This window comes from Clostridium coskatii (genome assembly GCF_001675205.1).
GTDB classification, from domain to species: Bacteria; Bacillota; Clostridia; order Clostridiales; family Clostridiaceae; genus Clostridium_B; species Clostridium_B ljungdahlii.
Map to the genome: position 1 here is coordinate 57,672 of NZ_LROR01000035.1, position 95,088 is coordinate 152,759.

The 95,088-nt window shown below is 31.1% G+C and carries 90 protein-coding genes, 1 pseudogene, 1 riboswitch and 1 other annotated feature (1 of these 93 cut by a window edge); of the genes and pseudogenes, 20 read left to right on the top strand and 71 right to left on the bottom strand.

The window, feature by feature from the left end; translation table 11 throughout:
• The 4 genes from CLCOS_RS05570 to CLCOS_RS05585 form a co-directional block, all read right to left on the bottom strand.
• A protein-coding gene (locus CLCOS_RS05570; RefSeq protein ID WP_063600671.1) for a tryptophan transporter crosses the window boundary here: on the bottom strand, positions 1–322 show its 5' portion. It extends 194 nt beyond the left edge of the window; only the first 322 of its 516 coding nucleotides appear in the window; its start codon is at positions 320–322; the stop codon falls past the left edge of the window.
• Positions 323–519: 197 nt separating this feature from the next.
• Positions 520–762, bottom strand: a binding site (T-box leader).
• Between the two features lie 59 nt (positions 763–821).
• Positions 822–1,256: a CBS domain-containing protein gene (locus CLCOS_RS05575; RefSeq protein ID WP_063554015.1), complete on the bottom strand. Its 435-nt coding sequence runs from the start codon at positions 1,254–1,256 to the stop codon at positions 822–824.
• A gap of 136 nt (positions 1,257–1,392) precedes the next feature.
• Positions 1,393–1,572 carry a hypothetical protein gene (locus tag CLCOS_RS05580; RefSeq protein ID WP_013239540.1) on the bottom strand — a complete coding sequence of 60 codons (180 nt, stop codon included), beginning with the start codon at positions 1,570–1,572 and terminating at the stop codon, positions 1,393–1,395.
• 221 nt (positions 1,573–1,793) lie between these two features.
• Entirely contained in the window at positions 1,794–2,189 is a 396-nt protein-coding gene (locus tag CLCOS_RS05585; protein ID WP_013239541.1) for an HNH endonuclease, read from the bottom strand.
• A 209-nt stretch (positions 2,190–2,398) separates the two neighbouring features.
• On the opposite strand from CLCOS_RS05585, the gene cls reads away from it, so the two are divergent.
• On the top strand, positions 2,399–3,829 hold the full coding sequence (gene cls / locus CLCOS_RS05590; protein WP_013239542.1) for a cardiolipin synthase: 1,431 nt from the start codon (positions 2,399–2,401) through the stop codon (positions 3,827–3,829).
• Between the two features lie 81 nt (positions 3,830–3,910).
• Here cls and CLCOS_RS05595 read toward each other — a convergent pair whose 3' ends face one another.
• The 15 genes from CLCOS_RS05595 to CLCOS_RS22325 form a co-directional block, all read right to left on the bottom strand.
• Positions 3,911–5,911, bottom strand: a complete 2,001-nt coding sequence (locus tag CLCOS_RS05595; RefSeq protein WP_063600672.1) for a fructose-bisphosphatase class III — start codon at positions 5,909–5,911, stop codon at positions 3,911–3,913.
• A gap of 144 nt (positions 5,912–6,055) precedes the next feature.
• Positions 6,056–7,570, bottom strand: a complete 1,515-nt coding sequence (locus CLCOS_RS05600; RefSeq protein WP_063600673.1) for a phosphoglucomutase — start codon at positions 7,568–7,570, stop codon at positions 6,056–6,058.
• A gap of 606 nt (positions 7,571–8,176) precedes the next feature.
• Positions 8,177–10,348 (bottom strand): heavy metal translocating P-type ATPase, encoded by a 2,172-nt coding sequence (locus CLCOS_RS05605; protein WP_063600674.1) that lies wholly within the window; start codon positions 10,346–10,348, stop codon positions 8,177–8,179.
• A 209-nt stretch (positions 10,349–10,557) separates the two neighbouring features.
• Entirely contained in the window at positions 10,558–11,316 is a 759-nt protein-coding gene (locus CLCOS_RS05610; protein WP_013239546.1) for a YncE family protein, read from the bottom strand.
• A 304-nt stretch (positions 11,317–11,620) separates the two neighbouring features.
• The gene (locus tag CLCOS_RS05615; protein ID WP_063600738.1) at positions 11,621–12,283 is read right to left on the bottom strand and encodes a L,D-transpeptidase family protein; all 663 of its coding nucleotides are present in this window, start codon (positions 12,281–12,283) and stop codon (positions 11,621–11,623) included.
• Positions 12,284–12,333: 50 nt separating this feature from the next.
• Positions 12,334–12,783, bottom strand: coding sequence for a hypothetical protein (locus CLCOS_RS05620; RefSeq protein WP_063600675.1), 450 nt, complete (start codon positions 12,781–12,783; stop codon positions 12,334–12,336).
• A gap of 182 nt (positions 12,784–12,965) precedes the next feature.
• Positions 12,966–13,475, bottom strand: a complete 510-nt coding sequence (locus CLCOS_RS05625; RefSeq protein ID WP_063600676.1) for a shikimate kinase — start codon at positions 13,473–13,475, stop codon at positions 12,966–12,968.
• Positions 13,476–13,489: 14 nt separating this feature from the next.
• Positions 13,490–14,305, bottom strand: coding sequence for a shikimate dehydrogenase (gene aroE / locus CLCOS_RS05630; protein ID WP_063600677.1), 816 nt, complete (start codon positions 14,303–14,305; stop codon positions 13,490–13,492).
• 27 nt (positions 14,306–14,332) lie between these two features.
• Positions 14,333–15,469 carry a prephenate dehydratase gene (gene pheA / locus CLCOS_RS05635; protein WP_063600678.1) on the bottom strand — a complete coding sequence of 379 codons (1,137 nt, stop codon included), beginning with the start codon at positions 15,467–15,469 and terminating at the stop codon, positions 14,333–14,335.
• Between the two features lie 21 nt (positions 15,470–15,490).
• Positions 15,491–16,573, bottom strand: a complete 1,083-nt coding sequence (aroC, locus tag CLCOS_RS05640) for a chorismate synthase (protein WP_063600679.1) — start codon at positions 16,571–16,573, stop codon at positions 15,491–15,493.
• The gene (gene aroA / locus CLCOS_RS05645; RefSeq protein ID WP_063600680.1) at positions 16,551–17,831 is read right to left on the bottom strand and encodes a 3-phosphoshikimate 1-carboxyvinyltransferase; all 1,281 of its coding nucleotides are present in this window, start codon (positions 17,829–17,831) and stop codon (positions 16,551–16,553) included. Before aroA ends, aroC begins: the two co-directional genes overlap by 23 nt.
• An 18-nt stretch (positions 17,832–17,849) precedes the next feature.
• Positions 17,850–18,941, bottom strand: a complete 1,092-nt coding sequence (gene aroB / locus CLCOS_RS05650; protein WP_013239554.1) for a 3-dehydroquinate synthase — start codon at positions 18,939–18,941, stop codon at positions 17,850–17,852.
• Positions 18,942–18,955: 14 nt separating this feature from the next.
• A complete protein-coding gene (locus CLCOS_RS05655; RefSeq protein ID WP_063600681.1) occupies positions 18,956–19,822 on the bottom strand; it encodes a prephenate dehydrogenase in 867 nt (288 codons plus the stop codon).
• A 26-nt stretch (positions 19,823–19,848) separates the two neighbouring features.
• Entirely contained in the window at positions 19,849–20,883 is a 1,035-nt protein-coding gene (aroF, locus tag CLCOS_RS05660) for a 3-deoxy-7-phosphoheptulonate synthase (protein ID WP_023162006.1), read from the bottom strand.
• A gap of 156 nt (positions 20,884–21,039) precedes the next feature.
• Positions 21,040–21,198: a hypothetical protein gene (locus CLCOS_RS22325; RefSeq protein WP_013239557.1), complete on the bottom strand. Its 159-nt coding sequence runs from the start codon at positions 21,196–21,198 to the stop codon at positions 21,040–21,042.
• Positions 21,199–21,492: 294 nt separating this feature from the next.
• On the opposite strand from CLCOS_RS22325, the gene CLCOS_RS05665 reads away from it, so the two are divergent.
• Positions 21,493–22,767 carry an SH3 domain-containing protein gene (locus CLCOS_RS05665; RefSeq protein ID WP_063600682.1) on the top strand — a complete coding sequence of 425 codons (1,275 nt, stop codon included), beginning with the start codon at positions 21,493–21,495 and terminating at the stop codon, positions 22,765–22,767.
• Positions 22,768–22,826: 59 nt separating this feature from the next.
• Here the strand turns inward: CLCOS_RS05665 and CLCOS_RS05670 are convergent, their stop codons facing one another.
• From CLCOS_RS05670 to CLCOS_RS05680, 3 genes are all read right to left on the bottom strand, one after another.
• Entirely contained in the window at positions 22,827–23,666 is an 840-nt protein-coding gene (locus CLCOS_RS05670) for a response regulator (protein WP_063600683.1), read from the bottom strand.
• Between the two features lie 124 nt (positions 23,667–23,790).
• A complete protein-coding gene (gene ymfI / locus CLCOS_RS05675; protein WP_063600684.1) occupies positions 23,791–24,534 on the bottom strand; it encodes an elongation factor P 5-aminopentanone reductase in 744 nt (247 codons plus the stop codon).
• A gap of 50 nt (positions 24,535–24,584) precedes the next feature.
• Positions 24,585–26,651 (bottom strand): methyl-accepting chemotaxis protein, encoded by a 2,067-nt coding sequence (locus CLCOS_RS05680; protein ID WP_063600685.1) that lies wholly within the window; start codon positions 26,649–26,651, stop codon positions 24,585–24,587.
• Positions 26,652–26,887: 236 nt separating this feature from the next.
• A riboswitch (glycine riboswitch) is annotated at positions 26,888–26,977 on the top strand.
• Positions 26,978–27,248: 271 nt separating this feature from the next.
• Between CLCOS_RS05680 and CLCOS_RS05685 the strand changes: the two genes are divergently transcribed.
• The 4 genes from CLCOS_RS05685 (at position 27,249) to CLCOS_RS05700 (ending at position 31,361) form a co-directional block, all read left to right on the top strand.
• Positions 27,249–27,518: an ACT domain-containing protein gene (locus tag CLCOS_RS05685; protein WP_063600686.1), complete on the top strand. Its 270-nt coding sequence runs from the start codon at positions 27,249–27,251 to the stop codon at positions 27,516–27,518.
• A gap of 18 nt (positions 27,519–27,536) precedes the next feature.
• Positions 27,537–28,895, top strand: a complete 1,359-nt coding sequence (locus CLCOS_RS05690; protein WP_063600687.1) for a PFL family protein — start codon at positions 27,537–27,539, stop codon at positions 28,893–28,895.
• 172 nt (positions 28,896–29,067) lie between these two features.
• On the top strand, positions 29,068–30,126 hold the full coding sequence (locus tag CLCOS_RS05695; RefSeq protein ID WP_063600688.1) for an HD-GYP domain-containing protein: 1,059 nt from the start codon (positions 29,068–29,070) through the stop codon (positions 30,124–30,126).
• 191 nt (positions 30,127–30,317) lie between these two features.
• Entirely contained in the window at positions 30,318–31,361 is a 1,044-nt protein-coding gene (locus tag CLCOS_RS05700) for a PocR ligand-binding domain-containing protein (RefSeq protein WP_013239565.1), read from the top strand.
• A 173-nt stretch (positions 31,362–31,534) separates the two neighbouring features.
• Here the strand turns inward: CLCOS_RS05700 and CLCOS_RS05705 are convergent, their stop codons facing one another.
• From CLCOS_RS05705 to CLCOS_RS05720, 4 genes are all read right to left on the bottom strand, one after another.
• Positions 31,535–32,062 (bottom strand): 2'-5' RNA ligase family protein, encoded by a 528-nt coding sequence (locus CLCOS_RS05705; RefSeq protein WP_063600689.1) that lies wholly within the window; start codon positions 32,060–32,062, stop codon positions 31,535–31,537.
• A 210-nt stretch (positions 32,063–32,272) separates the two neighbouring features.
• Positions 32,273–33,073 (bottom strand): hypothetical protein, encoded by an 801-nt coding sequence (locus CLCOS_RS05710; protein WP_063600690.1) that lies wholly within the window; start codon positions 33,071–33,073, stop codon positions 32,273–32,275.
• Positions 33,074–33,098: 25 nt separating this feature from the next.
• A complete protein-coding gene (locus CLCOS_RS05715; protein WP_063600691.1) occupies positions 33,099–33,518 on the bottom strand; it encodes a GNAT family N-acetyltransferase in 420 nt (139 codons plus the stop codon).
• A 43-nt stretch (positions 33,519–33,561) separates the two neighbouring features.
• Positions 33,562–34,890 carry a nucleotide disphospho-sugar-binding domain-containing protein gene (locus CLCOS_RS05720; protein ID WP_063600692.1) on the bottom strand — a complete coding sequence of 443 codons (1,329 nt, stop codon included), beginning with the start codon at positions 34,888–34,890 and terminating at the stop codon, positions 33,562–33,564.
• Between the two features lie 125 nt (positions 34,891–35,015).
• Between CLCOS_RS05720 and CLCOS_RS05725 the strand changes: the two genes are divergently transcribed.
• The gene (locus tag CLCOS_RS05725) at positions 35,016–35,438 is read left to right on the top strand and encodes a DUF2000 domain-containing protein (protein WP_013239570.1); all 423 of its coding nucleotides are present in this window, start codon (positions 35,016–35,018) and stop codon (positions 35,436–35,438) included.
• A 42-nt stretch (positions 35,439–35,480) separates the two neighbouring features.
• On the opposite strand, the gene CLCOS_RS05730 is transcribed toward CLCOS_RS05725, so the two are convergent.
• Entirely contained in the window at positions 35,481–36,272 is a 792-nt protein-coding gene (locus tag CLCOS_RS05730; protein ID WP_063600693.1) for an AraC family transcriptional regulator, read from the bottom strand.
• A gap of 263 nt (positions 36,273–36,535) precedes the next feature.
• On the opposite strand from CLCOS_RS05730, the gene CLCOS_RS22330 reads away from it, so the two are divergent.
• Together CLCOS_RS22330 and nifJ are read left to right on the top strand one after the other, a co-directional pair.
• Entirely contained in the window at positions 36,536–36,736 is a 201-nt protein-coding gene (locus CLCOS_RS22330; RefSeq protein ID WP_063600694.1) for a hypothetical protein, read from the top strand.
• A 101-nt stretch (positions 36,737–36,837) separates the two neighbouring features.
• Positions 36,838–40,362, top strand: coding sequence for a pyruvate:ferredoxin (flavodoxin) oxidoreductase (gene nifJ, locus CLCOS_RS05740; protein ID WP_063600695.1), 3,525 nt, complete (start codon positions 36,838–36,840; stop codon positions 40,360–40,362).
• Positions 40,363–40,534: 172 nt separating this feature from the next.
• Here nifJ and CLCOS_RS05745 read toward each other — a convergent pair whose 3' ends face one another.
• The 3 genes from CLCOS_RS05745 to CLCOS_RS05755 all read right to left on the bottom strand — a co-directional run bounded on the left by CLCOS_RS05745 (position 40,535) and on the right by CLCOS_RS05755 (position 42,377).
• Complete coding sequence (locus CLCOS_RS05745; RefSeq protein WP_013239573.1) at positions 40,535–40,702, bottom strand: CDIF630_02480 family spore surface protein; 168 nt, start codon at positions 40,700–40,702, stop codon at positions 40,535–40,537.
• 121 nt (positions 40,703–40,823) lie between these two features.
• On the bottom strand, positions 40,824–41,573 hold the full coding sequence (locus CLCOS_RS05750; RefSeq protein ID WP_063600696.1) for an AAA family ATPase: 750 nt from the start codon (positions 41,571–41,573) through the stop codon (positions 40,824–40,826).
• An 18-nt stretch (positions 41,574–41,591) separates the two neighbouring features.
• Positions 41,592–42,377: an IclR family transcriptional regulator gene (locus tag CLCOS_RS05755; RefSeq protein ID WP_013239576.1), complete on the bottom strand. Its 786-nt coding sequence runs from the start codon at positions 42,375–42,377 to the stop codon at positions 41,592–41,594.
• A 182-nt stretch (positions 42,378–42,559) separates the two neighbouring features.
• Between CLCOS_RS05755 and CLCOS_RS05760 the strand changes: the two genes are divergently transcribed.
• The gene (locus CLCOS_RS05760) at positions 42,560–43,741 is read left to right on the top strand and encodes a pyridoxal phosphate-dependent aminotransferase (protein WP_013239577.1); all 1,182 of its coding nucleotides are present in this window, start codon (positions 42,560–42,562) and stop codon (positions 43,739–43,741) included.
• 51 nt (positions 43,742–43,792) lie between these two features.
• Here CLCOS_RS05760 and CLCOS_RS05765 read toward each other — a convergent pair whose 3' ends face one another.
• The 3 genes from CLCOS_RS05765 to CLCOS_RS05775 all read right to left on the bottom strand — a co-directional run bounded on the left by CLCOS_RS05765 (position 43,793) and on the right by CLCOS_RS05775 (position 46,224).
• Positions 43,793–44,611, bottom strand: coding sequence for a nitroreductase family protein (locus CLCOS_RS05765; protein WP_013239578.1), 819 nt, complete (start codon positions 44,609–44,611; stop codon positions 43,793–43,795).
• A gap of 182 nt (positions 44,612–44,793) precedes the next feature.
• Positions 44,794–45,327, bottom strand: coding sequence for a MaoC family dehydratase (locus CLCOS_RS05770; RefSeq protein WP_013239579.1), 534 nt, complete (start codon positions 45,325–45,327; stop codon positions 44,794–44,796).
• Between the two features lie 273 nt (positions 45,328–45,600).
• Positions 45,601–46,224 carry a TetR/AcrR family transcriptional regulator gene (locus tag CLCOS_RS05775; protein ID WP_013239580.1) on the bottom strand — a complete coding sequence of 208 codons (624 nt, stop codon included), beginning with the start codon at positions 46,222–46,224 and terminating at the stop codon, positions 45,601–45,603.
• A 239-nt stretch (positions 46,225–46,463) separates the two neighbouring features.
• Here CLCOS_RS05775 and CLCOS_RS05780 point away from each other — a divergent pair, with 239 nt between their 5' ends.
• Positions 46,464–47,156 (top strand): aspartate/glutamate racemase family protein, encoded by a 693-nt coding sequence (locus CLCOS_RS05780; RefSeq protein ID WP_063600697.1) that lies wholly within the window; start codon positions 46,464–46,466, stop codon positions 47,154–47,156.
• Positions 47,157–47,503: 347 nt separating this feature from the next.
• On the opposite strand, the gene CLCOS_RS05785 is transcribed toward CLCOS_RS05780, so the two are convergent.
• Positions 47,504–48,949, bottom strand: a complete 1,446-nt coding sequence (locus CLCOS_RS05785; RefSeq protein WP_063600698.1) for an MFS transporter — start codon at positions 48,947–48,949, stop codon at positions 47,504–47,506.
• A gap of 166 nt (positions 48,950–49,115) precedes the next feature.
• On the opposite strand from CLCOS_RS05785, the gene CLCOS_RS05790 reads away from it, so the two are divergent.
• Positions 49,116–49,754, top strand: a complete 639-nt coding sequence (locus CLCOS_RS05790) for a TetR/AcrR family transcriptional regulator (RefSeq protein ID WP_013239584.1) — start codon at positions 49,116–49,118, stop codon at positions 49,752–49,754.
• Positions 49,755–49,806: 52 nt separating this feature from the next.
• Here the strand turns inward: CLCOS_RS05790 and CLCOS_RS05795 are convergent, their stop codons facing one another.
• From CLCOS_RS05795 to trmB, 13 genes and pseudogenes are all read right to left on the bottom strand, one after another.
• Positions 49,807–51,018 carry an SEC-C metal-binding domain-containing protein gene (locus tag CLCOS_RS05795; protein ID WP_063600699.1) on the bottom strand — a complete coding sequence of 404 codons (1,212 nt, stop codon included), beginning with the start codon at positions 51,016–51,018 and terminating at the stop codon, positions 49,807–49,809.
• A gap of 143 nt (positions 51,019–51,161) precedes the next feature.
• Complete coding sequence (locus tag CLCOS_RS05800) at positions 51,162–51,524, bottom strand: sulfite exporter TauE/SafE family protein (RefSeq protein WP_013239586.1); 363 nt, start codon at positions 51,522–51,524, stop codon at positions 51,162–51,164.
• Between the two features lie 65 nt (positions 51,525–51,589).
• Positions 51,590–54,109: a CoA-disulfide reductase gene (locus CLCOS_RS05805; RefSeq protein ID WP_063600700.1), complete on the bottom strand. Its 2,520-nt coding sequence runs from the start codon at positions 54,107–54,109 to the stop codon at positions 51,590–51,592.
• Between the two features lie 222 nt (positions 54,110–54,331).
• The gene (locus CLCOS_RS05810; protein WP_063600701.1) at positions 54,332–54,892 is read right to left on the bottom strand and encodes a class I SAM-dependent methyltransferase; all 561 of its coding nucleotides are present in this window, start codon (positions 54,890–54,892) and stop codon (positions 54,332–54,334) included.
• 36 nt (positions 54,893–54,928) lie between these two features.
• On the bottom strand, positions 54,929–55,228 hold the full coding sequence (locus CLCOS_RS23085; RefSeq protein WP_341467307.1) for a HesB/IscA family protein: 300 nt from the start codon (positions 55,226–55,228) through the stop codon (positions 54,929–54,931).
• A 169-nt stretch (positions 55,229–55,397) separates the two neighbouring features.
• A complete protein-coding gene (locus CLCOS_RS05820) occupies positions 55,398–55,718 on the bottom strand; it encodes a C-GCAxxG-C-C family (seleno)protein (protein ID WP_343217892.1) in 321 nt (106 codons plus the stop codon).
• Positions 55,719–56,053: 335 nt separating this feature from the next.
• A complete protein-coding gene (locus CLCOS_RS05825; protein WP_063600703.1) occupies positions 56,054–56,353 on the bottom strand; it encodes an ArsR/SmtB family transcription factor in 300 nt (99 codons plus the stop codon).
• A 165-nt stretch (positions 56,354–56,518) separates the two neighbouring features.
• Entirely contained in the window at positions 56,519–56,683 is a 165-nt protein-coding gene (locus CLCOS_RS22335; protein ID WP_156496370.1) for a hypothetical protein, read from the bottom strand.
• Positions 56,684–56,830: 147 nt separating this feature from the next.
• Positions 56,831–57,307, bottom strand: a pseudogene (locus CLCOS_RS05830) (permease); the annotation flags it as partial.
• A gap of 112 nt (positions 57,308–57,419) precedes the next feature.
• Complete coding sequence (locus CLCOS_RS05835; RefSeq protein ID WP_063600704.1) at positions 57,420–57,617, bottom strand: hypothetical protein; 198 nt, start codon at positions 57,615–57,617, stop codon at positions 57,420–57,422.
• 207 nt (positions 57,618–57,824) lie between these two features.
• Entirely contained in the window at positions 57,825–58,901 is a 1,077-nt protein-coding gene (locus CLCOS_RS05840) for a M24 family metallopeptidase (RefSeq protein ID WP_063600705.1), read from the bottom strand.
• Between the two features lie 92 nt (positions 58,902–58,993).
• Positions 58,994–59,572 carry a GDSL-type esterase/lipase family protein gene (locus tag CLCOS_RS05845; RefSeq protein ID WP_029169987.1) on the bottom strand — a complete coding sequence of 193 codons (579 nt, stop codon included), beginning with the start codon at positions 59,570–59,572 and terminating at the stop codon, positions 58,994–58,996.
• 18 nt (positions 59,573–59,590) lie between these two features.
• Positions 59,591–60,226: a tRNA (guanosine(46)-N7)-methyltransferase TrmB gene (gene trmB, locus CLCOS_RS05850; protein ID WP_063600706.1), complete on the bottom strand. Its 636-nt coding sequence runs from the start codon at positions 60,224–60,226 to the stop codon at positions 59,591–59,593.
• A gap of 167 nt (positions 60,227–60,393) precedes the next feature.
• Between trmB and CLCOS_RS05855 the strand changes: the two genes are divergently transcribed.
• Positions 60,394–61,542 carry a hypothetical protein gene (locus CLCOS_RS05855; protein ID WP_063600707.1) on the top strand — a complete coding sequence of 383 codons (1,149 nt, stop codon included), beginning with the start codon at positions 60,394–60,396 and terminating at the stop codon, positions 61,540–61,542.
• Positions 61,543–61,815: 273 nt separating this feature from the next.
• Here CLCOS_RS05855 and CLCOS_RS05860 read toward each other — a convergent pair whose 3' ends face one another.
• The 5 genes from CLCOS_RS05860 to CLCOS_RS05880 all read right to left on the bottom strand — a co-directional run bounded on the left by CLCOS_RS05860 (position 61,816) and on the right by CLCOS_RS05880 (position 66,932).
• The gene (locus tag CLCOS_RS05860) at positions 61,816–62,451 is read right to left on the bottom strand and encodes a site-2 protease family protein (RefSeq protein WP_192847890.1); all 636 of its coding nucleotides are present in this window, start codon (positions 62,449–62,451) and stop codon (positions 61,816–61,818) included.
• A gap of 31 nt (positions 62,452–62,482) precedes the next feature.
• Positions 62,483–63,508 (bottom strand): hypothetical protein, encoded by a 1,026-nt coding sequence (locus CLCOS_RS05865; RefSeq protein WP_063600709.1) that lies wholly within the window; start codon positions 63,506–63,508, stop codon positions 62,483–62,485.
• Positions 63,509–63,543: 35 nt separating this feature from the next.
• Complete coding sequence (locus tag CLCOS_RS05870) at positions 63,544–64,554, bottom strand: phosphodiester glycosidase family protein (protein ID WP_063600710.1); 1,011 nt, start codon at positions 64,552–64,554, stop codon at positions 63,544–63,546.
• Positions 64,555–64,936: 382 nt separating this feature from the next.
• Positions 64,937–66,313: a PhoH family protein gene (locus CLCOS_RS05875; protein WP_063600711.1), complete on the bottom strand. Its 1,377-nt coding sequence runs from the start codon at positions 66,311–66,313 to the stop codon at positions 64,937–64,939.
• 424 nt (positions 66,314–66,737) lie between these two features.
• The gene (locus CLCOS_RS05880) at positions 66,738–66,932 is read right to left on the bottom strand and encodes an alpha/beta-type small acid-soluble spore protein (protein WP_013239610.1); all 195 of its coding nucleotides are present in this window, start codon (positions 66,930–66,932) and stop codon (positions 66,738–66,740) included.
• Between the two features lie 455 nt (positions 66,933–67,387).
• Between CLCOS_RS05880 and CLCOS_RS05885 the strand changes: the two genes are divergently transcribed.
• The gene (locus CLCOS_RS05885) at positions 67,388–70,687 is read left to right on the top strand and encodes a cell wall-binding repeat-containing protein (protein WP_063600712.1); all 3,300 of its coding nucleotides are present in this window, start codon (positions 67,388–67,390) and stop codon (positions 70,685–70,687) included.
• A gap of 74 nt (positions 70,688–70,761) precedes the next feature.
• Positions 70,762–71,058 carry a hypothetical protein gene (locus CLCOS_RS05890; RefSeq protein ID WP_063600713.1) on the top strand — a complete coding sequence of 99 codons (297 nt, stop codon included), beginning with the start codon at positions 70,762–70,764 and terminating at the stop codon, positions 71,056–71,058.
• Positions 71,059–71,157: 99 nt separating this feature from the next.
• On the opposite strand, the gene CLCOS_RS05895 is transcribed toward CLCOS_RS05890, so the two are convergent.
• Entirely contained in the window at positions 71,158–71,721 is a 564-nt protein-coding gene (locus CLCOS_RS05895) for a flavodoxin family protein (RefSeq protein WP_023162035.1), read from the bottom strand.
• A gap of 91 nt (positions 71,722–71,812) precedes the next feature.
• Positions 71,813–73,036 (bottom strand): SGNH/GDSL hydrolase family protein, encoded by a 1,224-nt coding sequence (locus tag CLCOS_RS05900; protein ID WP_063600714.1) that lies wholly within the window; start codon positions 73,034–73,036, stop codon positions 71,813–71,815.
• 148 nt (positions 73,037–73,184) lie between these two features.
• On the opposite strand from CLCOS_RS05900, the gene CLCOS_RS05905 reads away from it, so the two are divergent.
• On the top strand, positions 73,185–73,646 hold the full coding sequence (locus CLCOS_RS05905; protein WP_023162037.1) for a DUF3189 family protein: 462 nt from the start codon (positions 73,185–73,187) through the stop codon (positions 73,644–73,646).
• An 82-nt stretch (positions 73,647–73,728) separates the two neighbouring features.
• Here the strand turns inward: CLCOS_RS05905 and CLCOS_RS05910 are convergent, their stop codons facing one another.
• Together CLCOS_RS05910 and CLCOS_RS05915 are read right to left on the bottom strand one after the other, a co-directional pair.
• Positions 73,729–74,268 carry a superoxide dismutase family protein gene (locus CLCOS_RS05910; RefSeq protein WP_063600715.1) on the bottom strand — a complete coding sequence of 180 codons (540 nt, stop codon included), beginning with the start codon at positions 74,266–74,268 and terminating at the stop codon, positions 73,729–73,731.
• A 99-nt stretch (positions 74,269–74,367) separates the two neighbouring features.
• A complete protein-coding gene (locus CLCOS_RS05915) occupies positions 74,368–74,931 on the bottom strand; it encodes a spore coat protein (protein WP_063600716.1) in 564 nt (187 codons plus the stop codon).
• 278 nt (positions 74,932–75,209) lie between these two features.
• On the opposite strand from CLCOS_RS05915, the gene CLCOS_RS05920 reads away from it, so the two are divergent.
• Positions 75,210–75,620 carry a hypothetical protein gene (locus CLCOS_RS05920; RefSeq protein ID WP_063600717.1) on the top strand — a complete coding sequence of 137 codons (411 nt, stop codon included), beginning with the start codon at positions 75,210–75,212 and terminating at the stop codon, positions 75,618–75,620.
• Between the two features lie 77 nt (positions 75,621–75,697).
• Here CLCOS_RS05920 and CLCOS_RS05925 read toward each other — a convergent pair whose 3' ends face one another.
• Complete coding sequence (locus tag CLCOS_RS05925) at positions 75,698–75,874, bottom strand: H-type small acid-soluble spore protein (protein ID WP_013239619.1); 177 nt, start codon at positions 75,872–75,874, stop codon at positions 75,698–75,700.
• A 340-nt stretch (positions 75,875–76,214) separates the two neighbouring features.
• Positions 76,215–76,439, bottom strand: coding sequence for a PF20097 family protein (locus CLCOS_RS05930; protein WP_013239620.1), 225 nt, complete (start codon positions 76,437–76,439; stop codon positions 76,215–76,217).
• A gap of 150 nt (positions 76,440–76,589) precedes the next feature.
• Between CLCOS_RS05930 and CLCOS_RS05935 the strand changes: the two genes are divergently transcribed.
• Entirely contained in the window at positions 76,590–77,489 is a 900-nt protein-coding gene (locus CLCOS_RS05935) for an SDR family oxidoreductase (RefSeq protein WP_063600718.1), read from the top strand.
• Positions 77,490–77,572: 83 nt separating this feature from the next.
• Here CLCOS_RS05935 and CLCOS_RS05940 read toward each other — a convergent pair whose 3' ends face one another.
• Complete coding sequence (locus CLCOS_RS05940; RefSeq protein ID WP_063600719.1) at positions 77,573–79,567, bottom strand: FAD-dependent oxidoreductase; 1,995 nt, start codon at positions 79,565–79,567, stop codon at positions 77,573–77,575.
• A gap of 212 nt (positions 79,568–79,779) precedes the next feature.
• On the opposite strand from CLCOS_RS05940, the gene CLCOS_RS05945 reads away from it, so the two are divergent.
• Entirely contained in the window at positions 79,780–80,331 is a 552-nt protein-coding gene (locus CLCOS_RS05945; RefSeq protein ID WP_063600720.1) for a PadR family transcriptional regulator, read from the top strand.
• A 163-nt stretch (positions 80,332–80,494) separates the two neighbouring features.
• Here the strand turns inward: CLCOS_RS05945 and CLCOS_RS05950 are convergent, their stop codons facing one another.
• From CLCOS_RS05950 to CLCOS_RS05960, 3 genes are all read right to left on the bottom strand, one after another.
• Positions 80,495–81,616: a protease complex subunit PrcB family protein gene (locus CLCOS_RS05950; RefSeq protein ID WP_013239624.1), complete on the bottom strand. Its 1,122-nt coding sequence runs from the start codon at positions 81,614–81,616 to the stop codon at positions 80,495–80,497.
• A gap of 72 nt (positions 81,617–81,688) precedes the next feature.
• The gene (locus CLCOS_RS05955) at positions 81,689–82,585 is read right to left on the bottom strand and encodes a DUF4367 domain-containing protein (RefSeq protein ID WP_063600721.1); all 897 of its coding nucleotides are present in this window, start codon (positions 82,583–82,585) and stop codon (positions 81,689–81,691) included.
• Positions 82,575–83,090 carry a sigma-70 family RNA polymerase sigma factor gene (locus CLCOS_RS05960; RefSeq protein ID WP_013239626.1) on the bottom strand — a complete coding sequence of 172 codons (516 nt, stop codon included), beginning with the start codon at positions 83,088–83,090 and terminating at the stop codon, positions 82,575–82,577. The genes CLCOS_RS05955 and CLCOS_RS05960 overlap by 11 nt, the downstream gene beginning before the upstream one ends.
• 280 nt (positions 83,091–83,370) lie before the next feature.
• On the opposite strand from CLCOS_RS05960, the gene CLCOS_RS05965 reads away from it, so the two are divergent.
• Positions 83,371–84,405, top strand: a complete 1,035-nt coding sequence (locus CLCOS_RS05965) for a cell wall-binding repeat-containing protein (protein WP_063600722.1) — start codon at positions 83,371–83,373, stop codon at positions 84,403–84,405.
• A 100-nt stretch (positions 84,406–84,505) separates the two neighbouring features.
• Here CLCOS_RS05965 and ade read toward each other — a convergent pair whose 3' ends face one another.
• The 9 genes from ade to CLCOS_RS06010 all read right to left on the bottom strand — a co-directional run bounded on the left by ade (position 84,506) and on the right by CLCOS_RS06010 (position 94,935).
• Positions 84,506–86,293, bottom strand: a complete 1,788-nt coding sequence (gene ade, locus CLCOS_RS05970) for an adenine deaminase (protein WP_063600723.1) — start codon at positions 86,291–86,293, stop codon at positions 84,506–84,508.
• The gene (locus CLCOS_RS05975) at positions 86,290–86,781 is read right to left on the bottom strand and encodes a nucleoside deaminase (protein WP_063600724.1); all 492 of its coding nucleotides are present in this window, start codon (positions 86,779–86,781) and stop codon (positions 86,290–86,292) included. Before CLCOS_RS05975 ends, ade begins: the two co-directional genes overlap by 4 nt.
• Positions 86,774–87,607: an FAD binding domain-containing protein gene (locus CLCOS_RS05980; protein WP_063600725.1), complete on the bottom strand. Its 834-nt coding sequence runs from the start codon at positions 87,605–87,607 to the stop codon at positions 86,774–86,776. The genes CLCOS_RS05975 and CLCOS_RS05980 overlap by 8 nt, the downstream gene beginning before the upstream one ends.
• Positions 87,586–88,071, bottom strand: a complete 486-nt coding sequence (locus CLCOS_RS05985; RefSeq protein ID WP_063600726.1) for a (2Fe-2S)-binding protein — start codon at positions 88,069–88,071, stop codon at positions 87,586–87,588. The genes CLCOS_RS05980 and CLCOS_RS05985 overlap by 22 nt, the downstream gene beginning before the upstream one ends.
• Positions 88,055–90,157, bottom strand: coding sequence for a xanthine dehydrogenase family protein molybdopterin-binding subunit (locus CLCOS_RS05990; RefSeq protein ID WP_063600727.1), 2,103 nt, complete (start codon positions 90,155–90,157; stop codon positions 88,055–88,057). The genes CLCOS_RS05985 and CLCOS_RS05990 overlap by 17 nt, the downstream gene beginning before the upstream one ends.
• Before the next feature lie 86 nt (positions 90,158–90,243).
• The gene (locus CLCOS_RS05995; RefSeq protein WP_063600739.1) at positions 90,244–91,173 is read right to left on the bottom strand and encodes an ABC transporter permease; all 930 of its coding nucleotides are present in this window, start codon (positions 91,171–91,173) and stop codon (positions 90,244–90,246) included.
• A gap of 3 nt (positions 91,174–91,176) precedes the next feature.
• Entirely contained in the window at positions 91,177–92,271 is a 1,095-nt protein-coding gene (locus CLCOS_RS06000) for an ABC transporter permease (RefSeq protein ID WP_063600728.1), read from the bottom strand.
• Entirely contained in the window at positions 92,252–93,790 is a 1,539-nt protein-coding gene (locus CLCOS_RS06005; protein ID WP_013239637.1) for an ABC transporter ATP-binding protein, read from the bottom strand. Before CLCOS_RS06005 ends, CLCOS_RS06000 begins: the two co-directional genes overlap by 20 nt.
• Positions 93,791–93,807: 17 nt before the next feature.
• Positions 93,808–94,935 (bottom strand): BMP family ABC transporter substrate-binding protein, encoded by a 1,128-nt coding sequence (locus CLCOS_RS06010; protein ID WP_063600729.1) that lies wholly within the window; start codon positions 94,933–94,935, stop codon positions 93,808–93,810.
• Positions 94,936–95,088: the final 153 nt, after the last annotated feature.

Genomic DNA, 95,088 nt, shown 5'->3' on the forward strand with positions numbered 1-95,088 from the left:
TAACTAATAAAATAGTTATTTGATTGTTTATCCTATCTCTAAGAGGTTTTATAAGCACAAACATTATGTTTATAGTTACAAATTTGTCTATTACATTTGCAAATTGCCCCCCAGGGAAAGTAGTAGTTGCAGCTGCAAGAATACCTGCTACAATACCTGCACAGAGACAAGTTTTATATTCTTTGTTAAACATAAGTATTATAAAAAGCATTGCAAGAGAAAGATCAGGTTTCATTCCAAGTATAAGTGGTGGTGCAATCTGATGCAGCACTGCACCTATAGCAAGTAGTATAGAATTTATAATCATCTTTTTTAAGTTCATATTTACACTCTCCTTAAATCTAAATTTGAATATTCCCTATAATCTGAATATTCTTTAAATTAAAAATACAACTGATATTATTACAATTATCTATAAATAAATTTTTCCTACTTTTCTTTCACAACATAGCATACACCACCTATACTTCTTTCTAACAAACTTTATTTTTTAATAAAATAAAAAAACTCCATCCTAAAAACTAGGACGGAGATATCCGCGGTACCACCTAAATTATACTTTAAAAAGTATCTCTTTTTCAGACACTAACATGTCCTATCCATTATAACGTATGGAATACGTTAACCACTACTCTTCGCTCTGCGAATTTCAATTTACTCCTCTTAGGTCCATTCACAACACACAATAGTATTGAGATCCCACCATTCTCAACTCTCTGTAACTTTAATAATATTGCTACTATTCCTCGTCAAAGGATTTATTTTTAAATTAAGTATATGTTATCACTTATTCTTCTTCATGTCAATAAGTATTTTCACTTTTATTTAGCACCATAAGCTGAGTTAGCATTTTCATTAAATATTTGTCTGTAACAATAGTTTATTATATCACTTCTTTTTATGATCCCTATAAATATGTCCTTATCATCTATTACAGGTACAAAATTTTGATTTACCGCAAGTGATACCAAGTCTTCCATGTTAGAATTAATTTTCACTGGTTTATTATGCATACGCCTAGAAATTTGTTTCAACAATACTTTACTGGTATTTTTAAAATTCAAATCTGGAGTATTTTTTAGTTTCCACAACAAATCACCTTCTGTCAGAGTTCCCACATACTTACCGCAGCTATCAATTAGTGGAATTGCTGTATATCTATGCCTTTCCATTCTTTCCAGTGCCTGTCTCATAGTTGAATTTGGAGTTTCACAAACAACTTCCTCTTTAGGTGTTAGAAAAAATGCTATATTCATATGTCCTTCTACTCCTTAATACTTTTATTTTAAATATACTATTTAAATTTGAAATTACACAATCCTAGAATTAAAGAACTTAGTTACAAGGTCAATTATTAATCTTAAGAAGAAATAATAATTGACCCTCACAATACTACCTTGAACATTCAGCCTCTACTTGAAGCAACTTTTTAAGTACTTCCTCTATATCATCTTCTAATTTTTCATCAATTTCAACATTATCGTTCTTTACAGCTTCTATAGTAAGTTTTAGCCCCTTAGTTATATTACTTATTTCCTCCAACGTTAACAGCATAAGTATATTCTCTTTCATGTTAATAACCCCCTTATCTAACTTAATCTTTTTTAGAAAGCGACTTACATCCATTATCCCTTTTAATATATTTCGTAAAACTTAAGTTAATATAAAGCGTTTATCGAGAGATAATTTTTATTAAAAAATCTATATTTATAATAAATGACAAGTTTTTATACTTACTCACTTATCTCTAGATATTTAACAGTATGAAACATCTATTTCAAAAGGCTGTGTTATTAAAAGTTTCCTATAAAATCATAATATTCTTGAAGCATGTATTCTGTGTATTTCTTTTTTCCCATTAATCTATATATAACATCAAAACTTCTGTATCCTTCTTTATATAATTTATATTCTTTTAGAAGTTTTTTTAACATTCCTTTATTTATTTGTAGGAGATTGACTAATTCATCCAACGTATAAAACTCTTTGTAAAGCAACTTTTCAAGCTTTTGCTGCATTTCCACTTTATACAACAAGTCCAATTTTCTATTCTTGTGAGGTCCACTCTTTCCTCTATGATGTTCTGAACAAAGATATTTAAAGTTCAAAGGGAAATCCACTCCTCCCTGAGATCTATAAACTATATGATGCTTATCCGCTGGTTTACCACATATTTGGCATTTTAACAATTTATTCCCTCCTAATTATATTATAGTGGATTTTTATTATATTTTATATTATTATTATAGCACAGGTTTTATCGTATTACACTTATAAAAAATTATAAAAATGTTATAAGTTTCATATAAAAAGTGTATATTATCTACCTATAAAAATCAAACTATTACTATAGATAATTTACCAATTAACATAGAATTTAATAGGGAGCCATCTTTTTATGCGAAATATTTTTTACTCGATTTTTGTAATAAATGCCATATTGTCCATAGCTGTTATAATGTTGGAAAGAAAAAATCCCGAAAAAACAATTGCATGGCTGTTAATTTTTATAGTTATGCCTCCTTTTGGTTTAATAGCTTACATATTTTTGGGACGAAATTGGAAAAAGCATAAACTTAACAATGAAACAAATGTAAATATAAAAGAATTAATATCTGAAGCTATTAAAAATATAAAAGATACTACTTATGCCCCTTTAATAGAACTTCTTTCTAAAAACAGTGAATCGCCATTATTTACAAACAATTCTATAAAGATCTTCAAAAGCGGAGTTGAAAAATTCAAATATCTTAAAAGGGAATTGCTAAATGCAAAACATCATATTCATATGGAATATTACATAATAAAAAGTGATGAAATTGGAAATGAAATAAAAGATATATTGATAAAAAAATGTTTAAGTGGTGTAGACGTACGTCTCATACTGGATAGAGTAGGTTGTATAGGCCTTGATAAAAAGTATATAAGTGATTTGAAAAGTGCTGGAGTTAACGTGGTCCAATATTCTTACTTTCTAGCACCAATTTTGAAGTACATAAACACCCAGATAAACTATAGAAATCACAGAAAAATAGTAGTTATTGATGGAAAAGTAGGTTTTGTAGGTGGAATAAATATAGGAAATGAATATATAGGAAAGAGTAAATACGGGTATTGGAGAGATACTCATATAATGGTAAAAGGTGATTTTGTTTTGGGACTTCAGGCAGTCTTCGTAGATGACTTTGTTACAATAAAATCTGCTAACAAAGAATATTTCTTTTATGACGGAAACTTCAAGGAAATTTTTCCTGAAATTTCATCAGGCAGAAACAGCAATAAAATAATGCAGCTTGTAAAGAGTGGTCCAGATTCTGAATTTCCTGCTATTGAACAAGCCATTTTAAAGATGATTAGCATGGCAAAGGATCATATTTACATTACAACTCCTTACTTCATACCTACTGAAAGTATATTAAATGCACTTAAAATAGCCTCTTTAAGCGGTATAGACGTACGTATACTATTTCCTGGAAGATATGATCATATATTAGTGTACTATGCTTCAAGAACCTATCTAGCAGATTTAGCTAAAAGTGATGTTAAGGTTTATTTCTATAACAAAAATTGTTTCATTCACTCTAAAACCACATCTATAGATGGTAAAATATGTACCATAGGTACTGCTAATATGGATATAAGAAGCTATCAATTAAATTATGAAATAAATGCAATGATATATGATGAGGATACCACAATGGAACTTGAAGATTTGTTTTTTCATGATCTTAAAAACAGTAAGATAGCTAGTTCTAAATACTTTGATAATTTATCTCTTTTTACTAAATCTTTTGAAGCTTTTTGCAAAATATTTTCTTCATTGTTATAGCCTAAAATTTAAAAACATATATACTCATCAAAAGGGCTGATACACTAATTAATTAGCGTAACAAAGCCCTTATTGACAATTTCACTCAATTTGATTGTTATCTTCTTTAATTAATCCCTTCCTATATGCTATTAAAAGCTTTTCCAAATCAGCTATCTGTTTTGTCAGATCTTTTCCTATGTCTGTATCTTCTACCCTTTTTCTTTTAGTTACATGTTCCAAAATCACCGTAGAAGATAAAATATCTTTGTCCTCTTCTATAGCATTTTTTATAGCACCAAACGGTTCGTGAGAAGTGAGCAGCAATCCATAAGAATTATATATTAGAGTATACCCTGCTATTCCGGTTTCAGGCTGATATGCTTTGCAAAATCCTCCATCTATTACAAGTAATCTTCCGTTTGCCTTTATAGGACTTTCCCCTTCCTTAGTTTTTACTGGAATATGACCATTTATAATGTGAGAACTTTCAGGTGGCAAATTAAATTCTGCCAGTATATTCTTGCACACATTCTCATCATCCCTATATTGGTAATAATAATTCTTCTTTTCATAGTGTGCTAGCTTATCATCAATAAAATATCTTTCAAAAGTTGTCATTCTAACTTTTCCAAACACAGGTGAATCCTCTCCACACCACATATACCACATCATATCCATACCATATTTTTTACTATTAGTATTATTTTTAAAGAAAAAAGCATCTCTCGCTAAACGGTCATACCTATCTAAAAGTTCTCTGCCGCTGTAGCTTATTTTTCCTATTTTCACTTCTCTAAAACTACCATCTTTATTCAATGGAATACACCCGTGGTATAAAAGATTTGAATTATATACCAAGTATATACTCCCTTTACCATATAAGAATTTAATATGTCTTTGAAGTTTCTCACTGTTTACAAAAGAACTAGTCAACTTTTCAATTAACTCTTGTTCCCTATCTGTAAGTTTATATGGGTCATTCCAATCTATAGTAGGAAACTTGCTATCATTTAACTTATAATTATGACCATATATATCTATTTGCCATTTTTCTATATCTATTTTATCAAGTAGAAGTCTATCATCCATCTTAAATTCAGGATGCCTTTTTATTATTTCTGCCTCTAATTTAAATTGCATTATAGCTATAGCCTTGTGCATTTTTGCCAGTAAATTAAGTTCATTTTTACTTATATCCTTGTTTAAAGTCTTAGGAATAAAATTCTTACAAGGATCATCTTTATAGAATTCAAGGGCAAAAGTAGCAAGCGGAAGTAAGTTTATTCCATATCCATCTTCAATAGTATGCAAATTAGCATATCTAAGTGATATTCTGAGCACATTAGCTATACAAGCTTCGCAGCCAGCTGCTGCTCCCATCCAGAGCATATCATGATTTCCCCATTGAATATCCACAGAATGATGTTTCATAAGAGCATCCATTATAATTTCAGCTCCTGGTCCCCTGTCATATATATCCCCAATTATATGAAGTCTGTCTACAACTAACCTCTGTATTACATTTGAAATAGCTATGATGAATTCAGGTGCACGATTTATATCTATTATAGTTTTTATTATACCGTTATAATACGCTTGTTTATCTACCTTATCATCCTGGTCGTGAAGCAGTTCTTCTATTATATATGAAAAATCTGATGGAAGTGCTTTTCTCACTTTAGAGCGAGTATATTTTGAAGATACATTCTTACACAATTCAATTAATTGATATAAACTTATTCTATACCATTCTTCCAAATTGTGTTCTTTTTCCTTAATTAATTCTATTTTTCTCTCAGGGTAATATACAAGGGTTGCCAGTGATGCCTTCTGTTCTTCTCTCAATGAATTTCCAAACACATCATCAATTTTCCTCTTTATTACACCAGATGCATTTCTAAGCATATGGGTAAAGGATTCATATTCTCCATGAATGTCACTTATAAAGTGTTCTGTAGCTTTTGGTAAATTCAATATAGCCTGAAGATTTATAATTTCCGTACTGGCACTAGATATTGTGGGATATTCTCTAGATAATAATTGAAGATATCTTAAATCTTTTTCTATTATATCTAAATTATTCTCATCATAGAAAATCATGGTCATTTTCTCCTTTTTAATATATACAATTTATTTAATTTGTAAAAGCAATAATGATATACTATATAATATATTATAGTATATCATTATTAACATGTATAGTACAAATTGCATATTTAGTATAGCATATAATAACACATTTTCCTATTTAAAACTACTAATATCAAGTTCATTATAGTTTATTAAAAAATTCTTTAAATTATCCATAATCACTTTTATTCCCTCTTTGGAATCCGACTCTATATTCAAACACAATACTGGTTCATGAAGAGAAATCCTAAGAAGGAACCATCCATCTCCATTAAGTTTATTACAATTTACCCTAACTCCTTCATAATTATTAGGTGCTTCATTCCATCCATTGATTTTTTCTACATATTTCTTTAAATCACCCAGTATTTTATATCCATAGTCTTTAAAACTACTGTTTAAAATATCAAATCTAAACTCTAAACTTTCAGGTGAAATTTTTAAACTTTTTATTAAGTCCTCTATACTTTTACCTTGTTTATGAAGTTTAGCCATTTTTACTAGTATTTTAGATATCAAATAAGCTCCATCATCTAAAAAGTAATTTTCTTTAAGTGCTGCATGTCCTGAAGTTTCAATAGCCAAGTAGCATTTTTCACCCTGCTCATTTAGCCTTATTCCCTCATTTATTACGTTTCTATAACCTCTTTTGAATCTATGATGTTTTCCACCTAAATTTTCAATAAATTCACTTAATCCATTTGAAGTTACAGAATCAGTTACTATAGTACTGCCTGGATGCTCTTCTAAAATTATAGAAGATATTAAAGCTATTAGGGAATTCCTATTTATCTCCATGCCTCCAGCATCTACAATAGCTGCCCTATCTACATCTGCATCAAATACTATGCCAAGATCTGCTTTATTTTCAAGTACTGCCTTTCTAATAGAATCCATGGCTTCTTTTGCTTCAGGATTAGGGATATGATTTGGAAATCTTCCATCTGGATTAATAAACTGACTTCCTTCAACTTCTGCACCTAACTTTTTTAAAACTTTACTTGCAAAAAATCCCCCTGCTCCATTGCCTGCATCCACAATAATCTTAAACTTGGAAAGAGGCATTTCGTAATCTTCATTTGAATTTATACCTTTCCTAATTTTTTCAACTAATAAATTTGAATATGTGTCAATGAAGTCAACTTTAGAAATTTCTCCTTTATACGAAGGGTATTTTAAGTCTTTCTCCACTGCACTATCTAATATGTATTTTATATCATCTTTTTCACATCCACCATTTTCAGTGAAAAACTTTAATCCATTGTGATAATAAGGCAAATGGCTTGCAGTTATCATAATAGATCCATCGCATTTATAATTTCCCAGTACAGTAGTCATAAACATAGCTGGGGTAGTACAAAGTCCGCAGTCATATACGCTGCACCCCAAATTTACAAGTTCATTTAAAATAACTTCTTTAATTTCAGGTCCTGACAGTCTTGAATCCATGCCTACTGCAATTTTTATTTTTCCTTTTCTTATATTTTTTTTGTCTTTAAGCCATTTTATAAAACCACCTGCTATGGCTTTTACTTCTACAGCAGTCAAATTAACTTTCTTTTCCGGATTTTCAATTGCAATTCCTCTTATATCAGTACCATTTTGCAATTTATGTAATTCTTCTATCATGTTCTTCCCCCTGTTTTTCTAAAGTTTATATGTAAATTCCTAAATAAAATATTTTTCAAGTTAGAAATATCACATATGTATCCTAAGTAAAATTTGATCTTATACTCATAAACAGAGTTCTTGGCATCAGGTTGAGTTTTGACTTCACCTGATGCTTAGAAATCGTTATCCAGGCGCGTAGCAGTGCTTATCCCCCACTTTGATAGAAGATGGGGGTATTAGCAATGGTAGCGATCGGATAAATATACTGAAGTATGTTCCAACTTAGGATCTCCCTATTAATTATATAATAAATGTTTTCCTATAGGTACAATTTATATTCATTTTATAATTAAAGCTCAAACATAAATAGTTTCTCTAACTAAAAAATAAACTTATACTTGAGGATATACTACCAAAATTGAAATCACATTTTAAAACTTTTTATTAAGTCTTAGCTCAGTATTCTAGAAAATCTTAGAAGTTTATATGTGTTTGAGGTACGAGTTTATATGAACTTCTTTAGATTTTCAGAATACTGAGCTTTAGACTTATCAAAAGTTTTTATAGTGATGAAATTTGGCATTATATCCGGTAGCATAAGTTTATTTTTCGTTTAGGGAAACTTTAACACTTAGCTTTTTCTACTTTCATTGCCCTCATAGAATTTAATACTGCTATAAGAGCTACCCCTACATCCCCAAAAACTGCTTCCCACATATTAGCTATTCCCACAGCTCCTAGAACTAAAATCACCAGTTTTACTCCAAGGGCAAACACTATATTTTGGGATACTATTTTTTTAGTTCTCTTAGCTATTTTAATAGCAGTTACTATTTTTGAAGGTTCATCTGTCATAATAACTACATCTGCAGCTTCAATAGCAGCATCTGAACCAATACCGCCCATAGCGATTCCAACATCTGCTCTTGCAAGCACAGGAGCATCATTTATTCCATCTCCTACAAAAATCATTTTTCTGTTAGAAGACTTTTCAGTAATTATGTCATTTAATTTTTCTACTTTTTGATCTGGAAGAAGCTGTGCATGAACCTCATCCAATCCTAATTTATACCCTATTGCTTCTCCAATTTTTTTGTTGTCTCCCGTAAGCATTACTGTTTTCTTTATTCCTATATCTTTTAACATTCTAATTGTATCTTTAGAATCTTCTTTTACTTCATCGGATATTACTATATAACCCATGTAAATCTTATCCAGTGCAACATGAATTACAGTCCCAATAACTTCTGATATATCATAATTTATTTTTTCTTTTTCCATAAGTCTGGTATTTCCTGCAATAATTTCTCTTCCATCTATTGCTGCTTTAATACCTTCTCCTGAAATCTCAGCATAATCCTTTATTAGATTTCTATCTATATCTTGATTGTACTGTTTCACTATAGACAAAGCTATAGGATGATTAGAATAGGATTCTACAAAAGCTGCATACTTTAAAACATCCTCATCTGTAAAACCATTAAAAGCTTTTACTTGGGTAACTTTAAATATTCCTTTAGTAAGTGTTCCTGTTTTATCAAAAACTACTGTATCTATGCTATTTAAAGCTTCAAGGTAATTTCCACCTTTTACAAGAATGCCATTTTTAGAAGCTGCTCCTATTCCTCCAAAGAACCCAAGAGGTACTGAAATAACCAGTGCACAAGGACAGGAAACTACTAAAAATACAAGAGCTCTATAAATCCACTTAGAAAAACTTTCTCCTCCCATTAATGGTGGCAATAAAGCTAGTCCTATTGCAAATGCTACAACTGCAGGAGTATAGTATCTAGCAAACTTTGTAATAAAATTTTCTGTAGGAGCTTTTTTACTGCTAGCATTTTCAACTAAATCCAATATTTTAGATACAGTAGATTCTTTAAAGCTTTTAGTTACCTTCAAAGTTAAAACTCCATTTTCATTTATATATCCACCAAGCACTACATCCTCACGTCCTACTTCTTTTGGAAGAGATTCTCCCGTTAATGCAGAAGTATCTACCATAGATTTGCCTTCTATAATTTCTCCATCCAAAGGTATTTTTTCACCTGGTTTTACTAAAATAAGTTCACCTATATTTACATCTTCAGGCTTCATCTTTTTTAATCCTGATTTAGTCTTTACATTTGCAAATTCAGGTTTTATATCCATAAGGTCTGCTATAGATTTTCTTGAATTATTTACTGCCCTATCTTGAAAATATTCACCTATTTTATAAAAAAGCATAACAGCAACTGCCTCAGGAAATTGTCCAATTGTAAAAGCTCCTATACTTGCAATGCACATTAAAAAATTTTCATCAAATAACTGTCCGTGAGAAATATTTTTAACTGCTTTCCAAAGTACATCCTTTCCTATAGCAATATAACTAAAAAGGAAAAGTGTAAGTTCAACTTGAAATGAAAATTTAAATATTATGCCCGTAATATATATCAAAATGCCAACTATTGAGATTATGTCTCCAATTTTTTTACTTTTTTCCTTAGGTTCCTCAACTTTTCTTGATTTCTCATTACCTTCATATATAACTTTTACATCTGGTTCTAACCTTTTAACTATAGATTTTATATTTTCCACAGTATTATTAAATTTTTTTTCATCGTACAACTCGAATTTAAGCTTTTTAGATAAAAAATCCACAGAGGCATTCTTTATTTCAGGTATTTCATTAATTTTGTTTTCTATTTTTGCAGCACAGTGTGCACAATCAAGTCCTTGGAGAATAAATTCTTTTTTAATATACTTATTTTTTAATTTTCTATTATCTTGTAACTTTACTTCCATAGTGTTGTTCATTCTAATCCACCTCCCAGCTATTAGCAACATATGTTCATGTGTTCATATGTTTATGCTTTAAGTATAATTTAATTTGCTTTTCTTGTCAACAAAATTTATTCGATGCCTACCTAGCGTAAACTCCCACTTCATTTAATAATTAATGCAAATAAGGCATATAAAAAATAAACTAGTTATTTTTTATATGCCTTAAACTTTTAAGTGCAAATTTAATTATATATTTTTGTAGGTTTATCATCCAAATCTACTTTTTCAATATTTTCTGTATTGGGATTAACAAGAGCCACAGCCTTTTCCCTGCTCAAAGTTACCATAACATTTCCATTAGCTTTATCTATAGTAACATCTGTAGGATATCTACCTACTCTTATTTTTTTTATACTTTTAAAACTTCTCATATCCACTACACTTAAAGTATCCTCTCCTGTATTTGCCACATAACAGTATCTTCCATCATAAGATATACAAAAGTTCTTAGGTTTCCTCCCTACTGCTATAGATTGAAGTATGGTATAATTCTGAAAATCTATTAAAGATATATCATTGCTCTCTTTGTTTGCTACAAGTGCATATTTCTTATCTGGAGTAAATGAAATTTTTGAAGGATGCTTACCTACCTCTAATTTTTTTAAAAGCTTATCGTCCTTAATCTGATAAAATAACAAGAACCCTGTTCCATCCTCATCTTTGGAATTTGAAGCAACTACTACTAGAATTTTACCATCTGGTGAAATTTGAATGTCCTCTGGTTTACCATCTACATTAATTTTACTTATAATTTGATTTGTAACTGTGTCAATCTTACATATGGTTTTATCGCCTGTGATTACAAAATAATAGGATCTATATTCCTCCAGATCTTTAGCCATAGAACTTGACTTATACTGCATTATTATAAATCCACTGCTTAAAAAAAGTACTACTAAAAACAAAATAAAAAAAACTTTAAACCATTTCTGATGAGTCATAGGCACCACCTCATTATATGTTTTCTCTATTTTATTTTGCACCTTTTTTACCATATATATTCTTATTTATAACAATTTTTCAATTTTTAATATATTCATTTATCTGATGGCTACCTACTGTAACACTCCCACTCCTATCAAAGTGGGAGCTAACAGTAGCTACGCCCCTAGATAATTCATCTAAACTTAGTGGAAAAAACGACTATCACCAAATCAAAGATTTGGGATATCTGCTTGCACACAGCGAAAGCGACTATCACCAAATCAAAGATTTGGGATATCTGCTTTTCCCACTAAGTAAGATTCATTGATATATTTCTACTGTAGTTTTAAGTCCAACATATTCTTTTAATATATCCATATCTTTATTAGATAGGGCAATACATCCATAAGTCCAGTCGTATTTAGAACCACCACCATGTATTCCTATTTCCCCTCCAAGTGAAGTATGCCAAGGCGGCTGTTCTTTATTATTTATAGCCCATTCTATTCTGTCATAATTGATTTTACCTATGACTTTCTTATCTAAAGCTTCTTTAGCATCATCTATATTTGGGTAACTTATTCCAAAAAAATAATCATATTTACTTTTAGGATTTATATAACATATGTAATAGGTTCCTTCTGGAGTTTTTAAATCACCTTCTTTTTCTTTTTTACCTGAGGGAACTCTTCCAAGTCCAACTTTAAACCTTCCAATCAATTCATTATCTCCATAAAGCTCCATTGTCCTTTTTCCCTTATAAATTTTTATTGAAGTTTTTTCTGGTTTTTGCTTTGGAGCTTGAAAAAACAATTTTCCTTTATTCGCCTGTACGTCTTTTTCGGCTGCATTATTCTTGGCTGAAACATTTTTAAATTCATTTTCCCTAATATATCTTTTTATAGATAACCCAGAAATAGTTGCTATTAAAAATGTGCCAAAAATCAGAAATACTAATGGGAAAATTATGTGCTTCTTTTTCATAATCATCACTTACCTTTTGTAGTATTTTTATTATATTTTACATTAATTTATCAATCTATGCCAATTATGCTCTTAATCCATTCTATTATATTTTTATTTTTCTTGTCCACTTTTTTATACTGCTCCACTCTTTGATTATATACTTTAAACTTATCATTATAATTTTTCACGTCTGCATTATATTGTTCAAGTTGAGTATTATATGCTATAACTGCATTATTCCACTTACTGGTTTCTCCTTGAGACTTTGTAGAATCTACCTGACTCTTCAATTTTTCTAAACCATTTTGCTCTTTTTGGAGGTTATTTTTTAAATTTTGAACTTCATTTTGGCTTTGCTGAATACTTAAATACATTTCTTTAGTTGTACTATTACTGGCAGAATACTCCCTGCCAGACCTTATGTCTACAAATGCTGCTACACAAACAATTAAAAGTATTATAATTATGATAGAAATTTCAAGCAAAATAGATTTCAACTTTAATTTTAGTTTTTCCACAGCTATCCTCTCCTACCTTAAAATAGAAAAATACTATTAAGTATATAATACACCGTACATATTATAATATTACTGGTAAGGCAGAGAATATACTAAAAAGCTGACGACAAAATCTCTTTGCCTTCAGCTTTTTACTACAAAATCATATACAGATAAATACTAAATATTTGTTTTAGTATTTATTAAATGTATTCATTACAAGACTTAACTATATCATCAACTATTGTTTCAAGATTTAGTATATTGTGAACTGAAAAATCACAATATGCTTTGTAGATATCATATCTTTCATTATAAATTTTTTCTATTTCATTAATTCCTTTTTTTAAAAGAGGTCTCCCTGATATGTCAACATCAGAAATTATATTCTCTAAAGGTCTATCTATAAAAACTACAATTCCGTTTTTTTTCAAATTTTCTATATTACACTTCTTTTTTATCACACCACCCCCTGTAGCTATTATAATATTTTTTTCTACACTTACTTTCTCTACTGCTTTTGATTCTAATTTTCTAAAATACTCTTCTCCATTTTTAAATATATCTGAAATATTGCATCCATTTTCTAATTCTATATAATCATCTAAATCTATACATTTTCTATTTAATCTAGAGGCTAAAAGATTACCTAAAGTAGTTTTCCCTGATCCAGGCATACCTATAAGAACTATGTTTTTAGTCTCTGTATCCATAATTATATCCCTCCCTATTTGTTGTACTCTATTTTAACTAATTCATCATATATTTCATTTATAGTTTCTATCGATATATTCTTTTTGTGCCAAATTTCTTCTGCTGCCACAGCCTGTGCTACAAGCATATATAATCCATTTGCAATTTTAAGTTCCATTTCTTTCCCCATCTTTAGAAAAAGTGTATACTCAGGATTATATATTAAATCCACAGCTGTATTAAATTTAGACAATACATTTTTATTTATAGGACAATTATTTAAATTAGGGTACATACCACAGGGAGTACAATTCACTATTATATCTCCACTTTTTATTTCTCTGAGTTTTTCATAAGAAATAACTTCAAAATCACTTTGCTTAATTTTCTCAGGATGCCTGCTTACATAAGTAATATTTGAGGCACCTTCATCTAAAATGTACCTGACGACAGCTTTAGATGCTCCTCCTGTACCAAGTATCACTGCATTTTTATTTAATACATCTATGTGATTCTTTTTTAAAGTAAGACCAAAGCCATAGTAATCTGTATTATATCCTTTTAAACTATTTTCCTTAAATTCTATAGTATTTATAGCACCTATATTCTTTGCTTCTTCTGATATATCATCCATATAATTCATAACGGCAATTTTATAAGGTATAGTTACATTTATTCCCTTGCATCCTAAAACTTTAAAAGCCTCCATACTTTTACCTAAATTCTGAGGTTCTATTTCGAATAAATTATATTCTCCACTTATACCTAGTTTTTCTAAAACCAATTTGTGTATTACAGCTGAATAACTGTGTGATAACTTTTCCCCTATAAGTCCCTGCAAGTTGCTCATATGAATCGCCTCCTTTTTATTTACTATCTAAAAACAATCTCCTTTGTAATTCCCCAAAAGTTTAAAATATACGCTCTCTTCTTGTATGCCCTTTAAAGCATACCTAGTATCTTTATCCATAATATTTCCATTAAAATCAATATAAAAGAAGTACTGCCAGGATTTATTTATTATAGGTCTTGACTCTATTTTAGTCATATTCAAATTATTTTCATGAAAATACTTCAAAACATTATAAAGAGTTCCCGGTTCATGCGGCAGAGTAATCAATATACTTATCTTGTCACATTGTTTATCACTTTTTATATCTTTTCCCATTATTATAAATCTGGTGTAATTATTGCTGTTATAATTTATATTTTTTTCTATTATATCAAGTCCATAAAGTTTTGCTGCATTTTTACTAGCTATAGCAGCTTTACTTTTAACATTTTGCTCACTTATATATTTGGCACTTCTAGCCGTATTAAAATAGGGATTCAATTTCCAATTTTTATGTTTTTCTAAAAACTTACTGCTCTGCATAAATGCTTGGCTGTGAGAATAAACTTCTTTTATATCACAAATAGACGCTCCCTTTACTCCTAATAAATTGTGATTTACTTCAATACATTTTTCTCCAACTATGTAAAAATCATATTCTCCTATAAGATCATAAACCTGTGAGATACCACCTGTAGAGGAATTTTCAATAGGAAGAACGCCATACTTTATAGCCCCATTTTTTAGAGCTTCAAATACATCTTTAAAGCTTTCAAAGTTTAATGCTTCTGATTCATTTCCAAAATACTCTAACAATGCTTCATGACTGAAAGATGCTGGTACTCCTTGAAATCCAATTTTAAATAGATCACTATTTTGCCCTTTAGTCTTAATTTCACTACTTTTAGAAGATTGTTTGAATTCTCTTTTTTGTATGTTCCTGCTTATTTCCATAACATTCTTCAAAAAGATTTTAGTTTCATCTTTTATAGACTTATCTTTAAGATTTTTTAAGTTAACCTTTATTACCTCTTCTTCTCTTGATTTATCAAGTATATCCATAGAATTTTCCATTTTATATTCTGCTACTTTGCGAGATACTTTTGCCCTTTTTTCAAAAAGTTCAATCATTTCTCTATCTATTTTATTTATTTCATCTCTTAAATACTCCAAATCTTCCAAAATGTCACCTCCATAAGTAATTTAATCTTCCATTAAATTGAGTAGCGAAAGTGCTGCAGCTGCTTCTATTACTGGTACCGCCCTAGGTACAATGCAGGGATCATGTCTTCCTTTTATCTCTAAAAGTGCATCTTTCCTTTTTTCAATATCTACAGTTTTTTGAGCTTTTGATATAGATGGAGTAGGTTTTATACAAGTTCTAAATATAAGAGGCATTCCATCTGTAATTCCTCCTAAAATTCCTCCATTATTATTAGTGTAAGTTTTTATAACATTATTGTCTGATATAAAATATTCATCATTTGCTTCAGAGCCCTTCATTTTTGATATATCAAAACCTTCTCCAAATTCTACCCCTTTTACTGCGGGTATAGAAAATAAAAGCCCCGAGATAGTACTTTCTACGGACTCAAAGAAAGGATCTCCTATACCTGGCGGCAAATTTATAACTCCAGTTTCTACAATTCCTCCTAAAGAGTCTCCTTCTTCTTTTAGCTTTAAAATATACTGCTGCATTTTTTCGCCACAGTTTTCATCTAAAACTGGAAATTTACTTTCAGAAAGCTTTTCTAAACTACTTTTTTCTATAGAAGTGAATTTAAAGCATTTTGAGTCTTCAATTGTACCTATACTCTTTATATGACTGCCTATAAATATGCCTTTTTCCTCTAATATTTTTCTACATAAAGCCCCTGCAAAAACTATAGGTGCCGTAAGTCTACCTGAAAAGTGTCCACCACCCCTATAATCATTAAATCCTCTATACTTTATTTTTCCCGTAAAATCAGCATGACCGGGTCTTAAAAGAGAAGCTGTTTTTTCATAGTCTTTAGAATGAGTATTGCTGTTTTGTATCACTGCACAAAGAGGAGTTCCCGTCGCTCTTCCATTAAAATATCCGCTTAAGATTTCAAATTCATCCTGCTCTTTTCTAGGAGTGGAAAGTTTACTAAAGCCTGGTGCTCTCCTTTTCATCTGCTTTCTTATGTACTCTAAATCAATTTCAGTTCCAGCCTTTATCCCATCTATTACAATGCCTATGGCTTTTCCATGAGATTCTCCAAAAATGGATAACTTTATCTTATTCCCCCACATTCCACTCATCTATATTACCTCCCAATTGTCTAAAATCTTGCCAAAAACCAGGATATGATTTTTTAACATATTCAGCTTCTTCCATTATTATAGGATTTACACATTTTGAAGATATAACAGCTAGTGCCATTGCTATTCTGTGATCTCTCCAACTTGTAACTTTTCCTCCCTTGAGTCTTTCCTTACCATTTATAATAAGTCCATCTTCTCTTTCTTTTACATCTGCTCCAATTTTATTTAATTCTGTAGATATAGCCTTGAGTCTATCTGATTCTTTAATTCTAAGTCTAGCTGCATTTGTAATTTCGGTGGTACCACTGCTTACAGATGCCAGTGCTGCAAGTACTGGTACTAAATCAGGACACTGGGAGGCATCTATGTACGTTCCATGAGTTTTAGAAGGATTAACTTTTAAAGTATCACCTTTTTCTTCAATTTCAACTCCCATATCTTTTAATATTCTTATTACAGCCTTATCTCCCTGAAGAGAATTCATATTGAGCTCAGAGCATATAATTCCATCTCCAAGCGCTCCTGCAGTCATCCAGAAAGCGGCCTGAGAAAAGTCTCCTTCTATACTACAGTTATTTTTTTTATAGGTCTGATTTCCCTTAATTAAAAATTCTTTATAGTCTTTTTTATCCACATAAACTCCAAATTTTTCTAGCATATCCAGTGTAATATCTACATAAGATTTAGACTCAAGTTCTGTGGTCACTACTATTTTTGAATCTCCATCTAAAAGGGGTAGAGCAAACAAAAGGCCACTTATAAATTGAGAACTTATATTTCCCTTTACTCTGTATTCTCCAGGCTTTAACTTTCCATTTATAGTTAAAGGTAATTTGCCTTCAAAATTTCTGTAAAAAATTTTTTGCTTGTCAAATATATCATAATAAACATCTAGAGGCCTCTCTATTAACTTATCTTCTCCCGTAAAAGTTACCTTTTCTCCTAAAGTAGCAGCTATAGGTATTAAAAATCTAATAGTAGAACCAGATTTAAAGCAGTGTATATTTGAATTTTTCATTTTAATAACAGAATTTCCTGTTACATTTAAAGTATGTTTGTCTCTTTTAATATCTACTCCCAAAGCTTTTAAAGCACTACAAGTAGCTTCTATATCTTCTGAAAAATCTACATTTCTTATATTGCTTTCTCCTTGGGCTAAGGCAGAACATATGAGTGCCCTATGACATACACTTTTAGAAGGAGGAACTTGTATTTGCCCTTTAAGTTTAGTAGGTCTTATAGATACATATTTCATAAACTGCTCCTTTTCCATTTATTTGATTAGATTTTCAGGAAATAAAAAATTAGCTGCTTCAGACAATTTAGTATTTCTTATTTTGCTCTTTCCTGCTTCTTCAACCATTATTAAATTAATTTCATTTTTATCTGAAGATTTTTTATCTAGTGCTATGGTGTCTACTAAAACATTTTTATCCACACCCTGTATATAAACTGGAAGCCCATACTTTTTTAAAATATTTACCATATAAGAATAAGTACCCTCTTTAGTAATAGAAAGCTCTTCCGTTCTTCCTGTTATATATGCCATACCAATGGAAACTGCTTCTCCATGACTATATTTACTGTAATTATAATATCTTTCAACGGCATGCCCCAACGTGTGTCCAAAATTCAGCAGCATCCTATTCCCTAAATCTTTTTCGTCTTCTTCTACCAATTGCTTTTTTATGCTGCAGCATTTATATATTATATTTTCTATATTGTTCAAAGCCTCTTCTTTGCTTTTATAGGAATTTAGATCTTCTAAAATAGTTTTATCTTTTATAAAACCATACTTTATAACTTCAGCCATTCCATCACTAAAAAATCTATCACTTAAAGTTTTAAGCACCTCTGGATCTATAAATACAGCATCCGGGTGATAAAAATTTCCCACTAGATTTTTTCCCCAAGGAAGGTCCACAGCTACCTTCCCACCTATACTGCTGTCTACTTGTGCCAAAAGTGATGTTGGTATTTGAACATAACTTATCCCTCTCAAATAAGTAGCTGCTGCAAAGCCTGATAAATCTCCAACTACCCCTCCTCCAAGAGAAACTATTACATCCTTTCTCTTTATCTTCAATTCACACAAATTTTCATATATTTTCTTTAGCATATCCAAACTTTTGCTTTTTTCTCCCGGTTCTATAGATATGACATTTACTTTAAATCCATTATCCAAAAAAGATTGCTTCAATTCTTTCATATATAATCGTTCAACATTTTTATCCGTAATTACAACTAAAGTTCTCCCCTCATAAACTTGCCGTAATTTTTTTCCTATGGAAGTTAAAATTCCTCTTTCCATATAAATTTTATATTGTTTCTTTTTAAGATTTATATTTATAGAAATTGTATTCATCAAAATCACTATCCTTATCTTTTAACTAATTCTTTTCTACTTGAGGATGCTTTTTCAAAAATATTTTTTATGGAATCTACATCTTTAGATATTATAGCTTTTTTTAATAAATTAATACTTTCTTCAAACTTTTCTATTTCTTCCACTAATATATCCGAATTCATAGTAAATAGTTCAGTCCATAGTGAAGTGTTAATTTGGGCTACTCTAGTTGCATCCCTAAAGCTTCCACCTGTAAACGACTTTATGTTTTCTTCATTCTGATCCTGTGAATTCATAAGAGATACAGCTATAACATGAGGAAGTTGACTTGTAAAAGTAATTACTCTATCGTGCCTTTCGGGACTTATACAAGTTACATTGCTGCATCCTATTTTTCTAGCCATTTTACCTATTAAATTAATACCTCTAGAAGTATTTTTAGCTGTAGGTGTTATTATATAATTTGCATCTTTAAAAATATCTTTAGAAGCTCCTGCAATACCTTTAAATTCATTTCCTGCCATAGGATGTCCTGGTACAAACTCCAAGCGCTCTGGCAAGAATGAATTTATTTCACTCACCACACACTGTTTTATACCTGATGTATCCGTTATAATAGCCCCACTTTTTAAATATTTAAAATTGTCCTTTACAAATTTAACTGTATCCTTAGGATAAAGAGCAATTATTATAAGATCAATTTCCTTTAAGAAACTTCCTCCTCTCTCGTAGCCTCTATCTATAATCCCCATATTTAAAGCACTTTCAAGTGTATTTTTATCATTGTCTATTCCAATAACCTGTTCAGTGTTTAGTGGCCTTAGGGCCATGGCATAAGAACCGCCAATAAGCCCCATTCCCACAATTGCTACCTTAAGTTTAAAATCAGAATCATCCAATCCATATTCCCCCTGTCCTAGAATTTTTACACATTTACAGTATCATATGCTTTATGAATTGTTTTTCCTGGAATTTTGCTTATATCGTTCATAAGCTGTTCGAATACTTTTGGTTTTATGGATTGCTGTCCATCACATTTTGCATTAGCAGGATCATTGTGTACTTCTATCATAAGTCCGTCAGCCCCTACTGCCACTGCTGCCTTAGCTAATGGCTCTACCATCCACCAAAGTCCTGCAGCATGACTTGGATCCACTATTACTGGAAGATGACTTAATCTTTTTATGGCAGGAATAGCACTTAAGTCTAAAGTATTTCTTGTATAAGTTTCAAAAGTCCTTATTCCTCTCTCACAAAGTATTACATTTTCATTTCCTTCAGACATTATATATTCTGCGGACATCAAAAGCTCCTGAATAGTAGCAGAAAGTCCTCTTTTTAAAAGAATTGGCTTATTTGTTTTACCTAGCTGTTTTAAAAGCTCGAAGTTTTGCATATTTCTTGCTCCTACCTGTATTACATCCACATCCTCTACAAATTTGTCTATCATATCCGCAGACATAATTTCAGTTACTATAGGAAGACCTGTTTCCTGCCTTGCTATTTTTAAAAGGTCTAATCCTCTAGTTCTGAGACCTTGAAAGCTGTAAGGCGATGTTCTTGGCTTAAATGCCCCACCTCTTAAAAATTTAGCACCACTTTTTTTTACATCTTGTGCAATTTTTACAATTTGCTCTTCACTTTCAACAGAACAGGGCCCTGCTATAACAGCCAGCTCATCCCCACCTATAGAAGCATTTTTTACTTTTATTACAGTGTCATCCGGATGAAATAACCTATTGGACAATTTGTAAGGCTGCTGTACCTTCTCAACATTTTCCACAAATTCATTAGCTCTTATTTTATCTGCATCCACTTTTGTAGTATCTCCAACAAGTCCTAATATAGAACATTCTTTTCCATTTATTACATTCACTGTTACGTCATTCTCACTTTCAATTTTTTGTTTAAGCATGTTTATCTCTTCCTGTGTGGTTTGTGGTCTCATAATAACTATCAATTTCTAGTACCTCCTAAAATTTTATATCTTAACTTCTATGCTAGCTCTAGAAGTTATTTACCTTGAAATTTTAATTAATAATATAAAAAAGGCAGGGCTCCTAATGAGCTCTGCCTAAATTAATCAAATACATTTTGTGTACGTAAAATTATTCAATCATGTATCTACAATTATATTACTCATTAGAAAAGGATTCAATTTTTTTGAGAAGCAAAAGTAACTAGCGCTAAAATAAAAATAGCCCCAGCTAAAAGTAAAGTTAAAATAATATTTTTCACTTATTGCTTCTATTTCCTTTCTAATGATGTTTTTCATTAAATTTCCCCTCCATTGCAAATAATACCACTAATTTTATAAATTAATTCTTAATCTATTTGTTCTCAATTATAGCATGTTTATTCTTTATGTCAACAGTAAGTTTCCAATTTCATTTATTTTTATCGTATAAAATATGAAAACTTTGCTAAAACTAATGGAAAATTATTTTAAACCATAGTATAATTAAATTAAACATTTTTTTAATATTATTAAAAATAATTATATTATATAAAATTTATGTGAATTTAAAATGTTATTTTTAAATATACTATAATTTCAGGAGGAAAGAGCATGAACACGTCTAAAAAACTGATCTTTGCTTTTTTTATGTCAGCATCTCTTATGAATAGTAAGGGCTTGGTAAGTACTGTATATGCTGCTGATGTACCAAATATGAGCAGTAGTGCTTATACTGCTGTTGGAAATATATTTGCAAAATCAGGATATACCGGGCAATGTACCTGGTTTACTTATGGAAGAGTACTTGAAAAATTAGGAATTGCACTGCCATCACAATTTTACGGTAATGCAGTAGACTGGTGGTATGCAAATGCCAGTTCAAACGTATATGCTTACGGCTCAGAACCTAAAGCAAATTCCATAGTTGTATGGGGCGGCGGTCCACATGGATATGGACACGTTGGCTTTGTGGAAGAAGTAAGTGGAGATACTGTATATTTTAACGAAGGAAACTTCAACATAAGAGGGAATTATGACGGAAGTGAAAAAACGCTTTCAAAAGAGGCTATAAAAAATAGAGGAAATTTGTACCTTAAAGGATACATATATGTAGGCGATGGCAGAAAGTCTATTCCAGCTAGCAATCCTTCGCCTAGCAATAACAGTAGTTCAAATTCAGCTCCTGTTACTAATATTTCCAAAACAGGAATTGTTAACATTTCAAATAGCAGTTCCACATTGAATGTAAGGAATGGGGCAGCTACGTCCTTTGGCGTTATAGGAGGATTAAAGAAAGGACAATCCGTTGCTATAGTAGGATCAGTTGGAAGTTGGTATAAAATTAAATATAATTCTTCTTACGGATATGTGAGCTCTTCTTTTATAAGTGCAAGCTCACAAGCTAGTCCTAGTAGTCAGCCTTCTTCTAATTCGGAAGCACAATATTTATCTCCAGCTTCCGCGAAATCAGGTTATGTTAAGCTTAGTGACAGTTCATCATCTTTAAACTTAAGAACATCTCCAGGAGGTTCTGTAATAGGATCGCTTGCTAATGGTACTGCTGTAAATATATTAGGAACTAGTGGAAGTTGGTATAAAGTAACTGCAAACGGAAAGTCAGGATATGTTTCTTCTAGCTATATAAGTAATTCACAGTCCATAGTAGCAACTGCTGCAAGCGTTCAGTCTACAACTTTCAAAACTGGTACTGTAACATTAAGTAATAAGTCTTCAGTATTAAACTTACGAAGTAACCCTTGGACTGGTCGTATTGTATCCACTCTATCTTCTGGAACCAAAGTAACCATAACAGGCACAGATGGGCGTTGGTATAAAGTAACCGTTGGTTCCTTAACAGGATATGTTCATTCAGATTACATAAAATAAAAAAATAATATTGTGTAGAACTATCTACACAATATTATTTTTTTATTGCCAGAAAAACATTACTTTTCTTTATTTATTTTCATTTTCATTTTAATATTTAATTTATTCATTAAATAATTTTTATCTGTTCCATCATCAGGAAAAATAACATAGCTGCATTTAAGATCATACTCACTATACTTTTCATTCATAATTTTTATTTTATTATAAACACATTCCATCTGATGAACAACTGAAACAACTTTTCTGTAATTACAGTCTGGAACTACACTTATAAACGTAGATAATCCGTATTTCTCAAATAAATCTGGTACCTTAAAAAGACTTCTCAACTTTTCATAAACCAAATCAAGTAAAATAAGATAACTGTCTTTTACTTCTATTTTCTCATCTTGTTCTGTACAGTATTTTTTTACTAAGCTTACCATAATAATTGAAAGCTTTTTATTTTGTGCCCCACATTTCACGATTTGTCTGGCAATATACTCCTGAAAATTCAAGTATACTATTTCTTCTGGTCTATCTGAATTTCTACTAGATTTTATGAGTTTCGTTATTCTTTTAACTAAATTTTTACTATTGAAAGGTTTTAATATATACTCTGAAGTACCTGCTTTTATGCCTTTTATAAATGCTTCTCTAGAATTTAATTTTGTAAGTATCATTACAGGAATGTTTAATTTTTTAGCCTTTATCTTTTTAAGTACTTCAAATCCATCTTCAGTGCTTAATCCCACCTCAAGTATTATCAAATTTATTTCTTCTTTTTTATCATATAATCTATTAAAGAACTCAAAGGAATTTCCACATTCATATACCCCAATCCCCGCATCTTCCAATACGCGTCTCACCCTGTATCTTACATATATCATATCATCTAATATTATAACTTTGTTCATAATTATTCATCCTATAACATCAATATTTTAACCATCCCTTTTATTAAAATTAATTTTTTCATATTCTATTTATCGTCCACTACTACTATTATTTTATATGTATATTACACTAAAGGTTCATTTCTCATATCATTCCACCGTCTACAGTTACTATCTGTCCTGTTATATATGCGGATGAATCACCTGCCAAAAAGCATACAGTTTTTGCTATATCTTCGCATTGTCCAAATTTACCCATAGGTATATCTTCCATTAAACTTTTCTTCTCATCCTCTTTTAACCAGGAGTTCATTTCCGTATCAATTACCCCTGGTGCAACTGCATTTACCCTTATATTCGAAGGTGCCATTTCCTTTGCAATAGATTTTGTAAAAAGATTTATAGCTCCTTTAGATGCAGAATAAATGGATTCACAGGCAGCACCTACATTTCCCCACATAGAAGAAATATTTATTATAGCTCCTGATTTTTTAGAAATCATATGTTTTAATACAGAGTGAGAGCAGTTAAGTACACCCTTTAAATTCACATCTATAATAGAATTCCACTCATCTTCTTTCATATCTACAAAAAGTCCTATTTTAGAAATTCCTGCATTATTAACAAGTATATCTATTTTCCCCATTTTACTTAATGCATATTGCACTATTCTTTCAGCATTACTATATAAACTAACATCCCCCTGTACTACCATTCCTACCGAACCGGCTTGTTTTATCATATCCAAGGTTTTATAGGCTTCTTTCTCATCTTTTTTATAATTTATTACTACATTTGCGCCACATTTTGCTAAATTTATAGCAATACTTCTTCCTATTCCTCTGGAAGCTCCTGTTACTATTGCTACTTTTCCGCCTAAATTTTCCATAATGATTTTATCCTTCCTACATTAACATAAAATTTACTTTTCAATTAATATTATACATTAAATTTACTTAAAATGTGAAGAAGCTCCTCAGACCCACTTGCATTTCTCATAGTATACAAAGATATGGCCCTATTTTCATTTGCTATTTCATCTATATTATCTGATATATCTACGGATGCTTTAGTTCCATCATTTGAAGAACCCACTATAATACACATTATTTTAGTTATTACTAAAAAAGACTCATCTACATTTTCCATAAGCCCACAAACCTTTTTTAATACAGATTCAAATCTCATTCCGTCTTTTTCATAATCTTTGCTTATGTCTACCATTTTTCTGTAATCCGACAAAATATTTTCCTCTAAAATTTTCAATACACTTTCAGCTGATTTTGAGAGTTTTTCTACCGATTTTAAAGCACTTTTTACATTTAATTGTATATTGCTTACCATATCAGAAGATTGCATAGCTAATTTTCTTACCTCTTCTGCCACCACCATAAATCCCCTGCCATATTCGCCAGCCCTTGCGGCTTCTATATTGGCATTTAATGCTAATATATTTGTTCTATCTGATATAGTTTTTATTTCCTCAGCCATTATAGAAATATTTTTTACTACTTTCACATTTTCCAGTGCATGTCTTAATTCATCACTATACTGTGTATAATAATTTTCAAAGTCATGCTTTGAGCTTTCCGTATCTTTTTTAATATTTAAAGCCCTTTCCCTTATGTTTTTTGCAAGAGCCAAGCCTTGATTTGCCTCTTTTGCTAAGTTTTTTATTTCATGCTTTACATTTGATATCTTTTGGTTCACTTCTTCTATAGAAGATAAGTTCTCCTGCATATTAGAACATATTTGTGAAGATTCATCTGAAACCAATTTTATTTCCGAATGCGATTTTTCAAACATTTTATTTACATTATCCGCAGCTTCCAAAGCTTCTCCGCTTTTTAGTTTTACTTGTTCTATAATATACTCTATTTCATTCATTGCATAGTTTAATGCTGAAGCCGTATCTCCAAATTCATCTCTTTTGTCAATTTGTATTCTGTAGTTTAAATTAAACTTTGATAATTCCAGAGCATACTTTCTTATTTTATGCAGTGGTTTTTTTATAGTTCCGGCTATAAATAACCCTATAAAGAATCCTATCAAAATAAATAGAACAGTTATCATAATTATTTTGTATTTTAACATATTTACTTCACTAAATATTTCACTCTTATCTATAGTAAGCCCTAACGACCAATTTAAGTCAGCTATTGGTGTATAGGCCATAAACATATCTTCATTATCTTTTTTATAGTATCCCGAACCACTTTTACCTATTATCATATTTTTTTCTAAAGTTGCCAGTTCATTTAAAGAATGATCTTTTTTTTCATCTTCTATAGTATTATCTTTATTTAACACCAGTTTCAAATCCTTATGTGCTACCTTAACCCCTTCCTTATTTATTATAAAGCAGTATCCACTTTTACCCAGCTTTTCATTTTGAACTAATTTATTTAAACTTTCCATACTTATATTTGAAAATAATACTCCTACAACTTTCTCATAAGAATCTTTTATTGGAACTGCCACCGCCATTATTTGCTGCCCATCCGTATTCATCACTGGATCTGAAATAGATATTTTTCCACTTAACGCATTTTTAAGGTAGTAATTCTTGGTATCCTCTAAATTAGCTTTAGTCTTTTCACCAGTTTGCATATAAATCATACTCTTTGAATCCATCACATTTAAGTTCACATATCCTAATTGTTTTGCTCTCATCTTAAGAAGAGGTATCTGTATTGAAGTATTCATGGATTTTATAATATCATTTGATGCTAACTCTTCAATTGCTTTAACATCCTGTTTTAAAGTTGCATCTATGAGTTTAGAAGATTCTATTGCTCTACTTTCAAGCGAAGATTTTATACTATCTTCCATAGCTCTATAAGCACTGTAATAAGATGTCATTCCTAATATACTGCATATGAATATTATAAGTATTCCAATCTCACAAACTATCTTCACTCCCACACTGTTTAAAAAAGATAGATTAAACTTTTTCTTCTTACCAAAAAATAACTCTGAGACGCTTAAAAATAATTTTTTTAACATAAAATTCCTCCAGTATATAAATTTACATTAATCATATTTTTTATTTTAATGTAGTATTTTTAAGCTGTTGTTAAATAAAACTTTTTTTAACGTAAATTTAACCTATGATAACCAACATGTATATTCCAATAAAATTTACAATAATATATTTGAATTGGCTTTTTTAATATGATATAATTGTGATAATTTAAAAGGGTCGGATGAAAATAGTGGGATTAAATTTTTAAACCGTTATTAGACGAACCTCTGGAGAGACTCTTATGAGCACCGAAGGGGAAAGCCAAAGTTGGGTGAAACTCTCAGGTACAAGGGACAGAGGATTTTATACAAAATGATAATTATTGACTCAATTAATAGTTATTGTTTAAAATCTTATTTTCCAGAGACTAATTTAATTTGGTCTTTTTTTTTATCCGATGACTACCTGCTCTAATACTTCCACTTCTCCAAGTGGAAGTAAAGAGCAGCTACGTCCCTGGATAGTGATTTCTAAGCATCATGTGGAGTTAAAACTCCACCTCATGCCAAGAACTCTGTTTATAATTGCTAATAATAGAATTAATCAATACAAACTATTTAAAGGAGATGGATTATAAAATGAAGTCATTTATAACTGTACTTGGAGAAGATAAAACTGGTATTATTTACAAGGTAACTTCTGTACTATTTGAAAATAACATAAATATTTTAGACATAAACCAAACTCTCATAGAAGGCTATTTTACAATGGTAATGCTAGTGGATTTATCAAAAATGAAAACAGATTTTGTAGAACTAAAGAATGATCTTGAAAATAAAGCTAAAGAAATAGGAGTTGTCATTAAGCTTCAACGAGAAGACATATTCACTTCTATGCACCAAATTTAAACTAAGGAGTTGAGTTAAATGATAAATACTAAAGACATTATGGAAACCATAAACATGATTGACAAAGAAAATCTAGACATAAGAACCATAACTATGGGTATCTCTCTTTTAGATTGTATAGATAGTGATGGAAAAAAAGCAAGAACTAAAATTTACGATAAAATAACTAAACATGCTGAAAACCTAGTAAAAACTGCGAAAGAGATTGAAACAGAATATGGTATACCCATAATACATAAAAGAGTATCCGTTACACCTATTTCCCTTATAGCTCAGGCAAGTTCGGATAAAAGTTATGTAGAATATGCTAAAATTTTAGATAAAGCTACCCAAACTTTAGGCATCGACTTCATTGGAGGTTTTTCAGCACTTGTACATAAAGGTTATACTAAAGGTGACAAAATACTTATAGAGTCCATTCCAGAATCTCTAGCTGTTACTGAAAAAGTCTGCTCTTCTGTAAATGTAGGAACTACAAAAGCAGGAATAAACATGGATGCAGTAAAAGATATGGGAAGAATAGTAAAGGAAACTGCCTATCTCACTAGAGAAAATGAGAGTATAGGTTGTGCAAAGTTAGTAATATTTTCAAACGCGGTAGAAGATAATCCTTTCATGGCAGGAGCATTTCATGGAGTTGGAGAAGCTGATTCCATAATAAACGTAGGTGTTAGTGGTCCTGGCGTTGTAAAATGTGCTCTAGAAGAAGTTAAGGGACAAAATTTCAATGTAGTTGCAGAAACAATAAAAAAGACAGCTTTTAAAATAACAAGAATGGGTCAATTAGTTGCTGGAGAGGCTTCAAAAAGATTAAATGTTCCTTTTGGTATAGTAGATTTATCCCTTGCACCTACACCTGCTGTAGGAGACAGTGTTGCAAGAGTTCTTGAAGAAATGGGCCTTGAAAGCTGTGGATGCCCAGGTACTACTGCTGCTCTAGCATTATTAAATGATGCAGTTAAAAAAGGAGGCATAATGGCAGCATCTCAAGTTGGAGGATTGAGTGGTGCATTTATACCTGTAAGTGAGGATGAAGGTATGATAAGTGCAGTAAACTCAGGGTCCCTTAACCTTGAAAAATTGGAAGCAATGACTTGTGTATGTTCTGTAGGTCTTGACATGATAGGTATACCTGGTGATACTCCTGAATCCACTATATCTGCCATAATAGCAGATGAATCTGCTATTGGAATGATTAATAATAAAACAACTGCCGTAAGGGTAATCCCTGTTTACGGGAAAAGTGTCGGAGATGAAGCAAATTTTGGAGGACTTCTCGGAAAAGCACCTATAATGCCTGTAAGTAAATTTTCAAGTGAAAGTTTCATAGCTAGAGGTGGAAGAATTCCTGCTCCAATTCACAGCTTTAAAAATTAGATTTTCTACTTAAAAACCCCATATATTCTTAATGTTGAATGCAAACTTAAATATAGGTATAAATAAAATTTAATTTTATTGTAAACATGTTTAGAAATACAATAATACTACGATAACATATACATAGTTACTATATATTGCTATTCTAATGATTTATATGAGGTGAGATAGTATGTTGTCAAAAAAGAAATTAGTTCGAATAAGCGAATTAGAACCAGGAATGATATCAGCAAGTGATATAACCTTTGAAAATAAAATGCTGTTAGCTAAAGATATTGCCATTACGGAATCGGCTATAGAAAAGCTAAAGCAAAATATTATTGTGGACGAAGTAGAAATTTACGTAGAAGATACTTCCGAGGATCCTTTAACTGCTAAAATAGAAACGGTACAAGAACTTGAGAATACTTTCAATGAATTTTCTTACAACTTGGAAAATATATTTGATACCATATCTAATTTAAAAGCTCCTGAAATAAAGGAAGTACGAACTTTTTCAGAAAAAATACAAGAAGAGTTTAACTCTACAGGACTAGTTATTAAAAATATAGTATTCCACGGAAGTGGCAATGATACCATTTACAGACACAGCGTAAACGTAGCAGCCGTAAGTTTTATACTTGGAAAATGGTTGGGGTTTAGCAAAAGGGACATAAATTTATTAACTTACTCAGCAGTACTACATGATTTTGGAAAAATCAAGATAAGTAAGAATGTTATAAATAAGGAGGGAAATCTCACCCCAGAAGAATATAAAATTTTCAAAACTCATCCTGCCATAGGTTATAATTTTGTAAAGGAGATCCCCTATTTAGATTCTTCCGTAAGTTATGGTGTATTAATGCATCATGAGAGAATGGATGGGTCTGGGTATCCATTAGGTATTAAAGAAGATAAAATTCATAAATTTGCTAGAGTAATAGCTATTGCAGATTTGTTTGATGATTTAAGCTCCAATAGATATTGTAAAGAACTAAGCGGTCCTTTTGAAGCTTTAGAAATTATTCAACAGCAAAGCCTTGGGAAACTCGATTGCCAATATTGTACTATGTTTTTAAATCACATAGTAAACTACTATATGGGTGAAAATGTACTTTTAAATAATGAACAATGTTGTAAAGTCATCCAAGTTGACATGAATGATTTGAGAAATCCTCTTTTACTTGATGACAATGGATTCCTTGATTTAAAAAAAGAAAAAGATTTATATGTTAAAAAGCTGGTTATTTAATAACCAGCTTTTTGTTCACTTTTTATAACATTTTGTTTTACAGTTGTATACATTTACTAATAATTAGCGTCAGTTCCATATAATAATCACTAAATCCTTGCTTTTTATATACGATATAGTATTATAGACTATGGTTTAATTACTTTTTAACAAACTATTATTACATTATATAACATAGGAGGCTATTATTTATGATAAAATTTACCGATAATGATAAAATTGACTTAGATTCATTAGAAATACAGGATGTTTTGGATATTAATACACTTCAAAAATTTCAGGATAACTTTGCTGATAGTATGAATATTGCAAGTGTTACAGTTGACAAAAATGGACACCCTGTAACAAAACCAAGCTCTTACACTGACTTTTGTTTAAATCTCACCCAATCAACTTCCAAAGGAACTTCCCGCTGTGCAGAGTCACACCGCAGGGGAGGTGAAGAAGCAACAAGGACTGGCAAACCATATATTTATACTTGCCATGCGGGTTTGATTGATTTTGCTGCTCCTATAATAATAGAAGGTAAATCAATAGGAACAATACTTGGTGGACAAGTTGCTTATTCTAAAGTAGATGAATCAGTCGTTCGAAAAAATGCCGCAGAAATGGGTATAAACGCTGATAGATATGTAGATGCATCAAACAAAGTCTATACAGTAAGTGAAAAAAGCGTAAGAGCAGCTGCTGAAGTTTTATTTATCGTGGCAAATGCACTTTCCAAAATAGGTTATGAGGCACTTTTACTTGGTGTATCTACTAAAAATTTATCTGAAAATTTCGGCCAAATTTCAGCAACTATGGAAGAGCTAGCTGCTTCAGCTGTAAATGTAAGCAACAATCAACATCTTTTAAATGAAGAAATAAGCAGAGTTAAAAATATATCTATGGATATAAATTCTATATTAAATTCCATAAAAAGTATTGCAGATCAAACAAAAATGCTTGGTTTAAATGCTTCTATAGAGGCAGCTAGAGCTGGAGAAGCTGGAAAAGGATTCAGTGTAGTAGCTGCAGAAATAAGAAAACTATCTCAGGATTCTAAAGAAACTGCTTCTAAAATAACAGATCTTACTAAAAAAATACAGGAATCTGTAGATAAGGCACTAGAAACTTCCAGTTCCACTTTTGAAACTACAGAACAACAGACATCTGCAATAGAAGAAGTATCTGCTAATGTCCAGGAAGTTTCCGTAGTAGCAGACACATTAAGTAACATGGCAAATAAGAAATAGTTATGAATTGGTAGTTAAGAATTAATAGTTATGGATGATTTTCTTACGCTTTTCACTATTAATTCTTAACTCTCTCATATATAAATTTTTTTACTTAACATAAAAAAATTGTAAATTAATCAATTTACTTAGTGGATAGTGACAAGTGCTATATGGCAAGTGAATGAGGCTTTTTATTTTAAATCATATCTTTTTAATAATATCCACGTATTTTTATTCCACATATAAAGGGATATATTATCAAAATACTCGTCAAAATCACAGGGATATTTGTTCACATAATCCCATATTTCTTTAAATTTGTCCTCTATCCTCTTTGACACTATAGTACAATGAAACACTTTATTTTTGCCCTCATTGGATTTAAAATTTATCCATGGAATTTTACTAAGTTCATCTATAAGTGAATCATGTGCTTTTTTTGCCTCAGGTGACACCTTCACATCCATATAAATTACATCTTCTCTAAACTTACCATATCCCTGAACTTTTATTTGAGTCTTATGATTGTTTTTTTGAAACTTTTGTAATACCTTCAACATATCTTCAATTTTATCCGTTTCAAAAGGTGCCTTTATTGTAAAATGAGCCGGTAATTTAGCTTTCCTCTTTTTAAATTTATAGCATACATCATTTCTCAACTTTTCATAAAATTTTAGTGCATTACCACCTATAGTACATACAAGAACATATCGTTCCAATTTTATGCCTCCTTTCAATGCAAATATTACATTATATTTTCACCATATTTAAAATTGAAATACCTAATTTTATTTTTTTGTCCGATGACTACCTGCTCTAATACTCCCACTTCTCCAAGTGGTAGTAAAGAGCAGCTACGTCCCTGGATAACGATTTCTAAGCATCAGGTGGAGTCAAAAAACTCCATCTGATGCCAAGAACTCTGTTTATCAATGCTTTATTACAGTTAAAACTAAACTTATTAAAAATGTTATTGCAGAAAGCAATACAGCTAAACTCAAAAAAACCGTTATGACAACATTATATTTAACTATGTTTTCAATTGATAAATATTTTGTCCACCCAACAACATTAAACATTAACAATACTAAAAATATAGTAATTAATCCTCCTGAAGCCCCCCTAATATCCGCATAACTCAATGATATATGAGAACATATGCAGATTGCTATAAATAAAAACATGTAAAAGTATATATTGTGAAAGTTAGCAGTAGAAAATATATTTTTTATCAAAACTTTATACATACTGAATATATGTACAGCTACAGCTTTGTTTATAACAGTTACATGGGAATTTACCTTTAAAATACTTATAAATTCATCATAAGCTCTAGGTATCATAAAACGCATTAGCGCAACTACAGACAAGATACCTCCAAATATAGGTGCAGTTCCTATAAAAAAATTTCCTACCTGCTGATAAATACTATTTTGATTATAACTGTGCTCTACATATCCCATTACCCGATTTTCATCAGGCTTTTGCAGAAGCTTTACAGCAGTTATTTTATGTCCAAAAATAGCTGCAAATATTGCATGACTCATTTCATGTACTGGAACCCCTATAAATCCCGTTATCATTATGGATTTCATGCCAAAACTTCTAGCAAAATTTTTTATAGTGTAGTTTCTCATAATCCCAAGTAGCATTCCAACTAGTATTATTATGCCTGTCAAATACACTGTTTCTATACAGGTCCTAATTAACATTTGTATTAAAAATCTCATAATTGTCTCCACTTTCTATATTATTTCATAAACTTAAAGGTCTGTTAAACATATACTTATAACAATCTTCTTCTTTAAAGCCGCATTTCAAATATACTTTTTCAGCATACTTTGTCCAAAGAAATTTACTTGTATCTTTTATAGCCGGATATTTATCTATAAATTCAATTAGCTTTTTTCCCAATCCTCTTCTTCTATACTTTTCATCAATAATTACATCTAATATTAAGCTGTAAACAGCATAATCACTTACAACTCTTGCAAACCCAATTTGTATATCATTATGATAAATTGCAAAACAAAGGGAGTGCTTAATTGTCTTAGCAATAACTTCAGCAGGTCGGTTTTTAGCCCAATGAGATTGTCTTAGTAAATTACAAACTTCTTCTAGTTTAATTTTATCAACATTATCTGTAAATATGTATTCACCATTTACTATTTCCATTACAAATCTCCCTTCTAAAACTTCATTTTAATTTACCGCTTTTTTAAACACTATAAGACATGTTCTTTAATATATATTTCCATATTGCAAGAGCAGAATTCTTCTTACCATCTACCCTATCCAAAACTTTTTTCAGTTCTTTTATACTTTCTTTATAAGAGGGATTTCCTGCTATAGTTTTTACTGCAGATTGTATGTTATTTGCATTCCATTTGTGTATGGGAATTCTTATTGCTCCACCTCTAGTTGCTACATTATCAAGATTTATCTGCTGTTCTGGCTGTATGGCAAATCCAACAATAGGTGTTCCACTTGCAATGGCAGTCTGTATTGTACCCTGTCCACCATGAGATATAACCACATCTGCAAGTGAATTAACTAGTGGCGCTGGTACAAATGCATCTGTTATATAAATATTTGAGCTATCTTTTGCACAGGCAATTGCTTCATCAATTGGACATACTGCCTTAGGAGCTAAAATTACTGCACTCCATTTCTTGCCTATACCTTGAGTTAACGCCTTTATAGCCTCAAACAGATATTCCTTTTTTCCTGAACTTCCAAGAGTACAAAAAATTTTTAAGTTTTTATTATTATGGTTAAAAATTTTAAAAATATTTTCATCTACTACTCTATCATTTAAAGAAGATGCATACAATGGTCCTACAATTTTAAAAGTATCTGGTAGCGTGATACCTTTATAAAATTCCTCAAAGTCATTTACAATTGTAAGGTCAGCTCTCAGCATATCAAATAAATTATTTATGGATTGTCCCTTGTAATTAAATTTTCTAAAAGCTTCTCTAATATTAGTTTGTACAAATGATGGATTTTTTAACATTAAAGATTTTGGTATAGATTTTATTATTTTTTTACGAAGCTTTAATGGTAGATATGTTAGAGGCCTTACCATGTCCGGAATATCTTTCATCAATTTATTAAGAGTGTCTTCATGTAAAGGTATTGGAAGATAGCAAATACCAGGCACTGGTTTATTAAGCATTCTACGTGCAATACCTGCTATTGGGTAAAAACCATGTATAACTACATCAGGCTTTAATTCATTAAGTGCATCAATTTCTCCCTTAATCAATTCAAAAGCAAGTTTTTTATCACCAATTAAATTAAAACTAGTAGGTTTAAAGTCTTGATGAAATCCTATTCCAGGAAGTTTAGGATTACACTTATAAATTTTAAATCCATTAGAAATTACTTTTTCTTCAAACCTACTCCCTGTAGATAAAAAAACTATGTCTACTTCATAGTTCTCAGGACAAAATTTCCTAATTCCATCTGCTATCTCAAGAGCACGCGTTGCTTCTCCAGCATCTGAAAGTATAACTGAAAAAGCAATAGTTAAATATTTTTTCATGCTTATATAGCTCCTTTCAATGTAATCTTCCACTTGATAAAACTTTAAATTTACCTCTGCAATTTTTTACTATATATAAGTAAATGATTATATTATACTATAAAAAAACTTAGGAGGATTTATACATGAACTGTACTGATAAAAAATGCGTTATTATAATTGATAAAGAACTGCCTTTAGGATTAATTGCCAACACCTCAGCTATCTTAGGTTGTACCTTAGGTAAATCTATAGGAAGTATTGTTGGTGAAGATGTTTCTGATATAGGCAACTTTCCACATAAGGGAATTGTAAAAATACCAATACCAATACTATCATCAACCAAAAATAAAATAAGGGATTTATATACTATAGTAAAAGAAAAATACAGCAAAGAAATAACCATAATTGACTTTAATGACATAGCTCAAAAATGCAAAATATACGATGATTACATACAAAGATTATCTTGCACTGATTCATCAGAATTAAACTATCTCGGAATTTGTTTATATGGTAGTAAAAAAACAATTACGAGCTTAACCGGAAGCTTGCCAACATTAAAATAAAAGAATTTCATAAACAATAACTGCACCATTTATAGGCTGCAGTTATTGTTTATACATACCTGGTGTAACTCCTGTATAATCTTTAAAATATTTTATAAAATGACTTTGATCATAAAATCCAGATTCCAGCGCTGAATCCGTAAAACTTCTATTTTTTCTTATAAGCCTTTTGGCATAATTTATCCTTAGATTAGTTATATACTTGTGTGGTGATATTCCATAACAATTCTCAAATTGTCTAACTACACAGTATTTACTCATATGTGACATTTCAGCTAAATCTTTCAACGTTAAATTATTTAGATAATTTTTATCTATGTATTTTTTAATTTTTTCTAATTCAGCTAGATTGGAAACTTTAACGGCTTGCTCATTCCAATTTTTGTCCCTGTCATATTCTAAAAAGGAAATATAATTTATAAGTTTAGTCTCATTTTCAATATTCATTATGTTATTTTCAATGTCTACAAATAATTTGTAAGCATTTTTAAATGCAATTTTATTTAATTTTATATATGAAAATTTTATATCTAAGTTATCTCTATTAAATACAGTTTTAAACCAATCTTCATTTATATAAATCATTCTAAAATTCCAATTTTTATAGCTATAAGGAGTACATTTGTGAACTGTATTTTGTGGTATTATCAAAATTGTATTTTCCGAGATTTCATATTTTCCACTTTGCATTTTTGTACTGCAACTTCCCTTTTCAACTAATCCAATAGAGATTTCATCATGGAAATGTTCTTTACATGAATGTATTGAGTTTTCACATTTTTTTATTTCTACATTTCCATTATAATCACTGAAATAATATCTTATTCCCTGCATCTTTCCTCCACATTATTTTTTGTATATTATTTATAAGAATATTAATAAATAGTTGCCTTTAATTAACTACTAGTATATTTTATAGTATAGGTTACTTTTTTTAAGATTTCAATTGTGTATACATAAAACTTATTTACAAAATTTATGGAGGTGATAAATATATGATAACTATTCAAGAAAAAGCCCTTAAATATGCTAAAAAAATTCAAGGCTGTTTTTTAATTAGAACTCGTTCTAACTGTATAAGCTGCTGAACAGGTGAGATGACGAAAGTCACAAATCTCAATGTTGAGGTTTTAAAATATTTTAATAAAGAAGAAATTTATGATGAATATGAATATTGTGGAATTAAAATTTATATATTGAGTAGTTTAATTTTAGAAGAAAACGTTAATATATTCATGTTTCCTAAAATTCCATTCATGAAACCTGCTTTCAGTGCAAGCGGGATAAAATATAATTAAAAATTAATAGTTAAGGATTTAACCTAAATTCATGAATTCAATAGGCATACTTTGTAAATACTAAATATGTTAAAAATTATTTATAGAGGAGGAAGCATGATATGACAAAGAAATTAAAGACCATGGATGGGAATCAAGCTGCTGCTGAAGCTTCCTATGCTTTCACAGATGTTGCAGCTGTTTATCCCATAACACCATCTACTCCGATGGCTGAACTTGTAGATGATTTATCCTCCCATGGTAAAAAAAATATATTCGGTCAACCAGTTAAACTTGTTGAAATGCAATCCGAAGCTGGTGCTGCTGGAGCTGTCCACGGATCATTGGCTGCTGGTGCACTGACAACTACATACACTGCTTCACAAGGGCTACTTCTTATGATACCTAATATGTATAAGATTGCAGGTGAACTGCTGCCTGGAGTATTTCATGTAACTGCCCGTGCAATTGCAACTCATGCACTATCAATTTTTGGTGATCACCAGGATGTTATGGCAACAAGGCAAACTGGATTTGCGCTTTTAGCATCATCAAGTGTTCAAGAAGTTATGGATTTAGCAAATATTGCCCACCTTTCTGCAATTAGAGCTAGCATTCCTTTTTTACATTTTTTTGATGGTTTCAGAACATCTCATGAATATCAAAAAATTGAAGTAATTGACCATGAGGATGTGGCAAAATTAGTTGATTATAATGCAATCCAAAGATTTAGAGACAAATCTTTAAATCCAGAACATCCTTCAGTTAGAGGAACTGCTCAAAATCCCGATATTTATTTTCAGCAAAGAGAATCTTCAAATAAGTTCTTTGATGCTGTTCCAGATATTGTTGAAGGCTATATGAGAGAAATAGAAAAACTTACTGGAAGAGTATATCATCCATTTGATTACTATGGAGATCCAAATGCGGAATATATAATTGTTGCTATGGGATCAGTTTGTGATACTGTAGAAGAAACTGTAGATTATTTAAGACAAAATAATGAAAAAGTAGGACTTATAAAAGTACACTTATACAGACCATTTTCTTCTTCTTACTTCTTTAAATATTTACCTAAAACAGTTAAAAAAATTGCTGTTTTAGATAGAACAAAAGAACCTGGTTCTACAGGAGAACCTCTTTATTTAGATGTAGTAAATTTATTTTATAATAATGCAGATAAACCTGTAATTGTTGGTGGAAGATATGGATTGGGTTCAAAAGATACAACACCTTCTCAAATTTTAGCTGTATTTAAAAATCTTAAAAATCCTAATTCAAAAAATAGATTTACAATTGGGATAGTTGATGATGTTACAAATACATCTCTGGCTGAGGAAGAAATAATAGATACAACACCAGAAGGAACTATAAGATGCAAATTCTATGGTTTGGGATCAGATGGTACTGTAGGTGCAAATAAAACAGCAGTTAAGATCATAGGCGATAAAACAAATTTATATTGTCAGGCTTATTTCTCCTACGACAGTAAAAAATCAGGTGGAAGTACAGTTTCTCATTTGAGATTTGGCAATAAACCAATAAAATCACCTTATCTAGTTTATGAATCAGATTATACTGCTTGTCACAATAAATCCTTTATTTACAATATAAATGTATTAAAAGGATTGAAGAAAAATGGAGCATTCGTTTTAAACTGCCCTTGGAGTGAAAACGAATTAGATGAACATCTTCCAGCTTCAATGAGACGGTATATTGCTGAAAATAACATACAATTTTATATAGTAGACGCAGTTTCAATAGCACAAAAAGTTGGATTAGGTTCTAGAATAAATATGATAATGCAAGCTGTATTCTTTAAACTAGCTAATATAATTCCTGTAGATCAGGCAATCCAATACTTAAAAGACTCTGTAGAATACGCCTATGGTAAAAAAGGCGAAAATATAGTTAATGCAAACAAAGCAGCAATAGATGCAGGAGCAAATGCTGCCCATAAAGTTACTGTACCAGAATCCTGGAAAAATGCTAAAGATCCAGATATGCCAAAAAAAGAATTTCCTGATTTTGTAAATAAAATTGAAAAACCTATGGCAAGACATGAAGGAGATGAACTTCCAGTCAGCGCTTTTAATGGAATGGAAGATGGTTCTTACCCACTTGGTGTAACAGCCTACGAAAAGCGTGGGATTGCAGTTTTCATACCTGAATGGCAAATTGACAAATGTATTCAATGCAATCAATGTTCCTATGTTTGCCCTCACAGTGTAATAAGAGCCTGCTTACTAGATGATAGAGAAAAAGAAAATGCTCCTGAAAATTTTCTAACAAAAAAACCTGCTGGTAAAGACCTTGAAAACTTACATTATCGTATTCAAATAAGTCCACTCGATTGTACCGGATGTGGAAATTGTGCAGATATATGTCCTGCTCCAGGAAAAGCTTTGATAATGAAACCTGCACAAGAAGAAATAGAAGAACAATCTGATAATTTTGAATATGCCATGAAAATTACTCCTAAAGAAGGATTAATGGATTTGCATACAGTAAAAGGAAGTCAATTTGCAAGGCCACTCCTGGAATTTAACGGTGCCTGTCCTGGCTGTGGAGAAACTCCTTATATTAAACTTTTAACTCAACTTTATGGAGATAGAATGATGATAGCAAATGCAACAGGCTGTTCATCAATCTGGGGAGCAAGTGCACCTGCAATAGCCTACACTACAAATAATTTTGGGAAAGGTCCTTCCTGGGGTAATTCATTATTTGAAGATAACGCAGAATACGGATATGGTATGTTCCTTGGTGTAAAACAAATGAGAGAACGATTAGCTGATTTGATGGAAACAGCCATGGCAATGGACATTAATTCTGAACTGAAAGAAGCCTTTAAAGAATGGCTTGCCGGATTCAATGATGCAGATACTTCAAAAAGAGCTTCTGCAAAAATTTTAAGAATCATGAACAATGAGAACTTTAAAAATAATATTGTTTTGAATGAGATATTTATGAAAAAAGATTATTTAATCAAAAAATCTCATTGGCTAATTGGCGGTGATGGATGGGCCTACGACATTGGATTTGGCGGTGTAGATCAAGTACTTGCCTTAGGCGATGATGTAAATATATTTGTTATGGACACAGAAGTCTACTCAAATACTGGTGGTCAATCATCAAAATCAACTCCTACAGGAGCAGTTGCGAAGCTCGCTGCCAGCGGTAAAAAAATAAGGAAAAAGGATCTTGGTTTGATGGCCATGACTTATGGATATGTATATGTAACTCAAATAGCCATGGGGGCAAACATGAACCATACCATTAAAGCAATTACAGAAGCAGAAGCTTATAAAGGTCCTTCTCTAATCATAGCCTATGCACCTTGTATAAACCATGGTATCAAAACTGGAATGGGTACTAGTATGGCAGAAGAGAAAAAGGCTGTTGAATCCGGTTACTGGCACTTATATAGGTATAATCCTCTATTAAAACAGGAAGGTAAAAATCCTTTTATATTAGACTCCAAAGAGCCTACAAAATCATATATAGACTTTATTAATGGAGAACTCCGTTATTCTTCATTAAAAACTATCTTCCCTGATGCAGTTGAAAAAGCATTTAAAGAATCTGAAAACAATGCTCATGAAAGATATGATATTTACAAGAAATTATCATCAATAAAATATTGATTACAATCAATTAATCTTACTTAGTGGGAGTTTGTTTCTCCCACTAAGTTTAGATGAATTATCTAGGGGCGTATCTACTGTTATCTTCCGCTTTGATAGAAGTGGAAGTGTTACAGTAGGTAGCCATCAGATAAAAGACCTAACCAATCAGTTAGGTCTTTTATAATAGGAATTATTTTTCATTAGAATCTACATATTCTTTAGCATTCTTAACATCAAATTCACTTGGCACTGATACTTTTGAAACTGGTTTTTCCTTATGGATATTTGCCCATGCTGCAGTATCGTGTTTTTCAATTGGCAGTTCCATGGAACCATCTTTAGTTCTATCTCCTTCCACAATAATTCCTCCTCTCATACATATTATCTTCAATTTTAAAAAATGTATGAAAAAATATAATATTTAATGCTACTATAAAAAATTCTTGGATTACAAGTGATTTTATTATAGTCACTTTACCTCACTTGTCATTTATAAGTATGTCCATCATCTTATCCGTATTATTTAAAAAACTCTTCATCACTTGATAGTGTTCTGTTTCTTCATATCTAACTTTTTTAATAGAATCCTTTATCTCATATATAACTGCGTCAGGATATGCCATTATAATTGGAGAATGAGTTGCTATGATAAACTGTGAATCTTTTTCTATAAGTTCATGTATTTTTGAAATCATAGCCATCTGCCTGGATGGAGATAGTGCTGCTTCTGGTTCATCTAATATGTACAATCCCTTTCCACTAAACCTATTTATAAATACTGAAAAGAAAGACTCTCCATGAGACTGCTTATGTAATGAACGTCCACCATAATACGATAAGAGTCCTGGAGTTTGTTTTTCAAGATCATCAATATTTGTTGCAAGATTATAAAAACTTTCTGCCCTTAAAAAGAATCCATCCTTCGGAGCTCTAATACCCTTAATCAATCTAATGTAATTATATAATTTGGAATGAGTATCACAGGTTGCAAAATTAAAATTTTTAGTTCCCCCTTCAGCATTAAATCCAGATAAAACAGCAATTGCCTCAAGAATTGTAGATTTACCAGTTCCATTTTCTCCTACAATAAATGTAACCTTAGGATGGAACTTTAAACTGGATAAATTTTTTATAACTGGTAAACAAAATGGGTATGTTAAAAAAGATTTTATCTTATCTCTCCTAAGCTCTATACTTCTTAAATACTGATTAACATCCGTTCTTTCCATAACTTCTTCACAACCACCCTAATATGTAATATTAATTCCTAGTACTTTCACTTTCTCACTGATCTTATTTGCTACATTTTTTAACTCATTTTCAATATACTTTATACCTTTAAACCTCATGCGGCTAATAGGTCCTGAAACACTTATCCCTGCTGCAATCTTTCCTTTACTATTATATATTGGTGCAGAAATACATCCTAAACCATATTCATACTCTTCTATATCGTAAGAAATTTGCTCTGCTATTATCTTTTTTCTTTCTAACAAAAAATCCTCATAATTTGATATAGTGTTTACTGTTCTTTTTTGATTATGCCTTTTAAAATAAGCTTTAATCATTTCGTCATCCTGATAACTAAGAAATATTTTTCCCATAGATGAACAATGCAGAGGAGATACGGGTATTAATCTTGAAACAAGTACTGAACTTTCTCCATTTACACTGGAAATTGTCACTACATTATCCTCATCTAATATTCCCAAATTTGTAGATTCTCCAGTTTTTGCAGAAAGATCAACCATAAAAGGTTTTGCAATCAAATTTAAGTCAACTTTGGATTTCACTTTTTCACTATACTGAATAAAGATTAACCCTAAACCATATTTCCCATTTTTATCTTTTTCTATAATAGAATTTTGAAAAAGGGTATTTAAAATTCTATATACTGTTGCTTTAGGTAAGTCAAGATTAGAAGATATTTCGGAAACACCAATAGGAACCTCTGATTTATATATTTCATTTATAATTTGAATCGCTCTATCAACCATAGAAATACTATCATAATTTTGTGAATTATTAGTCAAAAGGGACTCCCTCCTCTATTACACTATGTTAATATAATAATATTATCTATAAATTACGTCAATTTATTATTGAATATTTATAAACATTGTTGAATATTTATTGAAAATATTTTGATACATGCTATAATAGTTTTTGAAACACCGTTTCAGAATCAATTTTCATTATAAGGAGATAATTTAGCATGAAAAATAAATTTTTATCTAAAAGATATTGGAATAGTATATCCACTCCAATGGGTGAAAGTAATGATCTTTTAAAAAAATTTGATGATATTATTGATTTCAGTCTCGGAGATCCTGATATTACAACTAGTGAAATTATAATAAAAAAAGCATTTGAAGATGCCATGAATGGCCATACACACTATACAGACTCTTTAGGTGATCCAGAACTTCGTAAAGAAATACGCAAATTTTACTTAAATAAATATGATTATAACGTTAAAAGTGATGAATGCATGATCACTACAAGTGGATGTCATGCAATGTGGTTGACTCTAGAAGCCATTCTCGATGATGGAGATGAAGTCATAATACATGATCCTTATTTTACTCCATATCCACAGCAAATAAAACTAGCTAGAGGTATTCCTGTACATCTTGAAACCTTTGAAGAAGAAGGATTTCAAGTAAATCCTAAAAGATTAGAAAACTTAATTACTAATAGAACAAAAGCGATAATAATAAATACACCAAACAACCCTTCAGGAACATGTTTTAAAAAGGAAACACTTAAAGAAATTGCAGAAATTGCTATTAAATATGATTTAATCGTAATTGCGGATGATATTTATACACTATTTAGCTACGAAGAACCATTTATTCCAATTACTACTCTTGAAAAAATGCGTGAGCGTACAATTACAATTGGCAGTTTCTCCAAAAACTATGCCATGACAGGATGGAGAATAGGCTACCTTATTGCACCTTCATTTATCATTCAAACTGCTAAAGATATAAATGAAAATAATGTGTTTGCCTCACCTTCAATATCCCAGCGTGCTGCGATTCATGCACTTAAAAATAGAGATAAAATACAACCGCAGATTGCTTGCGAATATAAAAAGAGGATTTTTTACGCCTATGATAGAATTTGTTCAATTCCAAATATGTCAGTTTTAAAGCCACGGGGTAGTATTTACCTTTTTGTCAATATAAAAGCTACAGGACTTAGTTCAAAAGAAGTAGCAGATAAAATGCTAAATGAGGCTCATGTTCTTGTACTTCCTGGTAATGCTTTCGGTAAATGTGGTGAAGGATACATACGACTTGCCATGACAGTAAATACCAAAAAAATGAATGAAGCATTTAATCGTATAGAAAAAATGAACATTTTTAATAAATGCATGGTATCTGCCTTGTAACAGAGGGCTTCTTTGAAGCCCTACAATATACTACTTTGTAATTTGTAATATTTACTTCCAGCGTATATCTGCTTTTCTCCTTGGTACAGTTCTTAGATATTTCACATTAGGATATCCAACTATCATGAAAGTTACAACCTTTCTCCCTTTCTTAACTCCAAGAAACTTACTTATTTTTTCATCCATTTGGGCAGCCACAGCAGAAAAACCACTAAACAACGTTCCAAGTCCTAAAGAATTAATCATAAGTTCCATATTTGAAGATGCTAAAGCTCCATTTACTTCCTGTCTTGCCGTAACAACTATTACTACTGGAGCATTAAAAAATAATCTATCGTTTTTAGGGTTTTCTTTATATTCCTTATACATATCAATCCATATTTTAGCATATCTTTGATAAAGTATATTTTTTTCATTTGTATCTTTAAGTATTTTTTCTCCAACTTGATTTAAACTTTCAATTATTAATTTTCTTAAATCCTGTATTCCATCTCTTACAACTATATAAGATACATCCTGCATATTGCTTGCTGTTTGGGTAAATCTTCCGGCTTCTATAATTTTAAGAATTTTTTCATCTTCTATTTTTTTATCCTTAAACTGTCTTATAGTTCTTCTGAACTTGATAAAATTTAATAAAGTATCAGCATCTACGGAAAAATCTTCTTTATTGTATTCTTTTATATCTTCCATGTTATATTCGTCTGTTGATACTGCACTTTTAGGACACACCGCAATACAGTGCCCGCACTTTATGCAAGTAATATTATTTATTTTAGCTTTACCATCTATTATCTCTATGTCTCTTGCAAAACAATCTTTAACACATTGTCCGCATCCTATACACTTTTCACTATTTACATTCATCATAAAGTCTCTACTCCTTTTTCAATGTAATTTTATCCGATGACTATCTACTCTTAATATTCGCCTTTCTCTAAGTGAAAGTATTAAGAGTAGTTACATCCCTGGATAACGATCTCTAAGCATTATGTGGAATCAAAACTCCATCTGATGCCAAGAATTCTGTTTATACTTTCTTTATTCATATTTTAAAGCAGGGTTGCTTTAAAACATAATATACCATTACTAAAACCTTTAATGAGATTTCCCTCATATTTTATATAAACCGGATTACCACTATAAACAGGATGAACATACTTTACTTCTATTTCATTGGTTTGAGATGTATCACAAAGTTCTTTCAGTATAAATAATCCTTGTACAACAGGATTTTCCGTGAGATGAATAGAATTTGTATCTCCTGTAAGATGACTAAAATCTGCAATTTCTTTTTTTGAAAAATTACGCCATAAAGTACCCACATCTTTGATAGATTCTAATTGAGTAGCTTCTTTAACTGTAGCATTCATCATTAAATAAACTGTTAATGTTTCTACAACTTCATTATTAACATATCCACTACAGTTGATTACAGAAAGTCGTCTATTGCTTTTTATAATCTCATTTTTATAAGTTTCTTTATCTGATTTTGATTGAAATCGTTGATATTTTACCTTGGCAATAAATGCACCATCATAAAAAAAATCATCCTTTGTAGCAAATGCTCTAAATAAATCTATCATTTTATTCCCACCTTATAAATACTTTATACAATATATCTAAGCTATTTTTCATCCGATGGCTAGCTACCAGCCGTAATACCCTTCTTATAAAGTGGGGAATAACGGCTGCTACGACCCTGGATAAAGATTTCCCCTAAAGGATAACGTCTTCTAAGTGCTAAAGCACTAAGAATCCTGTTAATAAGTTTCAGATGGAGAAAAAACTCTACCTGAAACCAAGAACTCTGTTTATATTTTCTATTTGTGACTTATATTTAAGATATAGCACTAGTTTTACTTAGTGTATTCTGTAAGTAATCTTTTAAATCCATCATAATTGTATTTAAACGCAAATCTCACTACATTTCTTCGTTCATCCCCATTCATATCACCTTCCAGGGAATCCAGCAGCATATTAAGCATATTGTAAAACACCATTCTTATTACTTTATAATTTTGAGTTGTCCTACAGTTATCTGCAAAATTATATTTTTGCAGATAACTACATTCCCGCTGTATTATATTTTCTAATATCTCTTCTTTCAAATTTTCATATTTTGTACCTTTGCTGCACCTCAACAATATTAACAATCTTTTACGATTTGCTATTAAATCCTCTACCTGTTTATGATTTGGAACATACCTTTCTAAATCTTGTTCATTATTAAAAAAGGCTTTTGTTAATATTGGAAATATATTAGAATTATAATTTCTAAAAGCATCTACAAAAGATTGTGGTAAAACAGTATAAAATAAATTTTCTTTGTTTTTAAAATAAATATAAATATTTCCTACTGATATATTTGCTTTTTCAGAAATATCCTTCATTTTTGTGTTAAGATACCCTTTTTCTAAAAATATATCTATCGCCGAACTTTCAATTGCCTGCCTAATTTTGTCTTTTTTTATTTGAGCCATTTTATCCCCGCCAATATAAAACTGAATATGTAATTCATTTTATAATATGATAGTTTATTTGTCAATAAAGTCTGGATGGTATTATAAATATTTAAACTGGATGTTTTTGAAATACACTCAAGTTGATATAATAAGCTTAAGAACAACTTTAGCTAAGTGAGTGATTATATGGAAATTATAAAAGGTATAAAGTTATTGCAACTTAGTATATCTGAAATAATTTAAAGGAGATGTTTAAATTGAAAAAAATTGGTTTAATAGGCGGTATGAGTTTTGAATCCACTTTGGAATATTACAAAATTATAAATGAAACTGTTAAAAAAACTTTAGGAGGACTTCATTCAGCTGAATGTATATTATATTCGGTAGACTTTAATGAAATAGAAATTCTTCAACATGAAAATATGTGGGAGGAATTATCAAATATAATGGTTAATGCTGCTCAAAGTCTTAAAAAAGGTGGCGCTGATTTTATCATAATATGTACTAATACAATGCATAAACTAGCTCCTGATATAGAAAGTAAAGTTGGAATCAAGGTTTTACATATAGCAGAAGCTGCAGGTAAAAAAATAATTGAAAAAGATATAAAAACTGTAGGACTCCTTGGAACAAAATTTACTATGGAAGAGGATTTTTATAAAAAAGTGCTGAAAGATAAATTCAATATAAACGTAAGTATTCCAGATGAAAATGATAGAGAAGTTATTCACCAAATCATATACAATGAATTATGCAAAGGTATAATAAAGGATCCATCAAGAGAAAAATATAAAAAAATAATAAACAAGTTATCTTTAAATGGTGCTGAGGGAATAGTTCTTGGCTGCACTGAAATACCTCTTTTGATAAAACAAAAGGATGTAAACATTCCAATATTTGATACAACAGCAATTCATGCTGTTTCTGCTGTTGAATTTGCCTTAGATTAAATGACATAGACAAAATCTATTATTTACAGACTCAACTTTCTCAGTTTAAGAACTTTGTGAAGCAAAGTTTTTGAAAATAACAAAGTTCAAATAACAAAGAACAGATAAAGATGATTTCCATCGTACCTCAGGAAATCTATAATTTTAATATTTCCTGACGTTAGGAAGAAAATTATCCTTATTTGATATTTGAACTTTGAACCTTGTTCTTTAAAATATTGCTCAGCAATATTTTTACATTAAGTCAAAATTTTATATATGCAAAAATTAAGTAATAGATTTTAAGATATCCATGACAACAATATCAAAATTTTCTCAGACAATGGTAATATAACTATATCAGGCAACTAATTTGTTTTAACTACAGCATTTCCACATGGTGCTGCAGACTTTCCACGCATAAATGATAATACTATTGCTGATATAACACATATTGCTGCTACAATACATGTAACCTTAGTTGAAAACCTAAATTCTGCTTGCCACAGCAATGTACTTTTCAACCCCTTTGATATAAATGTAGGTGCTGACTTGTTCATGCTAAAAGCAATAAGCGCTGCAGAAATTGCCTCCCCTGACATCATTCCAAAAGTTCTCATTGTACCAAGAGCTGCTGAGGCAACTCCCCTTCTATCTGCAGTTACACTTCCCATTACTGCACTGGTATTTGGAGTTTGAAAAAATCCTCCTCCTAACCCATATATAAAGAAAACTACAGCTAACATCCAAATTGGTGTTGAAGCATTAAATCCTCCAACGAATAAAGTAGCTAATGCCATTACTGCAAGTCCAATACATCCTATATAGCGGCTATCAAAATTATCTGAGATTGTACCACTTAACGGAGCTGCTATAATCATAGCTATTGACATAGGCAACATCATTACTCCAGACATAAAAGGAGTAAGCATTCTCATCTTTTGCAAATAATAAGGCGCTAGAAAAACTAAAATAAATTCTCCCATGTAAAAAAACATAGCTGCAAAAGTACTTCCTGTAAAAACTCTATTTTTAAAAAGCTCCATATTAAGTATTGGATGCTTAGATTTCTTTTCAAATGCAATAAACAATAAAAGTACAAAAATACCTCCTAAAAAAGAAACAATGCTTCCAATATTAAAATAAGATTTACTTAAAAGGTTTAATGGAAGTAATATTAAGAAGATCGCGGCAATAATTAATGTACTTCCTGCAAAATCAAACTGAACTTCATTTCTTCTTTTATCATCTTTTTTAATAACTTTAATAGCTAATATAGAGACAACTATACCAATTGGAACATTTATAAAAAATATACTGCTCCAACCTGCCCTAGAAGCCAAAAGTCCTCCTAATGCTGGACCTGTACAAACAGCCACGGCTACAGAAATGGCTATCATTCCTAAGGATTTCCCCCTATTTTTAGGTTCTACTGCATCAATTATAATTGGACTGCCGCTGGAAGAAATCATAGAAGCTCCAGTTGCTTGAGTGATTCTAAAAATAATCAACATGACAATAGACGTTGATAGTGCACAAAAAAGGGAACTTATTGTAAATAACATTAAACCAGCTACATAAATTTTCTTATGTCCAAACATATCGGAAAGCCTTCCAAATGTAAGCTGTGTTGCACCAAGCACCATTAAATAACCTACTATTATCCATTCTATAGACGACATACCGGCATGAAAATACGACTGCATTATTGGCAGAGCGGTATTTACAACATTTATATCAAAACTAGATATAAATGTACCAAGCATAATTATAATTACTGTACTTACTCCTGTTTTACTTTTCACTGAATTCATATTTACAGCCTCCAAATCAGAATGTGAATGTTTATTCTTGTTTATGTTGATTATATTACGCCAAGTTTATCCATAAGTCAATATATAAATAAGAACTTTTATTCATATTTTTTATTGACAACATATTATTATTTTTTTAAAATGTTGATATAAGGGATGTGATAACATGATAAATGAACGTAAAATAAGAGAACCCCAGCAAAAAAGAAGTATAGAAAAAAAGGATAAAATACTTAAAGCCGGCTATAAACTGATTTGTAAAAATGGGTATTACAAGACAACAACCTCAGAAATAGCAACTGAGGCTGGTGTTTCAATAGGATGTCTTTATTCTTACTTTAAAGATAAACATACAATTTTTTTAGACATTCTTAAAAAATATCAGGCACAATTTGATAAACTTCGAGATGAATTTATGAATAAAATGCTGCTTTTTAAATCACCAGAAGAATGTTTTCGTGAATTCATGTTAATACTTATAGATATTCATGATAAATCTGTGGATTTTCAAAGAGAAGTAAGAACACTTTACTACTATGATCCAGAGGTTGCAGCACTTTCAGATGATCAAAGACAAAAAATACAAGATGCTGCACTTTATTCTATAAAACTATATAAAGAATACATTGATATAGACGATTATGAAGCTGCCGCCATAGTTACATCACTTATTATAAATTCTGTAGTAGACGATGTTTCTCTTTATAAAAGCTCAATTGACAGGAATCGTATTTTAGATGAAACTGTTAAAGCTTTATGTAGATATTTAAAAATGAAGCCAATAAATCACTTAAATAAGTACTAATACCTGCCATTATAGCTAAAATGGCAGGTATATATACTCTTATTTGAAGATTTTATCCTCTACCACAACACTTTTTATACTTCTTTCCACTTCCACAAGGACAAGGATCATTTCTTCCTATCTTTTTTTTGTTAACTGCAGTAGGCTGACTAAGTTCCATAGGGGTATATCCTTTTATAGTCCACTGTCTTATATTATTAGCAAATTTAATAACTTCACTTCCAATAAAATTTGATTCATCAACATTCGAAAGCTGAAAGTTACTTAAGAAATCTGAAATAGCATCAGAAATTTTTTCATCATTTTTAATATCTGCCTCTAAGGAAAATATTAAATCTTCTGCTACATTAACATCTATATCAAAATTATCTATTAAAAAGCTATGAAATTTCTTATATGCTTTTGTTTTATCCTGAAAATCTGCTCTTGCTGCTGCCAACAATTCTTCTTTTTTGAAAGGATAAAAATCCAAATCAATTCTTTTATGCTGCTTTAAAAATATATCATCCACATTATCAACTAAAACATCATTACCTATATTCCCATCATACTCAAATTCATTATAATAAGCTGCTCCATTTTCTAATACAATTTTAAGATCCATACTTGATAAATCAAAATCAATATATTTTTTTATTAATTGCTTAAAATCATCAATATGAATAACACCATAATAATTACACATTCCCCAAAATAGTTTTATAACTTGTCCGTTATTTTTCATTCTATCTCTCAAACTTTTGTTATCTTTATTTAAAACTATTTTTTGCAATTCTTCTGGCATAATAATGACATCTTCTTCATTTAGTATTCCTGTAAAAAGAAATGCCATATCCCTAAAATAACCAATATCATTTATTTGTATATCTGTATATCGAACTTTACAAAATTTTTTTCTTGCAAGGTCAATTAAGAATTCAAATCTTTCAACATCTATATTTTCTATAAGAAAATATGACTTTTCCTCGTATAATTCTAATATTCTATTTTTTAGTTCCTCTTTCTTTAGACTTGAAATTTTATTTATATAGAGATTTCTGGCTATATTCAGCAATTCAACTTTTGTTAGTCTATTTAAATGATATTCCAGTGAAAAGTCTTCTTCAATAGGCTTCCAACTTTTAAGTTCTTTCTTTAATTCAGTTTTCATTATCTTGTCTTCATCTTCATAAGAAAAATCCTCAAATTCATCCTCCTTTCTTACGCATGCAATTTTGTTTGCGGCATTTACTTTTAAATATGTATTATCTTTAGTTTCCTCCAATATATAAAACACCTCTTAAAAATTATAAATTAAATTTACTACACCATAATATGTCTTTACCTGAAAATTTTATATCATTTATAGAAATAATGCAACATTCTCTTTTATTCCTCTCATTCCCAAAACATTTATTGAATTAATTTTTATTTACTAAAAATTAATTTAACAGCTATTAACATCATTAAAATACCAAATAATTTTCTCATAATACCTACTGGTATTACATGAGACATTTTAGCTCCTAAAACTGAGCCTATAACTAAAAATATGCATATTAATATTCCTGCTAAAATATTGACATTTCCATTTTTATAGTAATCCATAAATGCAAGTATGCCTACCGGAGGTAATAAAATTGCAAGAGATGTGCCTTGGGCTTTTAACTGGGTAAATCCACATAGATAAATTAATGCAGGTACTATTATAATTCCTCCACCTATACCAAATAATCCGCTCAAAATACCTGCGATACATCCAATAACAATAAATAAAACAATATTACTCACTTATTTAACCTCCTTGTCTCGTTATATAAATTACAGAGCACATCTATTGCAATTGATAAATAATTTTATATAAACAAATTAACGTTAGAATCTTCTGCTTCTCCTAAATAGTATCCTACACCACCTACTTTAACTCCATCTATTAGCTCTTCTTGTTTAAGTCCCATTACATCCATACTCATCTGACATGCAACTATTTCTATTCCACTATCAATAGCTGCTTTAATTAGCTCATCTAGTGAAGAAACATTTTTATTTCTCATTACCATTTTCATCATTTTTGTACCCATTCCAAGCATATTCATTTTGGAAAGCTTTAATCTTTTAGCTCCTCTTGGCATCATAAATCCAAACATCTTATCCATAAATCCCTTTGAGACACTAACTTTTTCATGCTTTCTTAAAATATTAAGTCCCCAAAATGTAAAAAACATTGTAACTTTTTTACCCATAGCCGCTGCTCCGTTAGCTATTATAAAGGATGCTAAAGCTTTATCCAAATCTCCACTAAACACAACTAATGTTTTATTGTCTTTCTGTGCAATGGTACCATTATTAACTGAATTACTGTTTGAAACTGCTTGTTTTTTATTGCCTTTTTTTATAAAAGCTATTATATTACCTTTATCCTTTTTCCTGTCAAGGAGTTCATTATTAGTTTTTTCACACCAAGATTTTATATCCTCATAAAATCCCTGATCTGATGCCGTTACCTTTAATACTTCTCCTTCTTTCATATCCTGTATATTACTATTAACACGCATTAAAGGTCCTGGGCAGCATATTCCACAAGCATCAAGGTTTTTGTCAAAGTCTCCTTTTTTATATGCTTCATCAGCTTCTTTATATTCATTTAAATTGCTCTCTAAACTTACATTAGATTTTTTCCCTCTTAAATCCATAGAACCTCCTTCACCACTATTATTCATTACAACATCTCTTGGTTTAAACTTACCCATAGTATAGGTTTTATATCCACCTGTTAGATTTTTGACTTTAAATCCATTTGACCTTAAAATTCTTGCAGCTATATACCCTCTAAGTCCTACCTGACAATAAATTAATATTTCTTTGCTTTTATCCAGTTCATTCATTCTAGCTCTTATATCTTCTGAAGGTATATTTATAGCTCCTTCTATGATTCCATTGCTGCATTCTAATTCAGTTCTTACATCAACAAGTTGTGTTTTATCCTTATCTCTATTATCTATGTCCTCTGTAAGTATTATTTCATCTTTGCCAGTTAAGACATTTTCCGCAATAAACCCAGCCATATTTACAGGATCTTTAGCTGAAGAATAAGGCGGTGCATATGCAAGTTCCAATTCTGTTAAATCATAAACCGTTCCACCAAGCCTCATAGTAATAGCTATATCATCAATTCTCTTATCTACCCCAGCATATCCAAAGGCTTGAGCTCCTAGTATCTTTCCTTCATCATTGAAAATAAGCTTTATTGTCATTGGTGCTGCACCTGGGTAGTAGCCAGCACTTGAATTAGGATGAAGATATATAGCCTTATATTGTATGTTCTTTGATTTTAATGTTCTCTCGTTGTTCCCTGTGCTTGAACCTGTCAATCCAAATACTTTAATAATTGCTGTTCCCATTGTTCCTTTATAAATTGAATTTAAACCACATATATTATCTGCTGCAATCCTTCCCTGCTTATTTGCTGGTCCAGCAAGTGCAATAGCAGTTTTACTTTCATTTACAAAATCAACTACTTCAATAGCATCTCCTACTGCATATACCCCTTCCACTTTAGTTTCCATTTTATTATTTACTATTATATGACCTTTAGGTCCAAACTCTATTCCTGAATCCTTTAAAAAGGCAGTATCCGGTTTTACTCCTATAGCAAGTATAATCATATCTGCATACAAAATTTTCCCACTGTTTAGAATTACATTTACTCCTGTTCCCTCTTCTTTAAATTCCTTAACCCCGTCATTTAATACAATTCCTACGCCGTTATCCTCTAATTCTTTCTCTGCAAAAGTTACCATTTCTGAATCAAAAGGTGCTAATATATGTGGTGCTGCTTCAACTAAAGCTGTATTTAAGCCTCTCTCTTTAAGATTCTCAGCCATTTCAACTCCTATATATCCTCCACCAATAACAATTGCATTTTTTATATTTTCTTTATCAACATAAGCTTTTATTCTGTCTGTATCAGGGATATTTCTTAGTGTAAATATCTTGTCACTTTGTATTCCAGGAATAGGAGGTTTAATAGGCGTTGCCCCAGGTGATAAAATTAAATAATCATAGTTTTCTTCATACTCACCCTTGTCTTTACTACTAACCTTTACTTTTTTACTTTTAGTATCTACTGTTATTACTTCACTATTTACTCTAACGTCAATATTAAAACTTGCCTTCATGGCCTCAGGAGTTTGCACTAATAACTTTTCTCTTTCTTTTATAGTTTCCCCAATATAATAAGGTAATCCACAATTTGCAAAAGATATATATTCACCTTTTTCAAATAATATTATTTCTGCATTTTCATCAAGTCTTCTAAGTCTAGCAGCAGCTGATGCTCCTCCAGCTACCCCTCCAACTATCACTATTTTTTTCATATATATTTCCTCCAATCATTATATTCTCCGTTATCTAAAAGGCTTTTAACTATACAAGCAAATGTGCTAATAATTTAAGTATCTCAGCAGTGCATTATATTTATTAAAATTCTTATCTATAATTTTTCCCTTCTCTTCAAATATCATGTATGATATTGTATTTATATATTGAGATATAACGATATAATTATCAATAATTTTTACTAAAACAGATCTTTCTCATTATACTTTAAATTTTAATCCATAATGCTCAGTATTAATATTTACTTCCTCTAAAAATGTAAAATCTAAAGTTTCAACTAGATTTCTTACTTCTTCTTTCGATATCCTTTCATTTACAGATGGACCATCTTTCATATTCCTTTTATCCCAATCAATTATATAAATATATCCTTCATTTTTCAGTACTCTTTTGGCTTCAGTGAAAAATCTTACCTTATCCTCTATTTCATGAACAACATTACATACAAAAACATAATCAATAGAACTATCTTCTACCGGAAAAGAATATTCTTCACTCTTTCTAAATTCTATATTTGATATATCTCCTGCTTTTTCTCTTGCAATGTCAAGAATTTCTGTCATTATATCTACACCAATTACATTTCCATTAGTAATAATTTTTGATGCTGGTATAGTAAAATAACCTATACCGCAACCTATATCAATTAATGTACCTTTATCCCCTATTTTAAACTTTTTTAAAGTTTCTTCAGGAGGCATACTCTCTCTTCTTTTTGGATTATCCAATTTCTCTAATTTTTTAATATCAAATTTATGCATTTAATCAATCCTCACCTTTCACGGCTGTTTCTACTTTTAACATGAAGAAGAATTTGGACTACTTATAGTGAATCCTGGACTAAACCAATTATTTGAATAATCAATAACTGATCCATTTACATATGTTTCAAGATCCAAATTATATACAATACTCATCCCTTCTATTTTAACAAGTATATCGTCATTATTTTTCAACTCATCCAGAGCTAATTGCAATTTGGGGCCACCTCAGCCATATCCTCCAAAGCTAATCCTTAACATTGCATTTACCATACTTTCATCTTTTTGCTTAATTTTATTAAACTTTTCAACTGCCCGCTTAGTAACCTTAACCATAGTAAATTCACCTTCCTTTAATATTTTTATCTTAACTTATATTTACATATAACAAATTATTTTTTAAGTTAAATTTATATTGCTATATTTAAATATAGCAATATAATAGTTAAAAAAAATTTTCCCTATTATTTATTTAAAATATGATTTAAGCCTTCAAAAGTATGTTCTATAATTTCTGCACACCTATACCATTCCTCTTTAAATCTTTACATGTTTCTGTGCCATATTTTTGTTTTACATCTTGTATTAATTCGTTTGTAAGCCCTCTCGCTTCATTTTTCTCTGTACTGTTCTCTCTTCCCTTTATAAAACCTATGATTACAGCTGCAGCTCCAACAGCTCCACATGTACTTCCAACAGTAAACCCTGCACCCATACCACTGCCAAGGCTTATTGGAATGCTAGTACCATTTTTTTCATTATACGCCTTGATTATAGCTTCTCCACAGGTATATCCTTGCTTATGATATTCTGATGCCTTTGTCATAATGTTACCTCCTAATAAATATATAATAGCTTTCTTATATACTTATATTAAGATGCTATTTTATTTTTGTCAATATCCAAATTACATTTAGCATAAATTTTATCCGATCGCTACCATTGCTAACACCTCCATCGCACACAGCGAAAGCGACTATCACCAAATTAAAGATTTGGGATATCTGCTTTTCTATCAAAGTGAGGGGGTAAGCACTGCTACGCGCCTGGATAAGTTCTTCCCCTAAAGGATAACGTATTCTAAGTGCTAAAGACACTAAGAATACTGTTAATAAGGTTCAGCTAGAGAAAGTAATCCTTATAAGCAAACTCCATCTGAACCTAAGAATCACTTGATTTACAATAGTTTTCCTTCAATACTTGAATTATATTAACTATCCTTTCGTCTTTAATAAAATAAGTTATTGTCAATCCACTTTTATTTGAATCTAATATTCTGTTAGCTTTAAGTATTGATAAATGTTGTGACAAAGCTGGTTGAGTTAAATAACTCATCCTTTCATGAAGCTCACTTACTGTCATAGGTTTTTCTATTAAATAGCACACTATTACCAATCTATTTTCATTAGATAATACTCTTAGTAGTTTTGATATTATTTTAGCTTTTTCTATTTCTCTCATTTATACCCTCCCATATTTTTGTGTATAACTATTTCAACTTTCACACATATAAAATTTTGACTTAATATAAAAACTCTGCGAAGCAACTTTTCAGAGGACAATTGACAGAGGACATAGGACAATAAAGGTGAGTTTTCCTACTTACGTCAGAAAGCTAATTTATTTTTAAGCTTGTTTTGCTAAAGCAAAACATCGCTTAAGTAAGTATCCAAAATCTACGATTTTTAGATAATTACTTACTAAAAGAGTACCTATGAAAAACAAAAGAACATAAGTTTCTTTTAATATTGAAGATTTTTCGCAGCACAGCGGAGAAAAATACTCCTTCACTGTCCACTGTCAATTGTCCTCTGTCCTCTCAAAAAAAGTTGAGTAACTATATAAGCACATTACTATATAGTTATATTATTGTTTTACTTAAATTTTGTCAATATGTTCATAACATAATACAGATCTATTTCTTTGTTTTTACAAAGCTTATCTTATTACAAAATTAAATAAGTAACCAGTAAATACTATTCCAAGTGCTACTACCCCAAAGAATACTGCTAATAATTTAGGCTTTAAAACCCTTCTTAAAAGAATTGCCTCTGGCAAACTAAGTGCTGTAACTGCCATCATAAATGCTAGTGATGTTCCCATTGCAACTCCAGCTCTTGTAAGTTCACTAACTAATGGAATTACTCCAGCAGCATTTGAATACAACGGAACTCCAATTACAACAGCTACAAATACTGCAAATGGATTACTCTTTCCTGCATATTTTGCCAGTGTTCCTGCTGGAATCCATCCATGTATAAAGCCGCCTATAGCAATACCGATTATTACGTATAACCATATTTTCTTTATCAAATCTCTTGTAAAATTCCAGGAATCAATTAATCTTTCCTTTGTAGTTGGATCTGGCAATTCCAAATCAGAATTCATTTGCATTTCATAAACATATCCTTCCACTCTAACCGAATCAACCTCAAAGGCTAATTGACTATGCGTTGCATAAATTGTCTTACTATCTTTATTAATAAGTAACCTAAGAAAATATAAACCGAGAGTCCAAACTCCCGGTTTATTGATTTTTCACTTTCAATTCTTTAATTATCAAGTCATCAACATATTCATCACAATTTTTACAATAATATCTCATCTCTATTTCTTTTCCACACTTCTCATGACATACTGTTCTTTTACAACTTTTTAAATATTTATTTGCCCATATAATAATCGAATTAAACACATGCTTAAAATCTCTTCCCTTTTCTGTCACCCTACTGTAACGCTCCCTCTAAGTAAAATTCATTGATAATAAAAAAAGATGTAAATTTAGAAATCTACATCTTTTTTTATCCGATGACTACCTGTTCTAATACTCACACTTTTCCAAGTGGGAGTAAAGAGCAGCTAAGTCCCTAGATAACGATTTCTAAGCATCAGGTGGAGTCAAAACTCCATCTGATGCCAAGAACTCTGTTTATTACTCAACCACTATAATATCTTTGCTGTATTTATTTAAAACTTCACAGCCATCTTCCGTAACAAGTACTAAATCCTCTATTCTAACTCCTATCTCACCTGGTATGTAGATACCCGGTTCAATTGAAAATATCATACCAGGTTGTACCTTATCGCTATTTGCAGAAGAAACATCACCTAAATCATGACATTCTATTCCTATAGAGTGCCCCGTTCTATGTGTAAAGTACTTACCATAACCTTTCCCATCTATATAATTTCTTGCAGCTTTATCTATATCGCAAAATCTTACCCCAGGTTTAACTGCTTCAATTCCCCTTTTATTAGCTTCTAAAACTATATTATATACATTCTTACTATTTTCAGGAACATATTTATAAAATACAGTTCTCGTCATGTCAGAACAATAGGAATCTTTAACACATCCAATGTCTATAGTTACAGCTTCTCCTTCTTTAAGTATAGAATTATCCGTCTCATGATGAGGGTCAGCTGCATTTATTCCATAAGCCACAATAGGATCAAAAGAAAAACCCTCTGCTCCTAAACTTTCATATACATTTTCTAAAGCTTTTCCCATCTTCTTTTCCGTATAACCTTCAGGAATCAGTTTTATTAACTTGTCTATAGCCTCATCATTAAGCCTGGATGCTTCTCTCATTAAACTTCTTTCATCATTATCTTTACACATTCTTATTCTATCAATTATTTCAGAACCATTTACAAAATTGCTGCTAGCTTTCAATTCCATTAATCTCAAAAGAAATCTGGCCGGCCAATTCTTGTCTATACCTATAGGTGAATTTTTGTCCGTATATTTTGAGATTATTTCCACAGCATCATCTGTATCCTTATACCAAATTTTCTCTACCCCTATATCTTCTTCTAAAGTAAATAACTCATTTATAAACAGCTTCTTATCCCCATTTATATTTAAATAAAGTACAAGTAATCTTTCCCCTGGATGTATCCACTTTCCAGTTAAATAAAATATGGATGCTGGATCTGATACAATAAGCTGCGGTACATTTTGAGATTTCATTTTTCCCAATACTTTGTTTAGTCTATTTACTTTCATGTCAATTTCATCCCCTATATTTTTAATTATAATTATATGTCCTATATAATTATAGATTTCTTTTATTCTAAAAACAACAAAAATACATCTATTTAACTATACTGTACTATATTTGAATTAACTATTATTTTAGCTATTTCATTATGAATCTCTTTTGACACATGTATTCCATCATCTAAGAAATGTTCTTTCATTTTCCCATTTTCAGCTAAAATAGTTCCTACATCTATAACTTCAATATTTTTCTTTTTGCCATATTCAACTAACAGTTCCCGCAATTTGCCTAAATAGTCATTAACCTCTTTATAATCCCTATCTTTAAACCATGTCTTTTCTACAATATCATCTTTAACCGGCAGTGGTGTTAAAATTATAGGAACAAATTTATTTTTTTCACATATCTCAACCATCATATCTATGTTTTTTAAAATATCATTAATACTTGTCTTTAAAAATACATCATTTGTTCCCCCCATAATTAGAACTTTCGATGGTTTAAACTCAACAACATCTTTTTCAAATCTTTCTTTCATTTCGCCTGTTGTATTACCTGGTATACCTTTATTAATAATGTTTTCCTTTATTTTCTTAGATAATACACTAACCCAACTCTCTGTTTTACGAACTCTAAAACCAAAAGTTATGCTGTCTCCAATACATACAATACTCATTTTATTTTCCCCTTCCTCTTACAACATTTTTGCTATTAAAAACATAGTTTTCATTCCAAGGGAAGTGAATTTTTCCTCATATTCTGTAACTACATTTTCAGCAAAATCACTACTGTGAAGATCATAAGTAAGATACTTTATCTCAAAATCATTTTCCTTGAAATATTCCTGAGATTCTTCAAAAAGTTCCCTGTCATCTGTTTTAAACCATATTTCACTACCTAGTTTTAAAAACTTTCTATACCTGTTTAAAAATACAGTATGGGTAAGTCTTCTTTTCTTTTGTCTTCTCTTAGGCCAGGGATTACAAAAATTTATATATATCCTGCTTATCTCGTCTTTATCGAAAACTTCCTCAATTTGAGCTATGTTCATAGGCATTATCCTGGCATTTGTAACCTCAGCTTCTTGAAGCTTTTTAAGTGCATATATTAAAACTTCATCTTTTAAATCAATACCTATATAATTTATATTAGTATTGTTTAACGCCTGAGTATACAAGAATTTTCCCCTTCCGCAGCCTAGCTCCAAATATATATCATTCTGATTTTTAAACTCTTCTTTCCATTTTCCCTTATACTTTTGTGGTTCTATTATAGTTAAAGAACTAGCCTCCATTTCAGGTCTAGCCCACCATTTTTTTCTGAGTCTCATATTCTAAATTCCTTTCCAAATTTTTAATCACAAAATAAATTATCTATTTAAATTACAAAACTGTCAATGCTATTATATAAATATTGTTTTCTATACATTATTAAAGTTTTTTCTACAATATACGATAATAATAAGTAAAATATTATACTATTCAGGTTGTGAAAATTATGGATTACTTTATAGAAGAACTAAAAAACAAAAAGATAATTAGCACTGATGATATAAAAACAATGCAAGAATACATTAATAAAAAATATTTTAAGATTCCATCCAGCGAAAAGGCAAAAATGCTTTCCAACACCATACACCATATTTTAGATACAAATCTAAAGGAACTACCAGAAAGTTATAGACAAACTGTAAAAATAAACACTTTAAAAAATACCTTTTCTAAAAATAGGGCCTCAATTTTCATGTATGATATATTTCTCTGCTGTATTAAAATCGAACCTTTAAAGAAAAATTTTACAAAAGAAATTACCCGCTGGATAAATGCAAATATAGAAAATTCAGTTGAAGAAAAAGATTTAAACAACTATTTAGGGATAACAAATCCAAAAATGAATCCTGTTACAGATGAAAACCTAAACAACAAAATAACTGAGCCTGTTAGCCCCAATAGAACTATTGAAACTACAGCTGCTCCAGCTATACCTTTCAAGTTAAAATTTAATAAAAAACTTTTAATATTTTCCTCAATTATATTTTTTGTTTTAATTTCTCAGGTATTAGGACAAGTTTTTTTTCAAAAAAGCCTATTTAAAATTCCTTTTTATATAGCCAGTACTTCTGAAAGTGGGAATAGCTATTTAAAAGATCTGGTTGACCAAGTAACTCTAAAAAATGCTAAAAAGAATTTTCCGAATGTATATCTTCCTGAATATTTAAAATATCAAACAATAGATGAAGATAAATTGAAATCCTACTTAAGCAGCCGCAATTCACTCCTAGGCAAAGATCCATATTTTTCTACTATAATGAGTACTGCAAGAGAGTTTAATTTAAATCCAATTTTATTATTTGCTATAACAGGACAAGAACAGGACTTCGTACCTGTAAATACTCCAAGTGCCTCTAAAATAGCTAACAACCCTTTTAACGTATATCACAGTTGGCAGGAATATAATACTGATATAAAAGATTCTTCAAGAATAGCTGCACGAACTATTATAAATCTATCGGAAAACATGCCAAAGGAAAACAACCCTTTTATGTGGATAGGCAAAGAATATGCAGAAGATTCAAATTGGGGAAATGGAGTCCAAGCCATATTTGAAGAAATAAACAATTACTTTGCACTTCACAGCAAAAAATAATAGGAAGATTGTAAATAAAAAACAATTTTACAATCTTCCTCTGTTTATCTGATGACTACTCGCTCTAATACTCCCACGCACACAGCGAAAGCGACTATCACCAAATCAAAGATTTGGGATATCTGCTTTTCTTCAAGTTGGAGTAAAGAACGACTATGTCCCTGGATAACGATTTCTCCTAAAGGATAACGCCTTCTAAGTGCTGAAGCACTAAGAATCCTGTTAATAAGCATCAGGTGGAGTTAAAACTCCATCTGATGCCAAGAACTCTGTTTATCTGATTATACTATTGGCAATGGCCATAAGTTTAGAGTATATGGCCATTGACGGAATACCTACTACATAGTTTGCAATTGGTGTAGCTACAAATATAAGAAGTATAATAAGCTGATACCTATATAAAGTATCTGATATATTATAGTAAAAGGAAGGAAACAAATCCCTTAGTATATGAAATCCATCTAATCCAGGTATAGGTATTAAATTGAACACAAATAACATACAATTTATATTTACTACATACAATACAATTTTAACTACTATATTTGAAACTAAATTATAATTACTAGATGAAAAGATAAATTTATATAAAAACACTGTCAAGAGTGCAGCTAAAAATGCTGTTATTAAATTAGCCAAAGGACCTGCCGCAGAAACTCTTAAATCATCTTTATTTCTATTTTTAAAGGCATTTGGATTGATCTCAACAGGCTTTGCCCATCCAAACCCTACAAGTAATATCATTATAAAACCTATAATATCTATATGTGCAAATGGATTTAAAGTAAGTCTTCCTTGAAATTTAGCTGTTTTATCTCCTAATCTATCTGCCACAAAGGCGTGAGCAAATTCATGGAATGTAAGCCCTATAAGTATTCCTGGTATAATAAGTATCTTATCCAATATCATTTCATTCAAATAATTTCATCCCCTCATTTTACTAATTTAACGTTACTTTTTGTAACTTTCCATCATTTATCGATGCAATTCCGCCTTCATATATTTGTACAAAATTTCCTTTATATACATACTGCTTTCCACTTGTAATTTCCGTAACAATTCCTTTTAAATTGTCATTTATATATATTTTGCCCGATGGCATGACAAACACGTCATCCTTATTCACAGATTGGCCCAAATTTATGTTTTGATAATTACTTCCGCTGTCATTTATAGTTCCACAGTAGATATTTGATATTTTATTGTCCTTTTCATCACCTATGTATATTTTATCATTTTCATCTACGCCTACCCAAACAGGATTTTCTACCCCATTTATCATAAGTGACCTATCATCACCTGTAACATATATCTTACCATATACTTTATCTTCATATATAAGTTTATCATCTAAAGATAATATTCCCATATTACCTACCATATAAGATCTTGTAGTTACTTTTTGCATTTCATTCATTATATCAATTCTATATATATTTGTCCTTTCCCCACTGCTTTCCATCTTAACGTATATAACATTGGTATAAGGAGATTCTTCTATATCATCAATTTTAGCTTTTTCATATGTCGAATCCAATGATTTTATGTTTTCTTTTATATCTTTACCAGCTTCATAATATGATAATTCAAATTTTGAACCGTCATCAGAACTTTCTTTTTCTGCTATAAGTATTCTATCCCTATCGTTTTGCCATTTATAAAAAGATACCTTGACTCCATCCTTAAATTCTATATTTTTTTCATTTCCATTCTTTGTATCCACCACTTTCAAAACATTTGATTCACAATATGCCAGATACCTACCATCAAAGGAAACACTAATATTATTAGCATCTTCTGGTACCTTTATAACAACATCTGCTTTTTTTGGCTCGCTCTTTACAATTTTTTTTGTTTTTATCTCTGTTTGAGAGGATAAAAAATAATTATTTATATAAAACAATCCTGCAAACTGTACTACAAGAGATATAATTATCCAAATAGTAATTTTCTTAAAAATTTTCATTCGTTACTCCCCTTTAATAATTATCTTATAACCTTCTATGGTTTTACGTAAATAGCTGATGGCACTGATCTCTCACCTAAGGGATCACAAGTGTTGTTTATTACATCTCCCTCATAGTACATAGTTGAAGAAGACCCTCCATCTAAATTTGTAGCATTTACTGCGCCATATTGAAGCATTATATTTTGAACATCCTTCAAGGAAGCACCAATACTTTTAGCTTGTCGTCCGTCTATAACTAGCAATAAAATAGCACCATCTGACCTTTGTCCTATCGCAGTTCTAGGAGCTATTCCCCAGCCACCATCACCGGATATCATTCCTTCTCCACCCACTACTAAGGCAGGCTCAAAAGATATGGCTTCTGTAACATTTCTCTCTTTCAGTTCATTTAAGCTGTGATGTCCTACTATAAGCTCTCCTTTATTTGTAAGTGCCATTACACTTTTTGATTTATCATCAGAATCAGTTATATCATTAGCAACAATCTGGCCATCACTCATAAGTATACCTGTAGGTTTCCCTCCTGTACCCGTCCACTTATTGTCACTATCACTAGAAGAACTGTCTGTAAAAGCTCCTCCATTTATAGCAGCTACAGCATTATGATCTTTTGCTATTTGACTTGTAAGTTCTCCAGCTACCCCTAATTTTTTACTATATCCTACTTTAACTCTAGTAGGATCGTGTATTATAAGCATATAACCTTTAAATTTTCTTCCATCACTTATTTCTTCTCTTTCTATACTACTATCATGCTTATTTTCAAATTTTAAAGGTGAATTATCTTTTTCTATATTTTTAGGTTTGTCTTCACTTAGTATTTTTTGTATTTCACTATCTGATAAAAATATTTTTGCTATGTACTGATGACTTAAAGTAGTCATGGCTGCGCCTACTACTGTTTTCTTTACATTTTCAAAAGGACCGTAAAATACTAAAAATGGAGCAGTCATTCCAGTAAATATAAACTCAAATAATATGAAATACAGTATGAGTTTCCAAACTGGCCGTTTCTTTTTGCCTTGAATTTTCCCCTTCTTCATACGTTGAAACCTTTCCTTTCTAAAAAAAATACATCCTTCAACATTGTACAATAAATGATAAAATTTTTAAATAGAAATAATTATGAACATACTAAAAACTTTATATAATATAAACAGATTTCTAAGCATCAGATGGAGTTTTAAACTCCATCTGATGCTTAGAAATCGTTATCCAGGGACATAGCATAGCCACTCTTTACCCCCACTTGGAGAAGTGGAAGTATTAGAGCGGGTAGTCATCGGATAAAGGACTAAATAAAAAAATCACTCTGGTGTTCAGTATACAATTCATTATCTAACACCAAAGTGCTCTTGTATAAAGTTTCAAATTATAAATAAGTTTTTCCAATTTTCGATCTATTTCAAAAATTATATTTCCTATTTACAGTCTCTTTGAGGCTTCATATGCAAGAGGAGACCTCTCACATTCATCATGTTTCAAAGTTATTTGATAACATAACTTGCTTCCTTTCATCTTTTCTGAAGCATAACACAACCCATTCGATCTTGAATCTAAAAAAGCTTGATCTATTTGCTCTGGATCCCCTACTAAAAGTAGTTTTGTACCCGATCCAACTCTCGTTATAATTGCTTTTACCTGTTTTGGAGTTAGATTCTGGGCTTCGTCAATTACAAGCCAGTTTTTTACAATAGATCTTCCTCTTAAATAACCTACCGCCTCTGTAGTTATAATTCCCCTGTCAAATAATTCTCTTATTTTATCAGCTAATTCCTTTTCGTTTTTATATCTTTCTTTTTCATCGGAATCCACTAATATTTCTAGATTATCTAATATCGGTCTCATAAAAGGCGATATCTTTTCCTGTTCTGTACCTGGAAGAAATCCTATATCTTCATCCATGGTAACATTAGGTCTGCATACCAGCATCTTTCTATACTTTCCTTTATCTTCTTCCATTATACTATGGAGACCTACTGCCAGTGAAAATAAAGTTTTTGCCGTTCCTGCAGGACCTTTTATTATCACAAGTGGAGCCTTTTCTGCATTTGTTAAAAGTGCCTCCAACATAAATTTCTGTCCCACATTTCTTGGAACTATTCCAAGAGGTGTACTATCCTTAAAACAAAGTGAAACTATTTCTTTACCGTCAAATCTTCCAAGGGCAGTTTGTTTAGGATTATTTAAACAATGTATTATAATAAACTCGTTTACATAAAGAGGTGGATCAAAGTATTCTGCATTGTCCTCATTATAACAAGTTATTTTATCAACTTTCATATATTTGTTACTATAAAATTCTGTTATATCCTTTTCAGAAGCATATACATCTATCCTTCCTGTATACTGACTTTCATCTTCGGGAACAACTTTTTCATAGAAATCTTCTACCTCTATATTTATTATATCAGCCTTAATTCTTTCAAATATGTCCTTTGTTATCAAACATACATTTTCACCACTTTCTTTAAGGCCTTTACACACCTGTATTATTCTGTTATCCGGTTTGCTTTTGTCCCAAGCTGGGGGCATCTGTACATCATAGTGGTTCATTTCAACCCTTAACTTTCCACCACCTGGCAAGTCCACTCCTTGGTTAAGCTTACCGCTTTTCCTAAAGTCATCTATAAGCCTAGCTGCATACCTAGCATTGGCACCAAGATCATTTTTATTCTTTTTAAATCCATCTAGCTCTTCCAGTACTACTTCAGGTATAACCACATCTCCATCATCAAAAGTCAATATAGCCCCTGGTGAATACAAAATAACATTGGTGTCTAAAACATAAGTTTTTTTCAAAGCCATTCCTCCCCTCTACCATTATTATAATATATTCATTTAAATATATAAATGAATTAAATTTCATAAACTTTGAAAATATATTTTGAATTATTTGCATAAAAGATAGGCACTAGTAATAACTAGTGCCTATCTTTCATAATATAATAATTGGGGATCAAAATATTATGCTATCTTTGTTTCATCGGTATATTGTTAATATTAACTATATTATGTGACAACATGGTGTCAAATATATTAAATATTTATTTACTTTTTTAATACTTTATGAATTAAAATGTTGTTAACTTAAGTATATGGAACAAAGTAACAAGTCAAAGACGCAAAATAAGCTATCATACTGACTAGTTATTTTTTTCAATATGTCTTGATTCTAATAAAAAATCTGTACCCTAATTTAGAGTACAGATTTTTTATCATATATTTACTTTAAATTCTGTTCATAAGCCTCAATCATTTTCTTAACCATATTTCCACCTACAGAGCCTGCTTCTCTTGAAGTTAAGTCTCCATTATAACCATTCTTTAAATTTACTCCAACTTCTTTAGCTGACTCCATTTTGAATTGATCTAATGCTGCTTTAGCTTGTGGAACTACTGGATTATTACTGTTTGTCATAGTACTCACTCCTTTTTATAGTAAACTTTACTGCTTACATTTAAAGTTTCTACATTTTTAAAAAAATTACTCCAGGTAATTGAATGAATATTTAGTACTTGTTGCAATATAAGTTAATAAGCATAAATGCTTTTAAATTTTTTACTGCTTTGTAATAAGAAAGTAAGCACTGTTAGCTACCAGCACTTACCTCTTTCAATAGATACATATAATTATACTATCCTCATTTTCGCTAAGGTCATTTCCCTAGGACACTATTATATTACCCAATATCTCTAACAATATGACACCATATACATTATGTAAATATTCATAAAAAAATAATCTGGATAAAAAATAATCATTTTCATAATAACAGACTTTATACCAGATTTTATAAGTTGTGAAGATACTAGATTACAATTACAATTAAATTAGGTACACTATTTAGAATCAATTATAAGGAGCATTGTAAAATGTGGAAAACTTATGGAAGGTTTATAATAAATAGCATATTTGTATTCCTAATTTGTTTCTTAATCTTAATACCAAAATCAGTTCAAGCTGCTTCTGGACAGGTTTCTAGGATCGGAGAATTTAATAGATATGCGACTGCTGCTAAAAGTGCAACTACAAATTGGACTAGCAGTAAAAATGTAGTATTGGTGTGTGGTGAAATATATGCAGATGCAGTAAGTGGTGTAACCCTTGCAAAAAAGTTAGATGCTCCTATACTTTTAACTACTTCTAACTTACTTAATTCATATACTAAATCTGCATTAGACACCTTAAAACCCCAAAATATATATATTATAGGAGGAGTCTCCTGTGTATCACAAAATATAAGAGATGAACTTAAAAGTTATGGTTACAATTTAATAGAATTAAGTGGAAAAAGTAGATACGAAACCAATGTATCTGTTGCTAATGAATTGGTCAAGTTAGGTGTTAATGCCCTGGATGTAATGCTTGTCTCAGGAAAAGGATTTTCAGATGCCCTATCAGCTGCGCCTATAGCAGCAGCTAAAGGACAAATTCTTTTACTCGGAAATAATGATGACGACTCAATGGAACCAGTTTTAACCTTTATTAGAAATAACAATTCAAATGTTACAGTTATTGGTACACAAAACGTATTAAATGACACTATGTATAATAAAATAGGTGCTGTGAAAAGAGTAAATGGTGGAGCTAACAGATTTGAAACCAATTTAAATATGTTAAATGAATACCAGGATATATTAAAAAATGATAAGCTGTTTATAGCAAATGCAGGTGGAGAAGATTTTCCAGATCCTCTTATAGCCTCTTCTTTAGCCGGTAAGTGGTCATCACCATTGGTACTTGTAGATGGTGATAGTTCCCCATCTACAGAGAAAGCATTAAACTACATAAAAAATAAAGCAACTAATTTAACAGACTTAAATGCCATAGGCGGAAAAAATGTCATTTCAGATAATATTATTTCAAAGATAAATAATGCAATTTCCAATGACGTAGTTTCAATAACTACAAATGGATTAAATCAAATTAAAATTGCATTCAACACTGATATCAACAAAGAAACAGCTGAATTTGTAGGAAATTATCAGATTGATGGAATTGATCTTACACCCAATATATCTTCAGCTTCGCTACAGGATGATAATAAAACTGTACTAGTTACCCTTGCAAATCCATATTCACAATATAAAAGCATAATTTTTACTGTAAAAAGCACCGTACTAGATAAGGATTTAAATGTCATAACACCTAAAATTGAAAAAGAAATTACCTTTTTAGACATAACTGCACCTAAAATACAAGCACTAACACTGTATGGAAGTAATAAATTAGTGCTTAAATTTTCAGAACCAATAAGGATAAATACAAATAATCTATCTTCCATGAAAATCAATGATCAAAGTATAGTGGGTCTTGGATTAAACACATCCTTAAGTACTTTTTACGAAAAATCAGGCGTATGGTCAATGGAAGTAGTACTTTATTTTGATGCACCCCTTAAAGAAGGTGTCAATGCTTTTAAAATTTCCCGGGGAATCTCAGGTGAACAGTTCGATGACGCTGCAGGATTTCCTATAGAAGAAACTTCTATAAATTTTAATGTTAATTCATTAAAGGACAATCCTCAAATTACAGAAGCTAATTATACTACAGCTGGAATTATTTATATAACTTACAATAGATCTATGGATACTAAAACCGCACTTAATATAAATAATTATAGAATAAATGGAAATGCAATAACCGCCTCCTCCATAGACTTTTGTCCGGGATCAAATGATAAAATTGTTCAAATAAAAATCATAAATTCTTTACTTAATATTGGAAGTAATATTGTAAGTGTCTCAGATAATGTTAAAGACGCCTATGGTAATAACGTATATGATAATTCCAGTACGAGTTTTGAAGTTGAAGATAATACTGTAAAACCACAAATTACACAATTTAAAATACTCGACAGTCAAACAATAAACATAAAATTCAACCAATATGTAATGAATATATATGCAACTAATAAATCAAATTATAAATTGCTTGATTCTGATGGAACAGACATAACCTATAGAATTGATGAAATATCACCAGCTACTAGGTTAAGTAATGACAACACAAGCTCCTATAATATAAAATTTACAAGAGATAATGCTTTAACAGATTTAACATACACCTTAGTTATTAAAAATATCATTGATACTAACTTAAAGCCTAATGTAATGGATGATTATACTGTAACTTTCAATGGAATAGATAACATAGATCCCAAAGTTACAGCTATAGTCCAAAAATCAGATAATCCGCAAAAAATAGTTATTTTTTTTAATGAACCCATGAATGTAGATTCACTAAAGAATCCTTCAAATTATTATTTTGTAGATGGTACAGGTGGTACTAATGCATTGCCTTATAATACAGTGATTACTCCTGGTGAAGATAATACTTATGTGCTCATTAAATTTCCATCTAATTATATATTAAGCTATGGAACTTCAGAAAATAATGTACTCAAAATAGGTGTGGAATATGTTAAGGATAAATCTCTAAATACTTTATCAGGAATAGCCTATGTTGATAACATAAGTAGAGATTATAGTACAGGGCCATCCCTTGTTTCAAATACTGTAAAATTTTTTTACGATGGTGATGACCTAAAAGTACAGTTTATTCTAACTTCTGACCTAGACAATTTAAACCTAAATGACTTTAAAATTGCAGGAATGACTCCCGATGGTGGTACTATATCCGGAAGGAAAGTAATTCTTACTTTTGCTAGTGGAATTCAAGATAACGTAAAAATCAGCACGGTGAAGTCAGCTGGAGTTAATGCATTATTTACAATTGAAAATCCAATTTCTAAAGATATAGCAGGGCGTACACTAAAAGAAGGATTGGATAAGGTATACAGTATGCTGCTTCCTCCAAGAACTAATTCCAGTTTGTGGTTTGCAAGCAGCACCACGGGAAATAACTCTGTAACAATAGCATTTGATGAAAATATAGATGATAGTATTTATGGACTGTACTGTGATGATTTTATATTTACAAATGAGACCACTGGCGGAAAACTGAATCCTACATCTGTATCTGTAAGTGGTAAAAATGTAACCTATAAATTTGAAGACGGCTCTATAAAGCCTGGAGATAAAATTGACTTTCATGCTGCGTTGTCTTCTGCAGACATTAACATAAGAAGTAAAAAAGATGCCAGTGGACAAAATTCTGTTTACATTCCGTCAAAATATGATTTGAGGATAAACACAGTAATTTCCAATTAAAATAATTATATTTTATTAACAAATTTCAATTTTAAACATAGTATATAATATAAATATTTTCACGGAGGTATTACATGAATATCAATTCTACTAGCGACAGCAGTAACAAAGAAAATGCTGAAAACTTCGATGTTTCCCAAAATATATGTCCATATTACTCAATGTCTTATTATGATGAACCAATAGATGATGAGTACGAGGACGAAGATCCTGATGAATATGACTTCGATCCTGAAGATGGATATAGACAAGGAGGACGTAGAAAAAGACGTAGACGTAGAAGACGTAGAAGACGTAGAATGATGCGTAGACCTTTCATGCCATTCGTTTTCCCTGTAATCATGTATGGTGATTATGACGACTGGTATTAATATTAAAAGGTAATATTAGATAGGTACTAGCAATTTGCTAGTACCTATTATAATGCATTTTTTAGTAAATCTATATTTCATATAATTAAGAGCTTGTCTCTAACAAGTAAAAGAAATACTCATGCCAAGATTTTCGGCTTTTTCTAAAGCATCAGTATTAGCAATATCACCCTTATCTGCCACTCCCGGAACAGCAATTATTCCTAGATTGTTCCACTTCAGATAATCAATAATACCTTTGTAAGTTTCAATTGCTCCATTAAACATACCATCTTCGTTATCTTCTCCACAAATCATAAGTACACTTTCCTTTATTTTAAGTGGACGTTTGCAATTAGGTGATACATAAGCATATAGTCTATCTATTGCTGCTTTTATTTGTGATGACATACCAGACCAATATAAAGGTGTTACAAATACAATCACATCTGAGCTTTCAAGTAGTGGCTCTAATTCACTAAAATCGTCCTGAAACGAACAAGCCGTACCCTTACTCCAGCAGGTATTACAAGCCTTACAACCATTAATATTTTTCATTGCCGTTTCAAATTTTGTTACAATGTGACCTTTTGCCCTAGCACCTTTAATAAATGCATCTGCCATCATTTCACTGTTACCATTTTTTCTTGGGCTTCCTGTAAGTACTAAAATATTTTTAACCATTTTTATCACTCCCTGTAAACATTAACAACTGCTTTTATTTTCTTCTTTATCCAATTATATAGTCAGATTAAATGGTTGTAAAGCATTAAAATCATTGTAAGTTACCATAAATAACATCTCCAATATATCCATAACCCTTGTCACTAGGATGTGCTGTATTTGTTCCACTTCCGCCTGAATAATCGTTTTTAGCCATTCCAAACAAACCTTCTTTTTGTGCAGCAGTATAATCCTGATAATAAGCTTTATAAATATCTATAATTCCTGCATTATAAGCATCTGCTATTTCGTATAAAGACATAACATAAGCAGGCCAATTTGTCGTCCATGTCTTAGCAGGCATTTGATTTGACACCAAGCATACATCACTGCCTCTTCCTTTCCAGTAACTCACTAAATTCATCATACTTTCCTTATAGTCTTGAACAGAAATACCTCGTCCTGCTTCATTAAGTCCGAAAGACAGCAGCACTAAATCAGGCTTTGGTGATACATTCCAAATCTTCTTTGTGGTGTCTGTAGTAAAATAACTTGCCATTTTACTAGAAATTGCTATCTTGTCTACCTCAATTCCTACGTCATTCGATGAAGCAATTGCACCTTCTATAAAAATATTGGATGTATTAGTTGGAGTTATTACTAATGTATGAGATGTATTAGTTAATCCTGCATAAGAAACCTTATGTGAAAAACTTTCTGTTTCTCCTAGACAATCTATAGAACCTACTTTTTTTCCATCTATGGTTACAACAGCTGTACCTCCATCTTTTGCCTTAGAATACAATAAATCTAAACTTTTTCCAGTGAAAGTTAAAGCTGCTGGTGAACTACTTTTATTAGAAATTCCAAAGCATCCACCAAAACCGCCAACATTAGAAGTAAACTCTTTAGAGGCACCAGAAACACTCCAACCTGTTCCTAGTTTCCATCTAGGTTTAGTACCAGAAGGAAGAGCACCTTCGTATATACTAATAAAGCCTTCCCCTGCATTTCCAAATTGATTTTGCAGTGATGACTTCATTACACCAACCCAAGATTTATTTATTTCATCACTGGAATATTCTCCTCTTGTATTAGATTCACCTATACAATATATTCTCACCTTTTGGGTACTTGTATTTTTTAATTTATTTTTATATTTTAATAAACCTGAATTTATGTTATATCCATATTTTTCATAAGGTGATTCTTTATGAATTACTTTTCGGGGTGTTGGTTTAGTTTTCTTTATTATATTAATTTTTGCTGAACTTACAAAAAACATGACACAATATGCAAATACAGCCGAAATAATAATTAATATCTTTTGACGCATATTAGTACTCCTTTACTTATTTTAATATTTCTCTTTAATATATGTAGAAATCATACACCAAATACATTGTGATATACGTAATTGTGAATATATTTATACTTTTGTAAAATAATAAATTTATAATATCACAAAAGTAGGTGAAATAATTATGATAGTCATATATCATGACGTTGGAGGTGCCCACTCTACTGCTGTAGCAGCCAATATACATATTGGGAACCTACCAATAGATAGAATCCCAAGTAAAAAAGAATTACTTGATTTACCGACCTTTGATAAAATGGAAAAAAAGGATCTTGGAAGGATAATTTATATTGGTAAAGATGAGTTTAATGCAGACGTATACACTTTAGCTAGGAAGTATGCTCCAGACATAGTAATACCTGCTGTTATGGATATGTACTCTATTTTTAACAAAAATACTGATGAACTTATTATTGTAGACACCAAACCAACTGTCAATTTACTTATGAATATAGGGGGATATACTTCAAGAAAGCTACACTGGGTAAGTGTTGGAAGACCAATAGTAACAAAAGGTACACAACAAGCTTATATGAATATAGTCAACCTGGTTACAGGCGTTAAAAATAATTTAAAAAATAGATAATATGTTAAAAGAGGAATATTTCATATGTAAACTTTTTACACAAAGAAAAGATCCCTCTACCCTTCTAGCAGCATTCTTTTAATTACATCATTGCCTTAATAACACCACAAGCTAGCATTTTACCAGATGCTCCGGAAGGCTGAGTTCTATAATCATCTGGGCTTTCATGTATGATTACCGATTTCCCTATAATCTGAGCAACATTAAACTTGTTTGTAAAGAAGGTCATTCTCGAGTAACCATTATTTGAAAAGAGAACTGGAAAATCTCCTGCATGATTGCCATGTGGCTGATTAGTTGGATTCCAGTGACCTCCAGCAGCTTTAAATGGTTCTTCAGGATTACCTACAGCACATGTACCATTTTGGTGTATATGAAATCCATGAGGTCCAATTTGTGGACTTCCATTCATAGCTGGTCTATAAGGAGGTAATCCATTTACTTCTACAGAAACCTCAGTTCCTCCACGTACCTGAGTAAAAGTTACAGTACCTCTTATATTAGGAGCTAACGGTCCTCCAGTTATATGGGCTACAGCTTTTCTAGCATGCATATTCATATCACCTCTATATCCACAATAATTGTGATTTATAAAGGGACATTCATATTCGTCAAAATGCATAATATCCTCCAAATTAAATACTTCAATTTATGTTATGTAAAACTTTTAAAATAGTTACAAAAAGATCAGCATATTAAATAACACGCTGATCTTTTAAAACTAAACTAATGAAGGTTGACGAACTTCCTTATATATAGATGACATTGTATTTATTGTACTTTCAGGTGCCGGCTCTAGTGGATAATATCCTTTTTTCACCATGTACTGCCAAACTTCATAAGCATGATTGCAGCTCATAGTAAACGCATCCTTTAAAAATTCTCTCACGCCAGGATTACTAGCTTCCATGGCAGACCACGCATATTCCCTTCCTGCCCTTTTTAGAGTTAAAAGATATGCAGTTGCTATTTCTCTATCGTTCATCTGCTGAATATCCGTTCTTGGTGTAATTGATGGAAAATTATTAGTTGGTGACTTAGTATAATCCTGCAAAGTTTTAACCAAAGATGGTACATTTAGTTTTTGTGTAGGACCCATAGTTTTACTTAAATATTCAACCTTTATATTATAATCTTGAATATGTGCTGGAAAGTGTGCTTGAATCATAGATTTTAATTCCTGGTCCTGAACTGCATTTATAAACATAGCCATATTTGTTATAGAATTTACGCAACTTATAGTTAATTCGTGTAGATCATGTATTTCATGAGCAGCCAATTGCATAATATTACCTCCTATTGAAATTTTACTTATTTTAAAATCATTACTACAGTAAATAATTTTCCACTAGAATATCTATTTTATACTATAGCATTTTTAGTTTTCTATACTAAGCTTTCAATCTATATATAAATTTGTATTTTCCTCTTCTGGGAAATAGTCATTAATATTCTATAGTATATATTACTGCCGCAAGGACAAAATATTAAAGTAGCATAATTCAATATGAATTAAACCTAAAATGTTTATATAATCCCATTAGACTAAAGGAGGATACTATTATGAATAAAAATGATAAAAATCTTCAAGAAGCAAAAAAATTGAATAAACAATCCAAACAGGGAAATATGTCAAGTGCTGCTAGCACTACCGGTTATAATAGCCCAGATCTTCAAGAAGCTAGACAATTAAACTCACAGGTTTCAGGCAAAAGTTCATCTTCTTTTTCAAATGTTTCAAATAACAGTGATTTAGATGAAGCAAAAAAATTGAATCAACAATCTAAACAGGGAAATATGTCAAGTGCTGCTAGCACTACCGGTTATAATAGCTCAGATCTTCAAGAAGCTAGACAATTAAACTCACAGGTTTCAGGCAAAAGTTCATCTTCTTTTTCAAATGTTTCAAATAACAGTGATTTAGATGAAGCTAAGAAATTAAATCAACAATCTAGGCAGAAAAAGAGTAAGTAACTAAAAAGTGAAGGAGAAATCTTAAGATTTCTCCTTCATTTTTTATTATGCTTTACCTAGTACATTTTAGAATAAACTCATTCATTCAAATCTACAATATCTACATTAAAATGTTTATTTGTATTTAAGTTTTTTACTTGTATTTTACCATCTTCATCTGTATTTATACTTTCAAGCCATACGGGATTATCTTTATATTTTACCTGTATAACTCCTTTAGATTCAATTATTTCTTTTACTCTTTTCTTATCCAAGCTTACCACCTCCTATACACATAGGTTCTTATATAGTAAACTTTTTATACCTTCTAGAACAAAAATATGTTTCTCCTCAAATTACCAGCATAATATTTTAGGTTCTGCACATTCTATTAGCATAAGGATATTAATGTGTTAAAGTTATTAAATATCTAAGTTTCGTGTAAACTATAATATTCTTTCTCTAACATATTGGTATTACTTTATGCTGGAGATGACGAATCTCCAGCATTTAATTCTTTATTTTTAACCCCTATATTACACAATACAGCTTACTTTGTATAACTCAAATTTCCTAAACATCTTATGCCAGGGATAATGAAATCCCTTGTTTTCATTATCCCTTATTTTGTTCTACATCAATAATAATTTTGTTGCATGTCTTACACATATATGCCTTAATTTTCGGTCTTCCTATCCAACCGGATTCTCCTAATTCAACACCACCTTTGGCCCATATTCCAAGAAACAATTTTTTATCTTCAGGTAGCCATTTCATTTTATAGTTATCCCCATATATATGACCTTTAACCATTTCTCCATTACAATAAGGACATTCCATATAAAACTCCTCCAAACAAGCTATAATATCTTTAAATTAATTATGTAAAATCTATATCATTAGTAAAACACATTATTATAACTTCATTTTAACATTCTTAAAACATATTGCATATACTAACTTGTGTAATATATGCTAGGAGGAATAGATTTGATTTTTTACTATCCTTACTTTAGTTACAAAGTAAAGTGTAAAAGGGTTCCAGTAACTTTTCCACCTCAACACCAAGCTGTACAGCCCGGATTAGAGACACTTATGAACCCCAAGCCTATATTTGATAATCCAGACTATGCTGGGAGTGATAAATTAAAAAATAAGGTCGCCCTAATTACTGGAGGAGATAGTGGTATTGGCAGAGCTGTATCTCTAGCTTTTGCCAAAGAAGGTGCAGACATTAGTATTGTGTACTTCAATGAACATGTGGATGCAGCTAAAACAAAGGCTTTAGTAGAATCTCAAGGAAGAAAGTGCCTCTTAATTTCTGGAGATTTAAGAGAAGAGTCCTTTTGTAAAAAAATAGTCAAAGATACACTTGATGCCTTTGGTCACCTAGATATACTAGTTAATAATGCAGGTGTTCAATTTCCTCAAAACAGTCTTGAAAATATCTCTACAGAACAATTGGAAGATACTTTTAGGACAAATATTTTTCCCTTATTCCACGTTACTAAAGCTGCCCTACCTCACTTAAAAAAAGAAAGCAGCATTATTAATACCGCTTCAATTACAGCTTACATGGGTAATAAGCTACTTATTGATTATTCTTCTACAAAAGGAGCCATTGTGAGCTTTACCCGTTCATTAGCTCTTTCTCTTGTATCAAAAGGGATAAGAGTCAATGGAATTGCTCCTGGACCTGTTTGGACACCTCTTATACCATCAAGTTATTCAGCAAAGTATGTGGAAACTTTTGGCTTAGATACTCCTATGAAAAGAGCTGGTCAACCTGTGGAATTGGCACCTGCTTATGTTTACTTAGCATCTGACGATTCTACTTTTGTTACTGGTCAAATTCTACATGTAAATGGTGGAGGCTTTATAGGATCATAACTTTTTATCTCCTTTATATATAATATGAGATCAGTACCATCTATAAAAGAGTGGTACTGATCTAAATAATTTACTTACAAACCCTATATGTGATTGGCAACTTCATATGCATTCCAAATAGCATACATAATATTAGAAACCTTACGTGCATCTCCTAAAAGATAAATTTCTGGGATTTCAAATTCTAATTCTTTATATAGTGAATTTTTTTCTTTATATCCAACAGAAAGTATTACCGAATCGCATTTTATTTTTTCTGTTCCCTTTTCCGTCTCTACTTCAAGATTTCCATCCTTATATGCTTTAACTTTTGAACTTGTTTTTACATCAATACCATTAAAAGGAATAAGTCTTTCAAGCATTTCACTATTTGCAGAACACAGCGGCCCATTTAATGCAAGTATTTTATTTAATGCTTCTACTATAGTTACTTTTTTACCTTTTTTAGCAAGATGAAGTGCAGTTTCACATCCAACTAGTCCACCACCAACTACAACTGTAGTGCCTCCACAATCTTTCTTTTCTGTAAGTACATCTGCTGCTGTAAATACTTTATCATCGTCTCCAAGTGAGAATACTTTTGGTGTAGACCCTGTAGCAATTATTACACTATCAAAATTGACTTTTAAAACTTGTTCTTTAGTAATTTCACTATTTAAATTTACTTGTACATTTAATTCGTTTAATGTATGTGCATACCAATCAGCTAAGGCAATATCATCTTCTTTAAAATCTGGTGCTCCACCTGGAATAAGGTTACCACCTAGTCTAGAATTCTTTTCATAAATTACTGGTTCATGGCCTCTAAGTGCTAAAACTCTTGCAGCTTCACATCCTGCTACTCCACCACCAACTATTAAAACTTTTTTCTTCTTTAATATAGGAAGAAGTGCATTGTCCTTTTCCTTACATGCTTGTGGATTTACTGCACAATTTATCATTGAATAATGTTGAATTCGTCCCATACAACCTTCTTGACATGATATACAAGGCCTAATTGATTGACATCTATTTGCCCTCAACTTATTTACATAATCAGGATCTGCAAGTAATGGTCTTCCAAGACTTATCATATCACAAGTTCCATTTTCAATGGCTTCAAGTGCCATATCTGGATCATCCATTCTTCCTGCACATATAATAGGAACATCTACAGTTTCTTTCATTAATTTAGCATATGGTCTATATAGTCCCTTCTTTTGGTACATTGGCGGATGACTCCACCACCATGAATCATATGATCCAACATCAGTATCCAATGAATCATATCCATAAGATACAAGTAATTTAGCGGCTTCAATTCCCTCGTCTAAATCTCTTCCCTTTTCAACAAATTCTTCTCCTGGAAGTGCTCCATCTCTTAAATCTTTGATAAAGCTCTTTGGTGAATACCTAAGCACTACTGGAAAATCTTCTCCACATCTATTTTTAATTTCTTCAACTATTTCACGTGCAAAACGAAGTCTGTTTTCCAAACTTCCCCCATATTCATCTGTTCTGTGATTAAATAATGAAATAGCAAATTGATCTATAAGATATCCTTCATGAACAGCGTGAATTTCAATTCCATCAAAACCAGCTCTCTTTGCATTGTAAGCTCCATCCCCAAATTTCTTCACTATGGATTTAATTTCATCTATTGTAAGCTCACGGCAAATTTTATCAAGCCATCTATGTTGAATTGGTGATGGTGCAACAGGTGGGAATTCACCAAGATTAGTAGGTATAGTTACTCTACCAAATCCAGCTGACATTTGTAAAAATACTTTTGCATTGTATGCATGTATTCTCTCTGTCATTTCCCTTGCAGTTCTTACAAATTGAACAGGATTATGTGTAGGGCAAGGACAATTTGGCATACCATGTTCTTCAACTTCATTATCTACAAAAGTAACTCCTGTAATAATTAAGCCAGTGCCACCTTTTGCTCTTTCAGTGTAGTAATCAATTCCCCTTTGGTTGAATCCTCCTTCACTGTCAGCTAGTCCTAGTGGCCCCATAGGTGCTAGTGCAAAACGATTTTTTATTTCACACTTTCCAATTTTAACTGGTTCAAATAATTTTTTATACTTATTCATAAAACCACTCCTAAATTTAAATAATATAAGTATTAAAATGTTGGTCCTGTTGTACTTATTAATAAATACGATTACATATTTATCTTTACCTATATTATATATATTACTATAAATCATGTCAATGTTTACATGTTTAATTTTTCATGTTTTACTTTACTTTATATTCATGCATGATAAAATGATTATATGGAAAGAACGAGGTGCTAATATATATGAGGACTTTAAAATACGCAATCTTAGGGCTTATTAATAGAAAACCGTCAACTGGATATGATATAACTAAAGAATTTAATGATGCATTAGTAGAATTCTGGTATGCTAAACATAGTCAAATATACCCTGAATTAAAGAAATTGACAGATGAAGGTCTTATTTCATATGAAACGGTAATACAAGGAGAAAAATTAGAAAAAAAGTTATACACAATAACTGAAAGTGGAAAAAAGGATTTGCAAAAGTGGCTTTCTGAAGATGAACCTTTAGAACCAACGCCTAAAGATATTTTCAGACTTAAAGCTTATTTTTGTGATGAAATGGACACTGACACCTTATTAAAACAATTTAAAAGTCAATTAGATAAACATACTGAAAGATTAAATTATCTTAAAAATTCTATGGAAGAACTTTTAAAGGAAAAGGATATATCTAAAGTGCCTTCTTCTGGTTTTGGTGACTATATTGTCTTACGAGGAGCCATCATGAGAGAAAATGCTTATGTAGATTGGCTTTTTGACTGTATAAAAAAAATTACAGAAGGATTGTAGGGGTTCTAAACAAAAATTAACCTTCATTTTTTTAAAGAACAAAGTTCAAATATCAAATAGGGACAATTTTCTTCCCAACGTCAGAAAATATTAAAATTATAGATTTCCTGAGGTACGATGGAAAGCATCTTTATCTGTTCTTTGTTATTTGAACTTTGTCATTTTAATTCATGTGTATACTATCTGATATTTGAAAACCCATCCTATATCCTTTTAAAGAAGATGTATTATTATTTAATTTGCTTACTATAAATAGGTAATATTTTTGTCCCAGTTTATAAGGTTTATAGGGAGTAACTTTTACAGATTTCTTATCATCTTGTAGAGATAATGCTGTTGGAATTACATTTCCAGAACTATCTACTACATATATATTTGAGCTATTTACGTTCTCATCATTAAGCTGATCTTTAAACTTTATCGTCCATTGTTTATCCCGTAAAATATTCAAACAGTCCTTTGAATTTAAATCCTCCCATCCTTTGTCTGTAAACATGCTCTTATCTACAGGCATTTTTACATCTATTAGAGGAAATGCAGCTTCCCCATTGTACTTTTCTGGAGTTCCAAGTGCATATCTTACACTTACAGTACTATTTACTTTTAAATTTTTTATTTGATTTTTTCCTTCATCATTATTTTTTACATAAAAAAGCTCGGTATCACCATTTTCATATTTAACCTTTATAAATATATAGTCTTTATCAGTATATATATTTTCTAAATTACCAATTACCCAGGAAGCACCTATTATATTGCTTTCCCCTGCACCTAAATAATCATATACCTTACCTGAAGAATTTTTTACGCTTATACTAAAATCAGGTAATTTAACTTTTATTATAGTATAAGGATAAGTTACAACTTGAGGTACTATGGCACCTTTGTCCGGGTCTGTTTCCTTTACAATTATATTTCCCCTTCCTTCTACATCTTCTACAGCATCTACTTTAATATCGTAACCTCCTGTGGGCTTTTGTCCTCTCATTACAGCTACATATAGATAATTCGTGCTGCTATCCAAATAGTACAAAAATCCTTCACTGGATTTACAAGAATCTATGCCATTAGTTAAAGTTTTTGGCGCATTATCATAAGATATAGTCTGAAAATCAATTTTATTGCACATTATATTAGGTCCATTCTTAATAATAAGTTTATTCTTACTGATGTTAGATACTGAAGATTGCATCTTGACTGTCCCTTGAGCTTTTACTGAAGCCGGCATATATACAGCTCCTACAGTTAATGCAAAACACATAGGTATAAATAACTTTTTAAACATATATAATTTCCTCCTCCTTTAAATATCTTTTTCAATTATTAGACGTATGGACTCTGGCCTTGGCTCCATAATTTATTTAATTGAATTTGCTATGTCAATTAGGGAATTTTCTTGTATGTTTCCATATAAAGAATATTCCACATTATTCATTATCCATGATACACTTGTTGCTTGTTCATCTTTAAAGTAATTTATATAAGCCTTACCAGCACCAATATATAAAGTTTTATCACCTTTTAATCCCGATAAACTCTTGCTTTCCTGTATTATAAAATATTTAGAATTTAAACTATACTTTATGCTTATGCTTTTAACGCCTTCACAGGGAATAGATATATTTGAAAGTTCAAATCCTTCAGGAACATATGATGGCAGCAACACCTTACTTTCAAAATATTTTTCAGCATCTTTCATGCTTAAGGATTCTCCTAGAGAAGCTACTCCACTAGGTCTTACTGCACCTAAATCTCCCCCATGATTTTTATCATCTTCTTTTTCATTTTCCTGATTAGTACTAGGAGTTTCAACATTGTAATTATTTGTATTTTGTGGCAAAATATTTTTATTTTGAATTCTTGTATCCTTATTTGAGCTTACATTCTTAGTTGAATTTTTTGCATTTGATTTATCCTGTACTATTGAACTTCCTATTTTATTAGCTTTTGATATTTCCTTTGACGTTTCATTATCTATAGTTCCTTTATGATCATTATTTATTGATTTGTCTACATATTTTTGATCTGGTTTTACATAACTGCGTGCAATATCAGTTTTATGAGAAAAGTTGTATAACTTAAATGTAAAAATTAAAATGGCAAAAACAGCTGATGCAATTAAAACCGGTTTTAATTGCAATGACCTTCTATTACTGCATCTTTCTAGGGTCTTTCTTTTCAATTCATCTGTAACACAAATATCTTTTAGAATTTCATTTGATTCATTCCTAAAATTTTTCATATTATCTCTCATATTCAATCTTCCCATCTATATTGGATTTCAATACTGTCCTTGCTCTAAAAAGTCGGCTGCGCACAGTACCTTCTGGTATTTTCAGTACCTTACTTATGTCCCTTGTAGATAGCTCTTCATAATAGTAAAGAATTATAATTTCCTTATATTTGCGCGGCATATCCATAACCTGTTTTAATAATTCTTCATGTTGAATTTTATTTATAACTTTATCATCTACATTTTCACAAATATCTACAAAAGAATTATCATACACATCCTTTGACAGAATAACTTTCTTGAACCATGAAATTCTTAGTACATCCCTGCAAGTATTTATTGTAATAGTCATAATCCAGTTTTTTTCGCTGCTGCTTTTTTTGAGCTTACTAAAATTTTTATACACTTTTATAAAAACCTCTTGAAAAACATCTTCAGCCAAATACTTGTCCTTTAAATACAGATAGGCCATTCTAAGTACGTCATTTCCATAGCTGTTCATTAACTCTTCTATTTTCTCATCCATATATCAATAACATCTCTTCCAAGACATTTCCTCCTGCTACACAATTTTTAAAAATTAAAATTAAGTATACTTAATTTTACCATCAAAATCCCTTTCACATTATATGACGTATAAAGTTTTAATTTGGCTTCATAAATTTGAAAATTAAAAAATGACCATATATCAGTAATATTCTACTGTATTAATGGTTATTTTTATTGTTTGAAGCCTTATAATATGTTATTATATACTTGTAATGCCACAATATTACAAATACATAATAAATAAGGGGACTTAGAATATGTACAAAAAAGGTATAAAAAAACTTGGAATTGTAATGTTTCTATCTTTCATTTTAAATATAGCATTTACCTATAATTCTGTTAAAGCATATTATGAACCAACAATATCAAGAATAAGCGGTGATAATAGATACGCAACAGCTGCTAAAGTTGCTGTAACAAATTGGACAACTTCAGATAATGTTGTGTTAGTATCAGGTGAAGAATATGCCGATGCAGTAAGTGCTTCATCATTAGCTAAAAAATTAGATGCACCTATACTTTTAACTACATCAAATACACTCAGCCCAGAAGCTGAATATGCACTAAACCTATTAAGAATAAAAAATATATATGTTATTGGAGGAAATGCTTCTATTTCGCAGAACATAAGAGATACTCTTAAATCCAAATATACCTTGACAGAGTTAGAAGGATCAAACAGGTATGAAACTAATATAGCAGTAGCCAAATATCTAGTTAAATTAGGAGTTAGTGCAAGCAACATTATAGTAGCTAGTGGAGAAGGATTTGCAGATGCTCTTTCTGTATCATCAGTAGCTGCAGCAAAAGGACAGATTTTGTTACTAGCAAACAATAACAAAAATTCAATTCAATCATCAATTAACTTTGCAAAAATCAACTGCTCTAAGGCTGTAATTGTTGGAACTAGAGATGTTATAAGTGACTCAATAAAGAACACTTTTGGGGCAAACGCTACTAGAGTAAATGGTGGAGCGAATAGATTTGATACTAACTTAGCTGTATTAAAAACATTCAAGAGTGACTTAAAAAATGATAATTTGTATGTAGCAAATGCAAGTGCAGCCATACCGGATAACCTTTACGCAGACGCATTAGTTGCTTCCGCATTAGCTGGAAAATATAGTGCACCATTAGTATTAGTTGACAAAGATGGTACAGATGCAACAAACAATGCTATGTACTATATTAAAGATACAGTTTCCCAAAATACTCATGTGCAAATAATTGGAGGACTTTCTGTTATTCCAGATTCTATATTTGATAATATATATTTTCCATTAAGCATATAGGTTTCAAAAGAGGTTGTTGCAATAACAATTACCGGCTGTTTAAAAACATGTATACGTATTAAAATAGCTGACATACTAATTGATTAGTATGTCAGCTATTTTATAATTTACTCCTATTCTTCTCATTATCTCTAATTTCTGTAGAAATTATTTCATGTTTAAGTACGTCAATGAGCCCAATGTCCGTAAGTCCAAGCTCCGGCACAGTAGGCAAGGAAATAAACGACAATGTCATAAAAGGTGCAGCTAAAGTGCAGCCTATCTCATGTGTAAGATTATTTAAACTAGTAATTTCCTCTATAACAGAATCTGCATCATGGTCACTCATAAGCCCACCAATAGGTAAAAGCATCTTTCCAATGACTTTGCCCTGCTTTACTAATACAAAACCTCCCTGTATATCCTTAATTTCATTAACTGCTATAGACATATTATAATCATCAGTTCCAACACAAACTATATTGTGGTGATCATGGGATACAGAAGAAGCCAGTGCGCCATCTTTAATATTAAATCCCTTTACAAATCCAATTCCAACTCCACCTGTTTTTCCGTATCTTTCAACTACTGTAAGTTTTAAAATGTCCTCTTCTACATCATTTTGAATTAGTCCTCCCTTTACCGGAAGTTTTACTTTTATCCACTTGTTTATTATCTGATCTTTAATAAGTTCTATGACATTTACAAAGGTTGTATCATTACATTTGGAGTTTATCTTAAAAGATTCTGGTGTTATTGGAGTTTTAAATTTTACAGTATTTTTTATCCAGCTGGGATATTCTGAACTTACTTTATTTGAAATTAAATTTTCCTGCTCAGCTACAAGCTTGCCTTCAAAAAACACCATAGATGGCTGTATATTTTCTAAACTTTTTACTATAAGAATGTCCGCTTTTCTTCCTGGAGTAATACTTCCTATTTCATCTTCTACTCTAAAATGCTTTGCTGCATTTATAGTTGCCATCTGAATTGCATTTATAGGAGAAACCCCAAGAGAAATGGCCTTGTTCACATTATAATTTATGTGTCCTTCATTTTTTATATCACTGGCATGTTTATCATCTGTACAAAACATAAGATGTTCAAAAGAAAGTTTCTTATCTACAACTCCCTTTATGAGCTTTTCTACATTTCTCTCAGAACTTCCTTCTCTTATAAATACATCCATACCAAGTCTTATTCTCTCAAGAAGCTCTTCAAAAGATACACATTCATGATCATCACTCATACCAGAAGCAGCATAAACATTAAGATCTCTTCCTGTTATTCCAATAGCATGCCCATTAATTATTTTTCTTCTACTAAGCGAAGCCTCAATTTTCTTTAAATATTCTTCTTTTTTAAACAGTATTTTTGAAGGGTCAAGTTCCCCTAAGCTCAATGTCTCGTCCCAACTAAGTGCCTCTATAACTTCTTCTAATTCCACTACCCCTCCTGTAGTTTCAAGGCCCGGAGCTGTAGGTACTCTTGATGGGATTTCAATATAAGTTCTATAAGGTAGTTTTTCTATAGAATTAAGCAGAGCTTTTATTCCATCTATTCCACATACATTTGCAATTTCCATAAGATCTGCACAAAGAGTTGTAGTACCTTTAGGTACTATTACATCTGAAAGTGCTTCAGGAGAAAGCAATGTAGTTTCAATATGCAAATGAGAATCAATAAATCCTGGAATAGCATATTTTCCACTGCAATCTATAGATTTTTCAGCTTCAAGCTTAACATCAGGATCAATGCACACAACCCTGCCATCTTTTATATAGATGTTTGTACCATATATTTCTTCAGAATAGACATTTACGAGATTAACATTTGAAAGTTTTAAATCACAGGATACTTCACCTAGTCCACATTCTATAAGTTTTTTTATTTCCAAATAGCTTTTCAATCACTTTTCCCCCAGTACCCCTCATGAGTTTTTAATATTTCATCTTTTAATTCATTAAAAGGCCCTATTACAGTAATGTCTTTCTGTCCTTTCTTAAACACTTCCCTACAAGAGAGGTCAAAAGTTGGATTTTGCTTGTCATTTCCCGTTTGATTTAGAAGTTCTTTTTCAGTAAGTCCATATACAACTGTCCTTACATTGCCCCAGTAAATGGCACCAGAACACATGACACATGGTTCAAAAGTAGTATATAGCGTACACTCTGCTAAAAATTCTTTAGAATATTTTTGAGATGCCATCCTCATAAGGGAAGCCTCAGCATGTCCCGTACAATCTCCTGTGCTTATCTCTATATTTTCCTGTTCTAAAAGTATATTACCATCCTTATCTACAAGCAGTGATCCAAATGGAGTATTTCCATGTTCTCTTGAATTTTTAGCAATTTCATTTGCCCTTCTTAAATAATATAAGTGATCCTTTTTACTCATTACACTTTTCCTCTACTTTCTTCATAAAATCTTTAAGCAAATTTATTGAAACTTTTTTTCTATAAACAGCTGTGGATCTCTGATCATCTATTGGAGTTATTGAACTCTCATAAATTTCTAATGCCTTATCTAAATTCAATTTTTTAATTTCCTCTTCACCTTTTTTTACTCTAACAACTGTAGGCCCTACAGATCCAAACGCAATGCACACATCATCAACTTTCCCCGCAGAGACACTGGCGAATGCAGCAAAGGAGAGCTTAGAAATAGCTGCTGCTTTACGTGTTCCTACTTTCTTGTAGTAAAACAAGTTATACTCATTTACTGGAATTTTAATACAGGTGAGAAGTTCATCCTTTTTTAAAGAAGTTTTCCCTGGTCCAACTATAAAATCCTCTATAGACACAGCTATCTTTTCGGTTTTACTTTCTATTATAAGTTGTGCCTCTAAAGCATAAAGTAGTGGAAGCATATCCGCTGCAGGAGATGCATTACATATGTTTCCCCCAAGTGTTCCAACATTTCTGATGGCAGGTGTGGCTATGCCATCTATTACAGCTCTAAAGCTATCTGGTATTAGTTCATTTTCACAAACTTCCCTATAGGTACATGCTGCTCCAATATATATGTAGTCCTCATCTCTTTCTATATTCTTCAGTTCTTTTACTTCATTTATAAAAACTACATTACTTTTAAAATCAGGCAACAATCCCGGTTCCGTTCTCCTCTTTATCATAGCATCAGTACCACCAGCCACTACAATTGCATCTACTTTACTCAGTATATCTAACGTATCCTTAATACTTATTGGTTTAAAGCTTTCCACAACTTCTCACCTCTTTCACTAGCTAATTTTATGGCATCAATTATCATATTATACCCTGTACATCTGCATATATTTCCTGAAATTCCACGTCTTATATCCTCTTCTTTGGGTTTTGGATTTCCAATAAGAAGAACATAAGATGCCATTATCATTGCAGGTATACAAAAGCCACATTGAACTGCACCTGCTTCCTTAAAACACTGGTCAAGCACTTCAAATTCTTTTGTATTTCTCAATCCTTCAATAGTTAAAACTTTGCTTCCCATTACATTTGCCAGTGGAAAGCAGCAGGAATTAACCAATTTTCCATCTATTATAACAGCACAAGCCCCACATTCTCCCTGTCCACAGCCTTCTTTTACTCCAGTTAACTTAAAGTCTTCTCTTAAAACATCTAAAAGTCTCTTAACACCTGAAGCTTCAATTTCTACATCTTTATTATTCAAATTAAAGTTTACCTTCATTATCCACTACCTCCATTATCGATTCCGGTGTTACAGGAATTTGATTTAGATGCCTTTTAAGTGCATTCTCTACTGCAATGGCATAAGCAGGAGCTGCTCCATCAATAGTCAGTTCTCCCACACTTTTTCCACCAAAAGGTCCGTTATAATAGGGGCTATTTACAAGTTCTCTATGTATCCTTGGGAAATCTACAGCTGTTGGTATAATATAATCTGTAAAAGTTGACTGTTCCAGCTCTCCCTTCTTAGGTTTTAAAACCTCCATAGAAGCATATCCTAGTCCCTGAGTTACACCTCCATCTATTTGCCCTTTAACAATATTATCATCAATGGCATTTCCTACATCATAAGCAGTCCATATACCTTTAACTGAAACTTCATAAGTCAGTGGATCTATTTCCACTTCTACTACATTCACACCCCAGGCACTGGTATTGTATGCGTCTCCTTCAAATTTATTTTCATCCCACAGAATTTCTTCAGGATGTTTGTAATTAGCTTCAATTTCAAATTCATCCTTCTCATTCCATTTATCTTTAATTTTCTGACATGCTTCTTCAATGAGTTTTCCAACTATCAATATACTTCTTGAAGCTACAGTAGGCCCGGAATTAGGTACCCTATCCGTATCTGGTTTATTGTATATAATTCTATCTATGGGTATTCCTATTGTCTCTGCCGCTATTTTTCTTAAAGTAGTACCTAAGCCCTGTCCCATTTCTACATTAGATACTAATATTTCCACAGTGTTATTCTTGTTTTTTCTCACTTTCAGCTTTGTCTTTATAATGTCTCTTTCTCCTTTTCCAGTAAAGCCACCACCGTGAAAAAATACAGACATACCGATTCCTTTCAATTTATTTTCTGATATGTATTCTTTATATTTTCTATTATAATCAGACATTTCTTCTACTTTATCCGTAAGCTTATCAACTACTACATCTTCCCTATAAGTTCCTCCTGTAGAAGTCTTACTTCCCTTTTTTACGTAATTAATTTTTCTAAACTCAACTGGATTTATTTTAAGCTTATTTGCCATATACTCTATAAACATTTCCACTGCAAAGGTAGATTGAGGTGCTCCAAATCCTCTAAATGCTCCACTAACTAATTTATTTGTCTTAAGTACAGATCCCTTCGTTTTTACATTTGCCACATCATATACTCCACATATTCCAAAAATTGCCCTTTGAAGCACTACATTTGAGAGTCCAAAGTAGGCACCACCGTCTAATCTAACATCTGCATCCATTCCTATTATTCTATAATTTTTATCTATATAACCTTTTAGCTTAATTTTTGATGGGTGTCTTTTAGTACTTGATTTTATATCTTCATTCCTCTCAAAGACAAGCTTCACTGTTTTTTTAGTTTTATAGGCTGCAACTGCAACTTGACATCCTAAAAGAGATGGAAACTCTTCTTTTCCTCCAAATCCTCCCCCTGTAGTTGCCTGTTTTACCTGAACCCTATCGTAGTCAAAATCAAGTGCCTGTACAATTGCATCTTTTATATAATAAGGACACTGCATAGAACCCTCTACTATAATCTTTCCATCATGATAAGTTCCTACAATTCCCTGTGGCTCCATATATGCATGTTCCTGGTATCCCGTACTATATTCATTTTCAAAAACATATTTAGCATCTCTAACTGCAGCTTCTATGTCTCCCTTTGAATACTTGTACTCTACAAATGTATCATTTTTTTCTTCAGCATCATCCATAGTTAAAGTTGAAGGTAAATCCTCATACTCTACTTCTGTTCTTAAAATAATATCTACTACTTTTTTCTTTTCAGGTCCTACAACGAGAAGTATTCCCTCTCCAATATAATTTACCTCATCTTCAACAAAAATTGGCCAATCTCCAATTTTACCTGGTACATCGTTTTTATCCACAATAAAATATCCTTCAGGAATCTCCGGGAATTTTATAGATAATATTTTAGCTCTTGCTCTAGTAGATCGAAGCGTTTTTGCATATAAAACGTCTTTATATACTATATCAGAGATATATTTAGCTTTACCCGATATCTTTTCTTCTGCATCAAATCTAATTATAGAATCACTTATATTGTTGTCCATAATAAATATCCCCTTTTTTTGAATAAATCAGCATTTAGAAACTAACATCTTATATATAAATGCATAGATTATCTTCTTATGTTTTTCTAACGTTCTTCCCTAAAATAAGCATTTCCTAGTGCTTTAGGCGGAGCATTTTTATTTGATTTTCTCATATATACAAGTACCAGTATTATAATAGTTACTAGATATGGGAGCATATCAATAAAATATTGAGAAATAAACATATTTTTCATTCTAAAACTAATGATATCAAGTCCACCAAAAAGATAAGATGCAAAAATAGCTTTGTAAGGATTCCATGATGCAAATACAACCAGTGCTACTGCAATCCAACCTCTACCTGCTGTGACATTATCCTGCCAGCTGGGAACATATGCTAGTGATAAATAAGCCCCACCAAGTCCACAAAGTGCACCACCAATAAGTATATGAATATATTTATAGAGATTTACATTTATACTAGCTGCATCTGCTGCTGCCGGATTTTCTCCTACTGCTTTAAGATTTAATCCCTTATAAGTTCTGTAAAAATAAATTCCCATAATAATTGCAGCTGCATATCCAAGATAAACTAAAATATCCTGATGGAAAAAAATTGGTCCAATAAAAGGTATGTGGGAAAGTATTGGTATACTTACAGGTTCAAAAAAACTTTTAACACCTCCTGGTATATTCTTGCCAACTATACTTTTACCTACAAAATTAGAAAATCCAGTTCCAAATATAGATATAGCTAGTCCTGAAACTGTTTGATTAGCTTTTAAGTTAACCGTTAAAATCGTATATATGAGAACGCCAAAGGCTCCTGCCGCCATAGCTGCCAAAATAGCCATAATTGGATTTCCAGTATTATATCCTATACTAAATCCCATAACCGCACCCATAAGCATTAATCCTTCAACGCCAAGATTTAAATTTCCAGCTTTTTCAGTTAAAATTTCTCCTAGTGTTGCAAAAAGAAGGGGAGTTCCTGCAACTACTGCTGCTGCTAAAAAGCTAATTACTCCATTCATCATTTACACCTCATTTACAACTTTTTTATTTTTGTTATCATTTTCATTTACATCGCCCTTTGACAGTCTAAACCTAATAAAAAATTCGCTTCCAAGTACAAAAAATAAAATTACTGACTGAAGTATTGATGCTACTGAATTTGGTATGCCAAATGCTGTCTGGATAAATGACCCTCCTTGCAAAAGGCCTGCAAATAAAATTGATACCAAAATACTTACAACAGGGTTCAAATTTGATATCCAAGCTATTATTATTCCAGTATATCCAACTCCACCTGTTATTTCAGTAGAAAGTGTTTGTTCTATGGCAGAAGACTGTATTACTCCTGTTACTCCACAAAATACAGCACTAAGTACTATAGCAATTAAAGTAGTTTTCTTTATACCTATTCCTGCATATTTAGCTGTATTTTCGCTTTCACCAATTACAGAAATTTCATAACCAGTTTTAGTGTGATTTAAAAATATATATACAAAAATAGCAAGTAATATAGCTATTATCCATCCAATATGAACTCCAAAGACACTTGGAAGTATTGCGTTAGAAGAGAAATTAGGCATTTTAGGGAATCCCAAAGAACTAGGATCTTTCCATGGACCATATTGAAGATAAGTTACAAATTTTAATGCAATATAATTCATCATAAGGGTAGTTATAGTTTCATTGGCCCTCCATTTCACTTTAAAGAACCCCGGTATAAATCCCCATATTCCACTAAATAATATTCCACTTGCAAACATTAAAATGATGAGGATAGGAGCTGGCATATTAGAAAAATGAAATGCAACAAGTGCAGCTCCAAAGGCTCCCATTATTATCTGACCTTCACCGCCTATGTTATAATATTTTAATTTAAGGCCTATTGCAATTCCAAGGGCAGTAATTGCAAGTGGTATAGCCGAATTTATAGTCTGTTTAATTGGATTGGGACCTCCAAAGGCACCTTTAAACATTGAAATATAAACTGATATAGGATTACACTTAAGTGCTGCAAAAAGAATTCCCATTACAACAAAAGCTAATAATATGGCAATTATTCTAATAGACACTTCTTTATTTTTACTTATATTTTCTCTTTTAACAAACTTCATTTTCATAAATCTCATCACCCTTACGCTTATTGCCAAGCATTTTATATCCTATTGTTTCCTTTGTAACATTTTTGCTTTCAAAGCTTCCCGTTATCTCCCCTGAATACATAACTATAATTCTGTCACAAATACTTAAAAGTATATCCAGATCTTCTCCAACAAATAATATGCCTGTACCTTTTTTCTTTTCTTCATTTACTAAATTGTAAATGGTATAACAAGTATTTATATCAAGTCCCCTTACTGGATAACCCATTAAAATCAACTTAGGATTTAATCCTAATTCTCTTCCCAAAAGTATTTTTTGTATATTTCCTCCAGAAAGATTTTTAATTGGATAATGTATACTTGGGGTCTTTACTTCTAAATCCTCTTTAATTTTTTCAGCTTTCTTTTCAACATCATCTTTTTTGAGTAACAGTCCTTTTTGTTTTTTATAATATTTTAAAAACACATTATCGACCATATCCATAGATCCTACAAGTCCCATACCAAGCCTGTCCTCCGGTATAAAACTTATTCCTAAATTTTCTTTTGAAAGTTTTGAAGCATCTTTATCAGTTATGTCTTTTCCCTGAAATTCTATTTTTCCACTAGATATTTTAGTAATTCCAGCTATGGCTTCACAAAGTTCCTTCTGACCACATCCGGAAATTCCTGCGACTCCAACTACTTCTCCTTCATGTATCTCAAAATTTATATTTTTAAGTATAGGAATGTTCAAATCATTTATTAAGTTTAAATCTGAAACTTTTAATATGGATTTGCCAATAGTCGTATTTGATCTTTCTATAGCTAAATCTACATGATAACCTATCATTTTATCTACTAATTCCTTAGGTGTAGTACTATCTTTTGTAACAGTTTCTACAGATTCACCTTTTCTAAGTATAGTAATTGTGTCTGCTACTTCCATAACCTCATCTAATTTATGAGTTATAAATATAATAGAACATCCTTCTTTTTTCATCCTTTTCATTAAGTTAAATAATTTCTTGGTTTCTTGAGGGGTAAATACTGCTGTGGGTTCATCTAAAATAAGAATATCAGCTCCTCTATACATTACTTTCAAGATTTCAAGATTTTCTCTTTCTCCTACGGACATATCATAAACGTATTTTTTTAAATCTACATCAAAGCCATATTTGTCTTTTATTTGTTGAACTTTTTTTACCTCTTTATCATAATTTAGAAATAACTTTTTTTTCTTTCCCAAAATAATATTTTGTATTGCAGTCATCGATTCTATAAGTTTGAAATGTTGATATATCATACCTATACCAGATTTTATAGCATCAGTAGGTGATTTAAACCTAATTTCCTTGCCATGTATAAAAATTGAACCGCCATCAGGAATATATATTCCTGACAGCATGTTCATAAGTGTACTTTTGCCTGCACCATTTTCACCTAACAGTGCATGAATTTCTCCGCCTTTAACATTAAAATTAACATTGTTATTAGCAACTACGTCACCAAATTTTTTAGTTATATTTTTCATAGTTAAATAGTATTCTTCATTCAAAAGGATACACTTCCTTCCTATTTTTCATTTGCACCATTTATACCTTGTACAAACCAATCTATTTTTTCAAGATAATTGTCATCTAAAACCTGACCTTCTTTTACTTTTAATTCACCTTTTTGACCTTTAATTGGTCCAGCAAATATCTTCAATTTACCTGAAATTATATCAGCTTTAGCTTTTTCTACAGCTTCTTTTCCACCTGCAGGTGCACTTTCTTCTCTAATTGGTGCAAGATCATTAACTCCTGACTCAAGACCTTTTAACCATTTCTCAGATTTCCACTTTCCAGCTATTAAATCATTAATTTGCTGTTTATAATATACATCCCAATGATAGACAGGTGCTGTCATGTACATTTTAGGATCTTCATTTTTCTTGTCTCTATCAAATCCTATACCTGCAAGTCCCTTCTCTTCAGCAGGATCTAATGCAGATGTAGTATTTTGTTCTTCACTTATAACATCATTTCCCTGATCAACAAGTGCCTTACCTGCTTCTTTTTCTTTTGCAGGATCATACCAAGTATGAGTCCACTTTACATTTACTACAGCATTTTTATTAACAGACTGTACTCCTAATGCAAAAGCATCAATTTGTCTATATAATTCTGGTATCGGCATAGATGCTACCACACCTATTTTGTTTGTCTTGGTTTTCATACCAGCCAATATACCAGTTAAATATGTTGATTGATAGTATTTAGCAAAATATGCGCCCATATTATCTGCTGTTTTATATCCTGCATTATGTAGGAATATAACATCCTTATGTTTTTGTGCTTCCGTATAAACATAGTCCATGTATCCGAAGCTAGCTGCTACAATTACATTACATCCCTGGCTAATCATATCTTCTATAACAGGTTCAACTTTCTGAGATTCTGGAACATTTTCTTTATATATAGTCTTGATTCCCATCTTATTAAGTGCTAATCTTCCATCGTTGTGAGCATCAACCCAACCACCATCGCCTAAACTACCATCATAAATAAAGCCAACTTTTATCTTGTCTTTATCTATTTTCTTTCCTTCAGAAGTAGTACTTACTCCCGTAGAGCTTGTGTCAGATGATGAACATCCTGCAAATAGTCCTGTAATAACAACAAGTGCAAGTAAAAAGATAAGTATTTCTTTCTTCTTCATTATCAGTTCCCCCTTATTATTTAGAAGTACGCTCTCGAAAACTCAGAGAGCTTGATTTTTATATAGTATAAGGTTCAGCATCTCTGCTTCACCCCTAATATTTAAGCTAAATTAATATCATATTTTCCAATAAACTTATTACCAGTAGCATCC

Bases quoted from the DNA above. Each gene is read 5' to 3' on its own strand.
- CLCOS_RS05730 (WP_063600693.1), bottom strand. From the start codon at position 36,272: ATGCAGGGAATAAGATATTATTTCAGTGATTATAATGGAAATGTAGAA.
- CLCOS_RS05725 (WP_013239570.1), top strand. From the start codon at position 35,016: ATGAACTGTACTGATAAAAAATGCGTTATTATAATTGATAAAGAACTG.
- aroC (WP_063600679.1), bottom strand. From the start codon at position 16,573: ATGAGTGGAATGTGGGGGAATAAGATAAAGTTATCCATTTTTGGAGAA.
- CLCOS_RS05965 (WP_063600722.1), top strand. From the start codon at position 83,371: ATGTACAAAAAAGGTATAAAAAAACTTGGAATTGTAATGTTTCTATCT.
- CLCOS_RS05940 (WP_063600719.1), bottom strand. From the start codon at position 79,567: ATGAATAAGTATAAAAAATTATTTGAACCAGTTAAAATTGGAAAGTGT.
- CLCOS_RS05950 (WP_013239624.1), bottom strand. From the start codon at position 81,616: ATGTTTAAAAAGTTATTTATACCTATGTGTTTTGCATTAACTGTAGGA.
- CLCOS_RS05845 (WP_029169987.1), bottom strand. From the start codon at position 59,572: ATGAGTATTGTATGTATTGGAGACAGCATAACTTTTGGTTTTAGAGTT.
- CLCOS_RS05870 (WP_063600710.1), bottom strand. From the start codon at position 64,554: ATGAAGAAGGGGAAAATTCAAGGCAAAAAGAAACGGCCAGTTTGGAAA.
- CLCOS_RS06010 (WP_063600729.1), bottom strand. From the start codon at position 94,935: ATGAAGAAGAAAGAAATACTTATCTTTTTACTTGCACTTGTTGTTATT.
- CLCOS_RS05810 (WP_063600701.1), bottom strand. From the start codon at position 54,892: ATGCATAAATTTGATATTAAAAAATTAGAGAAATTGGATAATCCAAAA.
- CLCOS_RS05690 (WP_063600687.1), top strand. From the start codon at position 27,537: ATGATAAATACTAAAGACATTATGGAAACCATAAACATGATTGACAAA.
- CLCOS_RS05770 (WP_013239579.1), bottom strand. From the start codon at position 45,327: ATGATAGATTTATTTAGAGCATTTGCTACAAAGGATGATTTTTTTTAT.
- CLCOS_RS05825 (WP_063600703.1), bottom strand. From the start codon at position 56,353: ATGAGAGAAATAGAAAAAGCTAAAATAATATCAAAACTACTAAGAGTA.
- CLCOS_RS05765 (WP_013239578.1), bottom strand. From the start codon at position 44,611: ATGATGAATGTAAATAGTGAAAAGTGTATAGGATGCGGACAATGTGTT.
- CLCOS_RS05760 (WP_013239577.1), top strand. From the start codon at position 42,560: ATGAAAAATAAATTTTTATCTAAAAGATATTGGAATAGTATATCCACT.
- CLCOS_RS05625 (WP_063600676.1), bottom strand. From the start codon at position 13,475: ATGGATACAGAGACTAAAAACATAGTTCTTATAGGTATGCCTGGATCA.
- CLCOS_RS05665 (WP_063600682.1), top strand. From the start codon at position 21,493: ATGAACACGTCTAAAAAACTGATCTTTGCTTTTTTTATGTCAGCATCT.
- CLCOS_RS05595 (WP_063600672.1), bottom strand. From the start codon at position 5,911: ATGATTTTCTATGATGAGAATAATTTAGATATAATAGAAAAAGATTTA.
- CLCOS_RS05820 (WP_343217892.1), bottom strand. From the start codon at position 55,718: ATGACAAAGGCATCAGAATATCATAAGCAAGGATATACCTGTGGAGAA.
- CLCOS_RS05600 (WP_063600673.1), bottom strand. From the start codon at position 7,570: ATGATAGAAGAATTACATAAATTGCAAAATGGTACTGATATAAGAGGA.
- aroB (WP_013239554.1), bottom strand. From the start codon at position 18,941: ATGAATACAATTTCTATAAATATAAATCTTAAAAAGAAACAATATAAA.
- CLCOS_RS05615 (WP_063600738.1), bottom strand. From the start codon at position 12,283: ATGAAAAAGAAGCACATAATTTTCCCATTAGTATTTCTGATTTTTGGC.
- CLCOS_RS05910 (WP_063600715.1), bottom strand. From the start codon at position 74,268: ATGCATTTTGACGAATATGAATGTCCCTTTATAAATCACAATTATTGT.
- CLCOS_RS05580 (WP_013239540.1), bottom strand. From the start codon at position 1,572: ATGAAAGAGAATATACTTATGCTGTTAACGTTGGAGGAAATAAGTAAT.
- CLCOS_RS05900 (WP_063600714.1), bottom strand. From the start codon at position 73,036: ATGCGTCAAAAGATATTAATTATTATTTCGGCTGTATTTGCATATTGT.
- CLCOS_RS05750 (WP_063600696.1), bottom strand. From the start codon at position 41,573: ATGGAAAGAACGGATGTTAATCAGTATTTAAGAAGTATAGAGCTTAGG.
- trmB (WP_063600706.1), bottom strand. From the start codon at position 60,226: ATGAGACTCAGAAAAAAATGGTGGGCTAGACCTGAAATGGAGGCTAGT.
- CLCOS_RS22330 (WP_063600694.1), top strand. From the start codon at position 36,536: ATGACGAAAGTCACAAATCTCAATGTTGAGGTTTTAAAATATTTTAAT.
- CLCOS_RS05670 (WP_063600683.1), bottom strand. From the start codon at position 23,666: ATGAACAAAGTTATAATATTAGATGATATGATATATGTAAGATACAGG.
- CLCOS_RS05890 (WP_063600713.1), top strand. From the start codon at position 70,762: ATGAATATCAATTCTACTAGCGACAGCAGTAACAAAGAAAATGCTGAA.
- CLCOS_RS05855 (WP_063600707.1), top strand. From the start codon at position 60,394: ATGGATTACTTTATAGAAGAACTAAAAAACAAAAAGATAATTAGCACT.
- CLCOS_RS05920 (WP_063600717.1), top strand. From the start codon at position 75,210: ATGAATAAAAATGATAAAAATCTTCAAGAAGCAAAAAAATTGAATAAA.
- CLCOS_RS05995 (WP_063600739.1), bottom strand. From the start codon at position 91,173: ATGAATGGAGTAATTAGCTTTTTAGCAGCAGCAGTAGTTGCAGGAACT.
- CLCOS_RS05610 (WP_013239546.1), bottom strand. From the start codon at position 11,316: ATGACTCATCAGAAATGGTTTAAAGTTTTTTTTATTTTGTTTTTAGTA.
- CLCOS_RS05575 (WP_063554015.1), bottom strand. From the start codon at position 1,256: ATGAATATAGCATTTTTTCTAACACCTAAAGAGGAAGTTGTTTGTGAA.
- CLCOS_RS05840 (WP_063600705.1), bottom strand. From the start codon at position 58,901: ATGAAAGTAAATAGACTAAACAAAGTATTGGGAAAAATGAAATCTCAA.
- CLCOS_RS05975 (WP_063600724.1), bottom strand. From the start codon at position 86,781: ATGAGTAAAAAGGATCACTTATATTATTTAAGAAGGGCAAATGAAATT.
- CLCOS_RS05685 (WP_063600686.1), top strand. From the start codon at position 27,249: ATGAAGTCATTTATAACTGTACTTGGAGAAGATAAAACTGGTATTATT.
- CLCOS_RS05905 (WP_023162037.1), top strand. From the start codon at position 73,185: ATGATAGTCATATATCATGACGTTGGAGGTGCCCACTCTACTGCTGTA.
- CLCOS_RS05880 (WP_013239610.1), bottom strand. From the start codon at position 66,932: ATGACAAACAGTAATAATCCAGTAGTTCCACAAGCTAAAGCAGCATTA.
- CLCOS_RS05710 (WP_063600690.1), bottom strand. From the start codon at position 33,073: ATGAGATTTTTAATACAAATGTTAATTAGGACCTGTATAGAAACAGTG.
- CLCOS_RS05680 (WP_063600685.1), bottom strand. From the start codon at position 26,651: ATGTTAAAAAAATTATTTTTAAGCGTCTCAGAGTTATTTTTTGGTAAG.
- CLCOS_RS22325 (WP_013239557.1), bottom strand. From the start codon at position 21,198: ATGAAAAACATCATTAGAAAGGAAATAGAAGCAATAAGTGAAAAATAT.
- CLCOS_RS05990 (WP_063600727.1), bottom strand. From the start codon at position 90,157: ATGGACAACAATATAAGTGATTCTATAATTAGATTTGATGCAGAAGAA.
- CLCOS_RS05895 (WP_023162035.1), bottom strand. From the start codon at position 71,721: ATGGTTAAAAATATTTTAGTACTTACAGGAAGCCCAAGAAAAAATGGT.
- CLCOS_RS05960 (WP_013239626.1), bottom strand. From the start codon at position 83,090: ATGGATGAGAAAATAGAAGAGTTAATGAACAGCTATGGAAATGACGTA.
- CLCOS_RS05930 (WP_013239620.1), bottom strand. From the start codon at position 76,439: ATGGAATGTCCTTATTGTAATGGAGAAATGGTTAAAGGTCATATATAT.
- CLCOS_RS05700 (WP_013239565.1), top strand. From the start codon at position 30,318: ATGATAAAATTTACCGATAATGATAAAATTGACTTAGATTCATTAGAA.
- CLCOS_RS05865 (WP_063600709.1), bottom strand. From the start codon at position 63,508: ATGAAAATTTTTAAGAAAATTACTATTTGGATAATTATATCTCTTGTA.
- CLCOS_RS05885 (WP_063600712.1), top strand. From the start codon at position 67,388: ATGTGGAAAACTTATGGAAGGTTTATAATAAATAGCATATTTGTATTC.
- CLCOS_RS05955 (WP_063600721.1), bottom strand. From the start codon at position 82,585: ATGAGAGATAATATGAAAAATTTTAGGAATGAATCAAATGAAATTCTA.
- CLCOS_RS05720 (WP_063600692.1), bottom strand. From the start codon at position 34,890: ATGAAAAAATATTTAACTATTGCTTTTTCAGTTATACTTTCAGATGCT.
- CLCOS_RS05860 (WP_192847890.1), bottom strand. From the start codon at position 62,451: ATGATATTGGATAAGATACTTATTATACCAGGAATACTTATAGGGCTT.
- CLCOS_RS05790 (WP_013239584.1), top strand. From the start codon at position 49,116: ATGATAAATGAACGTAAAATAAGAGAACCCCAGCAAAAAAGAAGTATA.
- nifJ (WP_063600695.1), top strand. From the start codon at position 36,838: ATGACAAAGAAATTAAAGACCATGGATGGGAATCAAGCTGCTGCTGAA.
- CLCOS_RS05715 (WP_063600691.1), bottom strand. From the start codon at position 33,518: ATGGAAATAGTAAATGGTGAATACATATTTACAGATAATGTTGATAAA.
- CLCOS_RS05775 (WP_013239580.1), bottom strand. From the start codon at position 46,224: ATGGCTCAAATAAAAAAAGACAAAATTAGGCAGGCAATTGAAAGTTCG.
- CLCOS_RS05945 (WP_063600720.1), top strand. From the start codon at position 79,780: ATGAGGACTTTAAAATACGCAATCTTAGGGCTTATTAATAGAAAACCG.
- CLCOS_RS05805 (WP_063600700.1), bottom strand. From the start codon at position 54,109: ATGAAAAAAATAGTGATAGTTGGAGGGGTAGCTGGAGGAGCATCAGCT.
- CLCOS_RS05985 (WP_063600726.1), bottom strand. From the start codon at position 88,071: ATGAAGGTAAACTTTAATTTGAATAATAAAGATGTAGAAATTGAAGCT.
- aroE (WP_063600677.1), bottom strand. From the start codon at position 14,305: ATGAGCAACTTGCAGGGACTTATAGGGGAAAAGTTATCACACAGTTAT.
- CLCOS_RS05785 (WP_063600698.1), bottom strand. From the start codon at position 48,949: ATGAATTCAGTGAAAAGTAAAACAGGAGTAAGTACAGTAATTATAATT.
- CLCOS_RS06000 (WP_063600728.1), bottom strand. From the start codon at position 92,271: ATGAAAATGAAGTTTGTTAAAAGAGAAAATATAAGTAAAAATAAAGAA.
- CLCOS_RS05915 (WP_063600716.1), bottom strand. From the start codon at position 74,931: ATGCAATTGGCTGCTCATGAAATACATGATCTACACGAATTAACTATA.
- cls (WP_013239542.1), top strand. From the start codon at position 2,399: ATGCGAAATATTTTTTACTCGATTTTTGTAATAAATGCCATATTGTCC.
- ymfI (WP_063600684.1), bottom strand. From the start codon at position 24,534: ATGGAAAATTTAGGCGGAAAAGTAGCAATAGTAACAGGAGCTTCCAGA.
- CLCOS_RS05695 (WP_063600688.1), top strand. From the start codon at position 29,068: ATGTTGTCAAAAAAGAAATTAGTTCGAATAAGCGAATTAGAACCAGGA.
- CLCOS_RS05605 (WP_063600674.1), bottom strand. From the start codon at position 10,348: ATGAACAACACTATGGAAGTAAAGTTACAAGATAATAGAAAATTAAAA.
- aroA (WP_063600680.1), bottom strand. From the start codon at position 17,831: ATGAAATATGTATCTATAAGACCTACTAAACTTAAAGGGCAAATACAA.